The 115,343-nt window shown below is 70.5% G+C and carries 95 protein-coding genes and 2 pseudogenes (2 of these 97 running past the window's edge); 46 read left to right on the top strand and 51 right to left on the bottom strand.

Features of this window, described 5'->3' with window-relative positions; translation table 11 throughout:
• The 6 genes from kynA to QNO12_RS00730 form a co-directional block, all read left to right on the top strand.
• Positions 1 to 14, top strand: partial view of a tryptophan 2,3-dioxygenase gene (gene kynA / locus QNO12_RS00755; protein ID WP_257500822.1) — the 3' portion only. It extends 835 nt beyond the left edge of the window; only the last 14 of its 849 coding nucleotides appear in the window; its start codon lies beyond the left edge, outside the window; the stop codon is at positions 12 to 14.
• A 39-nt stretch (positions 15 to 53) separates the two neighbouring features.
• A complete protein-coding gene (locus tag QNO12_RS00750; protein WP_257500823.1) occupies positions 54 to 1,031 on the top strand; it encodes an amidohydrolase family protein in 978 nt (325 codons plus the stop codon).
• Positions 1,018 to 2,307 (top strand): kynureninase, encoded by a 1,290-nt coding sequence (locus QNO12_RS00745; protein ID WP_257500824.1) that lies wholly within the window; start codon positions 1,018 to 1,020, stop codon positions 2,305 to 2,307. The genes QNO12_RS00750 and QNO12_RS00745 overlap by 14 nt, the downstream gene beginning before the upstream one ends.
• Before the next feature lie 64 nt (positions 2,308 to 2,371).
• The gene (locus tag QNO12_RS00740; RefSeq protein WP_257500825.1) at positions 2,372 to 3,835 is read left to right on the top strand and encodes an MFS transporter; all 1,464 of its coding nucleotides are present in this window, start codon (positions 2,372 to 2,374) and stop codon (positions 3,833 to 3,835) included.
• A 70-nt stretch (positions 3,836 to 3,905) separates the two neighbouring features.
• The gene (locus QNO12_RS00735) at positions 3,906 to 5,714 is read left to right on the top strand and encodes an aldehyde dehydrogenase family protein (RefSeq protein WP_257500826.1); all 1,809 of its coding nucleotides are present in this window, start codon (positions 3,906 to 3,908) and stop codon (positions 5,712 to 5,714) included.
• Positions 5,711 to 7,348, top strand: a complete 1,638-nt coding sequence (locus QNO12_RS00730; protein ID WP_257500827.1) for a GMC family oxidoreductase — start codon at positions 5,711 to 5,713, stop codon at positions 7,346 to 7,348. The genes QNO12_RS00735 and QNO12_RS00730 overlap by 4 nt, the downstream gene beginning before the upstream one ends.
• 42 nt (positions 7,349 to 7,390) lie before the next feature.
• Here QNO12_RS00730 and pip read toward each other — a convergent pair whose 3' ends face one another.
• Both pip and ypfJ read right to left on the bottom strand, forming a co-directional pair.
• Positions 7,391 to 8,368 (bottom strand): prolyl aminopeptidase, encoded by a 978-nt coding sequence (gene pip / locus QNO12_RS00725; RefSeq protein ID WP_257500828.1) that lies wholly within the window; start codon positions 8,366 to 8,368, stop codon positions 7,391 to 7,393.
• A complete protein-coding gene (ypfJ, locus tag QNO12_RS00720; RefSeq protein WP_257500829.1) occupies positions 8,365 to 9,237 on the bottom strand; it encodes a KPN_02809 family neutral zinc metallopeptidase in 873 nt (290 codons plus the stop codon). The genes pip and ypfJ overlap by 4 nt, the downstream gene beginning before the upstream one ends.
• Before the next feature lie 96 nt (positions 9,238 to 9,333).
• Here ypfJ and QNO12_RS00715 point away from each other — a divergent pair, with 96 nt between their 5' ends.
• The 3 genes from QNO12_RS00715 (at position 9,334) to QNO12_RS00705 (ending at position 12,622) form a co-directional block, all read left to right on the top strand.
• Positions 9,334 to 10,338, top strand: coding sequence for a malate dehydrogenase (locus QNO12_RS00715; protein WP_257500830.1), 1,005 nt, complete (start codon positions 9,334 to 9,336; stop codon positions 10,336 to 10,338).
• 5 nt (positions 10,339 to 10,343) lie between these two features.
• On the top strand, positions 10,344 to 12,077 hold the full coding sequence (locus QNO12_RS00710; RefSeq protein WP_257500831.1) for a cation:proton antiporter: 1,734 nt from the start codon (positions 10,344 to 10,346) through the stop codon (positions 12,075 to 12,077).
• 71 nt (positions 12,078 to 12,148) lie between these two features.
• Positions 12,149 to 12,622: a recombinase family protein gene (locus QNO12_RS00705; RefSeq protein ID WP_374113606.1), complete on the top strand. Its 474-nt coding sequence runs from the start codon at positions 12,149 to 12,151 to the stop codon at positions 12,620 to 12,622.
• Positions 12,623 to 12,661: 39 nt separating this feature from the next.
• On the opposite strand, the gene QNO12_RS00700 is transcribed toward QNO12_RS00705, so the two are convergent.
• The 11 genes from QNO12_RS00700 to QNO12_RS00650 form a co-directional block, all read right to left on the bottom strand.
• Positions 12,662 to 15,016, bottom strand: coding sequence for an ATP-binding cassette domain-containing protein (locus tag QNO12_RS00700; protein ID WP_257500833.1), 2,355 nt, complete (start codon positions 15,014 to 15,016; stop codon positions 12,662 to 12,664).
• Positions 15,017 to 15,120: 104 nt separating this feature from the next.
• The gene (locus QNO12_RS00695; RefSeq protein WP_257500834.1) at positions 15,121 to 17,025 is read right to left on the bottom strand and encodes a multicopper oxidase family protein; all 1,905 of its coding nucleotides are present in this window, start codon (positions 17,023 to 17,025) and stop codon (positions 15,121 to 15,123) included.
• Positions 17,022 to 17,492: a DUF6220 domain-containing protein gene (locus tag QNO12_RS00690; RefSeq protein WP_257500835.1), complete on the bottom strand. Its 471-nt coding sequence runs from the start codon at positions 17,490 to 17,492 to the stop codon at positions 17,022 to 17,024. The genes QNO12_RS00695 and QNO12_RS00690 overlap by 4 nt, the downstream gene beginning before the upstream one ends.
• Positions 17,493 to 17,790: 298 nt before the next feature.
• Complete coding sequence (locus QNO12_RS00685; protein WP_350338529.1) at positions 17,791 to 18,567, bottom strand: LLM class flavin-dependent oxidoreductase; 777 nt, start codon at positions 18,565 to 18,567, stop codon at positions 17,791 to 17,793.
• Between the two features lie 214 nt (positions 18,568 to 18,781).
• On the bottom strand, positions 18,782 to 19,372 hold the full coding sequence (locus tag QNO12_RS00680) for a DNA-3-methyladenine glycosylase I (RefSeq protein ID WP_257500836.1): 591 nt from the start codon (positions 19,370 to 19,372) through the stop codon (positions 18,782 to 18,784).
• Positions 19,373 to 19,413: 41 nt separating this feature from the next.
• Positions 19,414 to 21,519, bottom strand: coding sequence for an acyl-CoA dehydrogenase family protein (locus tag QNO12_RS00675; protein ID WP_257500837.1), 2,106 nt, complete (start codon positions 21,517 to 21,519; stop codon positions 19,414 to 19,416).
• A 185-nt stretch (positions 21,520 to 21,704) separates the two neighbouring features.
• Positions 21,705 to 23,378: a formate--tetrahydrofolate ligase gene (locus QNO12_RS00670; RefSeq protein WP_257500838.1), complete on the bottom strand. Its 1,674-nt coding sequence runs from the start codon at positions 23,376 to 23,378 to the stop codon at positions 21,705 to 21,707.
• Between the two features lie 67 nt (positions 23,379 to 23,445).
• Complete coding sequence (gene recQ, locus QNO12_RS00665; RefSeq protein WP_257500839.1) at positions 23,446 to 25,455, bottom strand: DNA helicase RecQ; 2,010 nt, start codon at positions 25,453 to 25,455, stop codon at positions 23,446 to 23,448.
• A 55-nt stretch (positions 25,456 to 25,510) separates the two neighbouring features.
• Complete coding sequence (locus tag QNO12_RS00660; RefSeq protein WP_257500840.1) at positions 25,511 to 26,383, bottom strand: alpha/beta fold hydrolase; 873 nt, start codon at positions 26,381 to 26,383, stop codon at positions 25,511 to 25,513.
• On the bottom strand, positions 26,383 to 27,633 hold the full coding sequence (locus QNO12_RS00655) for a glycosyltransferase (RefSeq protein WP_257500841.1): 1,251 nt from the start codon (positions 27,631 to 27,633) through the stop codon (positions 26,383 to 26,385). Before QNO12_RS00655 ends, QNO12_RS00660 begins: the two co-directional genes overlap by 1 nt.
• A 32-nt stretch (positions 27,634 to 27,665) precedes the next feature.
• Positions 27,666 to 28,745 (bottom strand): class I SAM-dependent methyltransferase, encoded by a 1,080-nt coding sequence (locus QNO12_RS00650; RefSeq protein WP_257500842.1) that lies wholly within the window; start codon positions 28,743 to 28,745, stop codon positions 27,666 to 27,668.
• 113 nt (positions 28,746 to 28,858) lie between these two features.
• On the opposite strand from QNO12_RS00650, the gene QNO12_RS00645 reads away from it, so the two are divergent.
• Positions 28,859 to 31,603 carry an ATP-binding protein gene (locus QNO12_RS00645; protein ID WP_257500843.1) on the top strand — a complete coding sequence of 915 codons (2,745 nt, stop codon included), beginning with the start codon at positions 28,859 to 28,861 and terminating at the stop codon, positions 31,601 to 31,603.
• A 10-nt stretch (positions 31,604 to 31,613) separates the two neighbouring features.
• Here QNO12_RS00645 and QNO12_RS00640 read toward each other — a convergent pair whose 3' ends face one another.
• The gene (locus QNO12_RS00640) at positions 31,614 to 34,127 is read right to left on the bottom strand and encodes a DEAD/DEAH box helicase (RefSeq protein ID WP_257500844.1); all 2,514 of its coding nucleotides are present in this window, start codon (positions 34,125 to 34,127) and stop codon (positions 31,614 to 31,616) included.
• A gap of 100 nt (positions 34,128 to 34,227) precedes the next feature.
• On the opposite strand from QNO12_RS00640, the gene QNO12_RS00635 reads away from it, so the two are divergent.
• The gene (locus QNO12_RS00635; RefSeq protein ID WP_257500845.1) at positions 34,228 to 34,584 is read left to right on the top strand and encodes a GNAT family N-acetyltransferase; all 357 of its coding nucleotides are present in this window, start codon (positions 34,228 to 34,230) and stop codon (positions 34,582 to 34,584) included.
• Between the two features lie 33 nt (positions 34,585 to 34,617).
• Here QNO12_RS00635 and QNO12_RS00630 read toward each other — a convergent pair whose 3' ends face one another.
• Positions 34,618 to 38,373 (bottom strand): S8 family serine peptidase, encoded by a 3,756-nt coding sequence (locus tag QNO12_RS00630; RefSeq protein WP_257500846.1) that lies wholly within the window; start codon positions 38,371 to 38,373, stop codon positions 34,618 to 34,620.
• Between the two features lie 90 nt (positions 38,374 to 38,463).
• On the opposite strand from QNO12_RS00630, the gene QNO12_RS00625 reads away from it, so the two are divergent.
• The 3 genes from QNO12_RS00625 to QNO12_RS00615 all read left to right on the top strand — a co-directional run bounded on the left by QNO12_RS00625 (position 38,464) and on the right by QNO12_RS00615 (position 41,884).
• Complete coding sequence (locus tag QNO12_RS00625; RefSeq protein WP_308495350.1) at positions 38,464 to 39,051, top strand: ECF transporter S component; 588 nt, start codon at positions 38,464 to 38,466, stop codon at positions 39,049 to 39,051.
• A 167-nt stretch (positions 39,052 to 39,218) separates the two neighbouring features.
• On the top strand, positions 39,219 to 41,036 hold the full coding sequence (locus tag QNO12_RS00620; protein WP_374761000.1) for an ABC transporter ATP-binding protein: 1,818 nt from the start codon (positions 39,219 to 39,221) through the stop codon (positions 41,034 to 41,036).
• The gene (locus QNO12_RS00615; RefSeq protein ID WP_374760999.1) at positions 41,033 to 41,884 is read left to right on the top strand and encodes an energy-coupling factor transporter transmembrane component T; all 852 of its coding nucleotides are present in this window, start codon (positions 41,033 to 41,035) and stop codon (positions 41,882 to 41,884) included. The genes QNO12_RS00620 and QNO12_RS00615 overlap by 4 nt, the downstream gene beginning before the upstream one ends.
• Before the next feature lie 173 nt (positions 41,885 to 42,057).
• On the opposite strand, the gene QNO12_RS00610 is transcribed toward QNO12_RS00615, so the two are convergent.
• Entirely contained in the window at positions 42,058 to 43,221 is a 1,164-nt protein-coding gene (locus QNO12_RS00610) for an acyl-CoA dehydrogenase family protein (RefSeq protein WP_257500847.1), read from the bottom strand.
• A gap of 232 nt (positions 43,222 to 43,453) precedes the next feature.
• Positions 43,454 to 44,704, bottom strand: coding sequence for a D-alanyl-D-alanine carboxypeptidase family protein (locus tag QNO12_RS00605; RefSeq protein ID WP_257500848.1), 1,251 nt, complete (start codon positions 44,702 to 44,704; stop codon positions 43,454 to 43,456).
• Positions 44,705 to 44,822: 118 nt separating this feature from the next.
• Here QNO12_RS00605 and QNO12_RS00600 point away from each other — a divergent pair, with 118 nt between their 5' ends.
• From QNO12_RS00600 to QNO12_RS00590, 3 genes are all read left to right on the top strand, one after another.
• Complete coding sequence (locus QNO12_RS00600) at positions 44,823 to 45,893, top strand: Rv2578c family radical SAM protein (RefSeq protein WP_257500849.1); 1,071 nt, start codon at positions 44,823 to 44,825, stop codon at positions 45,891 to 45,893.
• 91 nt (positions 45,894 to 45,984) lie between these two features.
• Positions 45,985 to 47,223, top strand: coding sequence for a glycosyltransferase (locus QNO12_RS00595; protein ID WP_257500850.1), 1,239 nt, complete (start codon positions 45,985 to 45,987; stop codon positions 47,221 to 47,223).
• A gap of 23 nt (positions 47,224 to 47,246) precedes the next feature.
• Complete coding sequence (locus tag QNO12_RS00590) at positions 47,247 to 48,098, top strand: VOC family protein (RefSeq protein WP_257500851.1); 852 nt, start codon at positions 47,247 to 47,249, stop codon at positions 48,096 to 48,098.
• Between the two features lie 148 nt (positions 48,099 to 48,246).
• On the opposite strand, the gene QNO12_RS00585 is transcribed toward QNO12_RS00590, so the two are convergent.
• Positions 48,247 to 50,403 (bottom strand): DEAD/DEAH box helicase, encoded by a 2,157-nt coding sequence (locus tag QNO12_RS00585; protein ID WP_285178158.1) that lies wholly within the window; start codon positions 50,401 to 50,403, stop codon positions 48,247 to 48,249.
• Positions 50,404 to 50,733: 330 nt separating this feature from the next.
• On the opposite strand from QNO12_RS00585, the gene QNO12_RS00580 reads away from it, so the two are divergent.
• Positions 50,734 to 51,807 (top strand): DUF998 domain-containing protein, encoded by a 1,074-nt coding sequence (locus QNO12_RS00580; RefSeq protein ID WP_257500853.1) that lies wholly within the window; start codon positions 50,734 to 50,736, stop codon positions 51,805 to 51,807.
• Between the two features lie 160 nt (positions 51,808 to 51,967).
• A complete protein-coding gene (locus tag QNO12_RS00575) occupies positions 51,968 to 52,897 on the top strand; it encodes a DUF998 domain-containing protein (protein ID WP_257500854.1) in 930 nt (309 codons plus the stop codon).
• 20 nt (positions 52,898 to 52,917) lie between these two features.
• Here the strand turns inward: QNO12_RS00575 and QNO12_RS00570 are convergent, their stop codons facing one another.
• Positions 52,918 to 56,454 (bottom strand): efflux RND transporter permease subunit, encoded by a 3,537-nt coding sequence (locus QNO12_RS00570; RefSeq protein WP_257500855.1) that lies wholly within the window; start codon positions 56,452 to 56,454, stop codon positions 52,918 to 52,920.
• A 349-nt stretch (positions 56,455 to 56,803) separates the two neighbouring features.
• A complete protein-coding gene (locus QNO12_RS00565; RefSeq protein WP_257500856.1) occupies positions 56,804 to 57,766 on the bottom strand; it encodes a DNA topoisomerase IB in 963 nt (320 codons plus the stop codon).
• A 415-nt stretch (positions 57,767 to 58,181) separates the two neighbouring features.
• Between QNO12_RS00565 and QNO12_RS00560 the strand changes: the two genes are divergently transcribed.
• Positions 58,182 to 58,346 (top strand): hypothetical protein, encoded by a 165-nt coding sequence (locus tag QNO12_RS00560; RefSeq protein ID WP_257500857.1) that lies wholly within the window; start codon positions 58,182 to 58,184, stop codon positions 58,344 to 58,346.
• Between the two features lie 150 nt (positions 58,347 to 58,496).
• On the opposite strand, the gene QNO12_RS00555 is transcribed toward QNO12_RS00560, so the two are convergent.
• The 4 genes from QNO12_RS00555 to QNO12_RS00540 form a co-directional block, all read right to left on the bottom strand.
• On the bottom strand, positions 58,497 to 60,200 hold the full coding sequence (locus QNO12_RS00555) for a glycoside hydrolase family 13 protein (RefSeq protein WP_257500858.1): 1,704 nt from the start codon (positions 60,198 to 60,200) through the stop codon (positions 58,497 to 58,499).
• Positions 60,201 to 60,275: 75 nt separating this feature from the next.
• Positions 60,276 to 61,193: a carbohydrate ABC transporter permease gene (locus tag QNO12_RS00550; protein ID WP_257500859.1), complete on the bottom strand. Its 918-nt coding sequence runs from the start codon at positions 61,191 to 61,193 to the stop codon at positions 60,276 to 60,278.
• The gene (locus QNO12_RS00545; RefSeq protein WP_374113554.1) at positions 61,193 to 62,128 is read right to left on the bottom strand and encodes a carbohydrate ABC transporter permease; all 936 of its coding nucleotides are present in this window, start codon (positions 62,126 to 62,128) and stop codon (positions 61,193 to 61,195) included. The genes QNO12_RS00550 and QNO12_RS00545 overlap by 1 nt, the downstream gene beginning before the upstream one ends.
• Positions 62,129 to 62,161: 33 nt before the next feature.
• On the bottom strand, positions 62,162 to 63,427 hold the full coding sequence (locus QNO12_RS00540) for an ABC transporter substrate-binding protein (RefSeq protein WP_374113555.1): 1,266 nt from the start codon (positions 63,425 to 63,427) through the stop codon (positions 62,162 to 62,164).
• A gap of 117 nt (positions 63,428 to 63,544) precedes the next feature.
• Here QNO12_RS00540 and QNO12_RS00535 point away from each other — a divergent pair, with 117 nt between their 5' ends.
• Positions 63,545 to 64,777 (top strand): ROK family protein, encoded by a 1,233-nt coding sequence (locus QNO12_RS00535; protein ID WP_257500860.1) that lies wholly within the window; start codon positions 63,545 to 63,547, stop codon positions 64,775 to 64,777.
• 61 nt (positions 64,778 to 64,838) lie between these two features.
• On the opposite strand, the gene QNO12_RS00530 is transcribed toward QNO12_RS00535, so the two are convergent.
• Positions 64,839 to 65,612, bottom strand: a complete 774-nt coding sequence (locus tag QNO12_RS00530) for a MerR family transcriptional regulator (protein WP_257500861.1) — start codon at positions 65,610 to 65,612, stop codon at positions 64,839 to 64,841.
• Between the two features lie 178 nt (positions 65,613 to 65,790).
• Here QNO12_RS00530 and QNO12_RS00525 point away from each other — a divergent pair, with 178 nt between their 5' ends.
• Positions 65,791 to 66,696: a DUF4097 family beta strand repeat-containing protein gene (locus QNO12_RS00525; RefSeq protein ID WP_257500862.1), complete on the top strand. Its 906-nt coding sequence runs from the start codon at positions 65,791 to 65,793 to the stop codon at positions 66,694 to 66,696.
• Positions 66,696 to 67,304, top strand: a complete 609-nt coding sequence (locus QNO12_RS00520) for a PadR family transcriptional regulator (protein ID WP_257500863.1) — start codon at positions 66,696 to 66,698, stop codon at positions 67,302 to 67,304. Before QNO12_RS00525 ends, QNO12_RS00520 begins: the two co-directional genes overlap by 1 nt.
• A gap of 16 nt (positions 67,305 to 67,320) precedes the next feature.
• On the opposite strand, the gene QNO12_RS00515 is transcribed toward QNO12_RS00520, so the two are convergent.
• A complete protein-coding gene (locus tag QNO12_RS00515; RefSeq protein WP_257500864.1) occupies positions 67,321 to 67,893 on the bottom strand; it encodes a universal stress protein in 573 nt (190 codons plus the stop codon).
• Positions 67,894 to 68,055: 162 nt separating this feature from the next.
• Between QNO12_RS00515 and QNO12_RS00510 the strand changes: the two genes are divergently transcribed.
• On the top strand, positions 68,056 to 68,232 hold the full coding sequence (locus tag QNO12_RS00510; protein ID WP_257500865.1) for a DUF3073 domain-containing protein: 177 nt from the start codon (positions 68,056 to 68,058) through the stop codon (positions 68,230 to 68,232).
• Positions 68,233 to 68,305: 73 nt separating this feature from the next.
• Here QNO12_RS00510 and QNO12_RS00505 read toward each other — a convergent pair whose 3' ends face one another.
• The 3 genes from QNO12_RS00505 to purM form a co-directional block, all read right to left on the bottom strand.
• Positions 68,306 to 69,535, bottom strand: coding sequence for an MFS transporter (locus QNO12_RS00505; protein WP_257500866.1), 1,230 nt, complete (start codon positions 69,533 to 69,535; stop codon positions 68,306 to 68,308).
• A gap of 109 nt (positions 69,536 to 69,644) precedes the next feature.
• Positions 69,645 to 71,105, bottom strand: a complete 1,461-nt coding sequence (purF, locus tag QNO12_RS00500; protein WP_257500867.1) for an amidophosphoribosyltransferase — start codon at positions 71,103 to 71,105, stop codon at positions 69,645 to 69,647.
• A 5-nt stretch (positions 71,106 to 71,110) separates the two neighbouring features.
• Positions 71,111 to 72,310: a phosphoribosylformylglycinamidine cyclo-ligase gene (purM, locus tag QNO12_RS00495; RefSeq protein WP_257500868.1), complete on the bottom strand. Its 1,200-nt coding sequence runs from the start codon at positions 72,308 to 72,310 to the stop codon at positions 71,111 to 71,113.
• Positions 72,311 to 72,432: 122 nt separating this feature from the next.
• Between purM and QNO12_RS00490 the strand changes: the two genes are divergently transcribed.
• Positions 72,433 to 73,044 (top strand): zinc-binding alcohol dehydrogenase, encoded by a 612-nt coding sequence (locus tag QNO12_RS00490; RefSeq protein WP_257500869.1) that lies wholly within the window; start codon positions 72,433 to 72,435, stop codon positions 73,042 to 73,044.
• 8 nt (positions 73,045 to 73,052) lie between these two features.
• On the opposite strand, the gene QNO12_RS00485 is transcribed toward QNO12_RS00490, so the two are convergent.
• The 8 genes from QNO12_RS00485 to QNO12_RS00450 all read right to left on the bottom strand — a co-directional run bounded on the left by QNO12_RS00485 (position 73,053) and on the right by QNO12_RS00450 (position 80,563).
• Complete coding sequence (locus QNO12_RS00485) at positions 73,053 to 73,442, bottom strand: potassium transporter Trk (RefSeq protein WP_257500870.1); 390 nt, start codon at positions 73,440 to 73,442, stop codon at positions 73,053 to 73,055.
• An 89-nt stretch (positions 73,443 to 73,531) separates the two neighbouring features.
• A complete protein-coding gene (locus QNO12_RS00480) occupies positions 73,532 to 75,652 on the bottom strand; it encodes an HtaA domain-containing protein (RefSeq protein WP_257500878.1) in 2,121 nt (706 codons plus the stop codon).
• A 92-nt stretch (positions 75,653 to 75,744) separates the two neighbouring features.
• Positions 75,745 to 76,518 carry a heme ABC transporter ATP-binding protein gene (locus QNO12_RS00475; protein WP_257500879.1) on the bottom strand — a complete coding sequence of 258 codons (774 nt, stop codon included), beginning with the start codon at positions 76,516 to 76,518 and terminating at the stop codon, positions 75,745 to 75,747.
• Positions 76,515 to 77,570, bottom strand: a complete 1,056-nt coding sequence (locus QNO12_RS00470) for a FecCD family ABC transporter permease (protein ID WP_374113564.1) — start codon at positions 77,568 to 77,570, stop codon at positions 76,515 to 76,517. Before QNO12_RS00470 ends, QNO12_RS00475 begins: the two co-directional genes overlap by 4 nt.
• 35 nt (positions 77,571 to 77,605) lie before the next feature.
• Positions 77,606 to 78,613: a heme/hemin ABC transporter substrate-binding protein gene (locus QNO12_RS00465; protein ID WP_257500880.1), complete on the bottom strand. Its 1,008-nt coding sequence runs from the start codon at positions 78,611 to 78,613 to the stop codon at positions 77,606 to 77,608.
• 95 nt (positions 78,614 to 78,708) lie between these two features.
• Positions 78,709 to 79,593 (bottom strand): HtaA domain-containing protein, encoded by an 885-nt coding sequence (locus tag QNO12_RS00460; RefSeq protein WP_257500881.1) that lies wholly within the window; start codon positions 79,591 to 79,593, stop codon positions 78,709 to 78,711.
• A gap of 135 nt (positions 79,594 to 79,728) precedes the next feature.
• Complete coding sequence (locus tag QNO12_RS00455; RefSeq protein WP_257500882.1) at positions 79,729 to 80,097, bottom strand: sterol carrier family protein; 369 nt, start codon at positions 80,095 to 80,097, stop codon at positions 79,729 to 79,731.
• Positions 80,098 to 80,143: 46 nt separating this feature from the next.
• Positions 80,144 to 80,563: a hypothetical protein gene (locus QNO12_RS00450; RefSeq protein ID WP_257500883.1), complete on the bottom strand. Its 420-nt coding sequence runs from the start codon at positions 80,561 to 80,563 to the stop codon at positions 80,144 to 80,146.
• A 70-nt stretch (positions 80,564 to 80,633) separates the two neighbouring features.
• Between QNO12_RS00450 and purD the strand changes: the two genes are divergently transcribed.
• The 6 genes and pseudogenes from purD to QNO12_RS00420 all read left to right on the top strand — a co-directional run bounded on the left by purD (position 80,634) and on the right by QNO12_RS00420 (position 86,737).
• Complete coding sequence (gene purD / locus QNO12_RS00445) at positions 80,634 to 81,905, top strand: phosphoribosylamine--glycine ligase (protein ID WP_257500884.1); 1,272 nt, start codon at positions 80,634 to 80,636, stop codon at positions 81,903 to 81,905.
• Positions 81,906 to 82,013: 108 nt separating this feature from the next.
• Positions 82,014 to 82,451, top strand: coding sequence for a hypothetical protein (locus QNO12_RS00440; protein WP_257500885.1), 438 nt, complete (start codon positions 82,014 to 82,016; stop codon positions 82,449 to 82,451).
• A 52-nt stretch (positions 82,452 to 82,503) separates the two neighbouring features.
• Positions 82,504 to 83,712 (top strand): annotated as a pseudogene (lhgD, locus tag QNO12_RS00435) (L-2-hydroxyglutarate dehydrogenase).
• A 59-nt stretch (positions 83,713 to 83,771) separates the two neighbouring features.
• Entirely contained in the window at positions 83,772 to 84,647 is an 876-nt protein-coding gene (locus QNO12_RS00430; RefSeq protein ID WP_257500887.1) for a siderophore-interacting protein, read from the top strand.
• A gap of 145 nt (positions 84,648 to 84,792) precedes the next feature.
• The gene (locus tag QNO12_RS00425) at positions 84,793 to 85,746 is read left to right on the top strand and encodes a phosphoribosylaminoimidazolesuccinocarboxamide synthase (protein WP_257500888.1); all 954 of its coding nucleotides are present in this window, start codon (positions 84,793 to 84,795) and stop codon (positions 85,744 to 85,746) included.
• A gap of 76 nt (positions 85,747 to 85,822) precedes the next feature.
• Entirely contained in the window at positions 85,823 to 86,737 is a 915-nt protein-coding gene (locus QNO12_RS00420) for a VOC family protein (protein ID WP_257500889.1), read from the top strand.
• 42 nt (positions 86,738 to 86,779) lie between these two features.
• Here the strand turns inward: QNO12_RS00420 and QNO12_RS00415 are convergent, their stop codons facing one another.
• The 5 genes from QNO12_RS00415 to QNO12_RS00395 all read right to left on the bottom strand — a co-directional run bounded on the left by QNO12_RS00415 (position 86,780) and on the right by QNO12_RS00395 (position 92,618).
• Entirely contained in the window at positions 86,780 to 87,802 is a 1,023-nt protein-coding gene (locus QNO12_RS00415; RefSeq protein WP_257500890.1) for a LacI family DNA-binding transcriptional regulator, read from the bottom strand.
• 33 nt (positions 87,803 to 87,835) lie between these two features.
• The gene (locus QNO12_RS00410; RefSeq protein ID WP_374761001.1) at positions 87,836 to 89,323 is read right to left on the bottom strand and encodes a GH1 family beta-glucosidase; all 1,488 of its coding nucleotides are present in this window, start codon (positions 89,321 to 89,323) and stop codon (positions 87,836 to 87,838) included.
• 1 nt (position 89,324) lies between these two features.
• Positions 89,325 to 90,242, bottom strand: coding sequence for a carbohydrate ABC transporter permease (locus tag QNO12_RS00405; protein WP_257500891.1), 918 nt, complete (start codon positions 90,240 to 90,242; stop codon positions 89,325 to 89,327).
• Positions 90,239 to 91,261 carry a carbohydrate ABC transporter permease gene (locus QNO12_RS00400; RefSeq protein WP_374113556.1) on the bottom strand — a complete coding sequence of 341 codons (1,023 nt, stop codon included), beginning with the start codon at positions 91,259 to 91,261 and terminating at the stop codon, positions 90,239 to 90,241. Before QNO12_RS00400 ends, QNO12_RS00405 begins: the two co-directional genes overlap by 4 nt.
• Before the next feature lie 82 nt (positions 91,262 to 91,343).
• Positions 91,344 to 92,618 carry an ABC transporter substrate-binding protein gene (locus tag QNO12_RS00395; RefSeq protein WP_257500892.1) on the bottom strand — a complete coding sequence of 425 codons (1,275 nt, stop codon included), beginning with the start codon at positions 92,616 to 92,618 and terminating at the stop codon, positions 91,344 to 91,346.
• Positions 92,619 to 92,888: 270 nt separating this feature from the next.
• On the opposite strand from QNO12_RS00395, the gene purS reads away from it, so the two are divergent.
• From purS to QNO12_RS00380, 3 genes and pseudogenes are all read left to right on the top strand, one after another.
• The gene (purS, locus tag QNO12_RS00390) at positions 92,889 to 93,137 is read left to right on the top strand and encodes a phosphoribosylformylglycinamidine synthase subunit PurS (protein WP_257500893.1); all 249 of its coding nucleotides are present in this window, start codon (positions 92,889 to 92,891) and stop codon (positions 93,135 to 93,137) included.
• Positions 93,134 to 93,841, top strand: coding sequence for a phosphoribosylformylglycinamidine synthase subunit PurQ (gene purQ, locus QNO12_RS00385; RefSeq protein ID WP_257500894.1), 708 nt, complete (start codon positions 93,134 to 93,136; stop codon positions 93,839 to 93,841). Before purS ends, purQ begins: the two co-directional genes overlap by 4 nt.
• 121 nt (positions 93,842 to 93,962) lie before the next feature.
• Positions 93,963 to 94,867: pseudogene (locus QNO12_RS00380) on the top strand (2-hydroxyacid dehydrogenase).
• A 127-nt stretch (positions 94,868 to 94,994) separates the two neighbouring features.
• Here the strand turns inward: QNO12_RS00380 and QNO12_RS00375 are convergent.
• Positions 94,995 to 95,537 carry an adenine phosphoribosyltransferase gene (locus tag QNO12_RS00375; protein WP_374761002.1) on the bottom strand — a complete coding sequence of 181 codons (543 nt, stop codon included), beginning with the start codon at positions 95,535 to 95,537 and terminating at the stop codon, positions 94,995 to 94,997.
• A 63-nt stretch (positions 95,538 to 95,600) separates the two neighbouring features.
• On the opposite strand from QNO12_RS00375, the gene QNO12_RS00370 reads away from it, so the two are divergent.
• The 4 genes from QNO12_RS00370 to QNO12_RS00355 all read left to right on the top strand — a co-directional run bounded on the left by QNO12_RS00370 (position 95,601) and on the right by QNO12_RS00355 (position 100,882).
• Complete coding sequence (locus tag QNO12_RS00370) at positions 95,601 to 97,289, top strand: glycoside hydrolase family 13 protein (RefSeq protein WP_257500896.1); 1,689 nt, start codon at positions 95,601 to 95,603, stop codon at positions 97,287 to 97,289.
• A 21-nt stretch (positions 97,290 to 97,310) separates the two neighbouring features.
• Entirely contained in the window at positions 97,311 to 98,333 is a 1,023-nt protein-coding gene (locus tag QNO12_RS00365; RefSeq protein WP_257500897.1) for a LacI family DNA-binding transcriptional regulator, read from the top strand.
• Positions 98,334 to 98,794: 461 nt separating this feature from the next.
• Positions 98,795 to 100,009, top strand: a complete 1,215-nt coding sequence (locus QNO12_RS00360) for an amidohydrolase (protein ID WP_257500898.1) — start codon at positions 98,795 to 98,797, stop codon at positions 100,007 to 100,009.
• A 42-nt stretch (positions 100,010 to 100,051) separates the two neighbouring features.
• Positions 100,052 to 100,882 (top strand): esterase/lipase family protein, encoded by an 831-nt coding sequence (locus tag QNO12_RS00355; protein WP_257500899.1) that lies wholly within the window; start codon positions 100,052 to 100,054, stop codon positions 100,880 to 100,882.
• A 38-nt stretch (positions 100,883 to 100,920) separates the two neighbouring features.
• Here QNO12_RS00355 and QNO12_RS00350 read toward each other — a convergent pair whose 3' ends face one another.
• Together QNO12_RS00350 and QNO12_RS00345 are read right to left on the bottom strand one after the other, a co-directional pair.
• Entirely contained in the window at positions 100,921 to 101,475 is a 555-nt protein-coding gene (locus tag QNO12_RS00350) for a hypothetical protein (protein WP_257500900.1), read from the bottom strand.
• Between the two features lie 68 nt (positions 101,476 to 101,543).
• Positions 101,544 to 102,437: a TerC family protein gene (locus tag QNO12_RS00345; RefSeq protein ID WP_257500901.1), complete on the bottom strand. Its 894-nt coding sequence runs from the start codon at positions 102,435 to 102,437 to the stop codon at positions 101,544 to 101,546.
• A 66-nt stretch (positions 102,438 to 102,503) separates the two neighbouring features.
• Here QNO12_RS00345 and QNO12_RS00340 point away from each other — a divergent pair, with 66 nt between their 5' ends.
• Both QNO12_RS00340 and sufU read left to right on the top strand, forming a co-directional pair.
• The gene (locus QNO12_RS00340) at positions 102,504 to 103,793 is read left to right on the top strand and encodes a SufS family cysteine desulfurase (RefSeq protein ID WP_257500902.1); all 1,290 of its coding nucleotides are present in this window, start codon (positions 102,504 to 102,506) and stop codon (positions 103,791 to 103,793) included.
• Positions 103,790 to 104,245 carry a Fe-S cluster assembly sulfur transfer protein SufU gene (gene sufU / locus QNO12_RS00335; protein WP_257500903.1) on the top strand — a complete coding sequence of 152 codons (456 nt, stop codon included), beginning with the start codon at positions 103,790 to 103,792 and terminating at the stop codon, positions 104,243 to 104,245. Before QNO12_RS00340 ends, sufU begins: the two co-directional genes overlap by 4 nt.
• A gap of 7 nt (positions 104,246 to 104,252) precedes the next feature.
• Here sufU and QNO12_RS00330 read toward each other — a convergent pair whose 3' ends face one another.
• From QNO12_RS00330 to QNO12_RS00320, 3 genes are read right to left on the bottom strand one after another with little or no spacing between them, the layout of a single operon-like run.
• Positions 104,253 to 105,233, bottom strand: a complete 981-nt coding sequence (locus QNO12_RS00330; protein ID WP_257500904.1) for an SRPBCC family protein — start codon at positions 105,231 to 105,233, stop codon at positions 104,253 to 104,255.
• Position 105,234: 1 nt separating this feature from the next.
• On the bottom strand, positions 105,235 to 105,621 hold the full coding sequence (locus QNO12_RS00325; protein WP_257500905.1) for an ArsR/SmtB family transcription factor: 387 nt from the start codon (positions 105,619 to 105,621) through the stop codon (positions 105,235 to 105,237).
• A gap of 54 nt (positions 105,622 to 105,675) precedes the next feature.
• The gene (locus QNO12_RS00320) at positions 105,676 to 106,017 is read right to left on the bottom strand and encodes a hypothetical protein (RefSeq protein ID WP_257500906.1); all 342 of its coding nucleotides are present in this window, start codon (positions 106,015 to 106,017) and stop codon (positions 105,676 to 105,678) included.
• 581 nt (positions 106,018 to 106,598) lie between these two features.
• Here QNO12_RS00320 and purL point away from each other — a divergent pair.
• The 4 genes from purL to QNO12_RS00300 all read left to right on the top strand — a co-directional run bounded on the left by purL (position 106,599) and on the right by QNO12_RS00300 (position 111,071).
• A complete protein-coding gene (gene purL, locus QNO12_RS00315) occupies positions 106,599 to 108,953 on the top strand; it encodes a phosphoribosylformylglycinamidine synthase subunit PurL (RefSeq protein WP_257500907.1) in 2,355 nt (784 codons plus the stop codon).
• A gap of 9 nt (positions 108,954 to 108,962) precedes the next feature.
• The gene (locus QNO12_RS00310) at positions 108,963 to 109,097 is read left to right on the top strand and encodes a hypothetical protein (RefSeq protein WP_257500908.1); all 135 of its coding nucleotides are present in this window, start codon (positions 108,963 to 108,965) and stop codon (positions 109,095 to 109,097) included.
• A gap of 91 nt (positions 109,098 to 109,188) precedes the next feature.
• Positions 109,189 to 110,037 (top strand): hypothetical protein, encoded by an 849-nt coding sequence (locus QNO12_RS00305; RefSeq protein WP_257500909.1) that lies wholly within the window; start codon positions 109,189 to 109,191, stop codon positions 110,035 to 110,037.
• Positions 110,038 to 110,126: 89 nt separating this feature from the next.
• Positions 110,127 to 111,071: a hypothetical protein gene (locus QNO12_RS00300; RefSeq protein ID WP_257500910.1), complete on the top strand. Its 945-nt coding sequence runs from the start codon at positions 110,127 to 110,129 to the stop codon at positions 111,069 to 111,071.
• A gap of 52 nt (positions 111,072 to 111,123) precedes the next feature.
• Here QNO12_RS00300 and QNO12_RS00295 read toward each other — a convergent pair whose 3' ends face one another.
• The 3 genes from QNO12_RS00295 to QNO12_RS00285 form a co-directional block, all read right to left on the bottom strand.
• Entirely contained in the window at positions 111,124 to 112,029 is a 906-nt protein-coding gene (locus QNO12_RS00295) for a glycine betaine ABC transporter substrate-binding protein (protein ID WP_257500911.1), read from the bottom strand.
• Positions 112,030 to 112,174: 145 nt separating this feature from the next.
• Positions 112,175 to 113,068, bottom strand: a complete 894-nt coding sequence (locus QNO12_RS00290; RefSeq protein WP_257500912.1) for an ABC transporter permease — start codon at positions 113,066 to 113,068, stop codon at positions 112,175 to 112,177.
• Positions 113,065 to 114,360 (bottom strand): quaternary amine ABC transporter ATP-binding protein, encoded by a 1,296-nt coding sequence (locus tag QNO12_RS00285; RefSeq protein WP_257500913.1) that lies wholly within the window; start codon positions 114,358 to 114,360, stop codon positions 113,065 to 113,067. The genes QNO12_RS00290 and QNO12_RS00285 overlap by 4 nt, the downstream gene beginning before the upstream one ends.
• Positions 114,361 to 114,652: 292 nt before the next feature.
• Between QNO12_RS00285 and QNO12_RS00280 the strand changes: the two genes are divergently transcribed.
• Positions 114,653 to 115,054 carry a GntR family transcriptional regulator gene (locus tag QNO12_RS00280; protein WP_257500914.1) on the top strand — a complete coding sequence of 134 codons (402 nt, stop codon included), beginning with the start codon at positions 114,653 to 114,655 and terminating at the stop codon, positions 115,052 to 115,054.
• A protein-coding gene (locus QNO12_RS00275; protein WP_257500915.1) for an ABC transporter ATP-binding protein crosses the window boundary here: on the top strand, positions 115,051 to 115,343 show its 5' end (the start). The gene runs 622 nt beyond the window's last position; only the first 293 of its 915 coding nucleotides appear in the window; it begins with the start codon at positions 115,051 to 115,053; the stop codon falls past the right edge of the window. The genes QNO12_RS00280 and QNO12_RS00275 overlap by 4 nt, the downstream gene beginning before the upstream one ends.

The raw sequence follows: 115,343 nt of genomic DNA, 5'->3' as shown, positions 1-115,343 counted from the left end.
AGATCGGGCAGTGACCGATGCCGGGCGGGCCTTCGTGGAACGGCACCGGCCGGATGACGAACCACGAACTGCGCGGCCTCCTCGGTGAGGATGTCGGCCTATGCCGTCGGGCGATCACCGGCGAGACCGGCGTCCTCCTGCCGCCCTTCATGGACCACCACGTCCACCTTCATCTCATCGACGAACAGCGCCTCGGCCGTCACGGCATCGCGGGTGTCCTCGACCTGGGCGGCGATCCGGTGCAACTCGCCCGCCGCCCCGCGCACCTCATGCCCCGAGTGGCATATGCCGGTGCCTTCCTCACCGTTCCCGGCGGATACCCGGTCGGGCGGTCCTGGGCGCCCGCCGGCGCGGTCCGCGAGGTGCGCGATGCGTCCGCCCACCCCGGAGTCGGGGGCGGTGCGACCACCGCCGTGGACGAGCAGGCTCAGTTCGGGGCATCCGTCATCAAGGTCTCGCTGAACGCGGCGGCCGGCCCGGTGATGGATGCCGCGACCCTGGCGACGATCATCGCAACGGCCCGCGCGCTGGCGCTGCCGGTCGTGGCTCACGCGGAGGGCCCCGGCATGGTCCGGCTGGCCATCGACGCCGGGGTGGACGCGCTCGCGCACACCCCCTTCGGCGAGCGGCTCGAGCCCGGCCTGGTCACGGCGGCGGCCGCTCTCGGTCAACGGTGGATCTCGACGCTGGACATCCATCGTTCCGGTGCCGCGGAGCGCGATCGTGCGCGAGGGAATCTGGAGCTCTTCCTCGCCGCCGGCGGCACCGTGCTCTACGGCACCGACCTGGGCAACGGCGACCTCCCGGTCGGGGTGAACCCGCGCGAACTGGCCGCGCTGCACGACGCAGGTCTGCGCGGCCGGGCGCTGCTGGGGGCCCTCTCGGACCCGTGGCCGGGGAGTGAGCGTTCGCACGCGGTCGCCACGTTCATCCCGGGTGATCCGCCCGCGACGCTCTCCGCCGTCCCCGCCTGGCTGGCAGGCTCGATCGTGGTCCCCACTGAGGAGTTGATCGCCGATGAGCACGGCTGATCGTGCCCGCACCCCCGACCCCGGCACGGCGGTCCCGCTCACCGCGGAGGCTGCCGCGCTGGATGCGTCCGATCCGCTGGCGGCGGTGCGCGACGAGTTCGTCGGCGCGGACACCTCGCTGGTGTACTTCGACGGCAATTCCCTGGGCCGGCCGCTGCGGCGCACCGCATCCCGCGTGGACCTTTTCATCCGGGAGCAGTGGGGCGGGCGCCTGATCCGCGGGTGGGACGAGTCCTGGATGGCGCTGCCGTTCCAGATCGGCGACGCGGTGGGTCGGGCGGTCATCGGAGCGGCCGCCGGCCAGACCGTCGTCGCCGATTCGACCACGGTGCTCCTGTACAAGCTCATCCGGGCGGCATTCGACGCACAGCGGACCGCTGATCCGGCCCGGGTGGAGATCGTCGTGGACACCGACAACTTCCCCACCGACCGGTATCTGGTCGAGGGGATCGCCGCCGAGCGCGGTGGCCGAGTGCGCTGGATCGATGTCGACCGCTCCTCGGGCGTGACGGCGGAGCACCTGCGCGGCGCCGTCGGCCCGGGCACCGCCGTCGTGGTGCTCAGCCACGTCGCATACCGGTCGGGGTACCTCGCCGATGCGGCAGCCCTCACCCGCATCGCGCACGACGCGGGTGCCCTCATCCTCTGGGACCTGTGCCACTCCGCCGGATCCGCGCCGGTGCGGGCGGACGACTGGGAGTTCGACCTGGCCGTCGGCTGCACCTACAAGTACCTCAACGGAGGACCCGGCTCGCCGGCGTTCGCGTACGTCGCCGCGCGGCACCAGGCGGCGCTGGCCCAGCCCATCCAGGGCTGGATGGGCGCCGCGGACGTCTTCGCGATGGGGCCGGAGTACGTCCCGGCGGAGGGCATGCGCCGGTTCGTCTCGGGCACACCGCCCATCGTCGGGATGCTGGCGCTGCAGGACACCGTGGCCATCCTCGAGGAGGTCGGGATCGACGCGATCCGCGCCAAGTCCACCGCCCTCACCGAGTTCGCCATCCGCGCCGCGGACGACCTGCTCGGCCCCTTCGGGGTGACGCTGGCCTCCCCCCGCGTGACCGAACGGCGCGGCGGGCACATCACGCTCCAGCATCCATCCATGCGAGCCGTCACCGCCCGGCTGTGGCAGCATGACGTGATCCCCGACTACCGGGGTCCGGGCGGGCTGCGCCTCGGCCTGTCCCCCCTGTCCACGAGCTTCACGGAGACCCTCCGGGGCATGCAGGCCGTCCGCGACGCCGTCGACGCGGAGAGCGCCGTCCGCCCCTCCTGAGCGGTTCGAGCGCTCCGTCGCAGGTTGCGCGGCCGGGCGGGACACGTCGCTCTACACTGGCGCGATGAGCACCGACGCTCCCGACGCCCGCGCATCAGCTTCTGCACCCGCTGACCCGCCCCGCAACGCCGTCGCGAGCGCCTACACGCCGCGCCAGACCTTGCCGGGCAGGCTGTCCGCCGGGACCGTCGCCCGCTACGCGGCCGGGTCGGTCGGCACCGGCGGATTCGCGACCCTTCCCGGGCTGGTGCTGGCCTACTATCTGACCGACTCGCTCGGGGTGGCCGCCCTCGCCGCCGGTGCGGTCATCACGGCCGCCAAGATCTGGGACGTCGTGATCGACCCGGTCATCGGAGCCCTCACCGACCGCGACCTCGCCCGCCACGGCACGCGTCGCCGGCTCATGCTCGTCGGGGCGTGCTCCATCGCGGTGCTGTTCGCGCTCACCTTCGCCGTCCCGCCGTCGCTGGGCCCGGTCCTCGGCGCCATCTGGGTGCTGATCGCCTTTCTGCTCGCCGCGACCGCGTTCAGCCTGTTCCAGGTGCCCTACATCGCCCTGCCCGCGGAGCTGACACCCGGATACGACGAGCGCACCCGCCTGCTCACCTGGCGGGTCGTGGTGCTGACCGTGGCCATCCTCCTGTTCGGAGCCGGGGGTCCGGCTCTGCGCGGAGCGACCGCCGACCCGAGCACCGGCTACCTGGTCATGGGCGTCGTGGCCGGCCTGGCGATCGCCGGCGGGATGCTGGTGGCCACGACGGTCGCTCGCCGCCCGGTCGGCGCAGGCGGAGCGCCGGTGCACCCGGCCGCCCTCGCACCGGCCGCGCGCGTCCCGCTGCGCGAGCACTACCTCGCCGGCATCCGATCGCTGCGCCGCAGCGCCCCGTTCCGGGCGCTGCTGTCCACGTTCGTCCTGCAGGCCCTCGCGACCGGGCTGATGCTGGCCGGCGCACAGTACGTCGCGACGTGGGTGATGCGCTCCGAGGATGCCGTCCAGCTGCTGTTCATCGCGCTGATCGCCCCGGCCCTGATCGCCGCCCCCGGCTGGGGCGTGGTAGCGCGGCGCCTCGGCAAGGAGCGCACCTTCACCATCGCCAGTGTCGTGTTCACGGTGGCGGCAGTGACCATCGTGGCGGCGCTGTGGGCTCCCGGCGCCTGGATCTACGCCTCCGTGGCGGTGGCAGGCATCGCCTACGCCGGCATGCAGTCGCTGCCGATGGCGATGCTGCCCGACGTCATCTCCCACGACGAGCTGGCGCACGGTCCGGGCCGGGCCGGGGCGTTCAGCGGGGTGTGGACCGCCGGCGAGACGATCGGGTTCGCGCTCGGTGCGACCACCCTCACGGTGATCCTCGCGGTGACCGGATACGTCTCGTCCACCGCCGGGCAGTCGGTGACCCAGCCGGATGCCGCGACCGCCGGCATCGTGATCAGCTTCAGCATCGTGCCGGCCGTCCTGATCGCCCTCAGCCTGCTCACCCTGGCCCGCTACCGGCTGCGCCGCGCCGACATCGAGACCGCGCCGTGAGACCCAGACCGGCCCGGGCTGAGACCGCGTCCCGCCACGTAGGCTGGAGATCCCGTCGAAGGAGACCGCTGTGACGCCTGCCGGCAAGCCCACCCCGGCCGTGTCCGGCGCCGCGGACACCGCCGCCTCGGCGACGGTCGGCGCAGCCCCCGATCTGCCATCGGCCGAGCGCGAGAAGCTTGATGCGGCGATCGGCGACGTGCACATCGGAGCGCGGACCTGGGCGCACCTGACTCTCGCCCAGCGGGGCCGCCTGTTCGAGCGCCTGCATGCCACCACCGCCGCCGCCGCGGAGGAATGGGCCGATGTCGCCGCGGTGTCGAAGGGGCTCGGGCCGGAGCATCCGCTGCGCGGTGAGGAGTGGCTCTCGGGTCCGTACGCGACCCTGGTCGCTCTGGACGCCTACCGCGACACGCTGCGAGCGCTGGCGCAGGGGGTCAGCCCGCTCGAGCGCATCCGCACGGATGCCGCACCCGGCGGGCGCCTCCGCGCGCACGTCTTCCCGCTGAATACGATGGACTCCCTGCTGCTGTCCGGCTACACCGGCGAGGTGTGGTTCCAGCCCGACGTCACCGTCGCCGACGCCCGCTCGACCGCCGGTCTCGCGCAGCGGGAGCCGGAGCGCAGCGGCGGGGTCGGGCTGGTGCTGGGCGCCGGCAACGTCACCTCCATCCCGGTGCTGGACGTGCTGTACGAGCTGATCGCGCACAACCGCGTGGTGCTGCTGAAGGTGAACCCGACGCAGGACGCGCTGGTGCCGGTGTACGAGCGCGCGCTCGCGCCGCTGATCGAACCCGGGTTCCTGCGGATCGTCCGCGGCGGCGGCGCCGCGGGTGCGTACCTGACCGGCCACGACGGCATCGCCCACGTCCACATCACCGGCGCCGCGCCCACGTTCGACGCGATCGTGTGGGGGACCGGGCCGGACGCGGCACGACGACGACGCGACGGCCGCCCGCAGCTGACGAAGCCGATCACCGCGGAGCTGGGCGGCGTGTCCCCGGTGATCGTCGTGCCCGGCGAATGGAGCGCGGCGGACCTGCGCTTCCAGGCGGAGCACATCGTGACGATGCGTCTGCAGAACAGCGGCCACAACTGCATCGCCGGACAGGTGGTCCTGCTCGCCGCGGACTGGCCCCAGCGCGATGCCTTCCTGGCCGCCCTGCGCACCGCATATGCGCACGCGCCCGCCCGTCCGGTCTGGTATCCGCGCAGCGACGAGAAACTGGGTGCCGCGGCATCCCAGTACCCGGGAGCGACGCGGCACGGTGACGGCACCCGGCTGCTGGTGGAGATCGCCCCGGGCGAGGATGCGACCGCGCTGGAGGCGACGGAGTATTTCGCCCCCGTGCTCGGCGTGATCTCGTTGCCGGGGAACGGACAGGAGTTCCTGGACACCGCGGTCGCCCACGCCAACCAGAGGCTTGCCGGCACGCTCGGTGCGAACGTGCTGATCGATCCGCGGACGCAGGCCGCTTTGGGCGACGGCTTCGAACGCGCCATCGCCGACCTGCGCTACGGCGCCATCTCGATCAACTCGTGGACGGCGTTCGCCTTCCTCACGCCGACGCTCACATGGGGCGGATATCCGGGCGGGACCCTCGAGGACGTCGGAAGCGGCATCGGCGTGGTCCACAACGCGCTACTTCTGGATCGGGTGGAGCGCTCGCTCACACGCGGGCCGTTCCGCCCGTTCCCCCGCTCGATCGGGCGGATCCTGAGGACCAGGAGCCTGTCCAAGGGCTCGGTCCTGCCCAAGCCGCCGTGGTTCGTCGACGCGCGCACCGGCGCTGTCGTCAGCGAGGGCTTCACGCGGTACCGGATGGACGGCAACCTCGCCCGCCTGGCGAGCACGCTCCTCCAGGCCTTCCGCGCATGAGGGCCGCACCTCGTCGCGCGGCAGGGCAACCGGCCGCCGACTACATCGTCGTGGGCGCCGGGTCCGCCGGCGCAGCGCTGGCCGCGCGTCTGAGCGAGGACCCCGCCGTCTCGGTGCTGCTGCTGGAGGCCGGCGGAGCGGACAAGGCACTGCAGCTGCATGTGCCCGCCGCGTTCAAGACCCTCTTCCGCGGCGCGTACGACTGGAATTACGACACCGTCGCGCAGGCCGCCCTCGACGACCGCACGATCTACTGGCCGCGCGGCAAGACGCTGGGCGGCTCATCGTCGCTGAACGCGATGATGTGGATCCGCGGATTCGCCGCCGACTACGACGACTGGGCGGATGCCGCCGGGCAGCGCTGGTCATGGGCAGCGCTGGTGCCGTATTTCCTGCGCGTGGAGCGCACGCAGGACCCCCTCGACCCGACGCACGGATCGGACGGTGCGCAGCACGTTCAGCACCAGCGCGATCCCCGCCCGCACACCGCGGCGTTCCTGGCTGCCGCAGTGGAGGCAGGGTATGCCGTCACGTCGCCGAACCTGCCGGAGGCGCAGGGGTTCGCGCAGACGATGGTCTCGCAGCGCCGCGGCGCCCGCGCCTCGACGGCAGACGCGTACTTGCGGCCCGCGCGGCGCAGGCGCAACCTGCGCGTGGTGACCGGCGCGCTCGTGCGGCGCGTCACGTTCAGCCCGGGTCCGCAGCCGCGCGCGACCGGCGTGTACGTCGAGATCGGCGGGGTGACCCGCCACGCGCCGGCCGGCCGCGAGGTGATCCTCGCCGGCGGCACGATCAACACCCCGCAGCTGCTCATGCTGTCGGGAGTCGGTCCGGCCGAGCACCTCGCCGAGCACGGCATCCCCGTCGTGGTCGACAGCCGCGAGGTGGGTGCGAATCTGCAGGACCACCTCGTCGCCGGCCTCGCTCCGGGTGCGAAGGGCGGCACGCTGTACGGCGCCGAGCGGATCGGCCAGCTCGTGCGCTATCTCATCGCGCGCCGCGGGATGCTCACCTCGAACGTGGCAGAGGCGTACGGGTTCGTCCGCACCGGTGTCGCCGAGCGCACCGGGATGACCGGTGCGCTGCCGGACATCGAGATCATCTTCGCCTCCGCGCCGTACGTCGGCGAAGGCCTGGTTCCCCTGCCCGGCGAGGGCCTGACGGTCGGAGCCATCCTGCTGCGGCCGCGCAGCCGCGGGACCATCCGGCTCGCGTCCGCCGATCCTGCGGACAAGCCCGTGATCGATCCCCGCTACCTGAGCGACCCGGACGGCGTCGATCAGGCGACGCTGCTGGCCGGCCTCGCCGAATGCGAGCGCCTGCTGGACACCGATGCGCTGCGCGCCGTGACGGATGGCAGCTGGATCCAGCCCGCCGGTGGCCAGGACATGACACCCGAGGAACGGGCGCGGGTCTCCCTGCGCCACTACTCGCACACGCTCTACCACCCCGTCGGCACGGCGCGGATGGGGACGGATGCCGCGTCGGTCGTCGATCCCGAGCTGCGGGTGCGCGGCGTGCAGGGGCTGCGGGTGGCGGACGCCTCGATCATGCCGTCGCTGATCCGCGGACACACCAACGCCCCCGCCATCGTGATCGGCGAAGTCGCGGCCGATCTGATCAGCGGCCGCTGACCGCTCAGCAGCGCGCGAACGTCCTGCGGCGAGGGTTGCCGCTCAGGATGCCGCGAACCGGTCGGTCGCTGCCACCAGCGCCGCCGCGATCCCCGGTTCGCTGGCGGAGTGACCCGCGTCCTCGACCACGACCAGCTCGGCCTCGGGCCAGGCGCGGTGCAGGTCCCAGGCGGTCATGATCGGCGTGCAGACGTCGTACCGACCCTGCACGATCACCGACGGGATGCCCCGCAGCGCGGGCGCATCGTCGATCAGCTGCTGCTCGCGGAACCATCCGCCGTTCAGGAAGAAGTGGTTCTCGATGCGCGCGAACGCGGTCGCGGCGACGGGCTCGGTCATCTGGGCCACCAGCTCCGGGTCGGGCCGCAGCGTGAGGGCCGCAGCCTCCCACCCCGACCAGCGGACGGCGGCGGGCACGTGCACGGCCGGATCGGGGTCGCTGAGCCGGCGATGGTACGCCTCGATCAGGCGCGAGCGCTCCAGGACCGGGATGCAGGCGATGAACTCCTCCCACAGATCGGGGAGGATCGCTGACGCTCCCCCCTCATAGAACCACTCCAGCTCGTGGCGGCGCAGCGTGAAGATCCCGCGCAGCACCAGTTCCGTGACCGTCTCGGGATGGCTCTCGGCGTACGCGAGCGCGAGCGCGCTGCCCCACGACCCGCCGAAGACCTGCCACCGCTCGATGCCGAGGTTGCGGCGCAGCAGCTCGATGTCCGCGACGAGATGCCACGTCGTGTTGTGCCGGAGATCTGCGTCCGGTTCGCTGGCATGCGGTGTGCTGCGCCCGCAGCCGCGCTGGTCGAACAGCACGATGCGGTACTTGTCGGGGTCGAAGAAACGGCGGTGCCAGGCCGAGGTTCCCGCTCCCGGACCACCGTGCAGGAACACGACCGGTTTGCCCTGAGGGTTGCCGCTCTGCTCCCAGTAGACCCGGTTGCCGTCTCCGACCAGGAGCATGCCGGACTCGTACGGCTCGATCGGCGGGTAGAGGCAGTCGAGGTCGTCTGCGGCGCTCACAGCTCGCGCCCCGGTACCGGGAACGTGTCGCACGCGCCGACTCCCTGTTCGAACCCGGTGGTGAACCAGCGCGCACGCTGCTCGCTGGAGCCGTGGGTCCAGCTCTCCGGGTTGACGACCCCGCCGGACTGCTGCTGGATGTGATCGTCGCCGACGGTTTCGGCCGCGTTCAGCGCGTCGTTGATCTGCTGCGGCGTCGGAGATCGCAGGTAGGGCACGCCGTTCTCGTCGAGTTCGTTCGCCGCGCCGGCCACCCAGGCGCCCGCGAAGCAGTCGGCCTGCAGCTCGGTGCGCACCCCGTTGCTGTCCTCACCGGTTCCGTTGTCCGGGTTCTGCTGCATGATGCCGGTGATCTGCTGGATGTGGTGACCGTACTCGTGCGCGAGCACATAGAGCTGGGCGAGAGGTCCGGCGGTCGCATCGAACTGCTCGCGCAGCAGCGCGAAGAACGTCGGATCGACGTAGATCGACTCCTCGGGCGGACAGTAGAAGGGACCGGTCGCGTTCGAGGCCGTCCCGCAGGCGGTCCCGGTCGAGCCGTCGACGATGATCAGCTGGGGTTCGCGGTAACCCTGGACCGTGTCGGCCCAGAACTGGTTGATCGAGAGCGAAGCCGCCGCCAGCCGGCAGTCATCGCGGGCGTTCGCGTCGGCGCCGGTTTCGCACTGCGCGATCTCGCTACCGCTGTCGGTTCCCTGGGGGACTGCGCCGCCGCCGATCACACCCGAGATGTCGGTGCCCGTGAACAGCTGGAACAGCAGGACGGCGATCGCCCCGAGCCCCGCGACACCGCCACCGGCGACTGCAATGCCAGCGCCGCGACGGCGCGCGGTGTTGCCGCCGACGCTCGCGTTGTCGTTGAAGGTCATGGGGCAAACGTACCGGCCCGGGTGGGCGCCCACGACGAGCCCCGCGGGCAGCGGCAGGTTCGTCACCGGCCGGAACGAGGGGAATAGGCTCTGCTCATGTCTCCCGAACCGACCACCGTGACCATCACGGGCGCCGGCGGGCAGATCGGTTACGCGCTCCTGTTCCGCATCGCCGCCGGTGAGATGCTGGGAGCCGATCGTCCGGTGCGGCTGCGGCTGCTGGAGATCCCCCAGGGTGTGCGCAGCGCCGAGGGCGCCGCCCTGGAACTGCAGGACTGCGCGTTCCCTCTGCTGCGCGACGTCGAGGTGACCGATGATCCCGCTGCCGCCTTCGACGGCTGCCAGATCGCGCTTCTGGTCGGCGCCCGCCCGCGCGGGCCCAGCATGGAGCGCGCCGACCTGCTGGCGGCCAACGCGAGCATCTTCGGACCCCAGGGAGCCGCGCTCAATGCCGGCGCGGCGGAGGAGGTGCGGGTGGTCGTGGTGGGCAACCCGGCGAACACGAACGCGTTCATCGCGGCGGCATCCGCCCCCGACATCCCGAGTGAGCGCTTCACCGCCCTGACGCGGCTGGACCACAACCGCGCGCTCGGGCAGCTCAGCGCGACGCTCGATGTTCCGCCCGACCGGATCGAGCGGCTCGCCATCTGGGGCAATCATTCCGCCACGCAGTTCCCCGATGTGTCGCATGCGCGGGTGGCGGACCGGCCCGTGGTCGATGTCCTGGCCGCGCGCCTCGGCGGCCGCGCCGCGGCGGAGAGCTGGCTCGAGGACGTGTTCGTGCCGCGGGTCGCGCGACGCGGCGCGGAGATCATCGAAGTGCGCGGATCCTCGTCGGTCGCATCCGCCGCGAACGCCGCGATCGGCCACGTCCGCGATGAGCAGGCCGGCACATCGTGGACTTCCGCCGCCGTGGTCTCGCGCGGGGAGTACGGCGTGCCCGAGGGACTCGTGTGCTCCTTCCCGGTCTCGTCCGACGGGACCGGATACCGTGTCATCGAGGGCCTGCCGATCGACGATCACGCTCGCTCGCGCATCGACCTGTCCGTCGCCGAACTCGTCGCCGAACGCGACGCCGTCCGGGGTCTCGGGATCCTCTAGCCGCCATGGAGATCCTCGTCATCGCGGTGATCGGGGTCGTCGTGGTCGCGCTGGCGACCGCACTCGCACCGCGGGTGGGAATCGCCGGCCCACTGGCGCTGGTGGCGATCGGACTGGGCGTGAGCCTGCTGCCGTTCGTCCCGCCGCAGGAGATCGACCCGGAGATCATCCTGGTCGGCGTGCTGCCGCCGCTGCTGTACTCGTCGGCGGTGTCGCTGCCGGCGATCGAGTTCCGCCGGGACTTCGGCCCGATCGCGGGTCTGTCGATCGTGCTGGTGCTGTTCAGCACGGGCGCGCTGGCGTACTTCTTCACGCTCGTGATCCCCGGCATCGACCTGTACCTGGCCATCGCCTTCGGTGCCATCCTGAGCCCGACGGACGCGGTGGCCACCTCCATCGTGAAGCGACTGGGCATCTCGCCACGCGTAGTGACGATGCTCGAAGGCGAGAGCCTGCTCAATGACGCCACCTCGCTGGTGCTGCTGCGCACCGCGGTGGCCGCCATCGCGGTCGGCAGCATGCCGGTGGGCACCGCCCTGTGGTCCTTCGTCTGGGGTGTGCTGGTCGCCGCGATCGTCGGCGCCCTGGTCGGCCTGCTCGCGCTGCGGGTGCGCACCTGGGTCGCTCATTCGGCGGCCAACACCGCGCTCAGCTTCGTCGTCCCGTTCGTGGCGTACCTGCCGACCGAGCAGCTGGGCGGCTCCGGGCTGGTCGCCGCCGTCGTGGCCGGGATCGTGACGGGCCAGGGCGCGGCCCGCTGGTTCACCCCGGAACAGCGCCTGTCCGATGAACTGAACTGGCGCACCGTCGAGCTCATGCTCGAGGGGGCGGTCTTCCTCGTGATGGGTCTGGAGCTCAAGGAGATCGTCGAGCAGAACCTGGAGGCTGATGAGGGGCTCGGTCATGCGGTGTGGCTGGCGCTGACCGCCCTGGGGATCATCCTGGTCGTGCGCGGCGGCTACGTCGCGGTGCTGGTGGCCACTCAGGGCAGACGCGCCCGTCGCCTGAGTCGCGAGCAGATCGAGCGGTTCCGCACGCGCGTGGACCGGGTCGCGGCACTCGGACCGCCCGGTCCGCGTGGTCGTGGCCGGACGCCCTCCCCGGAGTGGCGCGAACGCCGGCTGCAGGGGATGCGCGATCGGATCGCGCGGCTGCTCGCGGACGTGGACTACTACCAGGCATCGCCCCTGGGCTGGAGGCACGGCACCGTCATCGTCTGGGCCGGCATGCGGGGCGTCGTCACGCTGGCGGCCGCGCAGACACTGCCCCGAGACACACCCGGTCGGGCGCTGCTGGTCTTCGTCGCGTTCCTCGTCGCCGTCGGGGGCCTCATGCTGCAGGGCTTCACCCTGCCCTGGCTTGTCCGCCTGCTCCGGCTCGAGGGGTCCGGGCGGACCGGGCCGTCTGCGGAGGAGCAGCGGCGCCTCGATGACGAGATGCGGGCGGCCGCGGCATCCGCTCTCGACTCGGATGCGCTCACGCGACGCGACGGATCCGCCTTCGCGCCGGACCTCCTCCAGCGCGTCGGATCACGCTTGACCCGGCCGCCCGACGACGACACCTCGGCCTGGACGCGCGACGTGCTGGAGCTGCGGCTCGCCCTGATCGGGACGATGAGGCAGCGCCTGAACGCGCTGTCACGGGACGGGGCCTTCAGCACTGCCGCCCTGCGGCACGCCCTCGCCGAGTTGGATGCCGATCAGCTCAGCCTGGAGCTGCGCCTCTACGACGGGTCCTGACGGCACGGCCACGGAGCCGCGGGAGTACCCGCGAACAGGCCGTCGGGGTGAGAATGGACAGCATGAGCGAGATGACGGATGCCGCGGTGAGGCGTTCTGCGGCGCTCGCCGACGACCCGCACGGGGAGACCAGCCCGCTGCACCTGCCCCACCAGGCCGCGCAGTGCCCGAAGTGCTTCACCGAACTGCAGCGCGATCACGACTGGTGGCTCGCCCGTCCGGCCGGCTCACGACTGGTCGGCCTGGTGATCTCCCGCGACGACATGCCCAGCGTCAAGGAGCAGCGCGACGAGCTCACGCGCTTCGGTGTGCCGATCGCCGGGTTCCGCCACCCCTCGCCGGAAACGCTCGAGTCGTGGGAGGAGCGTCTGGTCCGCCTCTTCGGGACACTGCGGACCGGTGATGTGCTCGTCGTCGCGACGGTGCACGCCCTCGGTCGGGACATCGACGAGGAGACGCGCACAGTGGCCGAGCTGCACCGACGCGGCGTGGTCGTGAAGGTCCTCAGCCACGGCGGCCGGCATCTGTACGACGCCGGCCGCTGACCGGTCTGCACGCATCCCGATTCGTGTCCGCGGGCACCTTCAGCCGGCGACGTACTGCTTCAGGTGATGCGCGGTCAGCGTGTCCGCGGTCGCGACGAGATCGGCCGGCGTGCCCTCGAAGACGATCTCGCCCCCGTCGTGGCCGGCGCCCGGCCCGAGATCGATGATCCAGTCGGCGTGGGCCATCACCGCCTGGTGATGCTCGATGACGATGACGCTGTTGCCCGCGGCGACCAGCCGATCGAGCATGGCCAGCATGTTGTCGACGTCCGCGAGGTGCAGGCCGGTGGTCGGCTCGTCCAGAACGTAGACGGCGCCTTTCTTGGCCATGCTGATCGCCAGCTTGAGCCGCTGGCGCTCGCCGCCGGAGAGCGTGTTCAGTGCTTGGCCCAGCGTGAGATAGCCCAGCCCGACGTCGATGAGTCGCGCCAGTGTCGTCTGCGCCGGTCCCTTCGTCATGAACTCTGCCGCTTCGGCCGCGGACATGGCGAGGACCTCCGCGATGTTCTTGCCGTCCAGCCGGTACTCGAGCACCTCGTCGCTGAAGCCGGACCCCTCGCACAACTCGCACAGCGTCTCGACGGTCTGGGTGAAGCCCAGCGTCGTGATGATCACCCCGAGCCCACGGCACGCCGGACATGCCCCCTCCGAGTTGGCGCTGAAGAGGGCCGGCTTGACGCCGTTCGCCTTCGCGAACGCGGTGCGGACGGTGTCCAGGATGCCGGTGTACGTCGCCGGGCTGCTGCGGCGATTGCCCTTGATGGGCGCCTGATCCACCACGATCACATCGTCGAACGCGGGAACGTTGCCGTGGATCAGTGAGGACTTGCCGGAGCCGGCGACCCCGGTCACGACGGTGAGGACGCCGAGCGGGACGTCCACGTCCACACCCTTGAGGTTGTGCTGGCTCGCACCCCGGATCTCCAGGAAACCCGTGGGGCTGCGGGTGCTCTCCTTGAGCTGGGCGCGGTCGTCCAGGTGCCGCCCGGTGATGGTGCCCGATGCGCGCAGACCCGCGACATCCCCGGTGTACTGGATCTCCCCGCCGGCGCGGCCCGCCCCCGGTCCGAGGTCGACAACGTGGTCGGCGATCTCGATCACCTCGGGTTTGTGCTCGACGACCAGAACGGTGTTCCCCTTGTCGCGCAGCAGCTTCAGCAGTGCGTTCATCCGCTGGATGTCGTGCGGATGAAGGCCTGCCGTCGGCTCGTCGAAGACGTAGCTCATGTCGGTCAGCGCCGACCCGAGGTGGCGGATCATCTTCGTGCGCTGCGCCTCACCGCCCGACAGCGTGCCCGAGGATCGATCCAGGGAGAGGTATCCCAGACCGATGTCCACGAAGGAGTCGATCGTCGCGCGGAGGCTCGTCATCAGCGGGGCGACCTCGGGGTCGTCGATCGTGGCGAGCCAGGTGGCGAGATCCGTAATCTGCATGGCCGCGGCATCCGCGATGTTGACACCACGGATCTTGGACGAACGGGCGCCCTCGTTCAGCCTGGACCCTCCGCAGTCCGGGCAGGCGGTGAACTTGACGGCCCGGTCGACGAAGACGCGGATGTGCGGCTGAAGCGAGTCGCGGTCCTTCTGCAGCACCGACTTCGTGAGCTTGGGGATCAGCCCCTCGTAGGTCATGTTGATGTTCTGGATCTTGACCTTGGTGGGCTCCTTGTACAGGAAGTCCTCACGCTCCTGGGCGGTGTAGTCCTTGATCGGCTTGTCCGGATCGAAGAACCCGGACTCGGTGAAGCCGCGCACCATCCATCCGTCGACGTTGTACCCGGGGATCGTGATGGCTCCCCCGGCCAGCGATTTGGAGTTGTCGAACAGCTCGTCCAGGTCGATGTCGCTGGCCTCGCCGAGTCCCTCGCAGCGCGGGCACATCCCGCCCGTGATCTCGAACGAGCGGCGCTCCTTGACCTTCTTGCCGCCCTTCTCGAACGTGACCGCACCCGCGCCGGAGACCGAGGGGATGTTGAACGAGAACGCCTGCGGCGACCCGACATGGGGCTGCCCGAGGCGGCTGAAGAGGATCCGCAGCATCGCCTGCGCATCCGTGGCGGTCCCGACGGTGGAGCGGGAGTTGGCTCCCATCCGCTCCTGGTCCACGATGATCGCCGGGCTGACGTTCTCCAGCGCGTCGACCTCGGGCCGGCCGAGCTGCGGCATGAACTGCTGGACGAACGTGGGGTAGGTCTCGTTGATGAGCCGCTGCGACTCGTTCGCGATCGTGGCGAAGACGAGCGAGGACTTGCCCGACCCGCTTACCCCGGTGAACACGGTCAGGCGGCGCTTCGGAATCTCGACGTCGACGTTCTTCAGGTTGTTCTCCCGAGCTCCGACCACTCGGATCATCTCGTGGGAATCGGCGACGTGGGGCGCGGTTGCCGGAGTCATGGGAGTCCTCTCGCTCAGGGCACGCCTCATTCTGCCGGTCACCGAGGACAGCCCGCTTCCTCGATTCTGCTCGCTCCCCGAAGCCCGCCCGCCGACCCTGTCCCTCACTCCGCGTCGTTGCCGGGCGTGCCGCCGTGCTCGAAGGGCGACACGACGCCCCGGTAGGCGAGATGGGTCACCATCCCCAGCGCTGCGTGCTCCAGGTTGTGGCAGTGGTCCATCCAGATGCCCGGGTTGTCGGCGACCAGCGCCACCCGCCACACCTGACCGGGGCCGACATCGAACGAATCCAGCCACAGCGGCGCCGCGGGCGCGCGTCCATCGACCTCCAGCACGAGCACGCGGTGCCCATGCGGGTGCATGGGATGAACTTCGAGCCCGCGGTTCACGATGGTCACCTCGACGGTGTCGCCCTCGCTCACGACGGTCGGTGCGATGTGCGGGTAGACCCGCCCGTCGACGGTGTACGCGTAGGCCGGTCCGTCCATCGTGACGCGCGGCAGCCGGTCCAGCACCATGGTCCGGCGCACATCGAACGGCTCCGCCGCCCAGGCGGGCAGCTCGCCGCGACCGTACGCCACCGGGTCGAAGGCGGGTCCGGCCGCGGCCGCCTCCGGAGGATCCTGTCCCGCCCGGGACACCAGCGCGACCGCGGCGGAGCGCGAAGCGGCATCCGTGACCCGCACCCCGGTGTCCGGCATCGAGAAGCCCACGTCGTACCGGCCGCCGGCCGGGATCCGGAGCGTGACGTCGTCGAGCTCCCCGGGTTCGGACAGGTCCGTCCCGTCGATCGCCAGCACCCGCAGCGGCGTGCCCGTCACGGTGACGACGTGCGTGAGCTGGTCGGTGTTGATCAGGCGCAGCCGCACGTCGGTGCCCGGCGCCACGGTGCGCAGCATCCGCTGGTCGGTCTGTCCCATCACCAGCCGCCCCGCGAAGGTGTGCAGCGGGATCGTCACGTCCACGCCGGACCGCACCGTTCCGGCGGGATGGACCACCAGCGTGCCGTACAGGCCGCGCACCACCCCCACCGAGGATTTCTGATGCGTGTGGTACCAGTAGGTGCCCGGCTGCGTCGCCGTGAAGCGGTAGGTGAAGCTGTCCCCGGGGGCGACGGAGTCCTGCGTGACCCCGGCGACGCCGTCCTCCCCGTTGGCGACGGGGTAGCCGTGCCAGTGGACGGTGACGCCCTCGGCGATGTCGCGGTTCTCCAGCGTCACCTCGACCAGGTCGCCGACGGTGGCCTCGAGCGCGGGGCCGCCCAGATCGCCGTACGTCCAGGCGGTCAGCTCCGCCCCGGACGGCAGGTGGATCCGGCTCTGCTGAGCTTGCAGGGTGACGGCCACGTCGGGTTCGCGGGCCGATCCTTCGCGCAGTTCCACGACCGAGACGGTCGGCCCGCCCCCGGGGATGCCCTGTGCGACCCCGCTGTCATGCCCGTGCGCGGCCGAGAGCGGGCCCGGCGCAGCGTCCGCGGCCAGGGCCAGGCCGGTCGCGATCACGACGACGGCCCCCGCGACCGCAGCGACCGTTCCGAGCGGGCGCCGGGCGCGCGTCTTCGCGAGGACGAGCGCCGCGATGGCGGTGGCGCCGACGACCGCGACGAGGACCGCGGCGACGCTCCACACCGACAGGGGTGCACCGAGGACGAAGGGGACGAACACGCCGGCGGAGGCCGCGAAGACACCCGCCCATGCGGCCACGCGGGTCGAGGTGGAAGCCGGACGCCCGGCCCGCAGATCCTGGGCGGCGCTGGCCCCGAACGACACCAGCGCGGCCACGGACAGCGGAGCCGAGGTCAGCACGCGGTCCGCGGCGAACTCCCAGTGCCGAGCCCACAGCAGGCCCACCATCGCGGAAGCGGCCAGCGTCGCGACGGCGGCCAGCGCGGCCACACCCCACCACGACACGCGGCGCACCGGCGCAGCGGAGGTGGCAACCGCGCCCCAGCCCACCGCGCCGGCCAGGCCGAGTGCCAGCGCGATGAGCTGGGTCGCGGTTGCGGTCACGTCAGGTTCGCGGTGGCGGCGTCCGGGCGGTCGGCGTCCGTGGCCGCGGCGGGTGCGGAGCGCCACGCGAGGACCCACGCACGCCGGGCGATGATGCCGGTCACGGCCAGGATCGCGACGCCGTTGAGCGCGTGCAGGCTCACCGTGAGGGTCGCGGCCAGCGGGATCTCCGCGGACTCCGGACCGACGTTGAAGATGGCCCCGGTGATGATGAAGATGATGGTCTGCAGTGCCAGCAGCAGGATGGCGATCACCGTAAGCCAGATCGTCCGCTTGCCCGCGCGGGCAAGCGCCGCCGTGAGCAGCGAGAGGATGAACAGCACCGGCAGGACGATGCGGCCGGTGGTGCCGTGGATGCCGAACAGGCCCTCGTCGGGGACGCTGAAGACCCCCATGCCGGCGAAGTAGAACTGCAGGACGACGGCGGCGACCGTGAGGATGCTGACGATCGAGAACACCTTGCGCACAGGAGACCCCCTTGGATCCGTGATCAGGACGACGGCGCGAACGCGCCGACGGATTCAGGAGCGCGGCACGCCGCCCCCTGATACCTCGCGGTCGCCGCGGTGTGCGGCGGCCGTCCCGGAGCGGCGGGAGCACGACGACCGTGCTCGCGAGAGAATCCCCATGGCCCCCCCAGGCGTCAAGCAGGACGGAGTACGACGCGTCCGTGCTGTCGGCGACAGTGTGCCAGCCGATCACCCGATTTGACAAGACCCCCGGTCAGCGGATCAATCCTGCGCAGCGACCGTTGCGTGTGCGGTGTCAGGCAGACGTCGCCGGCCCGTCGTGTGCCGCGGGCAGCGCCGGGGCTCCGGCGATGCCGCGCGCCGCGCGCTCGCGGGCCACGAGCTCGCGGACGAGGGGGGCGACGTCGTGCCCGAGCACCTGGAGCGTGCGGGGATCGTCCCCGGCGGCGATGAAGGTGCCGATGCCGTCCTCCAGCGCCAGGCCGGCGAGCTGCTCGGCCCACGCGGCGGGCTCGGCGGGTCCGGTTCCGACGTTCAGCAGCCGCCGGATCGCCCGCGGGTCGCGGCCCGCGGATTCTGCGGCCGCATCGATCGCCGCATTGCCGCGGTCGAGGTCGCCGGGCTTGAGATACCCGAGGGAGGGAACCCATCCGTCCCCCTTCCGGCCCGTCAGCGCCAGCATCCTCGGCTTGTACGCGCCGATCCAGATGGGGATGTCGTGTGCCGGACGCGGACCGCGCTTGGCCCCGGTGACCCGGTGATACCGGCCGTCCGAGAAGGCGCCCCGCTTCTGGTCGGTGTCCCAGAGCAGCCGGATGACGTCGATCGCCTCCTCCAGAGCGGTCACTGCCTGCCCCGGGGTGAGCCGCGTGCCGCCCATGGCGACGATCGCGTCCCAGAAGCCGCCGGCACCGAGCGCCAGATCGAAACGGCCGGCCGAGAGGAGATCGAGGCTCGCCGCGGAGCGCGCGATGACGGCCGGGAGCCGCAGCGGGACGTTCAGGACGTTCGGCGCGATCCGGATGCGCTCAGTCCGCGCCGCCACGAACGTCAGCAGCGTCCAGGTGTCCAGGAATGCCGGCTGATACGGGTGGTCTTGGAACGTCGCAAGATCCAGTCCCGCGGATTCGGGCGATCCGGGCCAATGCCACCGGGCTCTCGGGGTTCGCCGCCGCCGGGGTGATGAACGCTCCGAACTCGAGCGGGTGTCCGTAGTCCACGTCAGCCTCCGCTGTGGAGAACCGGCATCAATCGACGCCTATTCCACCGCATGCACCGCGATCCGCTCAGGTCGCGCGCCAGCAGCCCTCCACGTGGTCATCGACCATCCCAGCCGATTGCATGAGCGCGTACATCGTCGTGGGCCCGACGAACCGGAAGCCGCGCGCGCGCAGCGCCTTGCTCATCGCGGTCGACTCCGGCGTGACCGCCGGCACCTCGGCGAAGGCTCGGGGCCGGGCACGACCCGGCGGGGGCGCGAACGACCACAGCAGCGCATCCAGCTCACCGCCGCTCATCTCCCGCACGAGACGGGCGTTGGCGATCGTCGCTTCGATCTTCGCTCGATTCCGGATGATGCCCGGGTCTGCCATGAGCCGCGCGATGTCGGCATCGTCGAACGCCGCGACGGCCGCCGGCTCGAATCCGGCGAACACATCGCGGAAGCGGGGGCGCTTGCGCAGGATCGTGATCCACGACAGGCCCGCCTGGAAGCCCTCCAGACTCATCTTCTCGAAGAGCGCTCGGTCGCCGTGCAGCGGAACGCCCCACTCCTGGTCGTGGTACCGGCGGTATTCGCCGTCGTCCCCGGCCCAGGCGCAGCGGGACACGCCGTCCTGGCCGATCCGGATGTCCGGGCTCGGGATGCCGCTGCTCATCCCGTCAGGATAGGCCGCCGTCACCGGCACGGTGCGTGCGGCTACTTCTTGTTCGCGAGCTTCTCCGAGATCGGGGCCCGGCCGGACGCGGCGAGGTCGCGGTAGTACGCCCGTGCCTCGTCCTGGCGGTCCTGCTCGGCACCGGATGCGATCGGGGCGCGCAGGTGCTCGGGCTCGTATCCGAACGCGTCGACCAGGTCCTGCGCGTGCGGACGCAGCCGCAGGCACAGTCGGTCGATGTACTGCGCCACCGCACCGGCACGCTGCGAGGACAGGCGCCCGTTGATCAGGTACCACGCCAGGTGCTTCTCGATCAGCCCGAGCCCGAACAGGTCCCGCAGCCACACCAGGACCCGCCGCGTACCCTCATCGTCGACCCGGTCCACAGCATCCGTGAACGCCTCCCACTGCAGCAGCTCGGCATGGGCGCGGGCGGCCTCGATCAGCTCGGACTGGTTCGCGTTGAACAGCGCGGCCGCTTCGGCCGGGGGCAGGCTGGATGCCGGACGCAGGCGCGTCGCGACATCCGTGACCATGCGCTGGACACGACCGGCCAGCAGCTCGTGCTGCTGATCGGCACGCAGGCCGTGCTCGATGGAGCGCGCGGTGGAGCCGAAATCGCTCACCGTCTGGCCCAGCTGGCGCAGACCGGCGCCGTGGAACAGCTTGCCGGCGGTCTGGCCGACCGCGTACGCGGCGAGCGCCTTGGCGTCCTTGCCCTTGAACTGCTTGCCGAAGTCGCTCAGCAGCCGCTTGCCCACCAGTTGCAGCAGCACGTTGTTGTCGCCCTCGAACGTGGCGTAGATGTCCAGGTCGGCGCGCAGGCCGGTGAGCCGGTTCTCGAACAGGTACCCGGCGCCCCCGCACGCCTCGCGGGCCTCCTGCAGCGTGTCCAGGGCGTGCCAGGTCGACAGCGGCTTCAAGGCCGCCGCCAAGGTCTCGAGGTCCTGGCGATCGGCGTCCGTGTCGGTCGCTCCGCCCATGACCGAGTCGAACTTCTGCAGGAACTCGTCGTGCACGAAGATCGACGCGTACGTCGTCGCCAGGCGGGGCAGCAGGCGGCGCTGGTGCTTGCCGTAGTCCAGGAGGACGACCTCGTCGGTGCCGGTTCCGGAATCGAACTGCCGGCGCTGATTGGCGTAGGTGACCGCGATGTCCAGCGCGATCGCCGAGGCCCACGCCGCCGAACCGTCCAGCGACACCCGACCCTGCACCAGGGTTCCGAGCATCGTGAAGAACCGGCGACCGGGGCTGGAGATGTGGCTCGTGTACGTGCCGTCGGCTGCCACGTCGCCGTACTTGTTCAGCAGGTTGGTGCGGGGCACGCGGACCTGGTCGAAGTGCAGGCGTCCGTTGTCGATCCCGTTCAGCCCGCCCTTCAGCCCGTCGTCCTCGCCGCCGATCCCCGGCAGGAAGTCGCCGTTCTCGTCGCGGAGCGGAACGTAGAAGCAGTGCACGCCGTGATTGACGCCGCCGGTGATCAGCTGCGCGAAGACGGTGGCCGCCACGCCGTGCAGGGCCGCGTTGCCGAGGTAGTCCTTCCACGCGCCCCGGAACGGGGTGTGGAGCACGAACTCCTCGGAGTCCGGGTCGTAGGTGGCGGTGGTGCCGACGGATGCGACATCCGAGCCGTGACCGGTCTCGGTCATCGCGAACGCGCCGGGGATGTCCATGTTCATGATGCCCGGCAGCCACTTGTCGTGATGCTCCTTGGTGCCCAGCTGGAGCACGGCCGAGCCGAACAGCCCCCACTGGACGCCGGACTTGATCTGCAGGCTGGGGTCGGCCGCGACCAGTTCGGCGAAGCCGGCGATGTTCGCGCCGTTGTTCTCCGCGCCGCCGTACTCCTTCGGGAAGGCGCGGTGGACGCCCTTGTGCTCGACGAGCAGGTGCATCTGGCTCAGCACCCGCTCGCGGTGCTCGGCCATCGTGAGCCCGTCCACGCGCCAGAACGCCGGGTCCTTGATCATCTCGCGTGCCTCACGGCGGGTCTCAGCCCACGTACCCAGGAGCATGTCGGTCACCTGAGCGACATCGATGCGGGCCTCGGATGCCTCGGCTGCCGTGTGCGCGGCTGTGGGCGCCCCGCCCGCGGGGGTGCGCATGTTCGTGGCGGGCTTGCGGGAACGGACGGCGGCGTCGGCCATTGCGTCACCTTTCGGTGTGATCGGGAGTCGTCCCGACCGTAGGACTCCTCCAAGTCGCGGCAAACTCCGTTAGACGATCTGCACAAGCCCGGGGGTGGTGGCCGACCAGGGTCATTGTGCCCTCCCGACAGCGGCGGCGCACCGGGTCCGATGCGGCGGGTGCGGGTCCCGTCGGTATCACCGCGTCAGAACAGTCCGACGATCCGTCCGTCCTCATCGACGTCGATGGTCATCGCGGCGGGGACCGTCGGCAGCCCCGGCATCGTCATGATGTCTCCGCAGACCATCACCACGAAGCGTGCGCCCGCCGCCAGCCGCACCTCGCGCACGTCGACCGCGTGCCCGGTGGGCGCGCCGCGCAGCTTCGCATCCGTGGAGAACGAGTACTGGGTCTTGGCGACGCACACCGGGTACCGGCCGTACCCGTCCTCTTCGAGGCGCCGGATCTGCGCCCGCACGGCGGTGCTGGCGGTGATCTCCGAGGCTCCGTAGATCCGCGTGGCGATGGCCTGCATCTTCTCCCACAGCGACGCGTCGTCGGGGTAGGTGAACCCCAGATCCGACGGTTCCGCGCACAGGCGGACGACCTCGCGGGCCAGCTGTTCGGCGCCCGCGCCGCCCTCGGCGAAGTGCGTGGCCACGACGGCCACCGCCCCCAGCCGCTCGACGGCCGCCACCAGCGCATCGACCTCGGCATTCGTGTCCTCGGCGCGATGATTGATGGCCACCACCGCGGGCAGACCGAACGTCTCGCGGACGGTCTGCAGGTGCCGGGCGAGGTTCACGGTGCCCCGCTCCAGCGCCGCGACGTCCTCGGTCGCCAGATCTGCGACCTCCACCCCGCCGTGGAACTTCATCGCCCTGACGGTCGCGACGATCACGGCCGCTGCCGGGCGCAGCCCGGTCGTGCGGCACAGGATGTCGACGAACTTCTCCGCCCCGAGGTCCGCGCCGAACCCCGCCTCGGTGACCACGTAGTCGGCCAGATGCAGGGCAGAGCTGGTCGCCAGGTACGAGTTGCAGCCGTGCGCGATGTTGGCGAACGGTCCACCGTGGACGAAGGCGGGGGTGTTCTCCAGGGTCTGCACCAGATTGGGGGCGAGCGCGTCGCGCAGCACCGCGGTCATCGCGCCGTGCGCACCGAGTTCGCGGGCATGCACCGCTCGACGATCGCGCGTGTAGCCGACCACGATGTCCCCGAGTCGTTCGCGGAGGTCTCGCAGGTCGGTCGCGAGGCAGAAGATCGCCATCACCTCGGAGGCCACCACGATGTCGAAGCCGGACTCGCGGGGGTAGCCGTTGCCCGGCCCGCCGAGTCCGATGATCACGTCGCGCAGCGCGCGGTCGCTGATGTCCAGGACACGCCGCCAGGTGACCCGGCGCACGTCGATGTCCAGGGCGTTGCCGTGGTGGATGTGGTTGTCGATCATCGCGGCGAGCAGGTTGGTCGCCACCGCGATCGCGGAGAAGTCGCCGGTGAAGTGCAGATTGATGTCCTCCATCGGCACCACCTGGGCGTATCCGCCGCCCGCCGCACCGCCTTTCATGCCGAAGACCGGCCCGAGCGCGGGCTCGCGCAGGCAGATCATGGCGCGCTCGCCGATCCGGGTCAGCGCGTCGCCCAGTCCGACGGTCGTGGTCGTCTTGCCTTCGCCTGCGGGCGTGGGCGAGACCGCGGTGACCAGCACGAGCTTGCCCTGCGGGCGCTCGCGGATCGCGGCGAGATACTCCAGCGCCACCTTGGCCTTGTAGCGGCCGTAGGGCTCCAGGCTCTCGTCCGGGATGCCCAGCCGCGCGGCGACCTCACCGATCGGAATCATGCGCGCCGCTTGCGCGATGTCGATGTTGCTCAGGCTCATCGTCGAACCTCCCCCAGGGGCCGTGCCGGCCCGAGACCGCGGACCTTCGTCGGTCCTCGCGGTCAGCCTACGGTGCGACGCCCGCGATCACCGCGAGGACCGCGCTGCCGTATGCCTCGCGCTTCTTCGCGCCGATGCCGGTGATGCCATCCAGATCCGAGAGTGTGGCCGGACGCTGCTCGGCCAGGGCACGCAGCGTGGCGTCGCCGAAGACGATGTATGCCGGCATCCCCTGTTCCTTCGCGACCCCGGCCCGCCACTCGCGCAGCGACTCGAACAGCGGTCGGTCCCCGGCCTCCAGCGCGTCCGCGGCCGCGGCCTTGCGCGCCCGCGGCGCACCGCCGCCGGTGCGGCCGAGCACATCGCGGCGCAGCGGCACCGGGGTCTCCCCGCGCAGCACCGACCCGGCCGGTTCGCCCAGCGCGAGGGTGCCGTACTCGCCCTTCGGGACGAGGATGCCGCGAGCCAGAAGCTGCCGGATCACGCTGCGCCAGTCCTGGTCGCTGAGATCGGCTCCCAGGCCGTACGTGGACAGGCCGTCGTGGCCCTGCTGGCGGATGCGGTCGGTCGAGGCCCCCCGCAGGATGTCCACGAGGTGCCCGGCGCCGAAGGCCTGGCCGCGTTCGCGCTGCAGTCGCACGATCGTGGACAGCAGCTTCTGCGCGGGCACGAGTCCGTCCCACGTGTCCGGTGCCTCCAGGCAGGTGTCGCAGTTGCCGCAGGCCCCGGATGCCTCGCCGAAGTAGCCCAGAAGGTTCTGCCGACGGCATCCCACCGTCTCGCACAGCGCGAGCATCGCATCCAGGTGCTGCCCGAGGCGCATCTTGTACGAGCGCTCCCCCGGCGACTGGTCGATCATCCGCCGCTGCTGGACCACGTCGCCCAGGCCGTACGCCATCCAGGCGACCGCGGGCTCGCCGTCGCGACCGGCGCGACCGGTCTCCTGGTAGTAGCCCTCGACGGATTTGGGCAGATCGATGTGCGCGACGAAGCGCACGTCGGGCTTGTCGATGCCCATGCCGAAGGCGATCGTGGCGACCATCACGACGCCGTCCTCGCGCAGGAACCGCGACTGGTGGGCGGCACGGATCGACGAGTCCAGCCCCGCGTGGTACGCCAGCGCGTCGATGCCCTGCGTGCGCAGGTACTCGGCGGTCTGGTCCACGCTCTTGCGGCTCAGGGCGTACACGATGCCGGCGGAGCGCTCCGGCTGGGAGCGGATGAAGGCCAGCAGCTGCTTGCGCGGCTCGACCTTGGGGTCGATGCGGTACTGGATGTTGGGCCGGTCGAAGCTCGCCACGAAGTGCTGCGCGTCGTTCAGGCGCAGTCGCTGGGTGATCTCGCGGTGGGTCGCGTCGGTCGCGGTCGCCGTCAGCGCGACGCGGGGCACGCCGGGGAACTGGTCCCCGAGGTCGCCGAGCGTGAGGTAGTCCGGGCGGAAATCGTGTCCCCACTGCGACACGCAGTGCGCCTCGTCGATCGCGATGACGCTGAGCGTGCCGCGCTGCAGCAGCGACCGGGTCGATGCGTTGGAGAGCCGCTCGGGGGCGACGTAGATCAGGTCCAGCTCGCCGGCGAGGTAGGCCCGCTCGACCGCCGCGCGCTGCGGCGCCGCCTGGGTGCTGTTCAGGTACGCGGCGCGCACGCCGTTGGCGACCAGCGCGTCCACCTGGTCGTGCATCAAAGCGATCAGCGGGCTGACCACCAGACCGGTGCCCGGTCGCACCAGCGCGGGGATCTGGTAGATCAGGCTCTTTCCGCCGCCCGTGGGCATGAGGACGACAGCATCCCCGCCCTGCACGATCTGATCGATCGCGGGCGCCTGGTTGCCGCGGAACGTCTCGTAGCCGAAGACCGTGTGCAGCGCCTCGGCCGCGGTCGCGTAGCGCGAGGGCGTGGCACGCGGCGCAGCGGAGCCGCCTCGAGCCGTGGAAGGACCGACCGATCCCGCGGCCCGGCGCGCCGGAGGGAAGCCCTCATCCTCGAGGGGAGGCATCCATTCGTCGTCGGGCGGCGGGGGGAGTTCTTCGAGGTCCCACGCGAGGTCGGCGTACGGGTCGCCCTGTGGGATGTTCATCCCCTCCAGGGTAGCCGCGTCCCCCGACGCCGAGCCCCCGCGGCACCCGCCCCCCTCACCTCCCTGCGACCCGCCGCACGAAATCGCGCAGCATCAGATTCACCTTCACGGGGTCGCGCGCCTGCGGGAGGTGTCCGCCGCCGTCGATGATGACGTGCTCGGCGCCGGTGAGCTCGGCGAGGCGAAGGCTGCGCATCGGGTTCTGGCATCGGTCGAGGGAGCCGCTGATCACGAGCACCGGGCAGCGCAGGGCGCGGGCGGCGGCGACGGTGTCGGGCTCGTTGCCCGGGTACGGAGCTGAGCATCGGGCGAGGATCATCGCCTCGGGGCTGGTCTGCATCGCCCAGCCGACGCCGTCCTCGCGCTGCTTGGTGGAGTGCGGCTCGGGGAACATCTCACCGAAGAAGAATCGCGCGAAGTCCGGCCAGTCCTGCAGCCAGTGCTGACTGTTCAGCTTCTGCCAGCCCTCGTACGAGTCCCGGGGCGCGTCGAAGTCGAAGGCCACCTTGTGCGGCAGCGGCGGGCTCAGTTCCAGTCCGGGGTTGATCGCGCAGATGCCGAGGACGCGGTCGGGGTCTTCGGCGGCCATGATTACGACATAGCCCGCGCCGGAGCACAGCCCCACGAGCACCGCGCGGTCGGCGTCGACCGCGTCCAGCACCGCCCACGCGTCGTCGATCAGCAGGCGGTCGGCGTAGCCGTCGGAGCTGTCCGGGGTATCGCTGCCGCCGTTGCCCCTCGGGTCGCTCACCACGACGCGGAAGGAGCGCGCGAGGAAGGGCACCTGCGCCTTCCATCCGCGGCTCTCCACAATGGTGTTGGGCATGAGGAGGTAGACGGTGGGCTCCCCCTCGCCGTACACCTCGTAGTGGATCGCGACGCCGTCCCGGTCGACGAAGCCGCTCTGCACCGGCGAGAGCGCGCGCATCAGACCAGCTCCCCGAGGAGCGCAGCGGCGCGGGCCGCTCCGTCGACCTCGACCGGGCGGTACCGCACCTCCCGCCCGACCCCCGCGACGAGCGCCGCAGCGAGCACGTCGGGAGCACTCGCCTCGGCATAGCGGAGGCACGTGCCGGCGCCGTAGCGCTCGAGCCGATGCCGCACATGGAAGTTCTGCTCGAAGTGGTTCTCCAGCGGGACGTAGAGAAAGGGACGCTGGGCGGCGGTCAGCTCCATGCAGGTCGTCAGCCCGCCCTGCACCACCGCGACATCGCACGCGGCGAGCGCGAGGTAGAGGTCGGGCACGAAGCCGCGCACGATGGCGCCACCGCGCCGCGGCAGCGAGGAGGGATCGATGCGTGGGCCGGTCACGACCAGGAACTGCAACGACGGCAGCAGTCGCCGGGCGAGCGGGATCGCGTCCATCACCCGGTGCAGCAGCGCATCGCCCACACCCGACCCACCCACGGTCACGACGCAGAGCAGGTCGTCGGGTCCGAATCCCAGCCGCTCCCGCACCGCAGCGCGCTCCTCCTCGGACGGAGGCGTGAACCCCGTGACGTACCCGGCGAAGTCGTAGTGCTCGCGCGTCCAGTCGCGAATGCGCGGCATCCCCGGCCCGAACGATTCGTCCACGACGTCCTCCGGATTCCCGACGAAGATCGAGCGGTCGCGAAGCCGCCGGTAGCGCGCCCGCTGCTCGAGCATCTCGGCGTTGTAGTCGGCGGTGAGCGCGGCCTCGGCATCCCCACCTGCCGGCATCGGCAGCCATCCGACGAAATCGGTCAGCCACGCGAAGGCGAAGCGCTTGAGCTCGGGGTTCTCGTGCAGGAAGTAGTCGACGTCCCACGCCTCGTCGCCGATCACGAGGTCGTAGTAGGTCTCGTCGACGACGTCGTTGAAGACCATGAAGTTGTTCACGAGGATCTCGTCCATCCGCCGGATTGCCTGAAAGGCGTGCAGATCGTGATCCGCGGACTCGTCCTCGATGTGCGCGGATTCGTTCGCGAGCAGAGCGGATGCCGGGTGCACAGGTTCACCGGCATCCGCCAGCACCCGGGTGACAGGATGCTGCGCGAGCCAGTCGATCTGCAGGTCCGGGTGGATCCGGCGCAGCTCCTGGGCGATCGCGACATCACGTCGCGCATGGCCGAGCCCGATCGGGGAGGAGAGGAACAGCGCTCGTCGCGGGCGTCGCTGCGCCCGGACCCAGGTGTGGCTTCGACCCATCGTCGCCATCCCCCCAGTGTGCTCCTCTCCTCCGCCGGACGTCAGGGCCTCGCCTCGATCACGCGGTTGAAGGGCGTCTCGGCGACGGTGCGGAAGCGCGTGAAGCCGCCCGCTGCGGTGACATCGCGGATGCGCGCGGGTCCCGCCTGGGTGCCGAGCGCCAAGCCGACGTCCTGCGACAGCGAGGACGGCGTGCACAGCAGCGTCGAGAACCCGTAGTACGCGCGGCCGACCGCGTTGAAGTTGTCTTCGACGTGGTCGCCGGCCATCGGCTCGACGATCATCCACGTTCCGTCGTCGGCGATGACCTCGCGCACGTGCCGGGCGGCGCCCACGGGGTCGCCCATGTCGTGCAGCGAGTCGAACATGGCGACGAGGTCGTAGCCGCGACCGGCGAACTCCTGCGCCGACGCGACCTCGAAGCGCACCCGGTCGGCCACGCCGGCCTCCTCGGCGCGCGCCTTCGCCGTCTCGATCGACTCCCGGTGGTAGTCGAAGCCGACGAACCTCGACTGCGGGAAAGCCTGCGCGAGCAGAATCGTGGATGCCCCGTGCCCGCAGCCGACGTCGGCGACCAGTGCCCCCGCCGTCAGCTTCTCCTGTACACCGTCCAGTGCCGGGATCCACGAGTCCACGAGGTGGGCGTGGTAGCTCGGGCGGAAGAACCGCTCGCAGCCGATGTGCACGTCGGTGTCGTGCTCGTGCCAGCCGAACCCCGCACCGCTGCGGGCGGCATCGATGATGTGCTCGGTGTCGTGCACGGTGCCGAGCGCGATCTGGAAGAGCCCGGGGAGGAACGCCGGGCTGTCCGGATCGGTCATCGCGAGCGCGTGCTCGGGAGGCAGCGTGTAGCGCTTGGTCTCGGGGTCGTAGTGGACGTAGCCGCCCGCGGCCTGCGCGTTCAGCCACTCGCGGGCATACGGCTCCGCGGTCTGCGTGCGCTCGGCCAGCTGTGCGGGGGTGCTTGCACCGTGGGCGGCGAGGTCCCGGTAGTATCCGAGCTTGTCGCCCATGACGACGAGCGCCGCATTGAGGGTCGCTCCGACCTCATCGACGGCACGGAAGACGAAGCTCATGAGCTTGTCGGTGTCGATCTGGGTCGGTTCGGTGGTGACGGACATGGTTCGGCTCCTTCTGTCAGTGCTGCCGATGGATGCCTCGACCGTACGAAGCGGCGCAGGGTCGCCGCATCCGGGGACCCCCCTAGTCCTGCGCGCAGTTCTACACTCGGGGCATGCTGGTGGGTCGGCAGGCCGAGCAGCAGGCGATCGATCGGCTCATGGCCGCCGCCCGCCTGGGCACGGGCGGCGTGCTCGCGGTGACGGGCGAGGCCGGAGTCGGCAAGACCGCACTGCTCGAGAATGCCGTTTCGGGGCAGCCCGGCATCCGGGTGCTGCGCGCGACCGGACTCGAGTCCGAGCGGGAGATCCCGTTCGCGACCCTGCTTCAGCTGGTGCGGCCGGCTCTCGGTGCGCTCGACGGCATCCCGCCCGTGCAGGCCACCGCGCTCTCCGCGGCGCTCGCGCTCCCCGGCGGCCACGGCGACGACGCCCGCGACCGGTTCGCCATCGGCGCTGCGGTGCTGAGCCTGCTCTGCCGCTACGCGGAGGAGGAGCCGGTCGCGGTCCTCGTCGACGACCTGCAGCTGGCCGACGCACCCTCCGCCCATGCTCTCGTCTTCGCCGCGCGGAGACTGACGGCCGACCCCGTGGCCGCGCTGTTCGGCGTGCGCACCCCCGAAGGTGACGAGGTCGTCATCGGCCTGCCGCGGCTGTCCCTCGAAGGGCTGGACCTGGCGGCGACGCGAGCGCTGCTGTCGCACGTCACGGGGGGCGGTCCGTCCGACGCGCAGGTGGGGCTGTTGCATCGAGCGACCGAAGGCAACCCGCTCGCGCTGCTCGAACTGCGCGCCGCCGACCTCGATGTGGTGCAGAGCGTCGAGACCGGGCTCCCGCTGCGCGTCCCCCGTGTCGTCGCAGACACGTTCGGGCGTCGGCTGGAGCGGTTGGATGTCGACTGCCGCGCCGCGCTGCTGGTCGCGGCGGTCTGCGGCACGGACCTTCGCCTCATCACAGCCGCCTGCGCTGCGCACGGGATCGATGCGGCGCGTCTCGGCGACGCGGAGACTGCGGAAATGGTGACGGTGCAGGGCGGGCGCGTCGAGTTCCGGCATCCGCTCCTGCGCTCCGCCGTCTATTCCGGTGCGTCGATGCAGCAGCGCCATGCGGCACACCGCGCCGCGGCGGACGCGACACCGCGAACGGATGCCGATCGCCGGGCGTGGCATCTGGCGGAGGCGACGTGGCATCCGGATCAGGAGGTCGCCGACCTGCTGGCGGAGGCGGGCGAGCACGCCGTGGCGCGCGCGGCCTACGCGGTGGCATCGGGGGCGTTCGAGCGGGCGGCCCGGCTCTCTCCCGAGGCCGAGGACCGCGCTGAGCGCCTCCTGCGCGCGGCCGATGCCGCGTGGATCGCCGGCGACGGCAGGCGGGCGATCGCGCTGCTCGACGAGCGGGAGCGGGACGCCTCGCCAGAGGCGGCGACTTACGATGTGCGCGAGAGCGAGCTGCGCGCATCGATCGCCGCGCGCACGGGGTCGCTGCGCGAGGCACTGGGCATCCTGCTCACCGCCGCAGATCGCGCGGACGACGCCGACGCGGCGACGGTCGCCCTGGCCGATGCGGTGCACGCGACCTTCTACCTCGGCGACGCACGGACGGCAGCGGGACTCGGCGAGCGGCTCGCTGCGCTGCGGGCCGACGTGACCCGGCCGCGCGCGCTGGCGCTGGGGCTGATGGCGACGGGGATGGCGCGCACCCTTGCCGGCAGCGGCGGCGCCGACGACATCCGCGCGGCGGTGCCGCTGCTGGAGACGGATCCGGAACTCGGTCACGACCCGCGCCGGCTGTCGTGGCTGCTGCTCGCACCGCTGTTCCTGCGGGATGCGACCAGCGGTGCGCGCCTGCGGACGCTCGTGGACGACGTGCGCAATGCTGCGGGGATCGGAGCCCTGCCCGCCGTGCTCTTCCACGTCGCGGTCGACCAGTCCACGACGGATGCCTCCTGGCCGCGTGCGGAGGCGAACTTCGGCGAGGCGATCCGCCTCGCGTCCGAGACGGGTCAGACGACGGAGCTGGCGATGTCCCTCGCGGGACTCGCCCGGCTCGAGGCCCGGGCCGGGCGCGTGGACGCGTGCCGCGCGCACGGAGCCGAGGCACGCCTGCTGTGCGCGGCGCGCGACATCCACGTCGGCGAAGTGTGGGTCGGCCTGGCCCTGGGCGACCTGGAGCTGTCGCTCGGGCACCCCGACCGCGCGCTCGCGCACCTCTCCGGGCTCGCGGAACTGCTCGAACGCCTGCGCCTGGACGACGTCGACCTCTCGCCCGCGCCCGAACTGACCGACGCGCTGGCACGTCTCGGGAGGCGCGCAGACGCAGCATCCGTCGCCGCGGAATTCCGTGTGCGCGCCGATCGCAAGGGGCAGCCCTGGGCGCGCGCGCGGGCGGCGCGGGCGATGGGCCTCGCGGCGGCGGACGACGAGTTCGACACGTGGTTCGAGCGGGCACTGGACCGGCACGCCGAGACCCTGGACGCCTTCGAGGCCGCCCGCACCCGACTCGCCTACGGGGAGAGGCTGCGACGTGCCGGGCGGCGCAGCGACGCCCGCCGACCGCTGCGTGAGGCCCTCGACGGCTTCGCCGAGCTCGGTGCGAGCCTGTGGCGTGACCGCGCCGCCGCCGAGCTCACCGCGACCGGCGAGCACGTCAGAGCCGCCGGCGATGATCCCGTCGCCGTCCTGACTCCGCAGGAGCTGCAGGTCAGTCTGCTCCTGGCCGAGGGCCGCACGACGCGGGAGGCCGCAGCCGCGCTGTTCCTCAGCCCGAAGACCGTCGAATACCACCTGCGGAAGGTCTATACGAAGCTCGGCATCTCGTCGCGCGAGGCGCTGTCCACGCTGCTGCCGGGGGCCGATCGCTGAGCGGCTCCGCTTAGAGGCGCAGCACCTCGGTGATGCGCACGACCGCGGCGCCCTGTTCCTCGGACGCGGCCAGGTCCACCTCGCCGCGGATGCGCCAGTCGTGGTCGCCGGCCGGGTCGTCGATCGTCTGCTCCACCTTCCAGACGCCGGATGCCGCGGCATCCGTCTCATCGACGGTGACCAGTCGCGGCGCGCGCGCCGCTCCACCGGTGAGGATCTCGTCGTGCTCGTCGAAGTACGCGTCCAGGGCCGCCGACCAGTCCACGTCCGGATCCAGCTCGGCCAGCTCGTCGTCGCGCTGCAGGGCGGCCAGGCGCACCCGGCGGAACAGCTCGTTGCGCACCAGCACGAGGAACGCGCGGCGGTTCGTCAGCACCGACGGCGGGGCGGGCGGCACGACCGGCGCGGTCGGGTCGGTCATCACCGGGTTGATCAGGCTCTCCCACTCGTCCACCAGGCTCGAGTCGACCTGGCGGACCAGCTCACCGAGCCACGCGATGATGTCCAGCAGCTCCGGCGTCTGCGCATCGGTCGGAACGGTCTGGCGGATCGCCCGGTACGCATCGCTGAGGTAGCGCAGCACGAGCCCCTCGCTGCGGGCGAGCGAGTACACCTGGATCAGCTCCGCGAACGACAGTGCCCGTTCGAACATGTCCCGCACGACCGACTTGGGCGACAGCTCGAAATCGCGCACCCAGGGCTGGCTCGAGGCGAACACCTCGAACGCCTGCGCGAGCAGCGCTTCGAGCGGCTTCGGATATGTGATCTCCTCGAGCAGCTCCATCCGCTCGTCGTACTCGATCCCCTCGCGCTTCATCGCCGCAACCGCCTCGCCGCGCGCCAGGAACTGCTGCTGCGAGAGGACGGGCCGCGGGTCATCCAGAGTGGCCTCGATGACGCTGACCACGTCGAGCGCATAGTGCCCGGTGCCGGCGGCATCGGGCGCGTCCCCCGGATCCAGCAGCCCGATGGCGGCGAGCGCGAACGGGGACAGCGGCTGGTTGAGTGCGAAGTTCGGCTGCAGGTCGACGGTGAGTCGGATGCGGCCGTCCGGGTCGGCGACGACCACCTGCGCGGCGACCAGGGTGCGGAAGATCCCCAGCGCGCGGCGCGCCAGTTCGTACTTGCGCGCCCGGGGCTCGTGATTGTCGAACACCAGGGAGCGCACGTTGGCGAACACGTCGCCTCCGCGCGCGATCACGTTGATGAGCATGGCGGCGGTGAGCTGAAGGTGCGGCTCCAGCGGCTCCGGCTCCGCGGCGACGAGTCTCTCGAACGAGGCCTCGCCCCAGTTCACGAATCCCTGCGGCGCCTTCTTGCGCACGATCTTGCGGACCTTCTTCGGGTCATCCCCCGCTTTGGCGACCGCGGTGGAGTTCTCGATCTCGTGCTCGGGTGCCATCACCACGACCGTCCCGGCCGTGTCGTATCCGGCGCGACCGGCCCGGCCGGCGATCTGATGGAACTCGCGGGCGCTGAGCTGCCGCATCCGCTGCCCGTCGAACTTCGCGAGCGCGGTGATCAGCACCGTGCGGATCGGCACGTTGATGCCGACGCCGAGGGTGTCGGTGCCGCAGATGACGCGCAGCAGCCCGCGCTGCGCGAGCGTCTCGACCAGTCGCCGGTAACGCGGCAGCATGCCCGCGTGATGGACCCCGATGCCCGCCCGGACGTAGCGGGACAGCGTGCGTCCGAAGGCGGTCGTGAAGCGGAAGCCGCCGATCGCCTCCGCGATGGCGTCCCGCTGCTCGCGGCTGACGATGCGCACGCTGGAGAGCGCCTGGGCGCGCTCCATCGCTGCGGCCTGCGAGAAGTGGACGATGTAGATCGGAGCCTGGCCGGTCTCGAGCAGTTCCTCCACCGTCTCGTGCACGGGGGTCCGCGCGTAGGAGAAGTGCAGCGGCACCGGCCGCTCGACGCCGGTGATGACGGCGGTCTCGCGACCCGTGCGTCGGGTGAGGTCGGCGGCGATGCCGGTCACATCGCCCAGGGTCGCCGACATCAACACGAACTGCGCGCGCGGAAGCAGCAGGAGGGGCACCTGCCACGCCCAGCCGCGGTCCGGGTCGCCGTAGTAGTGGAACTCGTCCATCACGACCTGGTCGACGTTCGCGTCCGCGCCCTGGCGCAGCGCGAGGTTCGCGAGGATCTCGGCCGTGCAGCAGATGATGGGCGCGTCGGCATTGACCGACGAGTCCCCGGTGACCATGCCGACGCTCTCGGCACCGAAGATGTCCACCAGCGCGAAGAACTTCTCGCTGACGAGCGCCTTGATCGGCGCGGTGTAGTAGGTGCGCCCGCCGCGTGCCAGGCAGGCGGCGTGGGCGGCCACCGCGACGAGGGACTTGCCGGTGCCCGTCGGCGTGGACAGGATGACGTTGGCCCCGGAGACGATCTCGATCGCCGCCTCGTCCTGCGCCGGGTACAGCGCCAGCCCCTGGGCGGCGGCCCATCCGACGAACGCCTCGTACACCGCGTCGGGGTCGGCCCCGACCGGGATGCTGTCGCGCAGGGAAGCCGGCATCCCTCGAGTCTGACAGGCCGCGGCGTGCGATCCGCCGGAATGCCCTGCCGAGCCGTGCGTTGCACCCACGGACACACCGATGCAGGACGAAGGGACGGACATGACCACGAATCCCGCCACTGGCGCCGAGACGACCCCCACCGCAGATGCGGAGCCGCGCGTCCAGCGCAATGACCAGGACAGCCGGTACGAGATCTGGCTCGGCGACGTGCTCGGAGGATTCGCGGAGTTCGCGCCCGATTCCCGCGGCCGGATGGAGTTCCTGCACACCGAGGTCGATCCCTCCCTGGAGGGGCGGGGGCTCGGGGGATTGCTGGTCGGAGAGGCGATGACCGATGTCGCCGGTCGCGGCGAGACGGTCGTTCCGCGCTGCCCCTTCGTGATGCGCTACCTGCGAGGCAACGACGTCCCGGGGCTGCAGGTGGACTGGCCGGAAGCGCGCGGCGCGGCGCAGTGATGCCGCGGGGCGCCCCCTCCGGGTGTCCCCCGCTCAGCGCACCACGACGAACCCGGAGACGCCGGTCGCCCCCTCCACCTGAGCATTGCCGGCGTATTCGGCCACGACGACGTGGATGCCGGTCTGCTGCGCCGGAAGGGTGAAGGTGACGCGGCCCTCGGCGAGTGTGCCGGTGTACTCGGTCGCATCGACCCGGACGACCACGGAGCCCTCCGCCCGCGCGCCGAGCGCGGTCCTCACGTCCACGGTCACGGCGTACCCTTCCGCGGTCGTGCCGCGGTACGGGCGCATGGTGACCTCGACCGAGGAGCCGGCCTTCACGATCACCTCGTCGCTCACGGCCGTGCCGGCATTGACGTTGCTGGGCCGGGAGGCGGTCTCCTGGACGGACAGCGCGGCGCCGACATCGGCCGCGGTGACCCGGTACCGGGCGCCGTCCGCGTCGGGGATCGGCTGCCCGTTGCGCAGCCACCGGTGGGCGAGATCGACCGCGTCCGGTTCCCACGCGCCCGGCGACACGGTGAGCGTATCCCCGACGCGGGGATTGCCCACGATCGCGGGCGCCGTGCGCGTCTGCGGCGGGGGCATTCCCGCGTCGATCTCGACCACGGTCTGCGCATCGGTGTCGCCGTAGGTCACGGCTCCGAGATACCGGGTGCCGGGGAGCAGCCCCTGCCAGGACAGTGCGTAGCGGGCGGTGCGAGCGGCCCAGCCGGACAGCTCGTCCTGCGCAGCGGTCAGCGAGCGCGCGCCATCCGGGCGGACGACCGCCGCGGTCAGGTCCCACGTCATCGCCCCTGCAGCCTCGCGCACGTTCGCCACGACCAGGTAGGAGCCGGCGGCCGGGTGGGGGAGCGTGACCTCGTCCGCTGCCCCCACGGCCGGCGTCCAGCGCTCGTGATAGCGCGCGTCGGCGGGGCCGACGAGCCGGTACACGCTCAGGTGCAGGTCGCTGTCATCCGATCCGCGGAGCGCGAACCGCGCGAGCGACGACCCCTCCGGCACCTGGACGACCCACCCCGCGTTCCCGTTCTCGTCACCGGAGTCCTGGTCTCCGGAATGACCGGGGACCGATCCGTCCGTGAGCAGCTCCACCGGCGCGAGGCCGACCACGTCGAGGGGGATCACGCCGTCGGCCTGCGCTTGCACGGTCACCTCAATGCTCCCGGCGATGCCCTCCGCCGAGACGACGGGCTCGGCATCCACGGCTGCCGGTCGGACGGCCAGCGGCGAGCGCACCGAGGTGCCGTCCTCGCCGCTCCACGTCAGGAACCCGGTCGCCCACACCTCGGCGGGGGCGAGCACATTGGCGATGGTGACGGCGAACTCCTTCGTCTCGCCCGCCCGCGCGAAGCTCAGCGCCGCAGGCTGCACCGTGACGTCGACGCCCGGGATGCTCGCCGCGGCCCGGTAGGTGCCTGGACGCGTGGCGGTCAGTGCGCGGGTGACCGTCTGCTCGCCGGCCAGGCCGCCGAGGGTGATCGACGGCAGGTTGATGTCCCGGCCCGCCCGCGCGGGCAGGTCGGAGCGGACCAGACCCCGCCCCTTCAGGTAGCCCGCCCACTGGGCAGGTCCACTCCGGTAGAGCAGCGCGGGATCGAGCAGACCGATGGCGTCGACCTGCCCCGCGCCCTGCGCGAACGGGTCGGTGTGCGCGGATCCGTCCGCATGCGCGGTGTCGCCGGCGGAGGTCATGATCGCGGACTTGATCTCATCGGGAGTGGCGCGGGGAAAGGCGCCCAGATACCGGGCCGCCGCCCCCGCGGTGTACCCAGCCGCCATCGAGGTGCCGGATGCGATGCTCCACGTGGGGTCCCCGTTGGCACTGTCGGGGCCCGCCCCCAGGATTCCCGCGCCGGGCGCCGCGGCATCCGGGGTGAGCACGTCGTGGTCCGTGGCCGACGGCCCCCGGCTGGAGAACCCCGCGATCTGCGGCGTCCCGGCATCGATCTGCGTCGCGTTCGCGCCGATCAGCGTCGCGGTGATGTCGGTGCCGCCCGCGAGCTGCTCCTGCAGCGCGGCACGGTCGCCGGCGTCGATGTGCACGGTCGGCACCGCGTGCGGCTCGCTGTCCAGCGAGTCCGGCGTCACGTTGGCGAGGATCATTCCGATGCCCCCGGCATCGGACACCTCCTGCGACTTCTCCGTCCGTGGGTTCGTGCCCCGGTCGCAGATCACGATCGCCCCGGACACCACGGCCGGGTCCAGCGTCCCCGGATAGCAGAGGTTCGCGTCGGCCGCGTTCGCGAGTGCGGCATCGCCCGCGTACCGGACCGGGCCGGTGACCTCCGCACCGGCAGGCAGGGACATCGACACGCCCAGGGCCTGGAACCCGGTGGACAGCTGCACGGTCGCCTCGAACGTCGAGGTGGTGGATGCCGCGACCGTGGTGTACCACGGCGCACCGCGCCCCGCGGTGGTGGCTGCGCCCGGGCCGGCGTTGCCCGCGCTGGCCGCGACGAAGACGCCGGCGACCGCCGCGTTGTAGAGGGCGATGTCCTCGACGCCCCAGCCGCCCTCGGCCCCGCCGCCCTCGGCCCGGCCGCCCTCGGCCCGGCCGCCCTCGGCCCGACCGCCCTCGGCCCGACCGCCGACGGCATAGGCGATGACATCGACACCGTCGGCGACCGCCTGCTCGACGGCCGAGACCACATCGCTGCCGACGCAGACGTCATCGGCTGCGGCCAGCGGATCCCCGCCCGTGAAGCAGGCCTTGTAGGCGGCGATCTTCGCTGCCGGGGCCATTCCCGACAGCACGCCCAGGTCGATGTCCCCCGCCGACGCCTGCACCGCCGCGTTGCCGGCGGCGATACCGGCGACGTGTGAGCCGTGGCCCTCCGCGTCACGCGGCGAGAGGGTGTCGTGGTCGAAGGAGAATCCGGCGGCGAGCGCACCGGCGGAGAAATGCCGTGCGCCGATCAGCTTGGTCGAGTAGTCGGAGTCCGTCCATCCCGCGGCGCTGGAGCGTTCGCTGCGGAACTCGCGCCCGTCGGCCTTCGCGAAGACCACCGTGTCGCCGACGAGATGGGGCTCCGCCCCTTTGCCACTCCGCAGCCGGTCGCCCGCGAACGCGGGATTCTCCGGCGCGATCCCGGTGTCGATGACGCCGACGACGACGCCGGCTCCCGCCGCGTCGCCGGGGTCGGGCGAATCGGCGTCGGGCGAATCGGCGTCGGGCGAGTCCGCCTCGCGCAAGTCCGGGTCGGGGGAGTCCGGGTCGGGGGAGTCCGGGTCGGGCGAGTCCGCCTCGCGCGAGTCCGGGTCGGGCGAGTCCCGGTCGGGCGAGTCCGGGTCGGGCGAGTCCGGGTCGTCGTCCGGTGCCGGTTGACGCGGAGCGTCGGTGGCTGTCGTCGCGTCCGGGCGCAGGATCTCGTCCGGGTACACCGCCAGGACGCCCTCGGTGACCGCGACCCGCGCGGCCCGGGCGGGTGACATGATCACGCTGAACCCGTTCAGCGTGATCATGTACGTCGCGGCAGCCTGCACCCCCGCCTCGCTCGCGACGGCGGCTTGCCTCTCGGCCAGGAACGCGGCATACCTGCGCACCTCGGCCGAGTGCGGATCCAGCTTTTCGCCGTCGCGGGGCATGGTCGCCGCCAGACCGGGCTCGCCGCCTTCGTAGGTGGCGACCGGCGCCTCGTCGAGGACGACGATGTACGAGCCGGTCGGAGAATCGATCCGGACGGGGGCGATCGGTTCGTCCACCGGCGCGGCACCGAACGCGGGCGGGCCTGCCAGCAGGGTCCCGACCACGACGCACACCGTTGCGCACGTCGCCCACCGAACCATGGCGAACCCCCTCGACTGAGGCTCAGTTGCGTCGCATCGCTGCAACTGGGGACAACCTAACCCCAGGGCATGCGTGGGGAAAGGGGCGACGTGAGCGAGCGGAGCGGCCCGCACTACGCTGAGCGTGTGACCCCGGCATCCCGAATCTCGACGAGCGTCCTGCTCACCTGCGCCGCGATCGGCGTGGCCACCGGCGTGCTGTCCGCGGGCGCCGGTGCGATCAGCGGATTCGTCTCCGCCGGTGCGCCGATCCTGTACGGCCTGGTCCTGGCCATCCACGTCCTGCCGGGCGTGGTGGCGCAGGAACTGTTGCGCCGACCGTGGGTCGCCCTCATCACGCACATGATCGCCGCTCTGGTCGCCAGTGCGGTCGTTCCGCTGTGGATCGGGCGCTACGTGGGCACGGCTCTGCTCATCGGCCTGCTGCAGGAGGGCATCGCCGCCCTCGGGCGGTACCGACGGTGGGAGTCCTGGCGATTCATCCTCTCCGCCGTCATCGTGGGTGTGCTCATCGCCGTGCCGATCTGGTTCGCGGCGGATGTCTCGCGGTTCGTGCTGTGGGGGCAGATCCTCTACATCGCGCTCTTCCTGCTCGGCCCCGTCCTGTGGACTGCCGTCGGGCTGGCGATCGGGGCGGCGCTGCGACGCGCCGGCGTCGCGCGCTCCACTCGCCGCTGACGGTCACGCGCTGGTAAGGGTCGGCTAAGTTAGGAAGCACTCAGCTACCTCCCCTGGGAAGACCCGTGACCGCAACCGAGCGAGAATCTTCCGCCGCGGCGCAGGCATCACGTCCCGGCGGCAGCACCGCTCCCGCGCGTTCCGCCGGGGCAGACCCGTCCGTTCCGCTGCTCAGAGTGCGTGATCTCGGCATCACCCACCTGGGAGAACAGACGCCCACGCCGGCATCGGTGAGCTTCGACATCGCCCCGGGCGAGGTCGTGCTCCTCCTCGGGCCGAGCGGCTCCGGAAAGTCCACGCTCACGCTGGCCCTGAACGGCCTGATCCCGCACGCCCTCCCCGCGGACGTACGCGGCACGCTGGAGGTCGCCGGTCTGGCGGCATCCGCCACGAGCGTTGCCGAGCTCAGCACGCACGTCGGCATGGTGTTCCAGGACCCCGACGCGCTGCTGGTGACCGGCACCGTGCTGGACGAGGTCGCGTTCGGACCGGAGAACCTCCGGATGCCGGTGGCCGACGTGCTCGCCCGCACCGAGGCGGCGCTGCGGCGAGTGGGGCTGTGGGCGCGCCGGGCGGACAACCCCGATCGCCTCTCCGGCGGCGGACGCCAGCGGCTGGCCATCGCCTGCGCCCTGGCGATGGGATCGCCGCTGCTGGTGCTGGACGAACCCACCGCCAACCTGGACCCGAGGGGCATCGAGGAGGTCTACGAAGCGCTGGCCGAGCTGATCGCGGCGGGGGACCGGGCCATCCTCCTCGTTGAGCACAACCTCGACGCGGTGGTCGGCTTCGTCGACCGCGCAGTGGTGCTCGACCAGGAGGGAAGACTCGTCGCGGACGGGACGATCGATGCCGTGCTGCGCGAGCGCGCCGAGGAACTGCACACGATGGGGGTGTGGCTGCCCACATCGGCGCTGGCCGCCCTGCGGCTGCGCCGCGCGGGCTACGTCCTGGATCCGTTGCCGCTGACTCCGGGCGAGCTGCGCGCCGCCCTGGAGGCGGAGCCGGTGCGGCCCGCCGGGGACGACTGCGCACCGCGCGCGGCCGACGCCGAGCGTGACGCGACCGTGGTCGAGCCGCGCGCGACCGACCCGCGCGTCGATGCGCCGGCTCCGGCATCCGAGCATCCCGAGGATGCGGAGTCGAACACCCGGACCCGGCCGGCGGCGCCGCTGATCTCCGTCCGCGGGCTGACTGTCCGCCGCGGTCGCAGCGACGTGCTCTCCGGGGTGGACCTGGAGATCGCTGCGGGCGAGTTCGTCGCGGTGGTCGGGGCGAACGGCGCGGGAAAGACCAGCCTCATCCAGGCACTTGCCGGCGTCATCCCGCCCCCGCGCGGGACCGTGCACGTCGACGGGATCGACATCGGCCGGGCCGACGCCCGCACCCTGTCCGCACGCGTGGGCTTCGTGTTCCAGAATCCCGAGCACCAGTTCATCGCGAACACCGTGTTCGACGAGATCGCCCACGGACTGCGCCTGCGCCATCTGCCCGAGGACGAGGTCCGCATCCGCACCGATGCTCTTCTGGCTCGATTCGGTCTGACCGCGAAGGCGCAGACGCACCCGTTCCTCCTCTCCGGCGGCCAGAAGCGACGTCTCTCCGTCGGCACGGCGCTCGTCGCCGGCGCTCCCGTCCTCGCCCTGGACGAACCGACGTTCGGTCAGGACCGCGCGCGCGCCGACGAGCTGCTCGGCCTCTTGCGGGAACTGAACCACGACGGCACGACGATCCTCGTGGTCACCCACGACATGCAGCTGGTCGCGGAGTACGCCGACCGCATGATCGTGCTCTCCGGCGGGCGCGTGCTCGCGCACGGCCCCACCGCCGAGGTGTTCGCCGACGCCGAGGTGATCGACCGCGCGGGACTGCGGCTCCCGCCGCTCGGGCGCGCGCTGCAGGGCCTGTCCGGGCATCCCGAGCTCAACGGCATCGCACGGCTGTCCGATCTGCCCGGCGGCGTGGACACCGGGGGCATCGCGTGACGGCGACGGGCCCCCTCGTCGCGGCGCAGGCGCCGCACGCGACGCTCGACCCGTATGCGGATGCCGTCACCGCCGCACCGGTGCGCTTCCTGTACCGGCTGAACCCACTTGCCAAGCTCCTGGCGCCGGTACCGGCGATGGTCCTGCTCGTCTTCGTACGTGATGCCGCGATCCCGTTGGCATTCCTCGTGGTCTCGTACGCGCTGCTGTTGGTCGGGGTGAGGTTCACTCCGCGGCTCGTCGTCCTGCTTCTGCTCGCCCTGCCGCTCGGCGCGGTCGCGATCGGCTTCGGCTTCGCGCTGTGGACGGACCCCGCGCACGTGGATCACAGCGTGGTCCTCTGGCAGGTCGGGTCCTGGAAGCTGTACGGCGGCGCGCTGCTGATCGGCATGGCCACCGCGCTGCGCATCGCGGCGATCGTCGCTCTGACCCTGATCGCCGGGCTCAGCACGACCGGACCGGACCTCGTGCGTGCCTGCGTCCAGCAACTGCGGGTTCCCTACCGCATCGGGTATACGGCATTGGCCGCATTCCGTTTCGTGCCGCGGTTCGGCCACGAGCTGGATGTCATCCGCCAGGCGCACCGGGTGCGCGGCGCGCACGGCGGCCGAGGACCGCTCGCCGGGATCGCGCGCTGGAGCGGCTACCTCGTGCCCCTGCTGGCCGGCGCCATCCGCCATGCCGAGCGCGTGGCGCTGGCCATGGACGCGCGAGCCTTCGGCGCCTACCCCGACCGCACCGAACGCCACCTCGTCCCATTCCGCGCGCGCGACGTCGTGTTCATCGTGCTGTTCCTGGCGGCCTCGGCGGCGATCGCCTGGATCTTCCTGCCGCCCCCCGGCCGGTAGCCCCACCCCCTCCGCCCCCTGTCGCCCCAACCCCCGCTCCGCCCCCCTCCCGCTCCCCTGTCACGATCTGCCACACGCGCGGGCGTGTCGTGACAGGCGAGCAGCAGGGCCGCAGGGGCAGGGCGCAGGGGCGCAGGGCCGCAGGGGCGCAGGTCGCGGCATCCGGTGTTCTGTCAGCGCTTGCCCGCGATCTGCCGGCTCACGATGTCGCGCATGACCTCGTTGGTGCCGCCGTAGATGCGGTGGACGCGGGCATCGAGGAACGCCCGGGCGATCGGGTACTCCGTGATGTAGCCGTATCCGCCGTGCAGCTGCACGCAGATGTCCAGGACCTCCCACTCGCGCTCGGTTGTCCAGAACTTGACCTTCGCGGCCTCTTCGGCGGTGAGCTTGCGGTCCTTGTACAGAAGCATCGCGCGGTCGACGTACGCCCACAGCACGTCAACCGTGGTGGCGACATCGGCCAGGCGGAAGCGGGTGTTCTGGAAGTCGATGATCCGCTCGCCGAACGCCTCGCGGCTCTTGGTGTAGTCGACCGTCCACCCGAACGCCGCATCGGCGGCGGCCGCGGCGGCCACGCCGATCGAGAGGCGCTCCAGGGGCAGGTTCATCATCAGCTGTACGAATCCCTTGCCCTCTTCGCCGCCGATGAGGTTCTCCTCGGGCACGAAGACGTCGGTGAACGACAGCTCCGCGGTGTCGTGTCCGTGGAAGCCCATCTTCTGCAGCTTCTTGCCGTGGTCGAAGCCGGCCATGCCGTTCTCGATGAGCAGCAGGCTGAAGGCGTCCGGGCGGTTGCCCTCGCCGGTCTTGACGAAGGTGACGATGACGTCGGCGGTCTTGCCGCTGGAGATGAAGGTCTTCGCGCCGTTGACGACGTACCCGCCTTCCACCTTCTTGGCGGTGGTCTTCGCGCCGCGCAGGTCGCTGCCCGCGCCGGGTTCGGTCATCGCCAGGGCGCCGAGGATCTCGCCGGTGGCCATGCCCGGCAGCCACTTCTCCTTCTGCGCCTGCGTGCCCATGTGGACGATGTACGGCACGGCCAGGTCGTCCTGGATGCCCAGTGCACCGGCGAGCGAACCCACACCCGCACGGATCGTCTCTTCACTGACGACGGCGCGGAAGCGGTAGTCCTGCAGCATCCCGGCGCCGCCGAACTCCTCCGGCACGCTGAGGCCGAGGATCCCGGCCTCTCCCGCCGCGAGCATCGTCGCGCGGTCGATCTCGCCGTCGGCATCCCACTTCTCGCGGGCTTCGTTCGTCGCGTACCGCTTGACGAACTCCTTCACGACATCGCGGAACGCTTCGTGATCCTCGTCGTAGATGTTGCGCTCCATGTGCGCCTGCCCTTCTTGAAACGTCGGTGGCCGGGCCGTTCTGAGAGGCTGCGCGGCCCGTCGCCGCTGGCGATTCTAGGTCACCACTCACGGCGCGACCCGAACCCCTGTGACATTGCATCCCGAGAGTGACGGTACTGGGTACCGCGATTTGTGGGATGCCGCAACCCGTGCCTCGGCGGGCCGGAGGTGTCCCGGACCTGCGCGGCGCGCCCTGCCTTCAGTTCTGCGGTCAGCCCAGGTATCCGGGAGCGGGGGGAAGCCCCAGGAACTGCTCGAGGGTGTGCCAACCGCCGTCGTGGTAGGCCTTGGCCAGCTCCGGTCCGATGTAGCGAAGGTGCCAGGGCTCAGGGGAATACCCGGTGATCGGCGTGGATCCGTCCTCGTATCGGGTGATCCACCCGAACTCCCAGGAGTGCGCGGTGATCCACTGGCCCTGCGCGCTGGCAGCCAGATCGTCGAGCGTGCCGCAGCCGTCCGCGCACGCGACGACGTCGGCCGCCAGCCCGGACTGGTGCTCGCTGAAGCCCGGTCGGGCACTGGAAAGATCGGCCAGCTCCACGCCCTGCGCGCTGACCTGGTTGCCGTAGCTGGTCTCCTGCGTGGTGTGCGAACGGAAACCGCTCTCCAGGGCGATCTCGCCCACGCCGACCGCCGCGGCCGCGGCCACCATCGCGCTCAGCGCCGCTGCGGCATCCGCGCGCAGTGATCCACCTTCGACGCTGCGCACGCCCTGCGGCATGGCCAGCGCGCTGGGCCGATAATCCAGCGGAGTCAGCGGACGCGTCTTGTTGATCACGGTCCACAGCCGCGCCGGGTCGGCGAGGTCCACGCACGGGGCCAGTCCGCCGGCCACCGCCCGCCGGAAGTCCTCGGCGCCGCCGATGGCGGCGACCGCGGCGGTGTCGTCGCGCACGGCCAGCGCATCGGCGAACGCGTGCAACGCGCACGGCTCCACCACGACCGGCGCGGCAGCGACCAGGGGCGTCGGGATCGCCTGAGCGGGCGCCGGCAGCGGCAGGGCCGTAGGCGCCTCCGGCGTGGGTGCGATCTTCGGGACGACGCGGCCGACGATCATCGCGGGGGCTGCACTGGCGACGGGCGCCGCGACGATCTGGTCACCGGTGACGGCTGCGGTCACGGTGGCGGTCGACCCCAGGACGAGCGAGGCCACGACGGTGAGGCCGGCGACCACCCCACTTCGGAGCGGCGATCTGCGACGCGCGTGCCGCGGCTGCGGGTCGGAGGGGTTCATCAGTTTCGCCGTCTTGGCTTCGTTGCGGCTGACCGGGGCCGCCGGTCGCGCGGCAGCGCCGACGCGGACGGGGGTCGCCGGTCGATCGATCGCCGCCCGCGCGAACGCCGAGCGTCGCGGGTCGGCGGTGTCCCGCGGCGCGCCGAACGCGCGTTCGAGCGCCCGTGCGCGTTGCAACCGTGCGGCGCGACGAGTCGATGGGGGAGCGTGCGGTTCGGGTGCCGTCACGTGGTCCATTCTTGCCTGCCCGGCGGCTCCGGTCGAGCACTTCGCCGGATCCGGCCCAGATCGGTTTTCTGTACGAACCTGTCTTGACAGACATTCGCATTTCTGTTCCCATGGAGTCATGCGTTGGCAGGGACAGGAACTGGGTGTTGCGGATGCCGCCGCGCTGCCCGGACTCGAGCAGCTGAACGGTCTGGTGCGGTCCGTGACCACCCCGGAGTTCGCCGATGTCACCTTCCACGAGGTGATGTGCAAGAGCGCACTCAACCACGTGCCCGGCTCCTCCGCGATGCCGTTCGACTGGACGATCAACCCCTATCGGGGCTGCGGTCACGCGTGCACGTACTGTTTCGCCCGGGGCACGCACGAGTACCTCGAGCTCGATTCCGGGCGCGACTTCGACTCGCAGATCATCGTGAAGATCAATGTCGCCGACGTGCTCGAGAAGGAGCTCCGCCGCGGCACCTGGATGCACGACCCCGTCGCGCTGGGGACCAACACCGATCCTTATCAGCGCGCCGAGGGGCGGTACCGGCTGATGCCGGGCATCATCTCGGCGCTGACGCAGTCCGGTACGCCGTTCTCGATCCTGACGAAGGGCACCCTGCTGCGCCGCGACCTGCCGCTGCTGCGGGATGCCGCGGAACGCGTGAACGTGTCGCTCGCGATGTCCATCGCCGTCTTCGATGACGCGCTGCAGAAGCTGATCGAACCCGGAACCCCCTCGGCGACGGCGCGCCTGGAGACGGTGCGCGCAGCCACCGAGGCCGGTTTCCGGGTGACCGTGTTCCTGATGCCCGTCCTGCCGCACCTGACCGACTCGATCCCCGCGCTCGATGATGCGCTGCGGCGCATACGAGCTGCCGGTGCGGTGCGCGTCGTCTTCGGGGCGCTGCATCTGCGGCCCGGCGCGAAGCAGTGGTTCATGCAGTGGCTGCGCCGTGAGCGACCGGAGCTGGTTCCGGCGTATCTCGGGCTGTATCCGGGCGCCTCGCCGACCGCGCCGAAGGCATACCGGACCTGGCTGTCCACACGCGTACGACCCCTCCTGCGCGTGCACGGGCTGGACGGGAGCGCCGAGGACGACGAACCGCGCGGCTCCGCGCTGCCGGGGCCGGCGGCCCGCACGTCGCCGCGATTCGTGACGACATCGCGGGGCCGCGAGGCCCAGAGCGCCGTGCGGCTGTTCTGACCCGCGCCCGCCTCCTGGAGCGCAAGCAGGGGGTGCGCTCCCGGCCCGAACACGGCACGATGATGCCGTGGCGCGGTTTCTGCTTTCAGCGATGCCCTTCACAGGGCACATCACGCCGATGTGCGCCGTGGCGCAGGCGCTGGCCGCTCGAGGGCACGACGTGCGGCTGTACACCGGCTCCGCATTCCGGCACCGCGTCGAGGACGCCGGGGCCATCCTCGTGCCGTGGCAGATCGCGCCGGATTTCGATGAGAACGACCTGTCGGCGACGTTCCCCCGCCTGATCGGCAAGAAGGGCCTCGGACAGCTGCTCATCAACGTCCAGGACGTCTTCATCCGCACTGCGCCCGCCCAGGTGGAGGACCTCACGTCGGAGTGGGAGCGCGCACCATGGGACGCGATCGCCGGCGACGAGGTGTCCGTCGGAGCCGCACTGTTCGCCGAGCACGCGGGCGGGCCGTGGGCCACGGTCGCCCTGCTTCCGCTCAACCTCGCCGGCGCGCAGGGCCCGCCGAGCGGACTCGGGCTCGCGCCGGGGCGGAACCCGCTGACCCGGGCACGGGATGCCGCGCTGCGCGCCGCCGTGCCGCTGATCTCGCGCCCGCTGCGCCGGCCGCTCGCGCGGGCGCGCTCGGCGGTGGGGCTGCCGCCCTCGAAGCTCACTTTCGACGAAGTGGTGTTCTCACCCCGGCTGGTGGTGGCCAGCGGGGTGCCTCAGCTGGATTACGAGCGGACGGACCGGCCGCCGTCGGTGCACTTCGTCGGCGAGCTGCGGGCACCGACCACCGCCGCCACGGGACTGCCCGCGTGGTGGGGTGATCTGGACGGGCGGCGCGTGGTGCACGTGACGCAGGGCACCCAGAACATCGACCCGTCCGACCTTCTTCGCCCGGCCCTCGAGGCGCTCGCCGACCGTGATGTGCTGGTCGTGGTCGCCACCGGGGTCCCCGGCCGGGACGAGTTGCCGTTCCCGGTGCCGGCGAACGCGCGCGTCGGCGGGTTCCTCCCGTACGCGCAGCTGCTGCCACGCACCGACGTCGTGATCACCAACGGCGGCTGGGGCGGCGTGCTGGCTGCCCTGAGCCACGGCATCCCGCTGGTGATCGCCGGCGGCGATCTGGACAAGCCCGAGATAGCTGCGCGGGTGGCGTGGGCCGGCGCCGGCGTGAACCTCAAGACCGGAACGCCCACCGCGGCGAAGGTGGCTGCGGGGTTCGACCGCGTCGCGACGGATGACTCGTTCCGGGATGGGGCAGCCCGTATCGGGGCGGAGCTGCGGGCGAGCGGTGGAGCGCCCCGCGCAGCCGAGCTGCTGGAGTCGCTCGTGTGAGGCCTCGAGCCGAGGAGGACGCAATGGCAGAGCGTCGCATGCGGCCCCGCACATATCCGGCGGGCGTCCCCTGCTGGGTGGATGCGACCCAGTCGGACCTGCGGGCGGGGGCAGCCTTCTACGGAGCGCTGTTCGACTGGGACTTCGCCGCTGCGGGTTCGCCGGACGCAGGCCGGCCGTACCTGTTCGCTCAGCGTGACGGTCTCGACGTCGGCGGACTGGGGCCGACCGCGCCGGGACGGCCCACTCCCGCCTGGATCAGCCACATCGCGTGTGACGACATCGTGGACGCGTGCCTGCGGATCGAGCGGGCAGGCGGACTGGTCGCGGTCCCGCCGGCGGGGTACGGTCCGTACGGACGCAGCGCCCTGTGTGCGGACCCGCAGGGCGCCGCGTTCGGTCTCTGGCAGGGGCGGACCCACCCCGGTTCGCAGATCGTCAACGTCCCCGGCGCGTGGAACTTCAGCGACCTGCGCACACCCGATCCCGAGGCCGCACTCGCGTTCTACGGCGACGTCTTCGGGTGGCAGGCCGACGCCGACTTCGGTGCCGGCATGATCAGACTGCCCGGGTACGGCGATCACCTCGCATCCACGATCGACCCCGGCATCCGCGAGCGACAGGCCTTCGCCCCGGCGGGCTTCGCCGACGTGATCGCGGGCCTGACCGTGGACCCGGACGCTTCGGGCGCGACGTGGGAGATCCGCTTCACCGTCGCGGACCGCGACGCGTCCGCCGGCACCGCGGAGCGGCTCGGAGCGACCGTCGCGTCGCGCACCGACGGTGAATGGACCAGGGATGCCGTGATCGTCGACCCGCAGGGCGCACGTCTGGTGGTGAGCCAGTTCGCACCGCCCGACGCCGCCGGCTTCTGAGCCGCGGCAGACGGTCCGTGGAACGGACACGGCACCGGGAGCACGCCGAGCCGCAGCGGAGCCGATCCCGGCCGGTAACAGCACCGTCCGGCGCGCGAAACGCCGGACCCCCTCCGAAGAGGCGACCCGGCGTTTCGACGTGGAGCGGCTACGCGGTGAGCTCGGCAGCGGTCGGCACGCGACCGGTGAGCTCCTCGATGGTGTCATCGCCGGGGCGGACGTTCTCGAACGGCGCGGCGATCTCGGCGCGCTCGAGCATCTCGGCCATCTTGCGCTGACGCTGCCGCGTGATGAGGGTCACCACGCGGCCGGTCTTGCCCGCGCGGCCGGTGCGGCCGGAGCGGTGCAGGTAGGTCTTGTACTCGTCGGGCGCATCGGCCTGGATGACCAGGTCGATGTCGTCCACGTGGATGCCGCGGGCGGCGACGTCCGTGGCGACCAAGACATTGACCCGTCCCGAAGTGAGGCGCTCCAGGTTGCGCGTGCGGCGGGCCTGGTTGAGGTCGCCGTGCAGTGAGACGGCGGGGATGCCGATGTCGGCGAACTGCTCGGCCAGCATCTCCGCATACGCACGGGTGCGTGCGAACACGAGGGTCTTGCCCTCCCGATCGACGAGCTGGTCGAGGATCTCGGCCTTGTCGCGGTGCTCGATGACGAGCACGCGGTGCTCGATCGTGCTGGATGCCTGGTCTTCGCCGGCCACCTCGTGGACGGACGGCTCGACGAGGAACTCGTCCACCAGCGAGGAGACCTCGCGGTCGAGTGTCGCGGAGAACAGCAGCTTCTGGGAGCCGTCGGCGGTTTCGCGCAGGATGCGCTGCACCGGCTCGAGGAACCCGAGCTCGCACATGTGGTCGGCCTCATCGATCACGGCAACCATCACGTCACTGAGATCCAGCTTGCGCTGGGTGATGAGGTCCTCGATGCGGCCGGGCGTGCCGATGATGATGTCGACGCCCTTCTTCAGTGCACCGACCTGGCGGGCCTGGGGCACGCCACCGTAGATCTGCGTGGTGAACAGCCCGACACTGCGAGCGATCGGCTGGATCGTGCGGTCCAGCTGCAGGGCGAGCTCGCGCGTCGGGGCGAGGATGATCGCCTTCGGCTTGCGACCGAACTCGCGCTTCTTGCCGGCGCCGCTCTTGAGCACGTTCTCGACGAGCGGTGCGCCGAACGCGATGGTCTTGCCCGAGCCGGTGCGACCGCGAGCGAGGACGTCGCGGCCCGCGAGGATCTCGGGGATCGTCGCGGCCTGGATGGCGAACGGCGTGGCGGCACCGAGATCGGCGAGGGTGCGGACGATGTTCTCACCCAGTCCGAGCGAACCGAAGGTCACACCATCGACGACGGTCGCCTGGACGGCCTCGGCCTGCAGGCGCTCGTGCACGACGTCGACGTGCTGCTGGTGCGCGGCAGTGCGCGGGGGCGCACTCCAGTCGCCACGATTGCCGGATGCCGCGGGGCGGCGATCGCGGTCATCACGGCGGGGGCGATCGGCGTTGTACTCGCGCTTGGGACGGTCCTCGTTCGCACGCGAGGGGCGCTCGGTGCCGAAGGAACGCGCCGGACGATCGTTGCCGTACGGACGCGCCGGACGATCGCTGCTGTAATCGCGACGAGCCGGACGATCGCTGCTGTAATCGCGACGAGCCGGACGGTCATCGGCCGAACGTGCCGGACGATCATTGCTGTAATCGCGACGAGCCGGACGGTCATCGCCCGAACGCGCCGGACGATCATTGCTGTAATCGCGACGAGCCGGACGGTCATCGCCCGAACGCGCCGGACGATCATTGCTGTAATCGCGACGAGCCGGACGGTCATCGCCCGAACGCGCCGGACGATCATTGCTGTAATCGCGACGAGCCGGACGGTCATCGCCCGAACGCGCCGGACGATCATTGCTGTACGGACGCGCCGGACGATCGCTGTTGTAATCGCGACGAGCCGGACGCTCATCGCCCGAACGCGCAGGACGGTCGTCGAACGAGCGCGCAGGACGGTCGCTGTGCGACGGCACGCGGGCACCGCGGGCCTCGTCGCGGCCGGCGCGCTGCGTCGCCGTCCACCGCGTCTTCGGAGCGCCGGACTTGGCGGCGCCGGTCCTGGGACCGCCGGTCCGCGGTGCGTTTGACGGGGCACCCTCTTCGGCAGCGCGGTATCCGCGGTGCGTCACGCTCTTGCTGCCCGGCTTCTGGGCCGAGCCGCCGCGGGCACGTTCGTGGAACGGGGTCTTCTTCTCGCCGTAGCGCGGCTCGAAGTTCTTGGCCGGTCGTCCGCCGGCCGGCTTTTTGCTCTTGGGCATGGGAATGTCCTTCTGGGTTGTCTCAGGTGTGAGAACAGCACTCCACAGCTCGTGGGCAGATCGGCATCCGCGCAGTTCGAGACTGCACACGGGAAGCACTGCCGCGAGGCCGCACATGCGGCACGGAGTTACCCGGACTATCGTCGGCCGGGGGCCATTCAACGTGATGGTCGCCGGAGCGGATTCGCTCCCACCATCGGCCCCTTGGACTCACAAACCCATCCGCACAGCAGTGCAGTGTCCAGAGCCGACCCTTCATCCTAGCGGACACCGCTGGAGCGAGTCTGAGAGATACCGGCGCACGCACCCTGCCGGCTTTACACTGACGCCATGACCAGCGGCGTCGTGACAACGCACTCCGATGCGCCCGCGCTGCGCGCCGAAGCGGAGGCCGTGTACGCCGCCGGCGCAGCGGGTGCGGTGGGTGCGCTTTACGGGCTGGTCGTCGCGCTGGTCGTGCCCGATCTGCCGCTGGCGGACTCCATGGGAGCGTTCGGGCTGCTGGCCGCCATCGGCGCCGCCGTCGTCGCGGGCGCGGCCTCGGGAACCGGATACTGGCGGTCCCGGGCTCGACCGGGACAGGAGTGGCGCCGCGGGCTGCCCTCGTGGAAGTTCGCGGTGAACACCGTCTCGGTGGTGATCGTGCACACAGCCCTCGCCTTCCTCGCGGCGTATGCGGGATTCCGGCTGCTGGGCCTGGGCTTCATCGGCCTGCCCGTGGTCACGTTCTGGGCGATCGTGCTCATGGCCGTGACGCTCGGACTCTCCTCATACCTGGTCTATCTGTCCGTGTCGCGGGTGACGACACAGCGCATGTCCTCGCTGCTGATGGCTTTCATCGTCATCGGCACGCTCACCGCGATGGTGACCTCTCCGGATCCGCAATGGTGGAAGGTCCATTTCAGCCAGCTCGGCACCTTCGACGACCTGTCCAGTTTCGTCTTCAACGGCACACTGATCGCCGCCGGTCTGCTGGTGACGACGTTCGCGGTCTACATCGCGAACGACCTGCAGCGGTTGGTTGCGGAGGGCGTCCTGAGCCGGTCCGGTGCCCCGCGCATCATCTCCACGCTTTTCGTGATCATGGGCGTCATGCTCGCCGGCGTCGGCATCTTTCCGGTGGATGTCAGCATGCCGCTGCACAATGTCTCGGCATCGGGCATGGCGCTGATATTCCTGGCGCTGCTGATCGCCGGCCCGACTCTGCTCCGCGGAATGCCGCGCGCCTATTTCGTGTCGGAGTGGGCTTTCCTGTTCGCCACCGTGGCCACGGTGGTGTTGTTCGTCATCCGCTATTTCACGCTGACGGCACTGGAAATCATCGTCTTCGCTCTCATTTTCGGATGGATTGCGGTATTCGTGCGCTTTCTGGCCGTATCGGGCCAACGCGGCGAGAGCAGCTAAGATCCAAGTGAATTCACCGCGATTGATCCGAACGCGCTACATTCAACCCAAGACCGGGTGCTGCGAGGGGTGCAAGCCAGTCCAACCAGCGCTGTCAGCCCGGGGGTAGGCGGCTGGGGCCTGGAGCAACTGCAGGGCGGGAGCGCTACCGCACCGCCTCATGAAAGGCCTGACCCGTACCGTGGCCCTGCTCGCCGAAATCGCGCTCGATCCCTTGAGCGTGCGTCTGCGCGCGCCGAGCGAACCGGTAACGGCCACCCAGGTCGGCTTCATGACGGCTGCGATGCTCATCGGCGGCACCCTGCTGTCCATCCTGACCACGCCGGACCCGATGTGGTGGCAGCTGCATTTCAGTCGCCTCGGCACCTTCTCGGTGTTCTCGGGGCATCTGTTCAACGCCACGCTGATCGCGGCGGGGGGCGGCGTGGTGCTGTTCGGGTGGCGACTGAGAATCGAGATGAAGCGCCACGCCGGAACGTCCGTGCTGGTGAGCCGAAGGTCCGCGACCGCTGTCCCGATCCTGGTCGTGCTGATCGGCATCCATCTGTCGTTCGTCGGCGTCATCCCGCAGAACACCAACGAGTTCCTGCATGACCGGGCCTCGACCGGGGCGGTGTTCTCCTTCACGGCGATCCTGCTGTCCAGCCGGTGGCTGTTGCGCGGCATGCACCGCGGGGTCACCCGCGCCACCCGGCAGGTCGGCGTGGGCCTCGTCGTGGCCGTCAGCGTGTACATAGCGGGTTTCATCAACCTCGCCGCCTTCGAACTCGTCGGATTCAGCCTGATCTTCTTCTGGTTGCTGTTCTTCGCACGCAACCTCGGCCGAGGTGCCGACGCGGCGCCTCCTGCGCCGGCGGTCCAGCGGACGGCGAGCACGCACACCGTGCCGCTGCCCGCTCGCGCCCGCGCGCGTCGGATCCGCGCCGCCGCGAGCGGCCCCTCGTCGGCAGCCGCGCGGCCGCGCACCGTAGCCCGACCGCGTGCGACGGCACGGGCCCGGCGCAGCATGAGCCGCGCCTCCACATCGCGTCAGCCGGATCCGGAGCATCACCGAGCACGCAGCTGGCGACCCCCGGTCGATCGGCGGTGATCCGCGCCAGGTGACGTGCGTCAGCGCGACTCCGGGTCCTCCTCGGTGACGGTCTCGTCGCCATCAGCCGCGTTCATGTCACGCTCGTCAGCATCAGCCACGTTCACGTCACGCTCGTCAGCATCAGCCACGTTCGTGTCACCCGGCACCGGGTCCACGTCCACCGGCACCGGCACCGGCTCGGCGTCCACCGGCACCGGGTCCGGGTCCGCCTCCGCCGGAGGGGACGTGATCCCCGCCGCAGCGGACGTGAGCTGCGCCTCGAGGGCGGTTTCGTCGCCCTGCGGCATCTCGATGTCCGGTCCCTCCTCGATGGGCGGCACCTCGACGTCGGCAAGGGCGGGAGCGGACACGGCAGCGGGAGCTGAGGCGGCGGCATCCCGTTCCCGGATCTCACGTCGGGTCAGTCCGCGCTCGGTGGCCGTGGCCACTCCCGGTCCGACCGGCGCCGACACCGGTGCGTCGGGGTCCGTAGAACCGTCGTTCCGGCGGGTGCGCCGTTCCTTCGCGCCCTCGACCAGGTTGTAGAGCGTCGGCAGCACCAGAAGCGTGAGCAGGGTGGACGAGACCAGGCCGCCGATCACCACGATGGCAAGCGGCTGCGAGATGAAGCCGCCGTGACCGGTGATCCCGAGCGCCATCGGCGTCAGCGCGAAGATCGTGGCCAGCGCCGTCATCAGGATGGGCCGCAGTCGTCGCGATCCTCCGGCGACGGTGGCATCGTGCGCCGACAGACCCTTGGTGCGGTACTGGTTGACCAGGTCGACGAGGACGATGGCGTTGGTGACCACGATGCCGATGAGCATCAGGACGCCGATCAGAGACGCGACGCCCAGGGGAACACCCGTGGCGATCTGCAGCAGGATGGCGCCGGTCGCCGCGAACGGCACCGAGATCAGCAGCAGCAGCGGCTGGCGGAGCGACTTGAACGTCGCGACCATGACGATGTAGACGATCAGGATCGCCGCGAGCAGCGCCAGCCCGAGCTGGGTGAACGCATCCTGCTGCTGCGAGATGACACCGCCCAGTGCGGCATCCGCCGAAGCGGGCAGGTCGGCTTCGGCGAGCGCCGTGTTCACCGACGCGGATGCCGTCGTCAGATCGTCCGTGGCCGGGGTTACGGTGACGGTCGCTGTCCGCTGACCGCCTTCGGTCGTGATCGAGGTGGGTCCCTCGCTCTCCTCGACCGTGGCGATCTCCGCGAGCGCGATGGGGCCTTGGGCGCTGGGAACCGTCAGCTGCCGCAGCTCCTCGATCGTCGTGGGGGTCTGCGACGCGGCCAGATACACGGTCAGCGTCGTGTCCTCGATCTCGACCGCCCCGATCTGCTGGGGCTGCATCGTGTTCGACACGAGCGCTCCGACCGCGACCTCGGACAGGCCCAGCGACGCGGCTTTCTCGCTGTCCACCACGACGGCGATGTACGGCAGGGAAGCGGACAGGTTGCTGGAGACCTGGCCGATGCCCTCCGCCCCGGTCACGGCATCGACGACGGCATCCGTCGCCTCCTGCAGGGTGGCCGAGTCCGGCGCGGTGACGTCGATCTCGATGTCGGTGGACCCGAATCCGCCACCGCCTCCGGCGATGGTGATCGTGCCCGCGTCCTCGAGATCGGCGACCGCGGACTGGACCTCTTCGCGCAGCGCGACCTGGTCGGCGTCCGGGTCGGTCGTGATCGAGTAGGTGATGCCGCTGCCGCCGCCGGCGAAGGCGTCGCGCAGCGCGGACCCGCTCGAGCCGATGGACACCTGGACGGTTTCGATGCCGTCGATGCCGAGCAGCAGCGATTCGACCTGGGTCGAGGCCGCATCCTCGGCCTCGAGGCTCGGCGCCTGACCGATGTCCTGGGTCATCGTGAACGTGTTCTGACCGGAATCGCCGAGGAAGTTCGTCTTCAGGAAGGGCACGGCCGCCACCGTCCCGGCCAGGACGAGCACGGCCAGCAGCAGGGTCGCCCAGGAATGCTTCAGGGTCCAGCGCAGGATCGGAAGATAGGAATTCTGCAGGCGGCTCGGCGGCGCTTCGGGATCCTCGGCGTCGATCTGCCGTCCGTCGGGTCCGAAGATCGGCTTGCCCGGGCGCAGGAACCAGTACGCCAGTACGGGCACGATCGTCAGAGCGACGAACAGGGAGGCGGTCATCGCGATGGTGACGGTGAGCGCGAACGGCCGGAACAGCTCGCCGGTCACGTCCCCGACGAAGGCGATCGGGAGGAAGACGGCCACCGTGGTGATCGTCGAGGCTGTGATCGCGGCGGCCACTTCGCGCACGGCCCGCAGGATCGATGTCATCTTGTCGGCGTCGCCGACGTAATGGCGTTTGATGTTCTCGATCACGACGATCGAATCGTCGACCACGCGGCCGATCGCGATGGTCAGCGCACCGAGGGTGAGGATGTTCAGCGAATAGCCGAAGGCCTGGATCCCGATGAACGTGATCAGCACGCTCGTGGGGATCGAGATCGCCGTCACCAGCGTCGCGCGAACCGACAGCAGGAAGACCAGGATGACGATCACCGCGAAGAACAGGCCGAGCAGGCCCTCTTGCGCGAGCGCCTCGATCGACTGCTGGATGTAGGGGGCCTGATCGAAGACGACGGTGAACTCCGCGCCGTCGAGGCTCTTCTCCAGGCCGGGCAGCGCGGCCAGCACGCCCCGGGATACATCGACCGTGTTGGCCGAGGGCAGCTTCGTCACGGCGATCGTGAGCGCGGGTTCGCCGTTCACGCGCGAGACGGTGGTGACCGGGTCCTGGTTCTGCTCGACCGTGGCCACGTCCGCGATGGTCCGGGGTCCGGACTCGAACTGCGCGGCATCCGACGGAACGAGCGGGAGCGCGGCGATCTCCTCGACCGACGTGATCTTCGACCCGGTCTGCACGGTGAGGGTCTGGCCGTCCTCGGTGATCTGTCCGCCGGGGAACAGGACGCCGTTCTGATCGAGGGCGTCCCGGATCGCCTGCTGCGCGTAGCCGGCCTCGGCCAGCGCAGCCGGATCCGGGGTGATCGTGATGCGCTGCCCGACGCCGCCCACGATCTGCGCCGCGTTCACCCCGGCGATGTCCTCCAGTTCGGGGACGATCGTGGACTCCAGCTGCGCCTGGATGGTCTGCTCGTCCTCGTATCCGGTCACCGCGAGCTGGATCACCGGGAAGTCGTCGATGCTCGCCGAGATGACGTTCGGCTCGATCCCTTCGGGAAGCTGCGCCTTGATGCGGTTGATCGCCTGGGTGATCTTCTGCTCGGCCGTTGCCAGGTTGGTGCCGTAGGTGAAGGACGCCTGGATGATGGATGCGTTCGTCGTGCTGGTCGCCGCAGTCGACTCCAGCCCGGGAACCCCCTGGATCGCCGCCTCGATCGGGATCGACACGTCGTTGCTGACGACCTCGGGGGAGGCGCCCGGGTACGTGGAGACCACCACGAGCGCCGGGAACTCGATCGACGGGATCAGCTCCTGCTTGAGGCTCGTCAGGGCGAGACCTCCGAAGACCGCGGCGACGATCGTGATGAGGGCGATGAGCGCACGGTTCTTGAGGCTCAGTACGGCGAGATTCGACACGGTGGCCTTCGCTGGGGATGCAGTTCGGATGCCCGGGGAAGTGCCGGGTCGGGGATGCCGGGCTCTGCCCGTGCGACCGATACGCACATGTATCGAGTCCTCAGTATCCCACGGTCAATTCTTCGAGGACGCCGCGAATCCGGGCCTCGCGGGTGCCCGATCACCGCCCCACGACGTCACAGCAGTGTCGCGAGCGCCAGACCGACCGCGGCGGCGGGGACGGCGACGAGAAGGTTTCCACCCTCGTTCAGCCCCGCCCCGAGGACCTCCCGCGGCGACGGCGCCGAGCATGCGCGCACGGGGACGGGTGGGCGGCGCGGCACCGGCCCGCCTATGCCCGTGGCCGGCCTCAGCCGATCAGCAGGCGCTGTATCGCCGATTCCGGCGACACATCCAGGTCCAGGATCCGGCCGCGTTCGTAGGCCTTGAAGACGGCGGGGTCGATGTAGCTGCTCCGCGCCACGGCCGGCGTGTTCCCCAGAGCCTCGGACGTCGCCCGCACGGCAAGGGCCTCGGCGCGCTTGCGATCCTTCGCCGTGTCCACCGTGCCGATGCGCGCGAGCGCTTCGGCGGCCAGGATCGTGCCGCGCAGGGTGCGGAAGTCCTTGGCGGTGAAGGCACCCCCGGTCAGCGAGCGCACATGCGAGTTGACGTCCGCGGGGGTGAGCGGCACGCGACGGGTGCCGCGACGGTAGGCCAGCAGCGCTGAGCGTGGGCGGCCGACGCTCAGTTCCCGCATCACCGCGGCCAGTTCCGCGTCGTCGATCTCGATGTTGGCGCGTTTGCCGCTCTTGCCCGGAAACGAGAGGGTGGTGCGGGACTCCGCGACGGCAGCATCCCGCCGTTGCAGAGTCGTCAGGCCGCGGCTTCCGTGCTGCTCGAGGTACCGCGCCGAGCCGATCCGCGGCGCTGCCTGGTCGAGCAGGCGGAACGACGCGGCGAGCACCCGTTCCCGATCGATGTCGTCGCGGCGCAGCGCGCTGGTGACCCGGCCCCGCGCGCGCGGCAGCGCCGCAGCGAGCTCGAGGGCGCGGGAGAACTTGCGACGGTCCCGGCGCTCCCGCCACCGCGGGTGATACAGGTACTGGCGTCGGCCCGCGTCATCGACGCCGACGGCCTGGATGTGGGCGTTCGGGTCCACCGAGATCCACACGTCCTGCCACGCCGGCGGGATGACCAGATCGTGGATCCGCTGCCGGTCCGCGGGCAGAGCCGCCGATCCGCTCATATCCGCGTAGCGGAAGCCGCTCCCGGACCTGATCCGTCGATAGCCGGGGTCTTCTCCCGGGCGGACCCGGACCAGTCGTGCCACGTCGCCTCTTGTCTTGTTGTCTTGCGTCGTCGATGGGAACAGCGGTCAGTGCCCGCCCGCGGTCAGTGATCGCGGAGCATCGCGATGAGCTCGGCCTTGCGCAGCTCCTCGTAGAGGTCCGGATTCTTGCGGCTGATCGACCCGCGTCCTTCCGGCATGCTCTCCTCCTCGGTCGTCTCGACGGTACGGCCCGCGCCGCACGGATCCGAAGGGCTTGACAAGCCGATGACACCGCAGATACCCGAGACCGGCGTGGCGAACGCCCTTTCCTGGGAGTCCGCTGTGTAGCACCGTGCCCGAGCGCGCGTCAAGCCCCTCCCCTGAGCGGGGCCGGGATGGCAGTATCTTTCGCGTGCCCTTTGCGGCATCCGGGTCGCGCCACACCTCGCATCCGGCGACAGAAGGAGAAGCCTCCATGAACCTCGCCCTCATCATCATCATCGTCATCGCGATCATCCTCGCGATCTTCGGTGGCCTGAACTCAGCACTGAGCTGGCTTCTCTGGGTCGCCATCATCGTGGGAGTCATCGCGCTGATCGTGTTCCTCTTCCGAGTCATCAGCGGCAACCGCCGCACGTGAGCGGCAGGTCGGCCTGCGCCGACCTCGCTCCCCCAGGAAGCGGATGCCGTATTCGGACGAGATCGTCGGAATACGGCATTCGCCGTGTGATGCATCGGCGGATGCCGCGTACCGCGCTCGTGCGGACGCGGCATCCGCTTTCGCGTCCCGTCACTCCGGCCTGAGCCACACCGTGCTCTCCGCGGGAACGATGCCGAAGGGCACGTCGGCGCTGGCGAGCACCACTCCGGATGTGTGCACCAGATCGGAGTCCGCCAGGTCGAAGTCCTCGTGACCGAAGTTGGTCAGCACCGACCAGCCGTTCGGCCGCACGAAATGCAGCACATCCGCGCGGCCGGTCTCCACCCACGCCAGGCTCTCCTGCGTCTGCAGTTCGTGGCGCAGCGCCAGGGCCCGGCGGTACATGTTCAGGGTCGAGCGCACATCCCCCTCCTGCGCTTGCACCGCTGCGTCGGCGAACCACTTCGGCTGCGGCAGGTGGGAGTGATCTCCGCCGAAGCCGAAGGACTCCCCGGCACGCGTCCACGGCAACGGGACCCGGCATCCGTCCCGCCCCATGTCGGCGCCGCCGCTGCGGAAGAACGTCGGATCCTGCCGGCAGACGGCCGGGATCTCGGCCACCTCGTGCAGGCCGAGTTCCTCCCCCTGGTACAGGTACGCGGAGCCGGGCAGTGCCAGCACGAACAGGGTCGCGGCCCGTGCGCGCCGCAGCCCTGCGGTCCGATCCAGCCGGGGCTCGACACCGCCGGACCGCAGCCACTCGTTTCCGTGCTTGCGCACCGGTCGCCCGTCGTCCGTGCGCTGCGCATGGGGCAGTCCGTACCGCGTGGCGTGCCGGACGACGTCGTGGTTGGACAGCACCCACGTCGATGAGGACCCGGACGCCGCGGCCAGCTCCAGGTTCTCCGTGACGATGCGACGGAACTGCGCGGCGTCGAAGTCCGCCTCGAGCAGGTCGAAGTTGAACGCCTGGCCCAGACTGTCCGGCCGCGCGTACAGCGGGATCCGCACCGGGTCCACCCACGCCTCGGCCACGGCGGTGCGGGGCGGGTCGTACGCGTCGAACACGGCACGCCATTCCGCGTAGACCTCGTGCACGTCGTCCCGGTCGATCATGGGATGCCGGCCGTCGCGTGGCAGCGCGTCCAGCTCCGCCTGCGACGGAAGCGGTTCGGTGAGGTCCTTGGTCAGCATGTGGGCGACATCGATGCGGAATCCGTCCACCCCGCGGTCTGCCCAGAACCGGAGAGTACGCACGAAATCGGCACGCACGTCCGCATCCGCCCAGTTCAGGTCGGGCTGCTCGACGGCGAAGTTGTGCAGGTACCACTGCCCGTCGGCCACGCGCTCCCACGCCGATCCGCCGAATGCCGACACCCAGTCCGTCGGCGGAGCCGCACCGTCCGGTCCGCGTCCCTCGCGGAAGATGTACCGTTCCCGGGCGGCGGAGCCGCGCCCCGCCGCCGAAGCCTCCCGGAACCACTCGTGCAGGTCGGAGGTGTGGTTGGGGACGATGTCGATGACCACGCGGATGCCGGCCGAATGCAGTCCCGCCAGCAGGGCGTCGAAGTCGTCCAGGGTGCCCAGTCGCGGATCGACGTCCCGGTAGTCGGCCACGTCATAGCCGCCGTCGGCGAGCGCGGACGGATAGAACGGGCTCAGCCACACCGCGTCGATCCTCAGCTCGGACAGGTACGGCACTCGCGAGGTCACTCCGGCGAGGTCGCCGATCCCGTCGCCGTCCGCGTCGGCGAAGCTGCGCGGATAGACCTGGTAGACGACAGCCTGACGCCACCAGGACGCGTCCTCGCGGGCGATGGTGCGGGCGGGCAGGGTGCGAAGCGTTGTGGCCATCGGACCGGTTCCTTCCGGGCAGAAGATCGGGCGACCGGCAGATGCCGGCCGCGCTGGGACGCCGCGGACGGCCGGTCAGCCCTTCACCGCGCCCTGGGTCACGCCCTCCATCACCCAGCGCTGGGTGAACAGATACACGACGATCGCCGGCGCCATCGCCATCAGATACGACGCGAAGGACACGTTGTAGTTGTTGCTGAACTGCGTCTGGAAGATGCTCTGCACCACGGGCAGGGTCTGCTGGCTGGGATCCGAGATGATCAGGGAGGGCATCATGAAATCGTTCCAGGAGGCCAGGAACGCGAAGATGCCGACCGTCGCGCTCATCGGGGCCAGCAGCGGGAAGATCAGGTGCCAGAACGTCTGCCAGGTGCTCGCCCCGTCGATCCGCGCGCTCTCCTCCAGCTCGTGCGGGATCGAGCGCAGGAATGCGGTGAACAGCAGGATGCTGAAACTGAGCTGGAACATGATGTGCAGGATCGCGACACCGGCCGGGTTGTCCAGACCGGTCAGACCGGTCAGCTGGATCTGCGGAAGCGCCACCACCGGGAACGGAATGAACATCGCCGCCAGCAGGTAGTAGAACGACCAGCGGAAGAGCCGGTGATCCCAGTTGCGGGCGATCGCGAAGGAGGCCCATGCGGCCAGCAGGATGGTGCCGGCCACGGTCGCCGCAGTGATCAGCACCGAGATCGTGAACGCCAGGGGGAAATTGGTCAGATTCCAAGCCGTGACGAACCCGTCGATGCTGAACGGGCTCGGCAGTGAGAAGGCGTTGCCGTCCACGGCCTGCGACTGGGTCTTGAAAGCCATCGACACGGTCACATACAGCGGGATCAGGACGGTGAGCGTGCACAGCAGCAGCACGATGGTGCCGGACCAGTTCGTCCGCTCCCTGGCGAACCGCCCGCCGGAAGGCTTGCGCGGCTTGCCGCCCTCGAGGGCCTCGGCTGCTTCGACGTTTTCGACCGCGAGGGCTGGTTGCACGGACATCACAGCACGTCCCTTCCTCGGGTGAGGCGGAGTTGGAGCAGGGCGATGGCGACCGTGATGACGAAGAAGATGGTCGCATTGGCCATCTGATAGGCGTAGTCGCCGCTGGTGAAGCCGGTGACGATGGTCATCGCGATGCTGCGGGTGGCGGTGCCCGGTCCGCCGTTGGTGAGCCCGACGATGATGTCGTAGGCGTTCAGGAAGTTCTTGAAGCCGAGGATCACATTGATCACGACGTACCCGGCGACCAGGGGCAGGGTGATGCGGGTGAGTTGGGCGAGTCTGCCCGCCCCGTCGATGTCCGCCGCTTCGTACACTTCGCCGGGGATCGACAGCAGCCCGGCGATGTAGATCAGCAGCGTCCCGGGGATCGCCTGCCAGGCCGTGACGATCACGATCGCCACCCACGCCAGGTCCGGATTGGCCAGGATGCTCTCACTCAGCCAGCCGATCCCCAGCGTCTGTCCCAGCGCGGGGACGGAGTTGGAGAAGAGGAAGTTGAACACGAAGGCGATCACGATGCCGGAGATGACCATGGGGATCACGAAGATCGTCCGCAGGGCGGTCTTCATGCGGATCCGCGAGGTCAGGCCGACCGCGAGCAGGAACGCCACCGCGTTCACGAGCACCACGGTGACGGCGGCGAATCCGAACGTGAACAGGTAGCTCTGCAGGATCGCCGGGTCGGAGAACACCGCGATGTAGTTGATGAATCCGACGAACTGCCAGTCGCCGAACCCGATCGAGTTGGTGAAGCTGAAGAAGATCCCGATGATCGCGGGCAGCGTGATCGCCAGGGTGAACAGGATCAGGGTGGGCAGCAGGAAGACGTAGTACATCCCGTCGACCCGCTGCCTGTGGCGCGGCGGCGGCTCCCCCGCGCTCGTCCGTGCCGGTGCGCCCGCTGCAATCGGCGGCGCTGTCGTGGTTGCCATGGTCGTGTCGCTGCCCTTCTGTGTGGTCGTGCGCTACTGGCGAAGGGCCAGTCGGGCCCAGTCCGCGTCCATGACCGCGAGCGTCCTGTCCACATCCGACCCGGTCACGATGCCCTGGATGTAGTTGTCGGTGGGGATGGTCAGCGGGATCGCCTTGGACGCGCCCTGGTAGAACCGCGCGTCGTCGTAGTACTCCTTCATCTCGACGATGCGCGGATCCGTGACCGGCGCGGCGTCCGTGGTGGTCCCGTACCCGAGGAAGGCGGCATTGTACTCGTCCATGACCTCCTTCTGGAACAGGAAGCTCAGGAAGTCGCGCGCTGCCTCCTTGTGCTCGGATGCCTCGGGGATCCACGCCGCGAGGTCGATGTTGACCCGCACCTGGTTGTCCTGGGGATCGTCGGTCATCGGGAGCGGGAAGGTGCCCAGGTCCATATCGGGGTCCGTCTTGGCGATCTCACCGAACGCCCACGGCCCCTGCAGGTACATCGCCGCCTCGCCCTGCGCGAAGGCGAGGTTGCCGTCCCCGTAGCCGCGGCTGGCGGCATCCTCGTTGATGTACTGGCCGGTGAGCTCGGTCATGCGCTCCACCGGCTCGGACAGCGTCTTCTGGAAGGACACCGGCGAGTCCGGGCCGACCTCGGTGCCCAGCTCGTTCATCTGCGCGTAGAAGTCCGCGACATCGATCGCACCGCCCACCGTGTAGTCGAACCAGCCCTGCCCGACCGTCCACGGGTCCTTGAACGTCGCGTAGAACGGCGTGATGCCGGCGGCCGTGAGCGCCTCGCACACCTCGATGAGCTGGTCCCAGGTCTGCGGGACCTCCAGTCCCTGCTCGGCGAAGATCTGCTTGTTGTAGATGACGGATGCCGCCATCACCGAGTACGGCAGCACGCTCGTCCTGCCGGGGTAGGTCGCGTACTGGTCGACCAGGTCCTGAACCTCGGGAAGGATGCGCTCGGCCTCCGGCATGTCACTCAGATCGCTCAGCGCCCCCCGCTCCATGAAGCGGGCCATCTCCATGTTGTAGTTGAGCAGCCCGAGGTCAGGCGGGTCGCCCCGCAGGAACCCGGCCTGAAGATTGGACGAGTTGTCGAAGACCACTCGCACGTCGTCCTGGGACGCGTTGTATTCACCGATGAGTTCCCGGAAGTAGGGGATCGCCTCCGGTTTGCTCAGGTGGAACCGCACCTCCGCCGGCCCGCTGTCACCGCTGCATGCGGACAGCGCCGCGCCGACAAGTCCGAGGGCGAGCACGGCGGCGGACGCTCGTCTCCATCGCCGGGATGATTCAGCCACGTCGCCGTCCTTCCGACCCATCAACACTGATGCGGAGATTTCACCGAGGAATAGATTTACTCGGAAAATCAAATCGTTGCGACCATAATGCGAGGTGACTGGTGAAAGGTCAACCCCTTGTCCAACCCGCTGTCCCCGACCGCTTCGCTGCGCCGCGCGAACCTGGGCGCGATGCTCTCGCATGCCTGGGATACCGACGTCTTCACCGCGAGCGACGCGATGGCGACGGTGGGGTTGACCCGCTCCACGACCATCGACGTGATCGAGGAGCTGGTCGGAATCGGTCTGCTCCGCGAACTGCCGAACGCCCGCGCCGGCGGGGACTACCAGAAGGGGCGGCCCGCACGTCGCTTCGAACTGCGGCATGACGTCGCCAGCGTGGTCGGCGTGGACGTCGGCCCGGATCACATCCTGACCGCGGTCGCCGACTTGCGCGGACGTCTGCTGGCGAAGGATCAGTACGAGACCGACCTGGAGCACGACTCCCCCGCGGAGCGCCGTGCCGCCGCCACCGCGGCGGTGGACGCTGCGCTCCGGGCGTCCGGCCGTGCGCGCGCGGACGTGCTCGCGGTGTGCGCGGGGGTCCCGGCGCCGGTGAACGCGCGCGGCGAGTCCCCGCCGCACCGCACCGGCTTCTGGCAGCGCATGAATCCGGACCTGATGGAACTGTTCGGCCGATGGGCGCCGCTGGTGCGCGTCGAGAACGACGCATCCCTGGCCGCCATCGCAGAGGGATCGATCGGCGCGGCCGTCGGCGAGTCCGACTACGTGACGCTGCTCACCGGCGAGTTCCTCGGGGCCGGCGCAGTGGTCGACGGTCGCCTCCTGCGCGGCGCGCACGGCGGGATCGCCGAGATGATGGCGTTCGACCATGTCGTCGGCGTCGGCGGTGCGTGGGGGCTGGATCCGCGCCTGGTCCGCTCGGCCCGGGAATCGCTCGCCGCCGGGGAGTTCCCCGCCGCCGGCGCGATCGCTCAGATCCCGGCGGTCGACCTGCGCGGCGAGCGGATCCTCGAGCTGGCGCGAGCCGGGGACGCGGATGCGGAGGTTACCGTGGCCCGCATCGGGCAGATGGTCAGCATCATCGCGGGCGTCTTCGGCAGCCTGTTCGACCCGCGCCGGGTGATCCTCTCCGGGTTGCCCGCGGACTCCGCCGCGCAGGTGGTGGCCGCGGCCCGCGCGTCGCTGAACCTGGAACTGGATCTTCCCGCTCCCGAACTGTCCGCATCCCGGCTGGGCGCGGATGTCGTCTGCATCGGCGCCGTCTCGGCCGCTCTCGAGGCGGCACGGGAGGGTGTCCTGGACCTCGGCGGCGACTGGACCGCCGGCGGTCTGCGCCGAACGGGCTGAAGAGGATTGGTTCGAGCGAGGATGCCGCGGCGCGGCCGTGGCCGCGGCATCCCCGCCGGTCTTACAGGTTCGCCTCCGCGTAGCTGCGCAGAGCGTCGCGCACGAACTCGGCGCCTGCCGTACCGCCCCGGCTGGTGCGGTAGTTCGCGCCGAAGCGCTCATCGGCCACATACATCTGGCCGAGCCCGATGACGTACGCCTTGACGTCGCCGCCGGCCGCCGGTGTGCCGGGGATGCTCGTCAGCCAGTCGACGTGGCGCTTGGCCAGCGCTGCAGCCTCGGGACTGTCGGGCGAGACGCCGGCCTCTGCGGCCGCGATCCAGTCGCGACCGAGGTCGGCGACACGCTGCTTCCACGCCGCCTTCTGGTCGTCGTCCATCCCGCGCCACCAGCGGTCGCCGTCCGCATATGCCCTGCGCCCCCAGCGCCGCTCGACTTCGTCCTGGTACTGCGAGTGGTCGAAACCGTCGAACATGTCCTCTGCCATGATCCGTTCACCTCCCTTCATCGCCGCGATGGTCAGCTGCACCGACGCGACCTGCCGCGCGAGCCTGCCCTGTTCCTGTTCCAGCCACGCGAGGTGCGCGGCCAGCGCGTCCTCCTGCGCCGTGTCCCGGTCCAGCACGGCGCCGATCCGGTCAAGGCCGAGACCGAGGTCTCGCAGCAGCAGAATCCGCTGCAGCCGCACGAGTGCGTCCCGGTCGTAGTACCGGTACCCGTTCGCGCCGGTGCGCGAGGGCTTCAGAAGTCCGACGTGGTCATAGTGGCGAAGCGCCCGACTGGTGGTGCCGGCCGCCTTGGCGATCTGCTGGATCGACCACTCCTCGTGCTCCATCGGTGGGTCCTGCCTCCCTCACGGCTCCACGCTAGATCTTGACGCTGCGGTAATGTCAACCGGGTCTCGGCTGAACGTTCGCCGACAGGCCCTTGACAAGAACGCGATATATCGTGTTGTCTGAGTTCATCGCGATATATCGCGACTTATCCTTCGTACATCGAACTCAGGAGCAGCCATGACCCTCGAGAAGTGGATCATCCACCCCGGCGACACACGCGTCATCGACCTCGAATCGGTGCGCAAGCTCAAGGTGGGCCTCATCGGTGGCCAGATCGACGTCATCGGCCACGACGAACCCGGCGCGCGCATCGAAGTGCACGGCGTGACCATCAAGGACCTGCGGATCGAGGTCGTCGGAGACGTCGTGGAGATCGACCACCCGCAACTGCGTTGGGACAACTTCCTGGAGGTCTTCCGCAACTTCGGCGGGGGCGGGCCGAAGGCGGAGATCAGCGTCGCGGTCCCCCGCGAGGTGGCCCTGAACCTCGGGGTGGTCAGCGCCAGCGCACTGGTCTCCGGCATCCGCCACGACACACGTCTGAACACCGTGTCGGGCGACATCATCGTCGACGGACTGACCGGGGATCTGACGGTCAACGCGGTCTCCGGCGACGTTCAGATCCGCGGGCTCGTCGGCGCGCTCAGCGCCAACAGCGTGTCCGGCGACGTGGCCGCGACGGGAACGATCCGCAAGGCGACCGTCGACACGGTCTCCGGCGCGACCCTGGTGGACACCAGCGGTGAAGCCCAGCAGGTCGGCCTGAACACCGTCAGCGGCAACGCCACGGTGCGGCTGGACGAAGGCCGCCCGGCCAACTTCGTGGTGCGCAGCGTCAGCGGCCGCGTGCAGGTGGACGGCGTGGTGCGCTCTGGCAAGGGCACCGGCCCGACCACGAACTTCACCGGTGCGGTGGGCGAGCTCAGCGGCTCGTTCGTGGACGTGCGGGCGAACTCGGTCTCCGGCGATGTCACCGTGCTGCGCCGGGCGGTCGCGGATCCCCCGGTCCGCGCCGGCGACGCGCAGGCGATCGCGGATGCCCCGAGTGGAGCGAGCGATGCCGGCGCGGAGAAGGAGTGGTGATGGCACCTGTCTTCTCGCACGGCGACCTGCGCCTGTACCTGCTGAGCCTGCTCGATGAGGGGCCGCGTCACGGCTACGACATCATCCAGGCGCTCTCGGATCGAACCGGCGGCACGTACACGCCGAGTGCCGGCACCATCTACCCCCGACTTGCCAAGCTCGAGGAGGACGGGCTGGTCTCCAAGACCGTGGACGGTCGCAAGACGGTTTACGAGATCACGGATGCCGGACGGGCCGAAGTGGCCGCCCGGGCCGGTGACCTGGAGGGGATCGAAGCCGGCCTGACGGATTCGGTGCGGCTCATCGCCGACGAGGTGCGCGGGAGCGTGCGGGAGGCGATGAAGAGCCTGCGCGCCGATCTCGCAGCGGCCACCCGTGAGGAGCGCACCGCGTCGCGGGAGGCACCGCGGGCGGATGACCCGCGCACCGCGAGTCGCGAGCAGGTCCATCGCGCGGATGCCGCGATCAACGAGTTCCGCGCGCGTGTGCGCACGGATCTGCGCTCGCACGTCGCCCGCGGCGGCGAGCTGGCGGCATCCGTCGTGGACGAGCTCATCGCATCGTTGGACGGCGTCGCCCGCGACATCACCCGTTCCCTGCGCCGCTGAGGGCGCCGGCCGGCTCTCAGCCGGGCCAGATCTCCTCGTCGTCCGGCACGGGCTCCCCGAGCGGGACGACGAGGATCGGCCGGTGCTGGCGGTGCGCCAGCCGCGCGGCGACCGAGCCGGTGAAGAACCCGCGGATCGATTCGCCCAGGCCGCGCTTGCGCGTGCCGACCACCAGCAGCCGCGCCTCGATCTGGTCGGCCAGCTGCTTCATCGCCAGCGCGGGATCGCCGACGAGCTGCTGGACGCTCCACCGGATGTCCGACCGCTCGAGCAGGGCCGTCGCCTCCGCGGTGACGACAGCGAGATCGCTCTCGCCCGCAGCCACATTGATGTCGATCGGTGCCGAATGCACGTAGCCGTCCGGATCCTCATAGGTCACGAAGCGGGTCACGTCGACATGCACCACCACCAGTGGCGCCTGCAGCAGCTTCGCGTATCGCGCCGCCTCCTTGAGCACGCGCGCCGGGAGGCCCGGCACGACACCCACCACGACGGCGCCGCGCAGAGCCGCGGCGTCCGCTTCGGGGACAGGCAGCGGCATGCCGCCGGCATCCGCCCCCGGGGTGCTGTCAGATGCTTCGTCGGCCATATGTCCCGCCCTCTCGCTGCCTGGCCGGAGCGGTCTGCGCCCAGGGCTCCGTGGTATCCTGAATGCTACTCTTACCGGCCTCGAGCCGGTTTCGTGAATGCCCGGGTTGACGCGGCGGATTGCCCCCGCACCGCCCGCTACTCAGAAATGAGGGGGTCTCGCATGGGGCGTGGCCGTCAGAAGGCGAAGCACACCAAGATCGCGCGCGAACTCAAGTCCTACAGCCCGACCGTCAACTACTCGGCGCTGGAGAAGGAACTGGGTCACCCCGACGACGAGCAGTACGTCGACAAGTGGGCCGACCAGTATGCCGACGAGTACGAGGGCGAGAAGGCGTAGTCTTCGCGCCCGCTGATCTCGTTACGGGTCTCCGCCACCTGTAACGCCATGCGGCGACCATCGCACGCAGCGATCACCAGTTTCCGTGGCGGCGCTCCCACTCGTCCTCGATCGTGACGCGACGCGCGACGATCAGACCGGCCGGGATCGCCGCGGCGACCACACCGGCGAGCACCAGCAGCGGCACCGTCCAGGAGGCGGTGGCATCGTGCAGCAGTCCGATGCCGATCGGGAACACGGCCACGATCGCGTATCCGATGCTCTGCACGAATCCGCTCAGCGCGACAGAGCCCTCGTGAGTCCGCGCGCGCAGGCCGAGCAGCACGAGTGTGAGCGGGAACAGCAGCGGCTCCAGACCGAGCAGCGCCACCCAAAGCCAGGGAGCAGCCTGCGGTGCAAGGAGGAGCCCGGCGATCGCGGTCAGTCCGGCGGTGACGGCGATCGCGAACAGCACGCCGGTCGCGTGGTAGCGGGTCACCAGCAACGGCACCAGCAGTGAGGCCGGCAGGCCCATGGCGGCGAACAGCGCGAGCAGGATGCCGGCGCCGGCCGGGGTGACACCGGCGACGTCGATGAGCAGCTGGGGCAGCCAGGCGAACGACGTGTACGCCATGGTGCCGGCGGCGAGGAAGCCGACGGCCAGCGCCCATGCCAGCGGGAGGCGCCACATTCGGCCGAACACCCGCGGATTCGGCGGTTCGATGTCCTCGTCCACGACGGCGGCACGTTGGCGCACCAGCATCGCGACCCAGGGAATCAGCGCCAGCGCCGCGAACACCGCCCACATGCCCAGCGAGAATCCCCAGCTCGTCGCATCCGCCACGGGCACCGCGATCAGCGGCGGCATCAGCGTCGCGACCGCCATGGTGGTCGTGTAGATCGTGGTGATCAAGCCGATGCGGTCCGGGAAGTACTTGCGCACCAGCGGCGGCAGCAGGATGTTGCCCACACCAACGGCGGCGAAGATCAGGGCCGTCCCCAGCAGGAGCGCCACCGCGTCGGTCGCCAGGCCGCGCAGGGCCATCCCCGCGGTCGCGACCGCGATGGCCAGCACGGTGAGGCGCTCCAGTCCCAGCCTGCGCTCGAACAACGGCGTCAGGATGCCGAACACGGCGTAGCAGACCGGCGGCGCGGTCCCGATCAGACCGATGATCGCTGCGGGCATCGCGAAGTCGTCCGTGATGTGGTCGATCAGGGGCGAGAGCGCGGCCACGGCGGAGCGCAGCGAGAAGGCGAACAGGACGATCCCGACCAGGGCGAGAGTCCGACCCTGCCAGAGCGGGCGGGCGGAAGTCGGTGTCACTGCTCAAGCTTAGGTGCGAGGTCGAGCCGACCCGCATCAACGATGCCGGTTGTCCAGTAGCGCGCCGGCACGTATCGAGACAGCGGAGCGCGCGGTGATCCGGGGCGGCTCAACTCTCCTGGGAGCCCTCGACCCAGGCCAGGTACTCCTCCGAGACCGTGCCGGTCACGTAGCGCCCGTCGAAGCAGCTCATGTCCAGGTCGTCGAGGTCCGAGCCCTCCAGGATGGCCGCCTTGAGGTCCTCGACCTCCTGGTAGACCATGTAGTCCGCGCCGAGCTCCTCGGCGATCTCCGGAATGGTGCGTCCATGGGCGACCAGCTCGTGACGCGACGGCATGTTGATGCCGTAGACGTGCGGGTACCGCACCGGCGGCGCGGCCGAGGCGAACGTGACGCTTTTGGCCCCGGCATCCCGGGCCATCTGGATGATCTCCTTGCTCGTCGTGCCCCGCACGATCGAGTCGTCGATCAGGAGCACGTTCTTGCCCTTGAACTCGCTGGACATCGCGTTGAGCTTCTGACGCACGCTCTTCTTGCGGACCGCCTGTCCGGGCATGATGAACGTGCGGCCGACGTAGCGGTTCTTGTAGAAGCCCTCGCGGTACTCCAGACCGAGCTTGCGCGCGACCTGCATCGCGGCCGGGCGCGCGGAGTCGGGGATCGGCATGACCACATCGATGGTTCCCGACGGCGTGTACTTGGCGATCGTGTCGGCCAGACGCTCGCCCATCCGCAGCCGCGCCTCGTACACGGAGATCCCGTTCATGATCGAGTCCGGCCGTGCCAGGTAGACGTATTCGAACGAGCACGGCGCCAGCCGCGGCGTCGCGGCGCACTGCCGGCTGTGCAGGTGCCCGTCGAGGTCGATGAAGACGGCTTCGCCCGGCAGCACGTCGCGCACCACGTCGAAGCCGCCGTTCTCCAGCACCAGCGACTCGGAGGACACGATCCACTCGTAGGCGCCGGCATCCGTCTTGCGGGTGCCGATGATGAGCGGGCGGATGCCGAACGGGTCACGGAACGCGAGCAGGCCGTACCCGGCGATCAGCGCGATCGCGGCGTAGGAGCCCTCGACACGTTCGTGGACGCGGGAGACGGCGTGGAAGACCTGTTCCGGATCCAGTTCCAGGCCCGAGATCGAGGCCTGCAGCTCGTTGGCGAGCACGTTGACCAGCAGCTCGGTGTCGCTGGAGGTGTTCAGGTGCCGGCGGTCCTTGTGGAACAGCTCGTCGGTCAGCTCCCTGGTGTTGGTCAGGTTGCCGTTGTGCACGAGCACGATGCCGTACGGGGCGTTCACGTAGAACGGCTGGGCCTCCTCCTCGCTGGAGGCGGTGCCCTTCGTGGCGTAGCGCACGTGCCCCAGTCCGATCGTGCCCAGAAGGGTGCGCATGTCCCGGGTGCGGAAGGCCTCGCGGACCATCCCGCGCTCCTTGTGCACGTGGAAGATGCCGCTCGGCTCCGCCGTGGCGATGCCGGTCGAATCCTGCCCGCGATGCTGCAGCAGCAGCAGCGCGTCGTAGATCTCCTGGTTGACCGAGCCCTGCCCGACCATTCCGACGATGCCGCACATAGGGTCTAGTTCGCTCCGTCTGAGTTGTCGCCGTCGCGGTACGCGCCGACCAGTCGCACGGCGCCGCCGTCGACGCCCTTGGCGCCCTGCTCGAAGTCGCCGTGCCCGTCGGCCGGTACCGTGCCGTCCTGGACGACCCCGACGCGCCATGCTGCGATTCCGTCCCGGGCCAGGGCGGATGCTGCGGCGTCGGCCTGCTCGGCGGCGACGATCGCGACGAAGCCGATGCCCAGGTTCCACGTCCCCTCGGTCGCCTCCAGTTCGAGGCCGCCCAGGTCCGCGAGCACGCGGAACACGGTCGGCGGCGACCACGTCGAGCGGTCCAGGTCGACCCAGGTTCCGCGCGGCAGGACGCGGGCGAGGTTGGCGGCGATACCGCCCCCGGTCACGTGGCTGAGCGCATGGACACCGGATGCGTCGCCCTCAGTGGGGGTGCTGCCGCTGAGGGTGTCGATGAGACGCAGGAGCGGTGCCGTGTACAGGCGGGTGGGCTCCAGCAGCGCCTCGCCCCAGGTCGTGCCGAAATCGGCCGCGTGATCGCCGTACTGGATGCCTGCCTGCGTCACGATGTGGCGCACGAGCGAATAGCCGTTCGAGTGCAGTCCGCTGGAGGCCAGGGCGAGGACCACGTCGCCGGGGCGGACGCGATCAGCGCCCAGGATGCGACCCGCCTCGACGACACCGGTCGCCGCGCCGGCGACGTCGTAGTCATGAGGACCGAGCAGGCCGGGGTGCTCGGCGGTCTCGCCGCCGACCAGGGCGGTGCCCGTCTCGGAACACCCGCGTGCGATGCCCGCGACGATATCGGCGATGCGCTCGGGGAAGACCTTGCCGCACGCGATGTAGTCGGTCATGAACAGCGGCTTGGCCCCGACCACGACGATGTCATCGACCACCATGCCGACCAGATCGAGTCCGATCGTGTCGTGCTTGTCGATCGCCTGCGCGATCGCCACTTTCGTGCCGACACCGTCGGTGCTGGTCGCCAGCAGCGGGTGCGCGTAGGAGCGGAGCGCCGACGCGTCGAAAAGCCCGGCGAACCCGCCCACGCCGCCGAGGACTTCGGGGCCGTGGGTGCGGCGCACCGCCGACTTCATCAGCTCGACGGCCAAGTCGCCGGCCGCAGTATCGACACCGGCTTCGGTATAGGGGTTCACTGAGGCGCTTCCGTGCGCGGAAGAGGCGTCGCGGGAGGGTGAGGCCACCATCCCAGCCTAGCGGCGGCACAGCCGAGCGGATCCCCGATGCCGGAGGGCGCCTCACGGGTTCGGCGGGCGCGCCTCCGCGGACGAGGCGGGTGTCGGCGGCCCGCCTTAGACTTGGCGCCATGGGCGGCAGTAGTGCTCCGGAGTGGCTGATCCGCGAGGACGCGGGCCAGCCGGTCCTGCTCGCGCTCTACCTCCGGCAGGCGCTGGGCATCCGCTCCCCGGACGAGCTGCCGCACCTGCGAGGCATCCCGGCACGCGTGAACGACCGCTCCGAGGACGCGCAGGCTCTGCTGGAGCGCCAATGGCGCGAGTTCTGGGCCATGACGGTCGAGCCGACCGCGCATCCCTCCCCCGTCCCCCTCGAGCTGGTCGACGGCTTCGAGACCCTGGTCGCGCTCCCGGCCGAGGGATCCGAGGTGCTCCGGGACGCGATCGTCCCGCACGCCGCGGAGTCGCTGGCGTTCTCGCAGTCCGCACACGAGCGCTACCGGAAGGAGGCCGCGGCGAAGCCGGGCGTCTCGTATCGGGCCTATGCGAGCGCGATCGCCGAGCACGAGCGCCAGGTGGGCCGTAGAGCGCACTCGTTCGAGCTCAATGTCCAGGTGCTGCCGCTGACCCAGCGCGGAGTGTGGTGGATCGGATCACTCACCATCGCGGTCACCGACTCGCTGCGCGGAGACGTCGTCGCCTTCGACGCGGCGATCCACCCGATCATCGCCGAACTGGCTTAGCGGCCGGTTCAGTCCTCGACGTGAATGGTTGCGCGATCGACCGTGACCTCACGCGAACGGCGGGCGAGAACGCGATCGAGGATCAGCGCGGTCACCCCACCGATGGCGACGCCGACGGTGATGCAGATCAGCGCCAGGAAGCCGAAGACCTGCCCCTGGGAGTAGATCAAGCCGGTGTTCGGGCTGGTGTCGGCGGTTCCGTTGGACGCGAACGTGAGGATCAGCGCGACCAGCAGACCCAGACCGGCGCCGGCGATCAGGAACACCGCGTACTTGGGCGTCCGCCGCACCCGCACCGTCTCGATGCGGTCGGCGGCCACGGGGTGGGGAACCCCACCCGGGTTGCGAGCGGAGGATGCCGCGGCATCGGGTTCGGGGATCTGCGCCGGTTCGGCCATGGCTCCATTGTCTCACCCGGCCGGCCAGGCGCGGTCGGCGGAGCGGTGCGGGCGTGCTCTGCGCGAAGGGCAGAGCACGCCCGCCCTCATCAGGCGCGCACGCTCCGGCGGCGCACGGCGAACGCGCCCGCGCCGACGATGAGCATTCCGATTCCGAGCCACAGCGCGTCGATCGACGCCTCGCCGCCCGTGACGGCGAGGGAGGCCGACGTGGCCGCGTCACAGGGGACCTCGGCTCCGAGGGGGAACGAGAACGTCACCGGGTCCAGCGCAGTGCCGGCGGCGTAGAAGCCCGCGAAGGCCTCCGCACCCGCCGCGGTCAGCGTCGCCGCCGCGCCGGTCCAGCCGATCCGCGACGGGGATTCGACGGCGCCGGGCAAGGTCAGGGTGGCGAACACGACGCTGCCCGCGTCCACGCTCGGCGAGCCGTTGTACGACGTCGACTGGACGCCCATGATCAGTGACGCGGAGGTCGCACTGTGGACCTGGATGCGCGGGTTGGAGAGGGTGATCTCGAGCGCACCGCTGTGCCCGGCGAACGAGGTGGATCCGCCGTAGCCGACGCGGCCGCGATCCTCCTGCGTGTTGTAGGAGCCGGAACCGGCCCCCCACCCACCGGAGATTGACCCCTTGGCGATGCCGCCCGCGATGTAGTCGCGGAAGCTCTGCTTCACGCCCCACTGGATGTCGGCTCCAGACACGGCGCGTGCAACGCACGCCGGCTCGGCCGGCTGCGGCACGGTCGCCGGCTCGGCCGGCTGCAGGGCGGGCGGCACGGTCGGGACGATGACCGGGTCGGCGCCGGGGCGGTCGCCGGCGTACTCGACCGCGACGGACAGCTCCTGCGCGGCATTCGAGATGCCACCCGCGCCATACGTGTAGACACCCCAGTTGCCGGCGGGCAGGCCCGACGAGAAGTCCTGTGCGGTCAGCGTCGCCGCGAAGGTTCCGTCCTGGGACAGTTCCACCCACTGCGCGCGGATGGTGCTCTGGTACTGGGCCGGCACCTGGTCGAGCACCGTCGCGGCGAGCGCCCACGTCTGCGAGACGACCTTGCGCGTCGAACTGGGGGCCGATGCCGACGGCTTCCACTCATCAAGGAAGGAGCCCAGCACGACGTAGGTTCCCTGCGGCAGTGTGCTCGGGATGGGCACACCACGACCGCCGACGTTCGCCCCGGGGTCGAAGCCGCTGCCGCGAACGATGAGCTCGTCGTCCGTGTACACGGGCTGGCCGGTGTACGGGGTGACGCCATCGGAGAGGAACACCGAGAGCGCCGGCGTGAACACCGGCGGAGTGGGTTCAACCGGCTGGGCGGCCACCGTGTGCGCGACTGTCGCGGAGGTCGAGGCGGTGAAGGCCGCGGCATCCGTCGGAGTGAACGCCGCGCTGAAGCCGTGCGCAGCCGCCGCGGCTCCCTCGACGGTGAAGGTCGCCGCATCGCCGACCAGCGGGACCGGCGCACCCAGCGGGCTGCCTGAATCGAAGAACGTGACCGTGCCGCTCGCCGCGGGCGCGACGGTCGCGGTGAGCAGGATGTCCGCACCCGGCGCGGACGTCGCTGCCGGGGATACTGCGAGCGTCGTGGAGGTGGCCGTGGGTGCGGCCGGCAGGCTCGTGTACGTCAGCGCGAAGGCGAGATCATCCATCGGATCGCCGGCGGCGTAGGAGCCGCCGAATGCCTCTGCGCCCTCGGCCGTAAAGGCCACACCGGTCGCCGCGACGCTCACGGTCGCGGCGCCGTCGGTCTCAGCGGGCGCGCCGAGGGACACCGACGAGATCGTGGCGCCGAGGACTGCCGTGGCCGCGTCGCCGGCCGACCAGTACACGCTGCCGACGCCGCCCGCGAAGACGACGCGGGGGTCGCTGACGGCCAGGGCGATGCCGTGCGAGGGGACGTCGAACTGCACGCTGCCGGTGAACTGCGCCGATCCCTCGGCGGTGGCGGGATCGAATTCGCCTGCAGCGGGGGACCAGACGTACTCGTCACCCGCGAGGCCGGCTCCGCCCGATGCCGTCGCCGTGCCCCCGAACGTGGCGACGTAGCTGTTCCAGCTCGCCTTGAAGCCCCAGGTCAGCTCAGACGCGGAGGCGGTCGGTGCGGCCTGCGCCGGAGCGGCGACTCCCGCGAATGCCGCCGTCGCGACGAGCGTGCCGGTCAGCACGCTCGCCAGCGCCCGCCAGCGGGACGCCTTTCGATCACTTCTCACGTTGTCCTCCACAGATCGGTCTCCGACCCGGGTCGAGTCGGTTAGCTAAGGCTTACCTTAGTCCAACCTGTGACCGCGCCGAGAACGATCGGTCAGCGCCGTGGCAGCACGATCGGGCGTCCGGTATCCGGATCGCGCAGCACGCGGACCGGAGTGTCATACACGTCGGTGATCCGCGCCTCGGTCAGCACGGCGTCGGGTGAGCCGTGGGCGACGATGCGGCCGCGGTCGATCACGGCGACGTCATCGGCGTACGCGCCGGCGAGCGACAGATCGTGCAGCACCACGACCACCGCGCGCCCGGCGCGCGCGAGGGCGCGCGCGATCCGCAGTACGTCCTCCTGATGGCGCAGGTCCAGCGCGGCTGTCGGTTCATCCAGGAGCACGATCCCGGTATCCTGCGCCAGCACCCGGGCGAGCGACACGCGGGCCTTCTCTCCGCCGGACAGCGAGGGATACGACCGCGAGGCGAGGTGTGCGACGTCGGCCTGCGCGAGCGACCGCGCGATGATCGCCGCGTCGTCGCCCTGGCGCTCCGTTCCGCTCCACGGCGCGCGACCCATCTCGACGACCTGAAGCGCCGTGAAGGCGAACGCGACGTGATTCGACTGCGTGAGGACAGCACGCGAACGCGACAGTCGGCGCGGATTCCACTCCGCAAGCGCACGATCGTCCAAGCTCACCCGACCGGCCGTCGGACGCAGATCGCCGGTCAAGACGCCGAGCAGGCTTGACTTGCCCGCCCCGTTGGGGCCGACCAGGGCAAGGAGTCGCCCGTAGCCGATCTCGAGCGTGACGTCCTCGAGGATCACCGCGTCGCCGATGCGATACCCGACGCCCCGCAGCGCGAACGCCGTGCGCGTCATGCCCAGCCTCCTGACCCGCGCCGGTTGCGACGGATGAGCCAGTAGAAGAAGGGCCCGCCGATCAGGGCGGTCAGGATGCCGATCGGGAGGTCGGCTGACGGCACGAGCGTCCGCGCGAGCAGATCCGCGTAGACGAGCACGGTCGCACCGCCGAGGAAGGACAGTGCGATCAGCGGACGGTTGGCCGGACCGAGCAGCATCCGGATGATGTGCGGGACCACGAGCCCGACGAACGCGATGATCCCGACGAACGCGACTGCGACACCCGTCAGCAGAGCGACCAGCACGATCGACAGGAGGCGCAGTCGCTCGACCCGCACCCCGAGGTGTGCGGCCGTGCGATCGCCGAGCGCGAGCAGGTCGTACTGCTCCGCGAGCGCCAGCGCGAGTGCTGTGGCCAGCAGACCGACGACGGCCACCAGCAGCACCTCGCCCCAGCGCGAGCCGTTCATCGATCCGAGCTGCCAGAACACGATCTGCTCGCGCGATGCGGTGTCCCCGGCGAACATCAGCAGCGCCAGAACGGCTCCCGCGAAGGCGTTGACGGCGATGCCGGTGAGGATCAGCGTGATCGCCTCGGTTCTGCCGTGCGAGCGCGAGGTGGCGTAGACGATCAGGGTGGCGGCCAATCCCCCGACGAAGGCGAACGCCGCGATGGACCACGGCCCGAAGGCGGTCAGCCCGAGCGTGATGGCCGCGGCCGCGCCGACGGCAGCTCCGGACGAGACGCCGACGACACCGGGTTCGGCCAGGGGATTGCCGAAGATCGCCTGCATGACCGCTCCGGCCACGGCCAGAAGTCCGCCCACGAGGAGCGACATGACCACGCGGGGGAACCGGATCTGCCACAGCGTCTGTTCGATCAGCCGCGCGTCCGGCGCCCACGCGTTGTCGATGCCCACGGCGCGCAGCGCGGAGCCGACCACCTCCAGCGGACCGATCGGCAGCTGTCCGAGGCCGGCGGAGAGGAGGATCCCGACCACCAGCAGTGCGCCGGTCGCCGTGCACACCAGTGCGCGACGTCCGCCGCCGACGGCACGCGAGGCCGGAATGTCGGTCGCGGCGGTCCGCGCCGGCCCTACCCGGGTCACGATCCGGCCGTGGGCGCGTAGATCGCGCGTGCGAGAGCCTCGAGCACCCGCGCGGAGCGGGGTCCGAAGGAGAGCACCTGCCCGTCGGCCATGTCCACGAATCGCCGCTGCTGCCCGGCGCGGGTCAGCCCGATGGCCGGCTTGGACGCCAGGAGCGCATCGACGCCGCCGACGGAGTCCAGTCCTCCGGTCATGACGAGGATGAGGTCCGGGTCGGCGGCGATCATGGCCTCATCGGTGAGTGGCTGCATGCCTCGCCAGCCCAGCTCTCCGGCGACGTCGACGCCCCCCAGCGCCGCGATCAGGTCATCAGCGCCGGAATCCTCGCCGAAGAGGTAGTAGACGCCGGCTGTGCCGCGCAGATACAGGAAGACGATGCGCAGCCGGTCCGGTCCTGCCGGGGCGAGCCGTGCGATCTCGGTGCGCACGGCCTCGACCTCCGCGAGGATCTGCGTGGCCAGCAGGTCGCCGGTCTGCGGTGCGCCGAACACCGCCGCGACGTCGCGGGCCAGTTGCGCCGCGCCGTCGAGCGAGGCTTCGTTCTGAAGGAAGACGACGGTGATGCCGACGTCACGCAGCTGCTCCACGACGTCCCGTGGGCCGACGCTGCCGTCCGTGAGCACGAGGGTCGGCGCCAGCGCGATGACCGCCTCGGCGTTGACGGTGTGGCCGCCGCCGGTGACCAGGGGCAGCTCGGAGCTCCCCGGGAAGATCGTGGACGCATCCCGCCCGACGAGAGTGTCTCCGAACCCCAGACCGCGGACTGTCGCAGCGATCGAGCCGGACAGATCCATCGCGATCACGCGCGAGGTGTCTGCCACCAGGGTTGCCACGTCGCCTGCGGCATCCCGGGAGGGGACCGTCACCGGCAGCGACTGAGGCGGGTCGGCGGCGACCGGGACGATCGCGTCATCCCCGAGAACGGCCGTGGTCGGTCCCTCGTAGTCGCGGGGGTCGGCGAGCGGAACGATCCTGCTGAGGGGCACCTGCTCACTCGCCGTCACCGCATCACCCGCCGGCGCGCGCGATGACGCAGTGCTGCATCCGCTCAACCCGAGGGCGGCTGCCACCACGAGAGCCAGGAGCGCCCGCGAGCGCCTCACGCTGCGCCGCCCGAGCCGGTGCGTGCATTCCTGCCCGTCCCGCGGCGGCGCGCGAGCAGGACGCCGCCGACCGCCGCGCCGGCCGCCACGAATGCGGCGACCGCCCACGAGATCCATCCCGGGCTCGCATCGGCCGGACGACTGTCGGCGGCGGGAGCGGCGTCGACCGGCGCGGTCGGCGGACCCGGCGACGGGGTCTGGGTCTGTGCGGATGCGCAGACGGCGGTCACCGTGATCGTGATCGGATCGAAGGCGGAACCCGCCTCGTAGTTCGCGAACGCGGCGAAGCCCTCGGGCGTGATCGCCGTAGGCGCCGCCGCGGCGGCGATCGTGACCCCGTCGCGGGACGCATCGATCGTCGCGGTCGTCAGGTCCACGTCGATGAACGGCACCTGAGACACCGAATCGGCCGCAGTACCGCCCGCGAGCGCTTCCTCCATCGAAACGCCGGACACGTCGAGGTGCACCCGGGCGGCGCCAGGGCCGGTGAATTCCAAGGTGGGATCCCGGAAGGTGGTGTCCAGCAGCCCGCCGTGGCCGGTGAAGCGGATGCCGCCCGGGAAGGCGACCGATCCGGTCTGCGTGTCGGGGTCGTACCATCCCGTGCCGCCGGTCCACGTGAAGTTCGGCGTCTGGTAGCCCGCTCCGCCGGTGACCTCCCACGTGCCGTCGGCGATGGTTCCCGAGATGTAGGAGCGGAAGGACTCCTTGAAGCCCCAGCTCACCTCAGCCGCGCTGACCTCGCACGCGTCATCGGTGGGCGTGGCGGCCTCGGACGCCGCAGCAGGACCGACGGCGACCGCCGCCGCCGCGAGAAGGAGAGCGCTCAACCCGGTCTGGGCGAGGCGACCGAAAACGCGAGGACGCGGTGAAGTGCGCACGGAGACATCCTGAAATCGGCGGTACGCGCGTCGGCGCGACAAGGTTAGGGGATCCTTACCTAACCTCAGTGTATGGGATGTCCCGACCTCACCCCGAGCGAGGCCGCCTGACGGCGGGGGGCGGCGCCCGGCAGCTCAGGGGCGCAGGGGGAGCAGCGCGGTGAGGTCGGCGCGGACACCCGACGCCAGGATGCGACCGGCTGCCGCGGCATCGGCCCACTGCTCCTGACCGGTCGCCAACGCGATCCACGTCGCGGGGTCGGTCTCGACCACGTTCGGCGGCGTTCCCCGGGTATGTCGGGGCCCCTCGATGACCTGCACGGCTCCGAACGGCGGGACCCGCACCTCAACCGAGCCGCCCGGGGCCTTCTCGACAAGCAGCTGCAGCAGATACCGCACGGCCGTTGCCAACTCGGCACGCGCCGGCTTCTCGGATGCCGCGGTCGCTGCTCCGACGGCGGCCAGCGCGGCGCGGCCCTCGTCGACCAGGATCTTCTTCGGCATCCATCCACGCTACGCCCGCACCGAGCTCGCGGAAGCGGGCGTGCCGTCACGTGAGGTCGTCCGCGTCACGCGCCCACTGGGGCGCCTCATCGTCGGCCGGAGCATCCAGATCCACGACGATCGTCGTCACGTGCTCCGCCCGCGCCGGGCGCGCGTGGGCGGAGACGATGCGATCCAGGATGAGCGCGAGGGTGCCGGTGATCAGCAGGCCCGCCGCGACGCAGACCCCCGCCGCGACGCCGAACACGCGCAGCAGGCCGGACGCTCCCGCGTCGAACGGGTCGCCGGCTGCCCCGCTCGAGGTGAAGGTGATGATCGCCGCGGCGACCAGCCCGAGGACGATGCCGGCACCGAGGAACCGCCCGTACCGAGGAGACGGCCGCACCACGACCGTCAGGAACTCCTCGTCAACGACGCGTCCGTCATCGACACCCCCGTCGGCGGATGCGCCGCGTTCGGCTGCCATGCGTCGATTCTCCCACCGCGGGGGCCGCTCGGCACGGGGTTGCGGCAAGCCCGGTCGATAGGCTGGGCCGGTGAGAATCCTGGTCCTCGGTTCGGGCGCGCGCGAGCACGCCATCATCCTGGCGCTGCGGTCGGAGGATTCCCCGCATGAGCTGTACGCAGCCCCCGGCAACGCCGGGATAGGCGAGGATGCCGTGATCGTGGACGTCGACGCGAACGATCCGGTCTCGGTCACGGAATTCGCCAACGAGAACGCGATCGACCTGGTCGTCGTAGGCCCGGAGGCGCCCCTGGTCGCCGGCGTCGCCGACGCCCTGCGTGAGCGGGGCATCCCGGTCTTCGGGCCCGGCCGCGCCGCCGCGCAGTTGGAGGGCTCGAAGACGTTCGCCAAGCGGATCATGGACGCCGCCGGCGTCCCGAGCGGTCGCGCGATCCGGGCGAGCACGCTGGACGAGGTCGCCGCCGCGCTGGATGAGTTCGGTGCACCGCACGTCGTGAAGGCCGACGGCCTGGCCGGGGGCAAGGGCGTGCTCGTCACACCGGATCGGACCGCCGCCCTGGCACACGCCGCGAGCTTCCTGTCGTCCGGTGCCGTGCTGGTCGAAGAGTTCCTGGTAGGACCGGAGGTTTCGCTGTTCTTCCTCAGCGACGGCGACCATGTGCTGCCGCTCACCCCGGCCCAGGACTACAAGCGGCTGGGCGACGGCGATGCCGGTCCGAACACCGGAGGCATGGGCGCCTACTCGCCGCTGCCCTGGCTGTCGGATCTCTTCGGCGACGAGAACACGTTCGTGCACCACGTCACCACCGAGATCGCCGAGCCCGTCATCCGGCAGCTGGATTCGGAGGGCACCCCGTTCATCGGACTGCTCTACGCGGGCCTGATCCTCACCGAGCACGGAATCAAGGTCATCGAGTTCAATGCCCGCTTCGGCGACCCCGAGACGCAGGTGGTGCTGCCGCGCCTGGTCGATCCGCTGTCCGGGCTGCTTCTGGCCGCGGCATCCGGCACCCTCGAGGATCAGCCGCGTCCCGCCTTCGCAGACGCCGTCGCCGTGACGGTGGTCCTGGCCAGCGAGGGATACCCGCAGGCGCCGGTCACCGACAGGCCGATCCGCGGGCTGGATGCCGCGGCATCCGTCGCAGGCGTGCACGTAGTCCACGCCGCCACCGCCGAGCAGGACGGGGAGCTCATCGCGACCGGCGGCCGCGTGCTCAACGTCGTCGCAGTCGGCACGACCTTCGCCGAAGCACGGGATCGCGCGTACCGCGCCCTGAGCCGTGTCGAGCTGGACGGCGGTCAGTACCGCACGGACATCGCGCTGCGGGTCGTCGAGGCCTGACCGGCGGTGGCTGCGCCGCCATCGCGCGGGTGAGCGGCGTCGGGGCGTAGCGTGGCGATGGGGGTTGCGATGGGGTGCCGCACAAGAGCCTGGACGCCGGGATGCGCCGTGGCGACACTGCTCCTGCTCGCCGGATGCGCGGCGAAACCGCTGCTGCGAGGAGAGATCGACGAGTCCGTCGCGGAGTATCCGGCACTCGAATGGATCGACGCGGAGCTGAGCTTCGAGCCGCTGCCGACCGCCCCGCCGCTGCGGCAGATGCCGCTCATCGTGCTCAGCTCCGACCGGCTGATCGGACCCACCATCCCGGGGCTGAAGGCCGCAGGCGTCATCGGCCAGGAGGTCCCCGACGACTTCGGGTACATCACCAACACCGGACACCAGCGGAGTCAGTCGGTGCAGGCCGAGATGGTGGCGGGCTCGGTCTTCACCACGAAGACCGACAGCGGGCACAACGTGCACATCGAACAGCCGGCGCTGGTGGCGGACGCGATCCTGCAGGTGCTCGAACGGGTACGGCACGGCGCGAAGACGGCGGTCGGCTGAGGCGCAGGGATAGACCGCGGCAACCGCCGACGGTCCGACACGGGGAGGTGGCATGACCGATCGCAGCGAAGTGGGGTCCATCGGCGTCATCGGCGGCGGGATCGTCGGCATCGCGCTGGCGCGCGCGCTCGCGCAGCGCGGCGCGGGCGAGGTGACGGTCCTGGAGAAGGAGGCGCGACTCGCTCAGCATCAGACCGGTCACAACTCGGGTGTGGTGCACGCCGGCCTGTATTACGCGCCCGGTTCGCTCAAGGCGACCCTGTGCGCGGCCGGGCGGGTATCGATCAGGGAGTTCTGCGAGGAGAAGGGCCTGCCCTATCGCGAGGTGGGCAAGCTCGTCGTGGCCGTCGACGAGGCCGAGCTGGGGCCGCTCGCCGAGATCGAGCGGCGCTCGGTCGCGAACCGCGTGCCGGATCTGGTGCGGATCGACGATGCGTCGCGCCTGCGCGAGATCGAGCCGCACGTGGCCGGGGTCGCCGCGGTGCACTCTCCGCACACCGCCGCGGTGGACTACGCCGCGATCACCGATGCGATGGCGCAGGACGTGCGAGCTGCGGGCGGACGAATCCTGCTGCACAGCGAGGTGACCGGCATCCATCTGGAAAACGGTGGAGTCCGCGTGATCACCCCCCTCGGCGAACACGTCTTCGATCGCCTGGTCGCCTAGTCCGATGTCGTCGCCAGGCTTGTGGGGGCGGATCCGTCGCCGAAGATCCTCCCGTTCCGGGGCGAGTACTGGGAGCTGGCGCCGGAGCGGACCGACCTGGTCAACGGGATGATCTATCCGGTGCCCGACCCGCGGTTCCCCTTCCTCGGGGTGCATTTCACGCGCGGGGTCTACGGCAACGTGCACGTCGGGCCCAATGCGGTACCGGCCCTGGCGCGGGAGGGCTATGGCTGGCTGCAGGTCTCGCTGCGCGACACGTGGGAGTCGCTGCGGTGGCCGGGCGCATGGCCGCTGGCCAGACGCCATTGGCGGATGGGCATCGACGAGATCAGCGGATCGCTGATCAAACCGCTGTACTTCCGGAAGGCGCGACGGTTCGTGCCCGAGCTGAAGATGTCGGACCTGCAGGAGAAGAGCTCCGCCGGGGTCCGCGCGCAGGCCTGGGGGCGCGGCGGTGAGCTGCTGGATGACTTCGCGGTCGACCAGGTCGGACCGGTCACGGTCCTGCGCAACGCCCCCTCCCCGGCCGCGACCTCGTCGATTGCGATCGCCGACTACGTCCTGTCCCACTACCTGACCGGGTCTGCCGCCTAGTCGGAGCGGACGCCGCACCGCGCGGCCGGGCCGCGTCGGGCCTGTGGTTGGCTGGGAGCATGACCGACACGACGATTCCCGAGGCCCGGCCCGCTGTTGCGGATCGGTTCGCGCGCGAAGGCGGCCGGAACCGGTTCACCGCGCGGCGGGCCACCGTGACCGGAGTCCAGCGCATCGCTCCGCCCCTCGTGCGTGTGACCGTGTCCGGTCCCGACTTCGCCGACTTCACCAGCGGTGGTCCCGCCGATCACGTGCGCGTGTTCTTCCCGGACCCGGTGACCGGTGAGCTGGTGGCACCCATCCCGGTGGGCCCGGGTGCGGACGGCATCGTGCGCCCGGACCGCGCATCGATCTCACGGGACTTCACCCCGCTGCCGCGCGCCGTGGACGGCGGCTTCGAGATCGACCTTGACTTCTTCGTGCACCCCGACCCCGGGCCCGCCTCGTCGTGGGCGGAGTCCGCGCGGACCGGCGACCAGCTCGTCGTGCTCGGGCCACGCGGTTCGCGGCGGGCGCCGCAGGATCTGGACGGGTTGGTCCTGATCTGCGATGAGACCTCGCTGCCTTCGGCCAGCCGCTGGGTGCGGGATATCCCCCCAGGCACGGGGGTGGATGTCATCGCGGCCGTCCAGGGAACCGGAGACTGGGTCGCCGGCTACCTCGGCCAGGTTCCGGGTGTGCCGATCCGCGTGCACCTCGCGCGGCCGGACGCGTCCGGTGCGAGCGTCCTCGGCGCCCTGGCGGATCTCCCGCCGATCGGCCCCGGTGTGTTCGTGTGGGCGGCGGGTGAGGCTTCCGCTCTGGTGCCGGTCCGGCGCCACCTGCGTCGCACACTGGGGCTGCCGGCCGCGCAGGCCCAGGTGAGCGGGTACTGGCGCCACGGTCTGGTGGCGTTAGATCACCACGCGCCGATCGATCCCACCGACCCGGACTGACACCCGCCGCCACGGGTCGCACCCCGGCCCGGAGGCCGGTGCGGGGTGGGAACTCGCGCAGGTCGCCCACAGCCCGCAGGGGCGTGCGCGGACCGCCGTGAGCAGGGGGCGACGGCAGAGACCCGGCGCCCGGGATAATGGGCAGGTGACAACCCCTCTCGAGCTCGCCGGCTGGCGCCACCGATACTCCGGCAAGGTCCGCGACCTGTACGCCCCGGCGGAACCGTCGACGGGTCCGCAGCGCCTGCTCGTGGTGGCCAGTGATCGGGTCAGCGCGTTCGACCACGTGCTCTCCCCCGGCATCCCCGGTAAGGGTGTGCTGCTGACCACGCTGAGCCTGTGGTGGTTCGACATGCTGGCCGGCGGTGACGGCGGCCGCGCCATCCCCAACCATCTGCTTCCGTCCCGCCTGCTCACCCGCGGCCAAGACGGTGTGCCGAACACCGCCGACGATCTCGTCTCGCTCATCCCGGCCGAGGTCGCAGGGCGCGCGATGGTCGTGCAGACCCTGGCGATGGAGCCGATCGAGTGCGTCGTGCGCGGCTACCTCACCGGCTCCGGATGGGCGGAGTACACCCAGAGCGGCACCGTGTGCGGCATCCCCCTGCCGTCCGGGCTGCAGAACGGGGACCGACTGCCCGAGCCCATCTTCACGCCCGCATTCAAGGCGCCGATGGGCGAGCACGACGAGAACATCTCGTTCGAGCGCACCGCCGAGATCGTCGGCGCTCAGCGCGCAGCGGAGCTGCGCGACCTGTCCTTGGAGATCTACCGGCGCGCCGCACGGACGGCCGAGCGACGGGGCCTGATCCTGGCCGACACGAAGTTCGAGTTCGGCACCGACGACGCCGGCGTGCTGACTCTGGCCGACGAGGTGCTCACCAGCGACTCCTCTCGGTACTGGGATGCCGCGGCGTGGGAGTCCGGCGCCACCCCGTCCGAGCGCATGGCGAGCTTCGACAAGCAGATCGTGCGGGACTGGCTCGCGGCGAACTGGGCGCCGCAGGACCGCGCCGGCACCCCGCCCCGGCTGCCGGCGGAGATCGTCGAACGGACCGCGGATCGCTATCGCGAGCTGTTGGAGCGACTCACCGGCTGAACCGGGGCGCCGGTGCACGCCGGGATCCTGCCTCATCCGGGGAATGCCCGGACGCCGGGCCGCGTTGTATATGCACATGAATGAAGTGATCGAGGTCCGGGCGGACAAGCTGGCCGCCGACACCGCCATGGGTGCAGTCACCCTGCTCGTCGGCGACCTCGACGGCATGACCCGCTACTACCGCGACGTGGTCACCCTGGACGTGCTGGCCGCCGACGATCGCAGCGCGCTCGGCGATCGGGCGGTGACCAACTCGGTGACCCTCGGTCGCGTCGGCCGCCCGATCGTCGTGCTGCAGCACGATCCGGCGCTCACGCACGCCTCCCCGGGCTCGGCCGGTCTGTACCACACGGCGATCCTGTTCGAGACGCAGGCGGCCCTCGCCGCGGCGCTGTACTCGGTCGCACGGCACGCGCCGGAGACGTTCACCGGCTCGGCCGATCACCTGGTCAGCCAGGCGTTCTACTTCACCGACCCGGAGGGCAACGGCATCGAGTTGTACTGGGACCGCGATCGCACGGACTGGTCCTGGGTGCATGGCCAGGTCGAGATGTCGACTCTGTACCTCGATCCGAACGCGTTCCTCGGCCGGCACCTGACCGAAGAGGCGGCCGAAGCGCGGGTGACGCAGGATGCGGCATCCGTCGGCCATGTGCACCTGTCCGTCGGGGACGTCGCGACCGCCCGCGCCTTCTACGTCGATGCGCTCGGATTCGACGAGACCCTGAGCGTGGGCGATCAGGCGGTGTTCGTCAGCGCCGGCGGATACCACCACCACATGGCGATGAACGTGTGGAGCTCCCGCGGTGCGGGGCCGCGGATGCCGGCTCTCGGCCTCGGCCGGGTGGATCTCGCACTGCCGGACGACGACGCGATCGGCTCGCTCGGCGAGCGTCTGCGCGCGCACGGGTTCGCCGTCCGCGACGACGGACGCACCCTGGGCTTCAGCGATCCGTGGAACAACCGGATCCTCGCCTCGGTCGGTCACTGATCCGCAACCGCCGGAGTGCCCGGCAGAGGGCCGGGCCGGGGCTCAGGCGCTCTCGCGGACGACCAGTTCGGTCTCCAGCATGCTCACGTGGCGCGGGCTGCGCCCGGCCAGCAGGTCGAGCAGCATATCGGCCATCCGCTGACCCTGCGCGAAGGACGGCTGGCGCACAGTGGTCAGCTGCGGTGAGACGGATGTCGCGACCGGCGAGTCGTCGAACCCGACGATCGCGATGTCATCGGGCACGCGGATCCCGGCCAGACCCAGCCTGGCCAGCACGCCGCGAGCCATCAGGTCGCTCGCGACGAACAGGGCGTCCGGCAGATCGCCCTGCGCGAGGATGCGCGCCATCGCCGCCGAGCCCCCGTCTGCGGTGAAGTTGCCCTCCTCGACGATCCCCTCGGGCAGACCCGCCTCGGCCATCGCCTGACGATAGCCCTCCAGTCGGTCGATGCCCGCCGGCATCGTCAGCGGTCCGGTGATCGTCCCGATCCGACGATGACCGCGTCCGATCAGGTGCGCCGTGGCCGTGCGACCGCCGTTGACGTTGTCGACGTCGACGTAATAGGAGCGCTCGCGCTCACGGACCGGCCGGCCGCCGTAGACCACCGGCACGGCGGCGGCGATGCGGTCGATGAAGAGGTCACTGGTGTGGTGCGAGACCACGAACGCCCCGTCGACGCTGCCGCTGCGCACGTAGCTGGTGGTCTTGTCTCCAGGGTCGTCGCTGGCGATGAACAGGTTGAGCACGTAGTCGGAGCGGCTGAGCCGCGCGTTGATGCCCGACACGATCGCGGCGAAGAAGGGGTCGCCGAAGAATCTCGTCGTGTCTTCGGGGACCACCAGCGCGATCGCATGCGTCTGGCGGCTGGCCAGCGATCTGGCGGCGCGGTTGGGCACGTAGTTCAGCTCGGCAATCGCCCGCTGCACCGCCGTCAGGGCTTTCGGGCTGACCGCGGTCGATCCGTTCACGACCCGCGAGACGGTCGAGCGCGAGACACCGGCGGCAGCCGCGACCTCTTCGATCGTGACAGCGGTCCCCATCGTGTGCGTGCCCGTGTCGGTCATGCCGCGCCTTCCGTGTGTGTCCCGCAAGGCGTGCTACGAGCCGTTCGCCCCCGCCGGCATCGTGTCTCCGAGTGCGCGCTGCGCGATGATGCGCGCGTACTCCCGGCCGCTGTCCTTGATGGAGCGTTCCTGCGAGTCGTAGTCGACCCGCACGATTCCGAACCGCTTCTCGTATCCCCACGCCCATTCGAAGTTGTCCAGCAGCGACCAGTAGAAGTAACCGCCCACCTCGACGCCGGCATCCATCGCGTCCAGGATGGCGCCGAGGTGCAGACGGACGAAATCGGTGCGCTCGACGTCGTGCACGCGTATCGTTCCGTCTTCGAGCACTGGCTCGTCATCATATGCCGCGCCGTTCTCGGTGACGAACAGGGACGTGCCGGCCGGCACCGCGTACTCCTCCGAGACGCGCACCAGCAGCCGGGTCAGGCCCTCGGGCTGCACTTCCCAGTTCATCGGAGTCCGGGGCAGGCCGCGGTCGTGCCAGAAGATGCCCTCCGAGGAGGGGAACGGCGACTCGGTGCGACGCTCGGTGGGCGCCTCGCCCGCCTGCGGGGGCACCGCGGGGGCATGGCCGCCGACGAGCTCGCCGTGGTAGTAGTTGACCCCGAGCGTGTCGATCGGGGTCGCGATCGTCTCCAGGTCGCCCGGCCGGATGGCGGCGCGCAGCGCGTCGTCGGCGATCTCGTCGAAGATGTCCTGCGGGTACTGCGCGCGGAAGATCGGGTCCAGGAACCACCGGTTGAACTGACCGTCGATCCGCCGCGCCGCGTCGAGGTCGGCAGGGTCGGCGGGGTCCACCGGGTCGGCGACCGTGAGGTTGAGGGTGACCCCGAGGTTCAGCGACGCGTCTCGCGCGCGCAGCTCGCGCACCGTCTGCCCGTGGCCCAGCAGCAGGTGGTGGGCAGCCAGCATCCCCTCGCTCTTGCTGTAGTGGCCTGGGGCGTGCACCCCTGCGGTGTAGCTGAGGAACGACGAGCACCACGGCTCGTTCAGGGTGGTCCACACGTCGACCCGGTCCCCGAGGGCGTCGTGCATGTCCAGCGCATACTCGGTGAACCGGTCGGCCGTGTCGCGGACCGTCCAGCCGCCCCGCTCCTGCAGGGCCTGCGGCAGGTCCCAGTGGTACAGCGTCAGCCACGGCAGGATGCCGGCCTCGAGCAGTTCGTCGACCAGCCGACGGTAGAAGTCGACGCCCTGGGGGTTCAGCGCGCCACCGTCGGGACGCACCCGCGACCAGGACGTGGAGAAGCGGTACGTCTGCAGTCCCATCGACTTCATCAGCGCGACGTCGTCGCGGTAGAGGTGGTAGTGATCGCATGCGACGTCGCCGTTGTCGGCGTTGATCACGGCACCGGGTACACGACTGAACGCGTCCCAGATCGAGTCGCGCCGTCCGTCCTGGTGCGCGGCACCCTCGATCTGGTAGGCGGCGGTGGCCGCGCCGAACAGGAACTTCGTCGGGAACGGACGTGCGGTTTCGAGCATGCGAGCAGAGGCCTCTCGGAGTTCGGTGGTCATGTCAGCCTTTCACCGCACCGGCCATGATGCCGTTGACGAGCTGTTTGCCGGCGAAGGCGAACAGGATGAGCAGGGGGATGGTGGCAAGCAGCACGCCGGCCAGGACGATGGAGTAGTCCACGAAGTAGTTCGACTGCAGAAGCGACAGGGCCACCGGGAGTGTCGGACTCTGCCGGTCGAGCACGATGAACGGCCAGAAGAAGTTGTTCCAGGCGCCCACGAAGGTGAACAGGAACAGCATGGCCGCGGCGGGCCGCGCGGCGACGACGCCGATGGTCCAGAACGTGCGGATCATGGATGCGCCGTCCACGCGAGCGGCCTCGATCAGCTCGTCCGGGACGGACTGGCTGAGGTACTGGGTCATCCAGAACACCCCGAACGCGCTCGTGAGCGCGGGGATGATGATCGCACCGATGTTGCCGGTCCAGCCCAGGTCCGCGAACAGGATGTACAGCGGCACGACGCCGAGCTGCGTGGGCACGGCCAGGGTGGCGACGATGAAGGCGAGCAGCCACCCTCTGCCGCGGAACCGGAGCTTGGCGAAGGCCCACCCGGCCAGGGTGGAGAACACGACGACGGATGCCGCGATCACCGTGGAGCTGAAGATCGAGTTCCACAGCGCGACCCAGAAGTTCACGGCCGAGTCGTTCACCACCGACAGCGCGTTGGCGATGAAGTTGCCGCCGGGGATCCACGACATGTTCGGGTCGTTGATCGTCGATGCGGTGCCCGAGCCGATCAGGAACGACCAGTAGTAGGGGAAGATCGCCGAGGCGGCCACGACGCCGAGGCCGATGTACACCCACGTGCCGGCGCGTACGCCCCGGATCCTGGTCGTCCGTTCCCCGCGCCACCGGCGCCTGGCGTTCGGGATGTTCTCCTCGACGATCGCGAGGGGTGGTGTGTCCAGAGACGTCATCGCCGGATTCCCTTCCGTCGGCGCGGTGCGATCTCGCCGCGGCCGCCTTCGTCGCGCACGACGCGGCGGGTGATGAGCAGGTTGATCAACCCGATGGCCAGGATGATCAGGAACAGGATCCACGCCAGGGCCGCTGCCCTGCCGAAATTGAACTCGCCCCAGCCGATGTTGTACAGGTACAGCGTGATCGTCAGCCACTGCTGAGCCGGCCCGCCTTCACCCGTGTTGTCGAACATCCGCGGCTCGTCGAAGATCTGCAGGCCGCCGATCGTGGCGGTGATGATGACGAAGATCAGCGTAGGACGCAGCGACGGCAGCGTGATGCTCCAGAACTGGCGGAACGCGTTGGCGCCGTCGACGGTGGCGGCCTCGTAGTACTCGCGCGGGACCGCCTGCATCGCGGCGAGCAGGATGAGCGCGTTGTACCCGGTCCAGCGGAAGTTGACCATGGTGGCGATGGCGATGTGGCTCCAGAACGGATCCTTGTGCCACGGGATCGGATTCAGGCCGAGGTCGGTGAGGATGCCGTTGACCAGGCCGTGGTTGTCACCGAACATGTTGCTGAAGATCAGGGCCACGGCGACGGGCGCCATGACGAACGGAAGCAGCACGCTCATGCGCCAGAACGTCTTGGCGCGGATGTTGCGGTCGAGCATCGCGGCGATGAAGAGCGCGAGGATCAGCTGCGGCACCGAGGACAGCAGGAAGATGCTGAAGGTGTTGCGCAGGGCCGTCCAGAACTGGGGCTGGCCGAGGATCCAGATGTACTGATCGAACCCGACGAACTCGCCGGAGTTTCGCACCAGGTCCCATTCCTGGAACGAGATGACGGCGGTGAACGCGATCGGGAAGAGCCCGACGATCGCGAACAGCAGGAAGAACGGGGAGATGTACAGATACGGGGACAGCTTGAGGTCCCAGCGGCTCATCCGACTGCCGAAGGAGATGCGGCGGGTCGGCTTCTCTCGGGGTTCGGCGGATGCCGATGCCCTCGGGGGGCGGGTCTCGGTCGCGGTCACGTGGGGCTCCGTATCAGCGGGGGCGGCGGCGTAGCGATGGACGAGTGTGGGCCGCACGAGGCGACCCACACTCGTCTGGGCGTCAGAAGGCTTCGACCTCTGCGACCCACGTGTTCCACGAGGTCTGCTGGTCTTCGAGTCCGTCGAAGACGCGGTTGACCGCGTTCTGAAGCGCGTCGTGGTACTTGAAGTACGAGGCATCCTTGTACGGCGTGACCGTGATGGCCTCAGAACGGTCGGCGAAGATCTGACCGGTCGGGGCGCCGTTGAAGTACTCGTTGGTCGAGTCGGTGACCGCGGGGTTCTCCTGGGCCTCGATCGCGCTCGGGAACTGACCGGCGTTGACGAAGGTCTTGGCCTGCTGCTCGGGAGCGGTCAGCCAGTCCGCCAGCGCCAGCGCGGCGTCGACGTGCTTCCCGTTGGCCGGAACGGTCAGGTACGACCCGCCCCAGTTGGCGCCGCCGTTGGGGAAGACGTTGGCGACATCCCAGCCGGTCACGTCGGGGGCGTTGCCGGAGATGATGCCCAGCATCCAGCCCGGGCAGAGCATCGCGGCGAACTCGCCGTTGGCCATCGAGGCGTTCCAGTCGTCACTCCACTGGCCCGAGTAGGCCGCGTTCGGCACGGCGCGCTCGACGACGAGGTTGTACGCGTCGGCGATCTCGGGGTTCTCCGTCGCGATGACGGTTCCGTCCGGCTCGGTGTAGGTGTACTCGAGCTGGTTCACGATGCCCTGGAGCACCGAGTTGGCCGCGTCGATCATGGGCTTGCCGGTCGCGGCCTTGTACTGGTCGGCGACGTCGAAGAAGTTGTCCCAGTCGCCGTCGAACAGCGTCGCGACCTCGTCCGCGGTCGACGGGAGGCCTGCCGCTGCGAACAGGTCGGCACGGTAGCAGATCGCCTGGGGACCGATGTCGGTGCCGAAGCCGACCAGACGACCGTCGGCGTCGGTGGCACCGGCTTCCTTCCAGTCCAGCCAGCGCCCCTTGGCGCTGTCGGGGACCTCGGCGAGCAGGTCGGAGTACTGCATCGCCTCGGCGAACCAGTCGATCTCCACGGCCTCGATGTCGGCGAGGCCCTCCTTGCCGAGCTTCTGGAAGTAGTTCTTGCGGGCATCGCCGGACTCGGCTGCCTTGTTGTGGACGATGGTCACGTTCGGGTTCTCATCCATGTACTCCTGGAGGAGCTCATCGGTGTAGCCGAAGTTGTTGAACGTCGCGACCGTGAGGGTGATCTCCTCATTGGGGTCGGTGGACGGCGAGTTGCCGCTGCTGCCGGCGCAGCCGGCGAGCACGATGGCGGAAGCCGAGAAAGCGGCCACAGCCACGGCTCCCCTGCGGAAGGCACGAGAGTTCACTGTCACTCCTTTGTGTTGTCAGGGTTGTGTTGCAGGTGATGTTGCGGGTGAGCGTTCGTGGCGTCGTCTGACCCGGAGGTGCGTGGGAGCGGTCCCATCGAACTCCCGTCACGCTATGGGATCGCTCCCACGGCTGTCAAGGGAGCGCTCCCACGGAGAGGTCACGGTCGCATCACGGTTCTCGGCCGCCCGTCGCTGCCGTCGCGGAGAGGCGGGATGCCGCGGCCGTAGACTGGACCCATACGCCCGCCCGCGACATCCGGAGCCCTCATGCCCACCATCGTCGTCGACGTCATGCCCAAAGCCGAACTGCTCGATCCCCAGGGCAAGGCCGTCTCCGGCGCCCTGTCGCGCCTGGGCGTGTCCGATTTCAGCTCCGTCCGCATCGGCAAGCGCTTCGAACTCACCGTCGAAGGCGAGGTCGGCGAGGACGTGCTGGCCAAGGCCCGCGAGATCGCCGACGAGATCCTGTCGAACTCGGTCATCGAGGACGTCGTGGGCATCGAGGTCGTGGAATGACGGCGCGGATCGGCGTCATCACCTTTCCCGGATCGCTGGATGACCGGGATGCGCAGCGCGCCATCCGCGTCGCCGGTGGCGAACCGGTCGCTCTCTGGCACGGATCGCACGACCTGGACGGCGTGGACGCCCTGGTGCTGCCCGGTGGCTTCAGCTACGGCGACTACCTGCGCGCGGGTGCCATCGCCGCGTTGGCGCCGATCATGGCCGACGTGAAGAACGCCGCCGCGCGGGGCATGCCCATTCTCGGCATCTGCAACGGGTTCCAGATGCTCGTGGAAGCGCAGCTGCTGCCGGGCGGTCTCATCCGCAACGCGCACCAGCAGTTCGTCCGCCGCGATCAGCGACTGCGCGTCGAGAACTCCTCGACCGCGTGGACCTCCGACTTCAGCGAGGGCCAGGAGATCATCATCCCGCTCAAGAACGCGGACGGCGGCTACATCGCCTCCGAGTCCGAACTGGACCGGCTCGAGGGCGAGGGGCTCGTGGCCTTCCGCTACCTCGGCGTGAACCCGAACGGATCGCTGCGCGACATCGCCGGCCTCGCGAACGAACGCGGGAACGTCGTCGGTCTCATGCCGCACCCCGAGCACGCCGTCGAGGAGGGCTTCGGCCCGGACACGGCGGTCGCGATGCGCTCGGGGCTGGACGGCCTGCCGTTCTTCACATCCGCGATCGGCGCCGTGGTGGCCGCGGCCGCCTGATCGGGCCGGGTCCGGACCGGACGAAGAGCCTCGCACCCGATCCGCTCCACAGGACGGAAGCGTGCCGCCATCCGGCGCGGCACGCCGCTACCGTGGAACGGTGAGCACCCCGCCGCTTGTCGTGTCCGTTCCCACCGAAGAACTCGCCGCCGCGCTGCAGCCGGCGCCCGATGGCGTCGAGGTCCTGGTCTGGACCATGCAGTCCGCGCCTCCGCGGGAGGCACTCGACATCGTGGTGCCCCCGTACATGTCGATCGGCAAGGTCCTGCCGCGACTGGCCGAGGTGCGCACCCGCCTGGTGCAGGGCCAGTCGATCGGATACGAGGGCGTCGCGGACCACCTGCCACCGGGGCTGGTCTTCGCCAATGCGGCGTCCGTGCACGAGGCGTCGACGGCGGAGCTCGCGATCGCCCTCACGCTGGCCTCGCAGCGGCACCTTCCCGCCTTCGTCCGCGCGCAGGGGAGCGCCGCTGGGCGTCGGAGTTCTCCGACAGCCTGGCCGATCGCCGCGTCCTGCTGCTCGGCTTCGGCGGCGTCGGCAAGGCGGTCGCCGCCCGCCTCGCACCGTTCGAGGTGGACCTCACGGTCGTCGCGTCGCGTTCCCGCGTGGAGGACGGGATGCCGGTGCACGGCGTGGACGAGCTGCTGGACCTGCTGCCGCACGCCGAGATCGTGATCGTGACGCTGCCCGGCGGCGACGCGACCCGTCGCATTATCGACGACTCCGCGCTGTCCGCGCTGCCGGACGGGGCGCTGGTGGTCAACGTGGGACGCGGGGAGCTCATCGACACGAGCGCCCTCGTCGACCACCTCCGCCGTGGCCGGATCCGCGCGGCGCTGGACGTGACCGACCCGGAGCCGCTGCCGGCCGAGCACCCGCTGTGGGAGCTGCCCGGCCTGCTGATCACCCCCCATGTGGGCGGGGCGTCCAGCGCTATGCGGCCCCGCACCGTCCGGCTGATCCGCGCGCAGATCGAGCGGATGCGCGCCGGCGAGCCGCCCCTGAACGTCGTCTACGAGAGCTGACGCGTCGGTCGCAGGACCTCGCGGTTCCCGTCGAGTGCACGACCTTGCGTCCAGCGCACGGGGTGTGCGCCCAGGCACGTCGTGCGCTCGACGCGAAGCCGTGCGGTCGGCGCGACGGAGCGCGGAATCAGCCCCGGAACACCGAGTGCACGTCGCCGACGAGGTCGCGGCCGCCAAGACCTTCGATCTCCATCAGCACCGCCGTGCCGACGACCGTGGGTCCCAGCTGCGCGAACAGCTCATGCGCCGCCGCCAGCGTCCCACCCGTCGCGAGCACGTCGTCCACGAGCAGGACGCGCGTGTCGTGCGGGATGTCATCGTGCACCTCGATCGTCGCCTCGCTGTACTCCAGCGCGTACGACACGGATGCCGCGGGGCGCGGCAGTTTGCCCGCCTTGCGCACCGGCACCAGTCCAACGCCGGCCACGATCGCCACCGCACCGGCCAGCAGGAACCCGCGCGCCTCCACCCCGGCGACCACGTCGAAGGTCCCGGCGAAGGGCGCGATGAGCGCGTCGATCGCGGTGCGCAGCCCCGCCGCATCTGCCAGGAGCGGCGTGATATCGCGGAACACGATGCCCGGCTCGGGGTAATCGGGGATCGAGACGATGAGCGATTCTGCGGCAGCGAGAAGGTCGGCGGAGGACACCCGCCAACTGTAGCCGCGCATCGCCGGCCTCCCCGACGGGCCGCCTCGGACCCCACCTGCAAGCGCTTGCACTATCCTGGAGTGATGACTTCGCCCGACATCGCCGAGCGCGCCGACGCCCTTTCCTCCCGCCCCGGAGCGGAATGGTGGCGCACCGCCGTCATCTACCAGATCTACCCGCGCTCCTTCGCCGACAGCTCCGGCGACGGCATCGGCGACCTTCCCGGTGTCACCGCACACCTGGACGATCTGCTCGAGCTGGGCGTGGACGCGCTATGGCTGAGCCCGTTCCAGCGCTCACCGCAGAAGGATGCCGGATACGACGTCGCCGACTACTGCGACGTCGACCCGCTCTTCGGCACGTTGGCCGACTTCGACGAGATGGTGCAGGCGGCGCACGATCGCGGCATCCGGATCATCGTCGACCTGGTCCCGAACCACTCGTCGGACCAGCACGAGTGGTTCCAGGCCGCCTTGGCCGCCGGTCCGGGAAGCGCGGAGCGCGCGCGCTACCTGTTCCGCGAGGGCAAGGGCGAGCACGGCGAGCTTCCTCCCAACAACTGGGAATCCGTCTTCGGCGGGCCGGCCTGGACCCGCGTGGTCGAGGCCGACGGCGCACCCGGCCAGTGGTACCTGCACCTGTTCGACACGTCGCAGCCGGACTTCGACTGGTCCAACGAGGAGGTTCGCGAGAAGTTCCGCGGCGTGCTGCGGTTCTGGCTGGACCGGGGCGTCGACGGCTTCCGCGTCGATGTGGCGCACGGCCTGATCAAGGCGGAGGGTCTGCCCGATTACACGCCGCCCATGGAAGCGGACTCGATGGGCGGCGGCGAGCCGGATGTGCCGTACTGGGGTCAGCCCGGCGTGCACGACGTCTACCGCGACTGGCACCGGATCCTCGCCGAGTACGACGGCGACCGTGCGCTGTGCGCCGAGGCATGGCGGCCCACTCCCGATGAGACCGCGCTCTGGGTGCGGCCGGATGAGATGCATCAGGCGTTCAACTTCCCCTACCTGCAGACCGAATGGGATGCCGCTCACCTGCGCTCCGTCATCTCGGAGTCGATCCGCGCCTTCGCCGCCGTCGGCGCCCCCAGCACATGGGTGCTGTCCAACCACGACGTCGTGCGGCACGCCTCGCGCCTGGCCCTGACCGCCGAGAACCCGCAGGGCCACGGAATCGGCCCCCTGTCGCCCGGCAAGCCGATCGCCGAACTCGGACTCCGCCGCGCGCGCGCCGCCACCGCGGTCATGCTCGCGCTCCCCGGCTCGGCGTACATCTACCAGGGCGAGGAGCTCGGTCTTCCCGAGGCCATCGACCTTCCCGACTCCGCCCGCCAGGATCCGACGTGGTTCCGCACCGGCGGCGAGCGCTATGGTCGCGACGGATGCCGGGTGCCGCTGCCGTGGTCCGCGACCGAGCCCGCCTACGGCTTCAGCCCGACCGGCGCCGCCTGGCTGCCGCAGCCGTCCAGCTGGGCGACGCTCGCCCACGAGGTCCAGGTCCAGGACCGCGCTTCGACGCTCTGGCTGTACCGATCGCTGCTGGCCGCGCGGCGCGCGTTCGGCCTCGGCGCCGGGACGCTGGAATGGCTGGGCGGCTACCCCGACGACGTACTCGCATTCCGCAACGGGAACGTGACCGTGATCGCGAACATCGGCTCGGCGTCGATCCCGCTGCCGCAGGGTGACGTGATCGCCGCGACCGGCCCGACAGTGGACGGGACGCTGCCGGTGGACACGGCCGTCTGGCTCGTCGGCGTCGAAGCCTGACCCCGGGACCGGGCGGACGACGTGGTCGGCATCGGTGAGGTCGCCCGCTACGCGGGCGTCTCCACCGCCACGGTCTCGCGCGCCCTCAGCGGCCGCGGCCACGTCTCGGCCGCCACCCGCGACCGGGTCGAGTCGGCGGCGCGAAGCCTGGGCTACGTCGTCTCGTCGTCGGCCTCGAGCCTGGCCTCGGGGCGTACGCGCAACATCGGCGTGCTGGTGCCCTTCCTGGACCGCTGGTTCTTCAGCACCGTGCTCAGCGGAACCGCCTCGGCACTCATGCGGCGCGGCTACGACATCACCCTGTACAGCCTGACGGCCGATCGCGAGCAGCGCAGGAGCGTCTTCCAGACGTTCCTGCGTCGCCAGCGGGTCGACGGCGTCATCGCGATCTCGATCGAACTCGGTGACGAGGAGATCGCGGGCATGCGCGAGCTGAACCTCCCGATGATCGCCATCGGCGGCCCCAACCCGGGGCTGTCCACCCTCACGGTCGACGATGCGGCCGTGGCGCGCGTGGCCACGGGACACCTGCTCACGCTCGGTCACCGCGACATCGCGCACATCGGCGCGAGCCCCGAGTTCGACATCGACTTCCACGTCCCCACGCACCGCCGGCAGGGATTCGAGCAGGCACTGGCGGATGCCGGCATCCCCCCTCGCCCGTCCCTGTACGAGCCGGCGGACTTCACCATCGAGGGCGGCTTCCACGCGGCCAAGCGGCTGCTCGGCCGCCCCGGCGAGCGTCCCACCGCGATCTTCGCCGCGTCCGACGAGATGGCGATCGGCGCCCTCCTCGCGGCGCGCGAGCTCGGTCACCGCGTGCCGGAGGACCTCTCCGTCGTGGGCATCGACGGGCATGAGCTGGGCGAGTTCTTCCGGCTGACGACCGTGGACCAGTTTCCGATGGGTCAAGGCGAGCGGGCCGCGGACGCGCTCTTGGACGAACTCGAGGCCATGGATGCCGCGCCCGCCCGTCCGGAGACTCCTCGGGCTCTGCCGTTCGCACTGATCGTCCGAGGCACCACCGCACCCCCGCGCCGCTGAGGCCGCCGCCCGAGTTCGGCCGCGCCGCCGCCTCAGCCCCGCGGGGCCCCCGCCTCAGCCCCGCGGCGCCGCCGCCTCAGTCGCGCGGTCCTCTGTCCCGCGTCCCCCTGCTCCCCCGTCACAACCTGCGACCCCCGCCGGCGTGTCGTGACAGGCGAGCCCTGGAACCCCCGTGGAACCGCCGCCCCGATACGACACCCACCGCTCGCCTGTCACAAGCCGCTGCGTGCGCCGGCGTGTCGTGACAGGCGAGCCTCGGGACCTCGGCGGCCCAGCGCCCCGCGGACGGCATCGCGTCACGAGACCCACCGCTCGCCTGTCGCAAACCGCTGCGTGCGCCGGCGTGTCGTGACAGGCGAGCCTCGCCGCCTCGCCGCCTCGCCGCCTCGGGGACGAGGGCGGGGACGCGGACCAGCGAGGGACAGCCGGACAGGCCGGTCGCGCGAACTAGGCTCTGACGCATGACTGTCGACCTCGAAGCGCTCTACATCGATCTGCACCGGCATCCCGAGCTGTCGTTCCAGGAGACGCGCACAGCGGGTGTCGTCACCCGCGAACTCGGTGAGCTGGGGATCGAGTTCGAGGAGGGCATCGGCAGGACCGGCGTGGTGGGCGTCATCCGCAACGGCGACGGACCCGTGGTGTGGCTGCGCGCCGACATGGATGCGCTGCCCGTCCAGGAGCAGACCGGCCTCGCCTACGCCAGCACCGCCCGCGGGATCGATCCCGCCGGCACCGACGTCCCCGTGATGCACGCCTGCGGCCACGACATGCACGTCACCTGCCTCCTCGGCGCGCTGGAGCAGCTGCTTGCGACCCGGGAGGAGTGGTCCGGCACGATCGTCGCGGTCTTCCAGCCCGCCGAGGAGTACGGCGCCGGTTCGCAGGCGATGATCGCCGACGGCGTGCTGGAGCGCTTCCCCAAGCCCGACATCGTGCTCGGGCAGCACGTCACCCCGCTGCCCGCGGGAACGATCGGCGTGCGCTCCGGGACGCAGATGGCGGCATCCGATGGCCTGACCGTGACCCTGCTCGGACGCGGCGGACACGGCTCGCGCCCGCACTCCACCATCGACCCCGTCGTGATGGCCGCGGCGACCGTGATGCGCCTGCAGACGATCGTCTCGCGCGAGGTCGACCCCCGCGATGTCGCGGTCGTCACGGTGGGCTCGATCCACGCGGGGCTGAAGAACAACATCATCCCGGCCGAGGCGCGACTCGAGTTGAGCCTGCGCTACCCGGACGACGAGGCACGCGAGCGCGTCCTGGCGAAGGTCGAGCGGGTCGTCCGCGCCGAGGCGCAGGCCTCCGGCGCCGACGAGGAGCCGGTGATCGCGATCGACCACTCGCTGCCTCCGACCATCAACGACGTGCATGCGACCGCGCAGCTCACGCTCGCCTTCGACCGCGCGTTCGGCGAAGGCACGGTCGTGGACCCCGGCATGTTCACCGGGAGCGAGGACGTCTCGTGGTTCGCGCGCGAGGCCGGCGCACCCCTGGTGTTCTGGTTCTGGGGTGGCATCGACCCGCAGGCTTTCGCGGACGCCAAGGCGGCCGGGACCATCGACCGGGACATCCCCACGAATCACTCGCCGTTCTTCGCACCGGTGCTCCGCCCCACGCTGGACCTGGGCGTCGGCGCGCTGGTGGTCGCGGCGCGCGAGTTCCTCGGCTGAGGCGCGGTACCGGGTCGGGTCCGCGATGGGAGAATCCCCCCCATGACCGGCGGCGCGAAGGCTCCTGAGAAGCCCTCATGGCTCGTACGCGGGTGGTGGTGGGCGCTGGACTACGCCTACGCCGCCCGTCGGCAGCTCGCGATCGTCGGCGCCCTCGGCACGCCAGGCCGCCGGCGTCCCGGTCCGCGCGCCTGGCGTTCCGGTTCGGACCGGCTCGCCGAGATCATCCTGCTGCCGGGGGTATACGAGCACTGGACCTTTCTGCGGCCGCTGGGCGATGCCCTCAATGCGGCGGGGCATCGGGTCCGGGTCGTCCACGGCCTCGGAACGAACCGCCGCAGCATCGTGGAGACATCGGAACGGCTGGGCCGCGCCCTGGCCGGCAGACCGCCGTCGGCGGCCGGCCGGGTCCTGGTGGCGCACAGCAAGGGCGGCTTGATCGGCAAGCACCTGCTGGTGTCCTCGGGCGCAGCCGCGGCGGCCGCGGTCGAGGCCGCGACCGGCGGTGATCCGGCGGATGCCGCGGCCGGCGCCTCGGCATCCACGGGCTCCGATGCGCCCCTGGGGCTGCTCGGACTGGTCGCGGTGTGCACGCCCTTCCACGGGTCGCGTCTGGCCGGCCTGTTCGTCGTGCCCAGCATCCGCGAGTTCCTGCCCGACGGCGAGACGATCGTGATGCTGGGACGCGACGAATCGGTCAACGGACGCATCGTGTCGGTGTTCGGCCGGTTCGACCCGCACATCCCCGGCGGCAGCGCGCTGGACGGCGCGACGAACGTGATGGTGCCCGCGACCGGACATTTCCGCATCCTCGCGTCGCCGCTCACGCACGCCGCAGTGCTGGACGGTGTCCGGATGCTGTCCACCGACTGACTGCGCGGCGGCGGCATCCGACTCCGTCGTCGCACGAGCTAGGGCCCGAGCGCAGGGATCCCCGCGACCAGGGCGACAGTGCCGAGGATCAGGAAGATCGGCGCCGCGAGGATGCCGCACCAGAAGCTCGGCGCGACGCTCGTGCGCGGCAGGAACAGCGCAGCGGCACCGGCGGCGGTGATCAGCAACGCGGCGATCAGGATGAGCGGCTGGCCGAAGACGAAGGCGAGCGGAACGAAATGCACACCGACGATGACCAGCACGGCCGGGGCGATCAGGTACGCGCGCCGGGTGCGGATGAGCAGGATCGCCAGCACGATGATGGCCAGCACCTCCAGCCAGAACACCACGACGTACCAGACGAAGGCGGCGCTTCCGGGATCCATCGCGGTCGGCCAGTTCCAGTGCCTGACTGCGCCCGGGACCGCGAAGCCCAGGAGGACCAGGCCGGCGATCTGCAGCACCACCAGCACGATCCGCCAGATCACGCCTCGCGGGGGGCGCTCCTGCGCCCATCCCGCCCAGACGAACGCCGCGGCACCGAAGATCGCACCGGTCACCACGACGTCGCGTGCGAACTCCAGTTCGAGCATGCCCTCACGGTAGCGGCCGCGTCAGCGGGGCGGGGGGATGCGGGCTCGCGAAGCGCGGCGGAGTCTGCTCAGCCCAGCCCGGCGCGGTCCACGGTGTCGGCGGCTCCGGTGACCGGTTTGCGGGAGAGCCCCACGGCACCGGAATCCGGTCCCTTCGACAGCGCCGCCGCCACCGCGGGCGACTCGTCGACATCCGGATACTGCGGCCGCAGTTGCACGGCCTGCGTCCGCCGGTGCTCGCGCTTGGCCCGCCGCGCGGCGTAGGTGAGGTTGAGCGTCTCGACGAGGATCGCGAACGCCATCGGCGCGTAGATCAGCGCCTTGTCGATGTGCACGCCGAAGCCCTCGGCGATGAGGAACACGCCGATCAGCAGCAGGAAGGACAACGCCAGCATCTTCACGGTGGGGTGCTTGTTCACGAACGTGAAGATGAAGCGCGCCGCGAACAGCATGATGCCGAACGACAGCACGACGACGGTGATGATCACGACGAGGTTCTCGGTCATCCCGACCGCGGTGATCACCGAGTCGAGCGAGAAGACGATGTCCAGCAGCAGGATCTGGATCAGCACCGAGGTGAAGGTGATCTTTGCGGTGCGGCCGGCCCCGTGCTCCTCCTCGGCCCCCTCCAGCTTGTGGTGGATCTCGGTGACGGCCTTGTAGACGAGGAAGAGGCCACCCGCGATCAGGATGAAGTCCTTGACCGAGAACCCCAGCCCGAACAACTCCACCACGTCGTCCTTCAGCGTGATGATCCAGCCCGCGAACAGCACCAGGATCACACGGATGACCATGGCCAGCGTCAGGCCGAGGTTGCGGGCCTTCGCCTGCTGCTCCTGGGGGAGCTTGCTCGCCAGGATCGAGATGAAGATCACGTTGTCGACACCGAGCACGATCTCGAGCACGAACAGCGTCAGGAACACCGCGATGAGGTCAGGTGTGAATGCGAAGGAGAGGTCCACGGGCTCAAGCGTATGCGCAGCTCTGCCGTCGACCTTGCGGTCGGGCCCGCGGCGTAGCCTGGAAGCGTGAGTTCTTCGACCGAAACCGCCCTGGACGCCCGCGCGCTCCGAGCAGACTTCCCGATCCTGGGCCGACTGGTCGACGGCCGCCCGCTGGTCTACCTCGATTCGGCAGCGACGAGCCAGAAGCCGCAGGCGGTGATCGACGCCGAGGTGGCCTTCCTCACCGGCGCGAACGCCGCCGTGCACCGCGGGGCGCACACGCTCGCTGCCGAAGCCACCGAGCTGTTCGAGGACGCGCGCGGCACCGTCGCGGCGTTCGTCGGTGCGGCGCCGGAGCAGCTGGTCTGGACCAGCGGCGCCACCGCCGGTGTGAACCTCGTCGCGTATGCGATCGGCAATGCGACGCTGGGGCGCGGCGGGCCGGCCGGCGCGCGTCTGGCGCTGGCGGCCGGCGACGAGATCGTCGTGACCGAGGCCGAGCACCACGCCAACCTCATTCCGTGGCAGGAGCTGGCCGCGCGCACCGGGGCCGTGCTGCGGCACATTCCGGTCCGCGACAACGGCACCATCGACCTGGATGCCGCGGCATCCGTGATCGGAGCGCGCACCCGCATCGTCGCCTTCCCGCACGTCTCGAACGTGCTCGGGATCGTCAACCCGGTCACCGAGCTGGTGGTGCTCGCGCACGCGGTCGGGGCGCTGACGGTGCTGGATGCGTGCCAGTCCGCGCCGCATCTGCCGCTGAACCTGCCGGCGCTGGGCGTCGATCTGGCCGTGTTCTCCGGGCACAAGATGCTCGGACCCTACGGAATCGGGGGGCTGTACGGCCGGGCGGATGTGCTGGACGCTCTGCCTCCCTTCCTCACCGGCGGTTCGATGATCACCCAGGTGACGCTGGACCGCGCCGAGTACCTGCCGCCCCCGCAGCGCTTCGAGGCGGGGACGCAGCCGGTCTCGCAGGCGATCGCCCTGGCCGCGGCGGTGCGCTACCTCGACGCGGTGGGGATGGTCGCCGTGCACGCGCACGAGCGCACACTCGAGCGGCGACTGCGCACGGGCCTGCGCGCGATCGACGGTGTCCGCCTGCTCGGCGACGCCCCCGAGGGCATCGAGCGGGTCGGACTGGCGGCCTTCGACGTGGCGGGGGTGCACGCCCACGACGTCGGCCAGTACCTGGACTCCCGCGGCGTCGCCGTGCGCGTCGGACACCACTGCGCCGCCCCGCTGCACACCCGATTCGGCCTGACGGCATCCGTCCGAGCCTCCACGGCGCTGTACAACACCGCCGAGGACGTCGACGTCTTCCTGGACGCGCTCGCCGATGTGCGCCCGTTCTTCGGAGTCGGCGCATGAGCGGCCTCGAATCGCTCTACCAGGAGCTGATCCTGGAGCACTCCAAGCGGCCGTACGGCAAGGGGCTCGCGGCTGAGGACGGCCTGACCGGCACGTCGCACCAGCGCAATCCGATCTGCGGCGACGAGATCACGCTGCGCGTGCGTCTGGACGATGCCGGCGTGATCACAGACGTCACATGGGACGGCGCGGGCTGCTCCATCTCACAGGCGTCCGCGTCGATGCTCGCCGTGCTCGTCCAGGAAAAGGATGGCGGGATGCCTCGGGCGGAGGCATCCGCTCTGGTCGACGGCTTCCGCGAAGCGCTGCGCTCGCGCGGCACCATCCCCATCGATGAGGAGATCTACGGGGATGCCGAGGCGCTGAGCGGCGTCTCGAAGTACACCGCGCGCGTCAAGTGCGCGATGCTCGCGTGGGTCGCTTTCGAGGACGCGCTGCGGCGAACCTCCTGACGGCGGTTCAGGCGTTCGCGAGCATCCCCTCCAGCCGGGCGTAGCTGGTTTCCATGCCGTCGGTCATCCCGGTGGCGAGCACGATGTCGCGGGTCTCCTTGTCGGGGTACTCGATGAGCAGGGTGATCAGCGTCGCGCCGGCCTCTTCCTGGAGATTCAGGTCGTTGAGCGTCGGCGGGAACTCGGTGCCGGTCATGTGCTCGGTCGTGACCGACCGCCGCGGCTCCTCGATCAGGAGCGTCTCGCCGTCGAATCCGAACGCCTCGCCCTCGACGCCCTCGTCGGGCGCCCACGCGTAGCGGTACCGGCCGCCCACGGTGGGGTCGATCTCGCACACCGTCATCCGCCAGCCGTCCGGTCCGAGCAGCCAGCGCCGCATCAGGTCCGGGTCGTGGTGCGCGCGCCACACGAGTTCGCGCGGCCCGTCGATCAGGCGGGTGATCCGCACGTGCGTGTCGTCGATCAGCTCGGTCTGCGTGCCCTTGCCCTGCGCGTAGGCGCGAAGTCCCTGCAGCACGCGGTCGAGTTGGTTCAGGGCCATCGTCGACCCCTCCACGGCGCCGAAGGACACGATCTGCTGCAGCGCGTCGGCAGACGTGAAGTGCGTGACGTTCGTCAGCCGCGTGCCGGTGTCGGTGGCGTCGAAGTCGAAGGTGACGCGCATCACCGGCATCCCTTCCAGCGGTGCGCCGTCCTCGCCGGCGAACGCGTCGAGCACCTCGAAGCGCCGGGGCGCATCGATCGCCAGGAACTCCCAGGTGCCGCCGGATTTCTCGCCCCGCGGACTGGTCATGTGGTACCGCGCGTGTCCGCCCACGGCCAGGTCGAAGTCGGTGAACGTCGCGGGCCAGCCGGGCGGGCCCCAGAACAGCTCGAGCTGGCGCGCGTCCGTGAACGCATGCCAGACGCGCTCGATCGGCGCGGCGAAGTCGGCCACGAGCGTCATCGTGAGCGCTTCGGGATCGGTGGTCACGGCGGTGACGGGCATGTCACTCTCCTTCTGTCGGCGGTTCTTCCGGGTCGTGGGCGCGGGGCTGCGCGTCCAGCAGGGCGTCGAGGCGGCCGATGCGCGCCCGCCACAGGTCTTCGTACCGGGCCAGCAGCGCCCGAGCGCGGGCGATCATGGTCGGATCCGCCCGCACGAGGCGCTCGCGCCCTTCGGCGCGCTTGATGACCAGGCCCGCAGCCTCGAGCACCGCGATGTGCTTCTGGACCGCCGTGAACGACATGTCGTATTCCGCCGCGAGGGCGGATATGGAGCGCTCGTCCTCGATCGTGCGGCGGAGGATGTCGCGGCGGGTGGTGGCCGCCAGCGCCTGGAAGACGCGGTCGATCTGGTCATCGGTCAGCTCGCTCGCCGGGGTATACGCAACCATTTGGTTGTATGTTACCCGGTCCCGGGGCCCCAGACAAGCGTGAGGAAACGGCCGCTATATCCGACGCCGGAGCCAGATCGCGGTGGTGACGACGAGCGGCACTTGGGTGATCCCGTAGAGCAAGTGGAACGCGTAGTGGGCGGGAGTCTGAGCCGGATCGAAAGGAAGGATCGGCAGGGGCAGAACGGTGAGGATTGCGCCCAGGAGGTTCAACACACCCCACCCCAAGAGGGCCCACGCCGCGACGGATCGCAGCCGCGTGAACCACGCAGCGACGAGCACGACCGTCAGTGCCAGAGGGATGACCGATTCCGGGCTGACGATCGTCTGACCCGGCAAATCAGCCACATTGTGCACGAGCAGTCCGACCCAGCCGAGGGCGGCGGACACGGGCACCCACGGTGCGCTCCTCCTCGGACCGCCCGGTCCGTCGTGCACCCTGGTCCTGCTCACGCGGACCCCCGTGACGGCGCGGGCTTCCGCATTCTCACCGTCTCTGCACACCACATCGTTCGCGTTTTCCCATTGTCACCAGCCGACAGTGGGCTCATCTGACCACCTGGCGCGGCCCTCAGGCTCGGAGCATACTGCGCACAGGGGTGAGACGGAACCACAACGACGCCTCAGGCCTCGCCGGAAGCATCTCCAGCCGACGGGGTATCTGGCCCGCTCCCGCCGATGATCAACATCCGTTCTCCACGATCAGCCGGTGCCTCGACGTCCGGAAGATCGATTGGGCACTGCCGTAGCGTCCCGAGTCCGACGGTGTCTTCGAGCGTTTCACCGTCGGCAGGACCCTCACCGTTCGGCAGTCCAGGAAAGTGTCACGGCAAGGACCCCCGGATCGTGCGCTGGGCGCCCGCAACACGTGACAACTCGTGTCATCCCACGGCGTTCCTGACAGCCGCGGGCTGGGGGGCGGAGCCGCGGCTAGACTCGGTTGTGTCCGGCGTCCCCGATTCCTGGAGCTGAGCCGCGTGACCACCCCCTCCCCGATCGTCGACGGCCGCCCCGTCGCCGACACCGTTCAGAACGCCGCCGTCACGCCCGAACGCGAGCAGCCGTACGCGGCCCTCGGGCTCAAGCCGGACGAGTACGCGCGCATCCGCGAGATCCTCGGCCGCCGCCCCACCAGCGGCGAGCTGGCGATGTACTCGGTGATGTGGTCCGAGCACTGCTCGTACAAGTCCAGCAAGATCTACCTGCGCCAGTTCGGTCAGAAGGTCAGCGACGAGATGCGCGAGCGTCTCATGGTCGGCATGGGCCAGAACGCCGGCGTGGTCGACATCGGCGAAGGCTGGGCGGTCACCTTCAAGGTCGAGTCGCACAACCACCCCAGCTACATCGAGCCCTTCCAGGGCGCTGCGACCGGCGTCGGCGGCATCGTGCGCGACATCATCTCGATGGGTGCCCGCCCGGTCGCGATCATGGACCAGCTGCGCTTCGGTGCGATCGATCACCCCGACACCGCACGGGTCGTGCACGGCGTCGTCTCCGGCATCTCCTTCTACGGCAACTGCCTGGGCCTGCCGAACATCGGCGGCGAGACGGTGTTCGACTCGGTCTACCAGGGCAACCCGCTGGTCAACGCCCTCGCGGTGGGCATCATGCGCCACGAGGACATCAAGCTGGCCAACGCGACCGGCGCCGGCAACAAGGTCGTGCTCTTCGGCGCGCGCACCGGCGGCGACGGCATCGGCGGGGCATCGATCCTCGCATCGGACTCGTTCGACTCCACCGGCCCGACCAAACGGCCGGCCGTGCAGGTCGGCGACCCGTTCGCCGAGAAGGTGCTGATCGAGTGCTGCCTGGAGCTGTACCGCGACGACCTCGTCGAGGCGATCCAGGACCTCGGCGCCGCCGGGATCTCGTGCGCGACCTCCGAGCTTGCCGCGAACGGCGGCAGCGGCATGCGCGTGGACCTGGAGAAGGTGCTGCTGCGCGACCCGACCCTGACACCCGAAGAGATCCTCATGTCGGAGTCGCAGGAGCGCATGATGGCGATCGTCGCGCCGGAGAAGCTGGACGCGTTCCTCGAGGTCGTCGGCAAGTGGGACGTCGAAACCAGCGTGCTGGGCGAGGTGACCGGCGATGGCCGGCTGGTCATCCAGTGGCACGGCGACGTGATCGTGGACGTGGACCCCGCGACCGTGGCCGTCGACGGTCCGGTGTACGAGCGGCCCGTCGCGTACCCGACCTGGATCGACGCGCTCCGGGACGATTCGGCCGCGGCGCTGACCCGCTCCGACGACCCGGACACGCTGCGACGCCAGTTCGTCCAGCTGGCGGCGAGTCCCAACCTGGCCGACACCTCCTGGGTGACGAATCAGTACGACTACTACGTAGGCGGCAACACGGCGCTGTCCTTCCCGGACGACGCAGGCATGGTCCGGGTCGACGAGCACTCCGGACTCGGCTTCGCGATCGCCACGGACTGCAACGGCCGCTTCTGCCAGCTCGACCCGTACGAGGGCGCCAAGCTCGCCCTCGCCGAGGCGTATCGCAACGTCGCTGTCACCGGCGCCGAGCCCACGGCCGTCACGGACTGCCTGAACTTCGGCAGCCCGGAGAACCCCGAAGTGATGTGGCAGTTCTCACAGGCGGTCGCCGGCCTGGCCGACGGATGCCTGGAACTGGGCATCCCGGTCACCGGTGGCAACGTGTCCTTCTACAACCAGACCGGCGACCAGCCGATCTTCCCGACCCCGGTCGTCGGCGTGCTGGGCATCATCGACGACGTGGCACGGCGCATCCCCAGCGGGTGGCAGGATCCCGGCGAGAACATCTACCTGCTCGGCGTGACCGCCGACGAGCTCAGCGGGTCGGCGTGGGCCGGCACGGTGCACGGGCACCTGGGCGGCCGCCCCCCGGCGGTCGACCTCGGCAACGAGAAGCGGCTCGCCGGGCTGCTGCACGCGGCATCCCAGCAGTCGCTCGTCTCCAGCGCTCACGACCTCTCCGCCGGCGGTCTCGCCCAGGCCCTGGCCGAGGGCGTGCTGCGCTTCGGCGTCGGCGCCCGCGTCTGGCTCCGCGAGATCATGGAGCGCGACGGGGTGGACGCCGCAACGGCTCTGTTCTCGGAGTCCACCGGTCGTGTCATCGTGACCGTGCCGCGCGAAGACGACGTGAAGTTCCGCGGGCTGTGCGAAGGCCGGGATTACCCCGTGCTGCGCATCGGCGTGAGCGACGTCCCCGGAGACGGGGATCAGCCGGAGCTGGAGATCCAGGACCTGTTCACGATCCCGCTGGGTCAGCTCCGCACCCTGTCGACCTCCACGCTTCCGGACGCGTTCGGCCCGACCGTCTCCGAGCCGCCGCAGCACGCCGCGTAAGCTGAAAGCATGGCCAGCGACGACGAGTACGGCGGGTACAACGATGCCCGGCAACGGCGGATCAAGATCACGGCATGGGTCGTCATCGTGGCGCTGATCATCGTCGGCGGGGGCGCCACGGTGCTCGCCCTCATCTTCGGCTGACGCGCGGGGTCGTTGAGACCGGTGCGGACGCCCGGGCCCGCTCGCCGGAATTGCTCGGGCCACCCTCAGCGTGCGCCGGTAGCCTGAGAGGGTGGATCCGCTCTGGGTGTTGCTCTCCGAGGGGTGGTGGGCGCTTCCTGCGGCCGTGACCGCGGTGGGCGCCGGAGCCATCGGCACCCTCGGCGTACGCGCACAGCGCAGGGCGAAGGTGCGCCGCCTGGAACTGCACGCCGCCCAGGGCGATGTCCGCTCCGCCCGCACGGCGCTGACCCGCTCACGGGCCGCCGTCCACGCCGCACGCGCACACGTGGCGCGAGTGGAGGCCGACCGCCGGGCCGGACGCGCCGGCACGGCCGACGTCGCGGCGGCCCGCCAGGGCATGCGGCAGGCGCAGAGCGAGGCGTCCGCCGCGTCCGCCGCCCTGATCGCCCGCCGGGCGGATGTCCGCGCCGCACGGGTGGCGATGCCGACACGACGGGACGGAGCCGATGCGCTGCCACTGGCGCGGTTGATGGCGGCGCACGGTGCCGTGACCACGGCATGGATGGCCTACGAGACCGATCCCGCCCTGACGATCGCGTACCCGTCGATGTCGGACGCGCGCGCTCCGTTGACCGCGACCTTCTTGCGCGAGCAGCAGGCCGCACAGTGGCTGCGCCCCTCATCGGCGGAGGCGCGCATCTCCCCCGCCGACTACGCGGCCTACCGCGACGCGGTGCGGCGGATGTCGCAGGCGTTCGACGCCGCAGAGCGCGACGCGTGGCGCAGAGCGGGGGACCCCCGCGGCCAGGAGCCGCCCAGCGAATGGTGGGTCGGTCTGGCCCAGGAGCTCTCCGACGGGGCGTCCCGCACGGTCGCCTGGTCGATCGATGCGATGGCTCGCGTGGCTGCCCTCGCGCCCCGGTCCGCGCGCCGTGATCCCCGCCCGCCGCGCTCCTGACGGACCGGCGCGATCGAGTCGCCACCGGCGCACCTGCAAGTGCGCTGACTGCGGGGGCGCCCGGCCCGCCCGACGGTTAGCATGACAGGGTGGAGCCCCTCTTCCAGTTCCTCGGCAGCTACTGGTGGCTCGTCTTCCCGCTCATGGGTGTGATGGGCGGCGTCGGCAGCGCTTGGGAGCGCAGTGCCCGCCGTCGGCACAAGCGCCGCCTCGAAGTCCTCCACGCCAAGGCAGAGCTGAAGGCCGCGCAGGCCGCCGCCCGTGGCAATTCCCTCATCCTGCCTGCGACCGGGGCACAGTCGCCCGCGGATGCGACGATCCCCGGCGGTGCCGCACCGGGTGCGACGCAGCTCGAGCGGCTCTTCGCTGCGCACGATGCGGTGACCGCCCGCTGGCTGGAGTACGAGCTGGATGTGGCGAAGCTCATCGCCTTCCCGGCGATGAGCGACGGACGCCAGCCGTTGACGGCGGCGTTCCTTCGGGCCAAGCGCGTCGCGGACGGCCTGCGTCCGGCATCCGCCAAGGCACGCCTGACCAAGGATCAGCTCGCGGAGTACCGCAACGCCGTCGCCGACTTCGAGGTGGCCTTCGACGTCGCCGAGCGCGACGCCCGCCGCATCAAGGACTCGTCCTTCACCGTGGTGGAGCGCAAGCGTCTGGACACCGCCAAGCAGCTGCTCACGATCGCGATCGACCAGGCGGCCACGCCGGCCGAACGGCAGGTGGCCTACCGGCGGGTGCGCGAAGAGCTGGATGGCCTCATCTCGCTGTCCGATGAGGCGATCGAGGTGCTCGAGGGCAAGGTGTCGCTCGAACTGACGACCGGGCGGGCGCCCGAGACAGCCGTCCCCGGCGTGCGTCGGCCGTCGACCACTCCGCCGGCCGCACGCCCGGCTGCCGCCTCGACACCGGAGCGAGCGGATGCCGCTCCGTCGCGTGATCGGCTGCCGTCCGCTCCGGCGCCGTGGGCGGTACCGGCGCGCACCTCGGACACCGCGCCCGGGCGGGTGATCCGGCCCAAGCCGCACCCCTGACGCCGGCGAGCGGGGCGGGGCCGGCAGGCCCCGCCCCGCTCGTATGCCACGCTCAGGAGGTGAGGGAGTCCACCCACGCCTGGTTTGCAGCGATCCACTGCGCGACGACCGGACCGAAGTCGTCGCCGTCGGAGCCGCCGAACATGGCGTCCTCGAGCGAATACAGCGTCTGGTTGTCCATCGCGAAGTTCGACAGCCATTCGAACGCCTCGGGGAAGTCCTCCTGGAACGCGAGCGACGAGGTCGTGTGAATGCCTTCAGCCTCGCCCAGCAGACCATCCGGGTCTTCCAGGTCCTTGATCGGGAACGCGTTGTACGCCCAATGCGGACGCCACAGTGTCACGGCGATGTTCTCACCGGCATCCGTCGCCGACTTCAGCTCGGTGAGCATCGCCGGAGTGGAGGAGACGATGAAATCGAAGCCGTCCAGACCGTACCCGGGTATGACGGCGTCCTGGGTGACGGTCACCAGACCGGAGCCCGCGTCGATGCCGACGAGCTTGTTGTCGAACATGTCGGCGTTCGCGGCGAGCTCCGTGAGGGAGTCGATCGGCGCGTCTTCGTTCACGGCGATCGTGAGCTTGGCCTCTTCGTTCCACGCGCCCAGATCCACGATGTCGGCGCCGAAACGCTCGACGTACTGCTGATGCGTCAGCGGCAGCCAGGTGTCCAGCGTCAGATCGTAGTCGCCGCTCGCCAGGCCCGTGTAGACGGCCGCCGGTTCCGCGTATGCGAGTTCGACGTCGTAGCCCTGCTCTTCGAGCACGGCCTTCCACAGCTCGGATGCGGCGATGCCCTCATCCCAGCCGTTGAAGACGGCGATCGTGATCGGCCGGTCCGCACCCGCGGTGTCCGAGTCGGTTGCTGCGTCGCCGCTCGGGCCGGCGCAGCCGGCCAACGCGAGCGCTCCCGCGCCCGCGAGGGCCAGTGCCGTGGTGATCCTGCTTCTCTTGGTCATCGTGACGTCCTCTCCATCCGCGTGCGGGACGCGGATCGGTCTTGGTCGTGGCGCAGCGGTTCCGCGCGCCTCCTGCGGGTGATGAGCCCGCGAGGTGTGGCCGGGTGCGGGGGAGGCGTCATCGCTCCCCCGGGCACCGTTGGTCTCAGTTCGCCGCGCCCGCCGCGACGGGGGCGCTCCGGGCCGAAGGGCGCGTGCGCCGTTTCCGTCGCCGCGGGGCGGCAGCGGCGGAGGTGATGCGGTCCAGGATGATTGCGAGGATCACCACGGACACACCCGCTTCGACGCCGAGGGCGATGTCGATGCGGCTCAGGCTCTGCACGACGGCGCCACCCAGACCGCCCGCCCCGACCATTCCGGCGATGACCACCATCGACAGGCTCAGCATGATCACCTGGTTGACTCCGGCCATGATGCTGGGCATCGCCAGGGGCAGCTGGATCTGGCGCAGGATGCGAGCGGGCGAGGCGCCGAACGCGTGCCCGGCCTCGACGACCTCGGCGTCGACGCCGCGGATCCCGAGTTCGGTGAGCCGGACACCGGGTGCCAGCGCGAAGACCACGGTCGCGACGATTCCGGGCACCGGTCCGACGCCGAACAGCATCAGCGCGGGGATCAGGTAGACGAAGGCCGGCATCGTCTGCAGCAAGTCCAGAATCGGGCGGACAGCGCGTGAGACGCGATCGTTGCGCGCAGCCCAGATGCCGACCGGAATCGCGATCAGAACGGCCGCGGAGGCGGCCACGATGACGAGGGCGAGGGAGTCCATCGCGTTGGTCCACTGGTCCACACCCACGATCGCGAGCAGCCCCACTGCGGTGCCGAGGGCCAGCCACGTCCCCTTGGCGACATACGCGAGCGCTGTCAGGGCGAGGATGATCAACCAGAACGGCGGCGCCGACAGCGCCCAGTCGAGGCCGTCGTATACCGATCTGAAGACGGCGCTGAGTGCGTCGAAGAACCAGCCGAGGGTGTCGATCACGAAGCCCACGACGGCCTCCGCGACATCGCCGAGCGGAAGACGGAAGAGACCGCTCATGCGAAGCTCCCCTCAGCCGAAGGCCGCGCCGGTACCGCGTCGAGCGTCGTCGTCATCTCAGCGGCGCCGACCGTGACCGGGGGTTCGATGATCGCGTTCTCACGGGTGACGTCCGGCACGTTGCCCAGAGCAGCGAGCAGCGTGACCCGCGGGATCACGCCGACCAGCCGCCGCTGCTGGTCCAGGACGGCGACCGGAAGAGTGCTCTCGACGGAGCGCTCGACCACGTCGCTGAGGGGATCGTCCGGACCGACGACAGGCTGCGAATGATCCAGCAGCAGCCGCAGGTCGGTGTTGCCGGCCTTGACCGCGCGGATGACGGAGCGGTCCGAGACCACACCGAGGTAGCGCCGATTCTCCAGAACGGCGACGGATCCGGTCTGCAGGTCCCGCATGACGCGAAGCGCCCCGCGGACCCCTGCGCTCAGCGGCGTGGTCGCCCGAGGCGGCTCCATCACGGATGACGCGGTGAGCACGCGCGCGCGGTCGACGTCCTGCACGAACTGCGCGACGTAGTCATTCGCGGGGTCGGTGAGGATGTCCTCCGGGGTGCCGGTCTGCACGATCCGTCCGTCCCGCATCACCGCGATCCGATCGCCGAGGAACATGGCCTCGTTCAGGTCGTGCGTGATGAACACGATCGTGCGTCCGAGTTCGCGCTGCAGTTCCACGAGCTGCTGCTGCATCTCCCGGCGGATCAGCGGATCCAGTGCCGAGAACGCCTCGTCCATGAGCAGGATGTCCGTGCCGGCGGTGAGGGCGCGTGCGAGTCCGACGCGCTGGCGCATACCGCCGGAGAGCTCATCGGGCATCGCGTCCGGGCGGTCGCCGAGGCCGACCTTCTCCAGGATCTCCATCGCGCGTGACCGGCGCTCGTCTCGCGGCACGCCCTGGATCTCCAGCGCGTAGGCGGCGTTGTCCAGGACCGAACGATGCGGCAGGAGGGCGAAGTGCTGGAAGACCATGGACACCGAGGACCGGCGGATGCGGCGCACCTCGGCCGGCGCCGCGTCCGTGATGCTCGTGCCCTGGATGAGGACGTCACCGGCGGTCGGAGCCACCAGGCCGTTCAGCATCCGGATGATGGTGGACTTGCCCGAGCCGGAGAGCCCCATGATCACGAAGATCTCGCCGGGGTTCACCGTGAAGCTCGCGTCGATGACGGCGGCTGTTCCCGCGTCCAGGACCTGCGGGCGAGACTCGCCTGCCCGCAGTCGCCGGAGTGCCTGGGACGGGCTGCGTCCGAAGATCTTGAAGAGGCCTCTGGCCTCGAGTGCGTGCGCGAATGTCATATGCACCTCGGCGGTCCGCTGCGCGTGCAACCGCATCGGTAGCGCCCGGGCGGCAGTCACAGGTGAGCACGCGCAGCAGCGCTGTGCACCAGGCGGGGAACATCGGGTAAGCCGCCGAGACCGCCCACCGTACGCTCGGGCGGAAGCCGGGGATTCGCTTCGCGCCACGACCGCGGACTGGGTCGTCGGGCCGCAGGGGCCCTGCAGCAAAGGTAACAGGGGTTCCTCCTTGACACCTGAACGGTCGCATGGTTAGTTAGTTGAGTAATTAACCAAATTAGCGGAGGTACTCGTGATCGAAGAAGGCCGAGCCCTCTTCCTGCAGATCGCGGAAAACGTCGAGGACTCGATCATCGACGGGAGCCTGTCCGAAGAGGCGCAGGCACCGTCGACGAATGAGCTCGCGGCGTTCTACCGCATCAACCCCGCGACGGCCGCCAAGGGAGTGAACATGCTCGTCGACAAGGGCGTGATCTACAAGAGGCGCGGCATCGGCATGTTCGTCGCGCCCGGAGCGCGCGAGCGTCTCCTCGCCGAACGCCGCACCGCGTTCGCCGATCGCTTCGTCGAGCCGCTGCTCGTCGAAGGACGCAAGCTCGGCCTGGACGCCGACGACCTCAGCCGACTGATCCTCGACCGCGCGAGCGCGGCTCGGGTGCCGGCGATCGAACCGACCGAAGGAAGTGCACGATGACCGACGTGATCCAGGTCAGCAATCTCACCAAGCGGTACCGCGACACGGTCGCGGTCGACGACGTGTCCTTCGGCATCCAGAAGGACACGATCTACGGCCTGCTGGGCCGAAACGGAGCCGGCAAGACCACGGTGATGTCGATCCTCACCGCGCAGAACTTCGCCACCAGCGGGGACATCCGCATCTTCGGGGAGCACCCCTACGAGAACGCGAAGGTGCTGCAGCGCATGTGCTTCGTCCGGGAGAGTCAGAAATACCCCGACGACGCCCTGCCCACGCACGCCTTCCG

The sequence above is a fragment of the Microbacterium sp. zg-B185 genome, from assembly GCF_030246885.1.
Lineage (GTDB): Bacteria > Actinomycetota > Actinomycetes > Actinomycetales > Microbacteriaceae > Microbacterium.
The sequence above is the reverse complement of the archived record's forward strand: the minus strand, read 5'-3'. Positions and strand labels throughout refer to the sequence as shown.

What these genes read in the sequence shown, in the direction of transcription:
- purQ (WP_257500894.1), top strand. Translation starts at nt 93,134, where the DNA reads ATGACGGCGCGGATCGGCGTCATCACCTTTCCCGGATCGCTGGATGAC.
- QNO12_RS00415 (WP_257500890.1), bottom strand. Translation starts at nt 87,802, where the DNA reads ATGACCGACACGGGCACGCACACGATGGGGACCGCTGTCACGATCGAA.
- QNO12_RS00490 (WP_257500869.1), top strand. Translation starts at nt 72,433, where the DNA reads ATGGGCGGCAGTAGTGCTCCGGAGTGGCTGATCCGCGAGGACGCGGGC.
- QNO12_RS00560 (WP_257500857.1), top strand. Translation starts at nt 58,182, where the DNA reads ATGAACCTCGCCCTCATCATCATCATCGTCATCGCGATCATCCTCGCG.
- sufU (WP_257500903.1), top strand. Translation starts at nt 103,790, where the DNA reads ATGAGCGGCCTCGAATCGCTCTACCAGGAGCTGATCCTGGAGCACTCC.
- QNO12_RS00670 (WP_257500838.1), bottom strand. Translation starts at nt 23,378, where the DNA reads ATGAGCCTGAGCAACATCGACATCGCGCAAGCGGCGCGCATGATTCCG.
- QNO12_RS00515 (WP_257500864.1), bottom strand. Translation starts at nt 67,893, where the DNA reads ATGGCCGACGAAGCATCTGACAGCACCCCGGGGGCGGATGCCGGCGGC.
- QNO12_RS00655 (WP_257500841.1), bottom strand. Translation starts at nt 27,633, where the DNA reads ATGGCGACGATGGGTCGAAGCCACACCTGGGTCCGGGCGCAGCGACGC.
- QNO12_RS00520 (WP_257500863.1), top strand. Translation starts at nt 66,696, where the DNA reads ATGGCACCTGTCTTCTCGCACGGCGACCTGCGCCTGTACCTGCTGAGC.
- QNO12_RS00375 (WP_374761002.1), bottom strand. Translation starts at nt 95,537, where the DNA reads ATGCGCGGCTACAGTTGGCGGGTGTCCTCCGCCGACCTTCTCGCTGCC.
- QNO12_RS00290 (WP_257500912.1), bottom strand. Translation starts at nt 113,068, where the DNA reads ATGAGCGGTCTCTTCCGTCTTCCGCTCGGCGATGTCGCGGAGGCCGTC.
- QNO12_RS00355 (WP_257500899.1), top strand. Translation starts at nt 100,052, where the DNA reads ATGACCGGCGGCGCGAAGGCTCCTGAGAAGCCCTCATGGCTCGTACGC.
- QNO12_RS00730 (WP_257500827.1), top strand. Translation starts at nt 5,711, where the DNA reads ATGAGGGCCGCACCTCGTCGCGCGGCAGGGCAACCGGCCGCCGACTAC.
- QNO12_RS00455 (WP_257500882.1), bottom strand. Translation starts at nt 80,097, where the DNA reads ATGCCGAAGAAGATCCTGGTCGACGAGGGCCGCGCCGCGCTGGCCGCC.
- QNO12_RS00705 (WP_374113606.1), top strand. Translation starts at nt 12,149, where the DNA reads ATGACGGATGCCGCGGTGAGGCGTTCTGCGGCGCTCGCCGACGACCCG.
- QNO12_RS00285 (WP_257500913.1), bottom strand. Translation starts at nt 114,360, where the DNA reads ATGACATTCGCGCACGCACTCGAGGCCAGAGGCCTCTTCAAGATCTTC.
- QNO12_RS00530 (WP_257500861.1), bottom strand. Translation starts at nt 65,612, where the DNA reads ATGGAGCACGAGGAGTGGTCGATCCAGCAGATCGCCAAGGCGGCCGGC.
- QNO12_RS00360 (WP_257500898.1), top strand. Translation starts at nt 98,795, where the DNA reads ATGACTGTCGACCTCGAAGCGCTCTACATCGATCTGCACCGGCATCCC.
- QNO12_RS00675 (WP_257500837.1), bottom strand. Translation starts at nt 21,519, where the DNA reads ATGGCCGACGCCGCCGTCCGTTCCCGCAAGCCCGCCACGAACATGCGC.
- QNO12_RS00575 (WP_257500854.1), top strand. Translation starts at nt 51,968, where the DNA reads ATGAAAGGCCTGACCCGTACCGTGGCCCTGCTCGCCGAAATCGCGCTC.
- ypfJ (WP_257500829.1), bottom strand. Translation starts at nt 9,237, where the DNA reads ATGACCTTCAACGACAACGCGAGCGTCGGCGGCAACACCGCGCGCCGT.
- QNO12_RS00485 (WP_257500870.1), bottom strand. Translation starts at nt 73,442, where the DNA reads ATGGCCGAACCGGCGCAGATCCCCGAACCCGATGCCGCGGCATCCTCC.
- QNO12_RS00600 (WP_257500849.1), top strand. Translation starts at nt 44,823, where the DNA reads ATGCGTTGGCAGGGACAGGAACTGGGTGTTGCGGATGCCGCCGCGCTG.
- QNO12_RS00680 (WP_257500836.1), bottom strand. Translation starts at nt 19,372, where the DNA reads ATGAGCAGCGGCATCCCGAGCCCGGACATCCGGATCGGCCAGGACGGC.
- QNO12_RS00715 (WP_257500830.1), top strand. Translation starts at nt 9,334, where the DNA reads ATGTCTCCCGAACCGACCACCGTGACCATCACGGGCGCCGGCGGGCAG.
- purF (WP_257500867.1), bottom strand. Translation starts at nt 71,105, where the DNA reads ATGTGCGGCATCGTCGGAATGGTCGGGCAGGGCTCGGTCAACCAGGAG.
- QNO12_RS00640 (WP_257500844.1), bottom strand. Translation starts at nt 34,127, where the DNA reads ATGCCGGCTTCCCTGCGCGACAGCATCCCGGTCGGGGCCGACCCCGAC.
- QNO12_RS00710 (WP_257500831.1), top strand. Translation starts at nt 10,344, where the DNA reads ATGGAGATCCTCGTCATCGCGGTGATCGGGGTCGTCGTGGTCGCGCTG.
- QNO12_RS00330 (WP_257500904.1), bottom strand. Translation starts at nt 105,233, where the DNA reads ATGCCCGTCACCGCCGTGACCACCGATCCCGAAGCGCTCACGATGACG.
- QNO12_RS00450 (WP_257500883.1), bottom strand. Translation starts at nt 80,563, where the DNA reads ATGGCAGCCGAACGCGGCGCATCCGCCGACGGGGGTGTCGATGACGGA.
- QNO12_RS00545 (WP_374113554.1), bottom strand. Translation starts at nt 62,128, where the DNA reads ATGGCAACCACGACAGCGCCGCCGATTGCAGCGGGCGCACCGGCACGG.
- purS (WP_257500893.1), top strand. Translation starts at nt 92,889, where the DNA reads ATGCCCACCATCGTCGTCGACGTCATGCCCAAAGCCGAACTGCTCGAT.
- QNO12_RS00350 (WP_257500900.1), bottom strand. Translation starts at nt 101,475, where the DNA reads ATGCTCGAACTGGAGTTCGCACGCGACGTCGTGGTGACCGGTGCGATC.
- QNO12_RS00630 (WP_257500846.1), bottom strand. Translation starts at nt 38,373, where the DNA reads ATGGTTCGGTGGGCGACGTGCGCAACGGTGTGCGTCGTGGTCGGGACC.
- recQ (WP_257500839.1), bottom strand. Translation starts at nt 25,455, where the DNA reads ATGAACATCCCACAGGGCGACCCGTACGCCGACCTCGCGTGGGACCTC.
- QNO12_RS00430 (WP_257500887.1), top strand. Translation starts at nt 83,772, where the DNA reads ATGACCGACACGACGATTCCCGAGGCCCGGCCCGCTGTTGCGGATCGG.
- QNO12_RS00740 (WP_257500825.1), top strand. Translation starts at nt 2,372, where the DNA reads ATGAGCACCGACGCTCCCGACGCCCGCGCATCAGCTTCTGCACCCGCT.
- QNO12_RS00405 (WP_257500891.1), bottom strand. Translation starts at nt 90,242, where the DNA reads ATGACGTCTCTGGACACACCACCCCTCGCGATCGTCGAGGAGAACATC.
- QNO12_RS00660 (WP_257500840.1), bottom strand. Translation starts at nt 26,383, where the DNA reads ATGCGCGCGCTCTCGCCGGTGCAGAGCGGCTTCGTCGACCGGGACGGC.
- QNO12_RS00635 (WP_257500845.1), top strand. Translation starts at nt 34,228, where the DNA reads ATGACCACGAATCCCGCCACTGGCGCCGAGACGACCCCCACCGCAGAT.
- QNO12_RS00550 (WP_257500859.1), bottom strand. Translation starts at nt 61,193, where the DNA reads ATGTCCGTGCAACCAGCCCTCGCGGTCGAAAACGTCGAAGCAGCCGAG.
- QNO12_RS00370 (WP_257500896.1), top strand. Translation starts at nt 95,601, where the DNA reads ATGACTTCGCCCGACATCGCCGAGCGCGCCGACGCCCTTTCCTCCCGC.
- QNO12_RS00650 (WP_257500842.1), bottom strand. Translation starts at nt 28,745, where the DNA reads ATGTCCGTCACCACCGAACCGACCCAGATCGACACCGACAAGCTCATG.
- QNO12_RS00295 (WP_257500911.1), bottom strand. Translation starts at nt 112,029, where the DNA reads ATGACCAAGAGAAGCAGGATCACCACGGCACTGGCCCTCGCGGGCGCG.
- QNO12_RS00610 (WP_257500847.1), bottom strand. Translation starts at nt 43,221, where the DNA reads ATGGAGCGCAACATCTACGACGAGGATCACGAAGCGTTCCGCGATGTC.
- QNO12_RS00750 (WP_257500823.1), top strand. Translation starts at nt 54, where the DNA reads ATGACGAACCACGAACTGCGCGGCCTCCTCGGTGAGGATGTCGGCCTA.
- QNO12_RS00325 (WP_257500905.1), bottom strand. Translation starts at nt 105,621, where the DNA reads ATGGTTGCGTATACCCCGGCGAGCGAGCTGACCGATGACCAGATCGAC.
- QNO12_RS00580 (WP_257500853.1), top strand. Translation starts at nt 50,734, where the DNA reads ATGACCAGCGGCGTCGTGACAACGCACTCCGATGCGCCCGCGCTGCGC.
- QNO12_RS00585 (WP_285178158.1), bottom strand. Translation starts at nt 50,403, where the DNA reads ATGCCCAAGAGCAAAAAGCCGGCCGGCGGACGACCGGCCAAGAACTTC.
- QNO12_RS00420 (WP_257500889.1), top strand. Translation starts at nt 85,823, where the DNA reads ATGAATGAAGTGATCGAGGTCCGGGCGGACAAGCTGGCCGCCGACACC.
- QNO12_RS00595 (WP_257500850.1), top strand. Translation starts at nt 45,985, where the DNA reads ATGCCCTTCACAGGGCACATCACGCCGATGTGCGCCGTGGCGCAGGCG.
- QNO12_RS00410 (WP_374761001.1), bottom strand. Translation starts at nt 89,323, where the DNA reads ATGACCACCGAACTCCGAGAGGCCTCTGCTCGCATGCTCGAAACCGCA.
- QNO12_RS00590 (WP_257500851.1), top strand. Translation starts at nt 47,247, where the DNA reads ATGGCAGAGCGTCGCATGCGGCCCCGCACATATCCGGCGGGCGTCCCC.
- QNO12_RS00645 (WP_257500843.1), top strand. Translation starts at nt 28,859, where the DNA reads ATGCTGGTGGGTCGGCAGGCCGAGCAGCAGGCGATCGATCGGCTCATG.
- QNO12_RS00745 (WP_257500824.1), top strand. Translation starts at nt 1,018, where the DNA reads ATGAGCACGGCTGATCGTGCCCGCACCCCCGACCCCGGCACGGCGGTC.
- QNO12_RS00310 (WP_257500908.1), top strand. Translation starts at nt 108,963, where the DNA reads ATGGCCAGCGACGACGAGTACGGCGGGTACAACGATGCCCGGCAACGG.
- QNO12_RS00525 (WP_257500862.1), top strand. Translation starts at nt 65,791, where the DNA reads ATGACCCTCGAGAAGTGGATCATCCACCCCGGCGACACACGCGTCATC.
- QNO12_RS00555 (WP_257500858.1), bottom strand. Translation starts at nt 60,200, where the DNA reads ATGGCCACAACGCTTCGCACCCTGCCCGCCCGCACCATCGCCCGCGAG.
- QNO12_RS00475 (WP_257500879.1), bottom strand. Translation starts at nt 76,518, where the DNA reads ATGACGCGCACGGCGTTCGCGCTGCGGGGCGTCGGGTATCGCATCGGC.
- QNO12_RS00510 (WP_257500865.1), top strand. Translation starts at nt 68,056, where the DNA reads ATGGGGCGTGGCCGTCAGAAGGCGAAGCACACCAAGATCGCGCGCGAA.
- QNO12_RS00700 (WP_257500833.1), bottom strand. Translation starts at nt 15,016, where the DNA reads ATGACTCCGGCAACCGCGCCCCACGTCGCCGATTCCCACGAGATGATC.